Source organism: Paenibacillus sp. S25 (assembly GCF_019454085.1).
Taxonomy (GTDB): domain Bacteria; phylum Bacillota; class Bacilli; order Paenibacillales; family Paenibacillaceae; genus Paenibacillus; species Paenibacillus polymyxa_B.
In genome coordinates this window covers 2411597-2526939 of the sequence record NZ_CP073683.1, presented here as the reverse complement: position 1 = coordinate 2526939, position 115343 = coordinate 2411597, and the positions used below count along the sequence as shown (strand labels likewise).

The window sequence follows — 115343 nt, the reverse complement described above, 5'->3', positions numbered from 1 at the left end:
ACAATACCGGAAAATAAGATATAAAAGATCGACGCAGTGCTAAAGTTTGGCTCCCATCGCTCAAACAACAGGGAATACAATAACAATCCGAGCGCACCGAACGCCATCTGCCAGGTCGTGAACTGGGTTTTATCGCAATGCTGGAGCTTGAGCTTGATAATCAGGTTCGAAAGTGCCCAAGCAATCGCTGAACTCACCCCGAGCAGCATGGCCCACAAATTGCCGCCCAAATGAATGTCCATAGCAAATAATAGCCCCATGACCCCTGTAGCAATTCCAATCGTTTTGCGTGTGTTCAGCCGCTCACCAGGAATCATAAAATGAGCCATTATGGATAAAAACAGCGGCATGCTGTACGTAAGCACGGAGGTTAAGCCCGCATTAATGTAGTTTAGGGATATCTGAATCGCAATATTAAAATAGGTAGTCTGGAGAATCCCGCAGAGTATATACCATTTTATCGTGTGCCTGTCAGGGTTCGGAACCCGTTTCCACATGAGAATTCCGAACAGAAGTAGCGTCCCTGTGAGAAACCGGAGAGCCGCAAATTGAACAGGTTCAAAGGCTCCATTGCCCAATTTCATGATGACAAAATTAAAGCCCCAGATCAGGCATAAGAGCAGGCTCAAGCCTTTCATGCATCATACGCCTCCGTTTAGAGCACTTCTCCGCCCGATTCAATCACTTTTTTATACCAGTCAAAGCTTTTTTTCTTGTAGCGGTTCAGTGTTCCGTTGCCCAGATCATCCTGGTCGACGTAGACGAAGCCGTATCTCTTGGATGCCTGTGAGGTCGAAGCACTGATCATGTCGATGGGACCCCAGGCGGTGTAGCCGAACAGGTCCACTCCATCCTCAATGGCTTCCCTCATTTGCTCGATATGTTTTTTCAGATAGTCGATACGGTAATCATCGTTAATGGTCCCGTCAGGATTCATTTGATCTGTCGCACCCACGCCGTTTTCTGAAATGAACAGTGGCTTTTGATAGCGGTCATACAGGTTATTGAGCGCATAACGTAATCCTTTAGGATCAATCTGCCATCCCCACTCGGACTGCTCGAGGTAAGGATTTTTCACGCCACCAATCAGATTTCCGCTTGCTTTGGCATGCTGATCGGCAGTGGCACTGGCATTGTTGGACATATAGTAGCTCAGGGACACGAAGTCTACGAGGTTATCTCGCAAGATTTCATCGTCGCCAGGTTCTTTATGCAGAACAACACCCTTTTCTTTGAACATACGTGCGGTATAGGACGGATAATACCCTCTAGCTTGTACATCACTGAAAAAGAAGGACACTCGTTCTTCCTTTTGGCATTCAAGCACATCATCCGGATTGCAGGTATTCGGATAAAGCAACAGATAGCTGATCATACACCCAATCTGGGAGTTTGGTATAATCTCATGACAGGCTTTGACTGCCAGCGCGCTGGCTATAAACTGATGATGGGCAGATTGATACTTGTCCTGCTCCAGATTCGGGTGATTCTCTTCAATGATCCCCGCGCTGACAAACGGATGGTGTTTGACACAGTTCATTTCGTTAAACGTAATCCAGTACTTTACTTTATCCTTGTAACGGGTAAATACAGTCTCGGCAAAACGGACGAAAAATTCAATCAGTTTCCGGTTTTTCCAGCCACCATATTCGGTGACAAGATACAAAGGCATATCGTAATGTGTCAGCGAGATGACAGGTTCAATTCCTTTGGCCAGCAGGGCATCAAAAACCTTGTCATAGAATTGCAGCCCTTTCTCATTGGGTTCTGTCTCGTCGCCATTCGGGAAAATACGTGTCCAGGAAATGGAAGTGCGAAAGCATTTAAAACCCATTTCGGCCAGCAGATTAATATCTTCTTCATAACGATGGTAGAAATCATTTCCCCGACGTTTGGGATAATTTTTGGTGCTGTTTGGGTCCAATGCTTCCTTGACCTGCGCATGGGTCATCATATGCCACTGATCCAGCCAATGCTTTTTGTCGAGTGCTGGATCAAAGGTAAATACATCAGAAATCGAGAGTCCTCTTCCATCTACGTTGTAAGCCCCTTCAATCTGCATGGCAGCGGCTGCCCCGCCCCATAGAAAGTTCTTGGGAAAACCTTTTGCCTGTTCCATGTTGCATTCCTCCAAGTAGGTTATAATTTGTGAAGAAGTATGCGGAACCCATGTCCTTCAAATGCATCCCGGATTGCTGCATACGCTTTATGCTTTCATGCTACAATCTGGGATGCATTCCAGGTCAAGAACTAAATTTTTGGAGTTGAATGTCATGCATAATATAAAAAGAATTGCTGAAATTGCGGGGGTATCGACAAGTACCGTGTCTCGGGTGCTTAATCATCATCCATATGTCAGTGAAGCAACGCGGACCAGGGTGATGGAAGTCATTCGGGAACTGGATTATATTCCGAATATTAATGCGGTGCAGTTGAAAGTAGGCCGTACCAAGGTTATTGGGATCATGACCCCAACGATTAACAATTATTACATGCAAATCATCAAGGGAGTATCCAATGCGGGTAAAGAGCAAGATTATCAGGTTTTGATCTACCAGACGGAGGAAAATCAGGATTTGGAAAGCGCGGCGTTAGAGCTTTTGAGGCAGAAAAAAGTGGACGGGATCGTCATTTTACGGCGTATGCTGGATTGGTCCGCTGTGAGGCATTACACCAAGTATGGGCCGATTGTGACCTGCGAGCCATTAAAAAATAAAGAGATTTCATCCATTTATCTCGATCATTATGAAGGATTTCGGATTGGATTAGAGCATTTGGCCGAGCTGGGACTTGAAAAAATCGCCTGCACCGTAGGCAGAAAAAACAGCGTAAACAGCCAAAGAAGACTCCAGGCCTATTATGACCTGCTCGCAGCAAGGAAGCTGCCAGTGAATGAGGAATGGTTGCTCAGTGGTATACATACGGTGCAGGACGGAATGCGAGCGTTCGCCAAGCTGGAGTCGTTAAAGGAACGTCCCCATGCCATCATGACAACCAATGATTTGGTGGCATGCGGTATTATCTCAGCCGCTCGTAGTATAGGTTGGAAGGTTCCAGGAGATTTGGCAGTGGTCGGCTTTGAAGCTGACGAAAGTCAGGTAGCCGACGCCATGGGACTGACCAATATTACGAACCCGTTGCAGCGAATCGGACAGGAAATGTTCCGTACATTATATCAGCAATTGAACGGGCAGCCTTTGGAGCCAGTCTCCCTTGCTTTTGAATTGAAGGTCCGCCAGTCTACCTGCTAATCCATCTACAACTAACCAATCAACAGTGTATAGACGATACCCGGCCCGTGTACACCGATCGTCAGATCATTTTCAATATCCGACGAGCGGCTCGGTCCAGTAATAAAATGAATGCCTGCGGGCAATTGCTCACGCCCGGCTTCGTCAAAGCGGTTTAGAATTTCGCCCAGTCGTGTTCGCAAGCGCTCTACTGGCAGAAGAATGATCAGTGCAGTTGGCAAAAGGCTGACTGCACGGCCTTTCTCCGGCGAGGATAGCACCGCTACCGAACCGGTGTAAGCAGCCGCTTCGTCGGCGATGACGATGCCGATATCCGCCTCGGCGGCGCAGGCCTTCCAATCCTCGACTGGATCGGTGTTCCACACCGATAAACGGACTTCCGGCAGCGCCGATTCCAGCTGGAGCGCATCCAGGTCCGGCTCATTCTGCCGGACGATATAGGCCGCTCCCAGCTCTCGCGCTTTGTGCGCGATCCAGTCTGCGGTCTGCTCCAAATCCGGCAGACGCACGACATGCCCGCCAACACTTGTAAAGTTGGCGGTGAATTCCTCGATGCGTTGCTCCGCGCTCCATTCGAATTCGTGCCAAAATGCAGGTGCGCCGCGAAACGGCTGAACTGGCGACTCCGTTTGTCGTGGACGCTTGAGCCGCGTCGCGATGCCGTCCATAAAGCGTACCTGCTTGGCACGGGATTCTGCTTCCATTTGATGAAGCCACGTTTCATGGGCCGCTTTTGCTTGCGCAGAAGGATTACTCTGTTCACTCATGCTGCGTCCCTCCTTTACTTCTATCTGCCAAAATCTTCTCCATTCGACTGAGAACATCCGGCTGCATCACGTTGCGTTCCTGCTCCAGCTTATGCTCCAGCGTGTTCCATTGCTGACGGAAGGATTTTTTCGCCAAAGAGGGAGCCACACGGTACGTATTCCATCCCTTTAGGGGGCCCAGCTTAAGGGTAATTTCGCCCTTACGGACGACTGCTTTCTGGGCGATCTGCCCTAGCCGAATCGCCGCTGCGAATCGCTTCGAGCTGGAAACCACGGTCGCAAAACCTTTCATTCCTGCCGTTTCCAGCTTATCTCCTTGTCCCGCCTCTACCTTACGTCTACGCAAATATACCAGCATATCATGCAGCGGTATTTTGACCGGACAGGCTTCATAACACGCACCACACAGACTGGACGCACTTGCAATATCGTTCCACTCTTGGATGTTGCCATGAAGGGCAGGCGTAAGCACTGCACCGATAGGGCCACTATATGTCCCGCCATACGCATGCCCGCCAATGTGTCGGTACACCGGACAGGCATTCAGGCAAGCCCCACAGCGAATGCAATTCAACAACTCTTGAAACTCGGGATTGCCTAGCTGTAGTGAACGTCCGTTATCTACGATGATGATGTGCATTTCGTCAGGCCCATCGACATCTTGGCTGCGCCGAGGGCCTGAAATACCAGACATGTACATGGTCAGCTTCTGTCCAGTAGCAGATCGTGGCAGTAATGTAGCCATCACCTCCAAATCCGTCCAGGATGGAATAATCCGTTCCATGCCCATCAGCGTAATTTGCGTTTTGGGCAAAGTGGATACCATTCGTGCGTTACCTTCATTTTCAAACAGGACCATGGAGCCTGTCTCGGCGATGGCAAAATTACACCCGGTCATGCCAATATCCGCTTCTAGAAACTTCTCACGCAGCTTTTTGCGGACAAAGCCCGCCAAAATCGTCGTATCCGCGGACAGTTTCTCCCCTGCTTCTTTGGATAACAGCTCGGCAATCTGATAGCGGTTTTTGTGAATCGCCGGAATGACGATATGAGACGGGGGCTCTCCTGCCAGTTGAATAATATATTCACCAAGGTCACTTTCAATCGTCTCGATATCCGCACCTTCCAGCGCCTGATTCAAATGCAGCTCCTCCGACACCATCGACTTGGATTTGACGACGGAGCGGGCTTGGCTATGCGCAGCAATATCCAGTGTAATACGCACGGCATCGGCTGCTGTATCGGCGAAATGAATATGCACCCCGTTGGCACGGGCATTTTCTACAAATAGATTTAAGTAATAGTCCAGATGGGCAATGGTATGCAGACGAATTTGACGGCCCCGTTCACGCCATTCCTCCCAATTTCCGTGCTGCTCTGAAGCCACCCGCTTGCCGTTGCGCAGCCGCTCCGTAGTGAAACGAACTGCATTCCGCAGAAAATCATCATTTAGGGCCAGCTCTGCGCGTTTTTTGACCTTTTGGTTCATGGAATGTGAGTGTACAGCGGTCATGCGTGCTTCACCCCTTCGTACAGCAGCTCAGCCAGATGCATCACCCGAACTGGCTCCTCCCGATACCGAAGATTTCCAGCAATGTTCATCAAGCAGGCCATATCTAGTCCGACCAGTACCTCGGCTTCGGTCTCCCTGATGTGGTCCACTTTTTCAGTCACCATTGCTCCCGAAATATCCGGCATTTTCACCGCGAAAGTCCCGCCAAAGCCACAGCAGTCCTCAGCAAAGGGAAGTGGTACTAATTGCAGCCCCTTTACACTGCCAAGCAGCTTCATCGGTTCCTCCTTCACGCCGAGCAAACGTGTGCCATGGCAAGACGGATGGTAGGTTACCGTATGCGGAAAAGACGCGCCCACATCGGTCACGCCAAGCACCTGCACCATAAATTGCGTAAACTCATACGTCTTTTGCTCCAGCCTCCGTGCCGAATCGAGCCATTCGGGTTCATCCTTAAACAACTCCGGGTAATGATGAAGCATATAGGTGCAGGAGCCGGAAGGAGATACGACAAAATCGCTGTCGTTAAACGCTTTCAAAATCGTTTTAGCCGCAATCCTCGTTTCATCCCAATAGCCGCTGTTATAGGATGGTTGTCCGCAGCATGTCTGTATCTTCGGAAAATCCAGCTGAACACCATATCTGGCAAGCAAGCGTGCCATCGCTTCCCCCACCTTGGGATAAATCGCATCACTCAGGCAGGTAATAAATAAAGATACCTTCATACGGAACACCCCTTCCGTCCATGGAATAACTATTACTTTATACATAAACTGAGCTGAAAAGTTACCTTTGGTGCCACTACGCAGTCGGATGGTGCTTCCCATCGCTGTTGCCCCCAGATTTTTTGAATAAATACTCAATGGTAAAAATCCGGGGACAAAGGCGACCGCTCACGCTTGTACAGCACCATTCCGCCTACTCCGTTTTTATGTGAATTTTTCGAGTTCAGCTTATATGAAAAGTAAACGCTTTCTAATCATCTTGAATGCTGTACCTTTTCCTGTTGAGCTGTCATAGTTTGTCTAACGTCACTATGTTTGAACCGATACCTACTCACTATCACAAAATCCACTTATGGAGGATACTAGCGGAGCGGTTCATTTGAATCTGGAGAAGCGTCAGCGCTCGCCTTTGCAGTGGGATTCTCACCTATACGTGTTTTACATCATCAAAGAATCCCACTGCAACAGCGATCGTAAGATCAAATGAAACGCGGAGCGACCTCTACCTCGGAAACTCCCCGCCTTACACAACCGTAACTGGAATAGCCAACTCCGCAAGTTGACTGCGAATCGGGTCCGACAACCGCGAATCCGTAATAATCTCGGATACCTGCGACAGGTTCACGACATGCGTAAACGCCTGTTGCCCAAATTTGCTCGCATCCGCCAGTAAAATCACATGCTCTGCAATGCTGACCATTTTCTGCTTCAAACGAGCTTGCAGTTCATTCGATTCACTAATACCGCGATCCAGATGAACCCCCTGGCTGGAGAAAAACAATTTATCCACATAATAGGTTTCTAGTGAACGCTCTGCGAGCGGGCCTACAAATGACAGCGAGCGTTGAAGCAACTGCCCCCCCGTCGAAATGACCTCGATTTTTTCCTTACCCGCCAGCTCTGTAGCTACCCGAATCGAATTTGTTAATATTGTCAAAGGAATATCCGGTAAACTTGACGCCATATACCAGGCGGTTGTGCTGGCATCCAGCAAAATACGATCATTCGGCTGAATCTGCTTAACCGCTTCCTCGGCAATCCTACGCTTTTCCTCTGCGTTCATAATTTCCCGTACCGCATAGGGCGTTTCAGGCTGCTCGTTTTTGACACTGACCGCTCCCCCATGCGAACGGCGCAGTCGTCCCGCCTGCTCCAGGCGGTCCAGATCACGGCGGATCGTTTCCTCCGTTACTTTGCACAACTCACTCAATTCGGACACCCGTATGCTTCCTTTTTCATTAACGAGCTGCACAATCATCTCATATCTTTCTGCGACCAGCATGGCAATCTCACTCCACATCTTTAATGTACAAAAAGTCCCGCCACCCGCCGGAATTGCCCGTAGGCATCCTCCCACGCTTCTGACTCGGCAGGTTCATATTCCTCCACGGAAATAGAATCCGCGATGACCCGGCGTGCTTCCCATATATCGGCGAACTTTCCCTGTGTCATCCATTGTACCGCAAGATTGCCGATTGCGCTCGCTTCTGCAGGTCCCGCCCACACTGGTTTTTGAATCGAATTGGCCGTCCATTGGCACAGCAAGCGATTTTGAATCCCTCCTCCGACCATATGCAAACCATTAAACCGTTGTCCTGACACCTGCTCCGTAAGCTCCAAAATGTAACGGTACTTTAACGCCAGACTCTCCAAAATACAGCGCGTGATTTCTCCCGGCGTCTCGGGCAATGGCTGCCCGGTGTTACGGCAATATTGGCGAATACGTGTTTTCATATCCCCGGCGTGCAGAAACAGTTCATCGTCCGGGTCAATCAAAGAAGTGAATGCTGGAGCCTGTTCTGCCATATGAACCAGTTCGGGGAAGGAATAGGAGTGTCCCTGCCGCTCCCACTCTCTGCGCGCCTCCTGTAAAATCCACAAGCCCATAATGTTTTTAAGCAGCCTGTAAGTTCGACCGACCCCACCTTCGTTCGTAAAATTAAAACGAAGCGTATCGTCATTGATTACAGGCTGTGCCGTTTCCGTTCCCATCAGGGACCATGTTCCGCAGCTCAAGTACGCAAACGAGCGCTCCAGCGCAGGCACGGCAGCCACAGCAGATCCCGTATCGTGCTCTGCTACTGCAATCACAGGAATCGCTCCAATGCCCAGATCGGTCATGACCGACGAGCGGATCGTTCCTGCAACATTTCCTGGCTCCAGTACCTCACCAAACCAGGAACGGGGAATATTGATTCCAGACAAAAGCTCATCATCCCATTTTTGCTGCAACGGATTATATAATTGCGTGCTGGTCGCATTCGAAAACTCATTGTACATTTCACCTGTCAGAAAATACCGCAGCAAATCTGGAATCATCAAGAAATGCTTTGCCTGCTCCAGCAATGGTGAATTTGCATTTCGCATAGCAGCCAGCTGATAAATCGTGTTAAACGTCAAAAACTGAATGCCTGTACGCTGAAAAATGGAGTCTTTCCCCAGCCGTCCTTGTATTTCTTCCATCACCCCGTGGGTGTGCCAATCCCGATAATGATAAGGGTTCCCCAGCAATTCACCGGTTTTTCCAATTAATCCAAAATCGACCGCCCAGGAGTCAATCGCAAGACTAGACGGATTCACTCCCATATGCTTGGCTTTGAGCAATCCTTGCTGAACCTCGTGATACAGACGCAACAGATCCCAGTGCAGACGTTCCCCAACCTTGACCGGATCATTCGAAAAGCGATGGATTTCCTCCACCACTATACGTGAATCTGTCAATTCTCCGAGTAGAACCCTGCCGCTGCTTGCCCCCAAATCATAAGCGAGGATGCTCACCAGCTTGCACCACCCTTGCCTCTTTGCAAAATCTGCGTGCCATACTCAGACGCTAAATAGGCTTTCATCGGGTCTGCCGGTAACCCTTGCTCTTCACGGATCGCTCTGAGCAATGGCGCTACATCGAACTCAAACGCTTGGCGCACGGCATCCTCCGCACCCAGCACATCCTGGCGGCTCGCCGCTTCCTCCACCTCTACATGATTGATCAGGAGTGCCTTCGCATATTGAGTCTGCACATTCAGCACCGAACGAATCATCGCCGGAATTTTTTGCTCAATATTGTGCGACTGATCGATCAAATAAGCAATTTTGTCGACGGTATGGCGAATATCCGCATCTACATCCTGAGCGGCATTTAAAATTTGATAAAAAATCAAGAACAGTTCATACGGATTCGCGGAGCCCACGATCAGATCATCATCCGCATATTTGTAGCTATTAAAATGGAACCCACCTAGTCGCTTTTCATCAATTAGAAACGCAACTATATGCTCCACGTTGGCTCCCGGCAGATGATGCCCTGTATCCACCAGCACTTGTGCCTGCGGCCCCAGCTTGGTTGCGAAATTGTAAGCCATGCCCCAATCGGCAATATCCGTATGGTAAAAGGCTGGCTCGAACGCCTTGTATTCAATCAACATGCGCATGTCAGGAGTAAGCGCCTTATACATTTCACTGAGCGCTTCCAGCATCCAATTTTTCCGTTTGCGAATGTCTCCCTGACCGGGATAATTCGTTCCATCTGCGAACCATAAGCTAAAATCGTTAGAGCCCGTTTCCTTCGCAATATCCACGCATTCCAGCAAATGGTTGATGGCCTTGCGGCGGATGGCCGGGTCTACATTGGTGACACTGCCGAGCATGTAGTCCTCGTCTTGAAACAGATTGGGATTCACGGCCCCAATCTGTAGTCCCAAGCTTTCGGCATGACTGCGAAGCTTGCCGTAATTGTCTACTGTATCCCACGGAATGTGGATCGCAACGGATGGACATAGGCCTGTCACGGCATGAACTTGCGCGGCATCCTCCAACTTTTCGAACGGATCACGCGGCACGCCTGTTTTCTGAAAGACTTTAAACCGTGTACCTGAGTCGCCATATCCCCAGGATGGTGTTTCTATGCTAAGCGCTTTCAGCTTTGCCTTTACTTGCTCCAGGTCAATGCCCCGTTGTTGCTGTTGCTCCTCGAATAAGGCATACGCTTTGTCACTCATCGTGGTTCCTCCTTGGAAAATGAAGTGAGTTACGGGAGGCCGCTTCGCGTGCGGATTGTTCTTCCGATCGCTGTTGCAACGGGATTTTTCATTTTATAACACATGATAAGGTTAAAATCCCGTTGCAAAGGCGAACACTTCGTTTCTTCAGAACAATTCCGCCCGCTCCGCTGCTGACCATCCATAAAGTCACTTCTATTTTAAAGTGTTAGTGTGTATATAAAAGGATGCAAACACGTAAATAAGCATTGTTACTTATTTACGTGTTCTCAACTAATTAATAAGCCCTTCGAAACTATCGTCATGTGGCTTAGATTAGTGTAATAGATTAGTACATTAAATTAGTTCGTTATAATCCTAAGTGTTGAGCCGTTGAAATGAGTCTATCGCATACATAGGTTCATTTTAATTCGGCTAGCGCGTAAATGCTGCGGGGACACCACCGTCGATGGTCAGCATACAACCTGTCGTTTTCTCAGCCTTGGATGAGGCGAAAAAGGCAATGCCCTCGGCAATATCCTGCGGGTAAATGTTGACCAGCAGCGTCGTACGTTTGCGGTAATGTTCCTCCAGCTGGTCGGGCTCGATCCCGTAGGCGGCAGCGCGCTCGTTGCGCCAATTGGAGTTCCAGATTGCCGAGCCTTGCAGAATGGCATCCGGCAAAATGGTGTTCACACGGATACCATATTCACCGCCTTCTGCGGCAATACAACGGGCTAAATGCGCTTCCAGCGCCTTGACCGAGCTGTAGGCTGTTACATTTTTTCCTGCGTAGACCGAGTTTTTGGAGCCGACGAACACCATGCTGCCGCCAAGTATCTGCTCCTTCATGAGCTTGAACGCTTCTCGTGCAACCAGAAAATAACCCGTTCCCAGCACATTCACATTTAAATTCCATTCCTTTAACGATGTTTCATCGAACGGACTGGATGTAGCAAGCCCTGCATTGTTGACGATGATATCTACACCGCCATAGGTCAATGCCGTTTCTGCATAGGCAGCCTGAATTTGCTCCTCCTGCGTCACATCCATTTTTACGGCGATGGCACGGTTTTCTCCGTAGCTGCTATTTATCTCTGCGGCTACCTTTTGCGCGCCTTCCAGATTCAGATCTGCTAGTACGACATGTGCGCCTTCATCCACCAAACGACGTGCGGTTGCACTGCCAATTCCGCCTGCACCGCCTGTAATGAACGCGATTTTACGGGAAAATTCAGCTTCTGCTGGCGCGAGTGACAGCTTATAAAGCTCCAGCGGCCAATATTCCACGTTATATGACTCGTTCTCACTGAGCGAAACAAACTCTCCTAACGTCGTTGCCCCTCGCATAACAGCGATAGCCCGATGGTACAGAGCACCGCTCACCTGCGCATTGCTCCAGCTTTTACCTGTGTTGATCATACCGACACCCGGAATCAAAATTACACGTGGCGCAGCCTCAAACATAACATCTCCTTCAAGCCGATTGCGCTCGAAGTAAACTTGATACTGCTCCTTATAGGCTGCTATACCCTCGGCAAGCTTAACTTTCAAGCCCTCTACATCCTCCACATCCGGTGTCCAATCTACATAGAGTGGCTTCATCTTGGTATGGACCAGATGATCCGGGCACGCAGCCCCGACCTGGGATAAAGCAGCAGAATCCCGGCCGTTCACAAACTCCAACACATCCTCCGCGTCATCAAAGGTTAAAATCATCTTTTTCTCATCACTGACCGCTCCCCGAACCGACGGCATAACTCGAGATGCAATGCTACGGCGCTCTTCATAAGTAAGCGCTTTATATTTTGTGCCTCCAAATGCCTGCTTTTCCTCTTGACGAGCTTTAATATAGCTTTCTGCTTCTTGAATGATTTCGATTGTTTTCGCATAAGCCGCTTCGGATGTCTCTCCCCACGTAACCAGACCATGCTTTTCCATCAATACCAATTCAGCTTGTGGATGATCGAGTACACCTTCGGCAATCATCTTCGATAGCTTAAATCCAGGACGGATATAAGGCACCCATACAAAACGGTCACCGAAAATTTCCTTAGCGATTTCCTTGCCGTTGTGCGCACAGCACAAGCTAATAATCGCGTCCGGGTGTGTATGATCCACATGTCTAAAAGGCAGAAAAGCATGCAATAGCGTCTCAATTGAAGCCCGTGGATGCTTGGCATCTATCATACAGTTCGCCAAATATGCCACCATATCCTCGTCAGACATATCTTCCCTTTCAAATAAAGGACGAATATCCTCCATACGAAGACCAGTGAAGTTATGCGCTTTCATTGTTGCGAGATCGGAACCGCTGCCCTTGACGTACATCACTTCTACTTCACGCCCGCGAAAATCTGGTATCGTCGTTTTGGCCGAAGTGTTACCGCCTCCCCAGTTGCACACACTCCTATCTGTGCCAATCAGGTTAGAACGGTATACGAGCTGTTCCAGCGTGCTTTTCTGCTCAGATGCGTGTGAAGAAATCCACAGACTTTGTACCATAGGAAAAAGACCTCCAAGTTTATTTTTAGTTTTGAAAGGCTTTATTACAGTGGTTATTCTTTGTTTATGGAGACTATAACACTTTTGTTTTGATTTGAAAATAAGTAATACAAAAATAATCAAAAATAAATTTTAATTTTTACCCATCTATAAAACGGATATATTCATTGTAAAACGATCATTTCCACGCAGAAAATAAAGGCCGTGTCAGAATCGGTTATAAAAACCTTTCTGGCACAGCCTCATTTGTTTAACTTATCTAATTAACCAACTATACGCATCACTTTGGCTAGCAGCTCGTACGAGCGCAGGCGCGCCTGATGGTCATATACCTGAGAGGTTGTAATCAGCTCATTGGCTCTCGTCTGGTCGGTTATCCAATCCATCTTTTGCTTGACAGTGTCAGGGCTGCCGATGGCTGAATACCCCAGCATATTACCACGAACCGCCTCCTTTTCCTGCTCACTCCAGAGCTTCTCCATGTCATCAACTGGTGGCTTCAGTCCTCCGCTGTGCCCGCGCAGCACATTTAGAAACTGTTGTTCTTGTGATGTAAAGAGCCATTTTGCTTCCTCATCAGAATCTGCAACAAGCACATTAACACCGACCATCACATATGGCTTATCCAGTGCTTTGGATGGCCGAAAATTGCGATGATACAACTCTAAAGCCTGTAACAAATGAGCCGGGGCAAAGTGGCTGGCGAACGCGAATGGCAACCCAAGCTGACCTGCCAGCTGTGCGCTGAATCCGCTTGATCCCAGTAACCAGATGGGAATGTCCAGCCCCTCTCCAGGAATCGCTCTTACTCCCGGAACAGCTCCGTTTAGCGCTGGATTCAGGTAAGAACGCAGCTCATTCAATTGCTCGGGAAAATCTTCCCCAGTACTGTGAAGCCCTCGCCGCAGTGCCCTCATCGCGGGTTGATCCGTGCCTGGAGCCCGACCAAGTCCCAGATCAATTCGTCCCGGATAGAGCGACTCTAACGTTCCAAACTGCTCCGCAATCATGAGTGGAGCATGGTTAGCCAGCATAATGCCGCCTGAACCGACCCGAATCTTGTTTGTATGTGCAGCTACATGCCCGATGATCACGGACGTAGCCGCACTGGCTACCGCCTGCATGTTATGATGCTCCGTTAGCCAGTACCGATGGTACCCCCATTGTTCAGCATGCTGGGCAAGATCCACCGTGTCGCGGAAGGAATCGGCAGGAGTGCCGCCTTCAATGACAGGTGCAAGATCTAATATAGATAGTGCAACGTTACGCGTAGTCATTATATATCAACCCCTGTCAAAATATTTTTTTATGAATTTTCCTCAACGCCTTAATTCTTTGACCCATCAATTGATACGTCAATTATGATAATGTGTCCCGTTATAAATTGCAAATGATTTAAATTTTTAGTTTTTATCAAAAAACAGTTTACTTTTATGATAAGCTCATCTATTATGCAATATATGTGGATAATGTTTATCCATGTTAGCCTAGTTATAAATATTGAGGTGATTGCTAGTGCATATGAAAACAGGTGTCGAACAATCTGTCTACGCTCTTCTTCTACTCACGATGCTGCCGGACAAAGCCGTTTTACCTGGTGAGGCCATCAGCCAGCAGTTAGGTGCTTCACCTACTTATTTTCATAAACTGTTACGAAAATTGGTTAGCTCCGATTTGATTACTTCTGTACCTGGTGTCAAGGGCGGGTTCAAATTAAAGAAAAAACCTGAGGATATACGGGTATTTGATATTTATCTGGCGATCGAGGGACAACAGACTCTCTATTCTTCCAGCGGTATATACAACGATATGCTTGAATTAAAGAAAGACGATCAGTGTTGTTTACTGGCAAATTTGATGGAAGAAGCGGAAGCCTCCTGGAAGGCCGTTCTGAAAAGAGAAACCATCGCGTCACTATCCGCTGACTTTTTTAAAGAAGGATATGATGACAAAATTACTTCTTTGGAGAACTGGATTCAGGAAAAAATGGTCTTGTAAAGAACTCTAATTAACAGAAAGGAATATGAACATGAACGATTATTTAGTAAAAGCTCTTGCCTACAACAATCAGGTGCGGGCTTATGCCGTGAGAACAACGGAAACGGTAAGTGAAGCCCAACGGCGTCATTATACCTGGCCCACAGCATCGGCTGCATTGGGACGTTCTATGACGGTCGGCGTCATGCTGGGAGCCATGCTTAAAGATGAGGATAAACTGACGATCAGAATCAACGGTGGCGGACCTATCGGCACCATTCTTGTCGATACCAACTCCAAAGGTGAAGTTAGAGGTTATGTAAAAAATCCACAAACCCATTTTGAGCTTAATCAGATAGGGAAATTGGATGTAGCCAGAGCTGTAGGAACAGATGGAGCGCTAATTATATCCAAAGATATCGGCTTAAAACACCCGTTTGTTGGACAGGTCCCTCTCATATCGGGTGAACTGGGCGAGGACTTCACATCTTATCTCGTCCAATCCGAACAAATTCCTTCTTCTGTAGGAGCGGGAGTCATTGTTAACCCAGATAACTCTATACAGGCGGCTGGAGGTTTTATTATTCAGCTGATGCCAGATACACCAGAAGAGGTTATCAGTTTTATCGAGAGACGTATTGAGAGCATTCCAAGCATCTCCGCAATGGTCATGGAAGGTCTTACACCAGAGCAGATTCTGGGTCAGATTTTAGGAGAAAGCAACATGAACATACTGGAAACCATGCCTGTACAATTTCATTGTCCCTGCTCAGAAGAGCGCGTTACCAATGCCATTATCAGCTTAGGGAATAAGGAAATAGAAGATATGATCCATACCGATGGACAGGCTGAAGCTCATTGCCACTTTTGTAACGCACACTACCATCTTACCAAAGAAGATCTCGAAGGCATGCTGGAAACAAACATCATTTAAATATGGGCTGTTCCCAAAAAGTAGGTTTAGCTACTGGGGAACAGCTTTTTTTCTTTCCCAATGCTTCCGATGGTTTCTTAATCCTAAACACGGTAGACTTGTTCATGATGTAAGTGATAATGTTATATTATTCCAATCACTTGAGATGAGGTGCGCTATGCTCGAAAAAGATACGCATGAAATTCTGGCTTATTATGATGGCGGTGCAGAAATAGGCAGGTTAGAGCGAGGAATCGGAAAAATAGAACTGGAAAGATCAAAAGAAATCATTTCACGTTATCTCAGGGAGTCTACTCATGTTATTTACGATATCGGCGGCGGTGTAGGGGTCTACTCTTCGTGGCTGGCGGAGCTGGGATACGAAGTTCATCTATTTGATCTATCTTCCCAAGCCATTGAATTCGCTCGTCAGCAGCAACTGAATAAACCCATCATCAGCAAGCTGGAAACCGCGGATGCCAGAAATCTTGATCGTAAAGATGAAAGCGCGGACATCGTGCTATTAATGGGACCTTTATATCATTTAACGGAACAGAAGGAACGAGTAAAAGCACTGCAAGAAGCGGCGCGTGTCTTAAAAAAAGGTGGAACGCTGATTACTTCAGCTATTTCCAGGTTTGGCTCGCTACTGTGGGGACTATCAGTGTACGGTGAGTGCAATACCATTGTGGAGGAAGATGCGTTCATGGATATGGTCAGACAGGAGCTAACAGATGGTCAGCATGTGCGCCCTGCTGCTTATCCCTCTTTTCTCACACGCTCCTACTTCCATACACCGGATGCCTTGCGCACAGACTGGCAGGCGGCTGGATTACCGGAACCTCGTGTATTGGGCGTGGAAGGTCCCGTCTGGATTGCACCCGGATTTGAAGAGAAGTGGGCGGTTCCTTCCCAGCGCAGCCGTTTGCTAGATATATCACGGCAGGTCGAAGAGCAGGAATCCGTAATCGGTATGAGCCCACATATGCTCGCAGTTGGTACCAAGTCTTGAAGCTCAGCACCTCTACAATTACGGAGAGATATAGCCTATGAGAAGACGTATCTGGATACTGGGCTGTGAGCGACTGTTTCATTTTCGCAGATGGCAAAAGGACTCTCTACTCCAACGTTTTCTTGGGGGGCGCTGTCCACACCACTCGCTTCTGTACAAGGAACTGGATCGGCTGGGAAAAACGAATCCTAATGTACGAAGGGAACTCCGGCAAGTGAACCTCGAAGTGATCCGGCCTTGTCTGTCCTCCAAGCTCATTCTCGATTTGGATTCGACCGTGGAGACGGTCTACGGCAATCAGGACTAAGCGGCGAAAGGCGAGAATGCCTATAAGCCGGGGCGCAAAAGCTACATTACAAGAAATTTGGACAGTACAATTTTCGATCTGGAAACGGGCTTTGCAGCAAATCTTTAATTGTTTTATCCGAAAACTCTCGTCCAAATACCCATGCCGCGATAAAGGTGTACCCGATAAGTCCCAGCGGGGCAAGACTATCAAGCAATTCGGTTAAATACATTTTCCAATTGATGCCGCCGGCGTCACTGGATAAAATAATTCCGACTCCCATCATGATTGGCCCAAATGCAAAAATAAGAAATACCAACCAAAACACATCGGCGCAGATAATCTTGCGAATCTCACAATGTAAGACAGAAAAAATATTCATTATATATTCCCCCTTGTCATACCAATTGTGCGGAGAAAATATCCTTCCAAATCCTCCGTAATCACTCGAAGCAATGTTGGCGGTTGATTGGATTTAACCAGCAGTTCGGCCAGTCGTTCAGGACTATCCGCTGCGTGGTCATCGGTTAGTTTAATATAGCCGTCTATTGTCTCCTCAAATTCATATCCATGCTCTTCAAGCACCTCCTTTAAGGCATGTTTGTCGCGGCCATTCACCACTAAGTTTTCTGTAACGATTGCTCCAGCTTATCCATTGCGACTTCTTTAACAAGATGGCCATTGTGAATAATCCCAATGCGTGTGGAAACTTTCGAGAGTTCTTCTAACAGATGGCTGGATATGAAAACAGTTACGCCGAAATTTTTCGCTAGGCTATATAACATATTCCACATCTCCGCCACGCCTGCGGGATCGAGGCCATTTATCGGCTCATCTAATATTAGAATTTCCGGATTGTGAATCATTGCTTTCGCAAGTCGCAGGCGCTGTTTGTTTCCTAAAGAAAGATTCTTTGCCTTCTTCTGTTTGTGCAGCTCAAGCCCCAACTTATAGATAACCCGATTTACGGAATCTTTGTCAGGCACCCTTTGCATGCGTCGTGCTATGTCAAGATTTTCAACTACAGTTAAATCGGGATAAAAAGTAGCCTCCTCCAAATATCCAACCTTGTCCCATAATTTATAGTTTCCGGCATCGACCTTTTCACCTAACATATAGAGCTTGCCGGAGGTTGGCATGAGCATCGCCAAGAGCATCTTTATGGTCGTTGTCTTTCCAGCGCCATTCAGTCCCAAAAATCCAAATATCTCTCCTCGGCTCACCTCCAGCGAAAGATTGTTCAATGCGATATAGTCGCCAAATTTTTTGTGCACTCCCTCAATTTGTATGGCGGGCGTTCTTCCATTTTTTCCTTTGATAAAATACTCATAGCTTTCAACTCCTCCATAAAGAGAGAGCTTATTCAGGATTCTAAGTACGACACTCCTGAACAAGCTCAATCAGAAATTTTTCAATAAATCTACTTTATGATGTCCTGGCAATCGCTTAAGCGAGGCGAGGCTGGCCCAAGCCCAATTGAGCAGAGCCAATTCAGCGCTACCTCATGCAGCACGTTGATGTTGTCTACCTGACAGTGTTCTAATCCGCCAAGTCGTCTATCCTCTATCGGGTAGAACGTCTTGTTTTTCGAACCCGCTTGCTCGTAATTCTTCAAGGCTTGTGTCAGCGGATTTGGCTGAACCAATATCTCTTCCGCTCCGTGCATTACAAGAAGCGGACATTCTATCTGGTGGAGCACGCCCTCAAGATCATAGGCAAAACGCGGATTCCCCGCAAAATCCTCCAAGCTTTTTGCCCCCAGAATTCTCATGCCGTGTGCGGCCAGACTCGGCGGCATCCATTTAAGCATGGCATCCCAGTCGAAGGCGTGCGTACCGCCGTCGGAGATGACGGCAGCAATCCTGTGATCGAACGAAGCGAATCGCAGCGAGTCGTAAGCCGCAAAACTCTCCCCGTGCACGATAATCTTATCGGGATCGACTTCAGGCCGCGTTAGAAGAAAGTCGATTGCTCGGGAATGGAAAGCCTCACTGTCCGCTCGTCTTCCTTTTCCCTTTTCGTACAGCGAGAGGCCGGTGCCAGGCTGGTCATAGACCAGAAAGTTATATCCACACGAAATAAAAGCGGGACCTAGCCAGAAATAGTTTTCAATTGACCACTCGTCGCCACCGTTGAGAGCAAAAAGGGTCGGCTTCGGACCTTTTATCCAGGAAGGGGAGAAGAAGTAACCATCCAACTTGACATCTTCGTAATCGACTTGGATCTTCTCCGGTTGGACATCGAAGTACTTTCCGGCAGCTTCGAAGAGTTCATTTACTTTCTTAAATACACGGATTTTCTCGGTGTCATCATCCATCACCGCATATTCCGCAATTCTGTAGTAATTGCAGGCACGAATGTAGCAGTTTCGTGCTGTATACCAGTTTCCAGCCGTTTCGGCCTCCTTGCCGTGTCTTTCCAATGCCTGAGCCGTTATGAGCCATTCCCTGTGCCACGTGTCCTTGTCATCGGGGTCGATTTTTTTGCAGGCCTCGTAGATCTCGGTGACGTCCGTAGCACCGAGGCTTGCCATACCCAAAGCTTTGGTGACTTGGTATGACATCATGTAGTTATTGGGCCAACGGCTGAACTCAATTGACATTGCAACATCCTCCTTTTCCAGTTCTAGTGATTGTAGTTTTTTTACTACAAGTAATTTTTACAACACAAAGATAAAGCTTCTTTAAAAGAAAAATAAATGTTTATAAAGAGAATATAAAAAACTATAAACCGCTGAAAAAACAAAAAAGGCTGCTGCCTGGGTGTTCACACCTGGCAGCAGCCTTTAACTCCTGTAGTAAAAGAAAATGTGCAAAAATAAAATCAGTGTTGTGCGGCCAAGGGAAGGCTGAATCTTATCCCCAAACCGCCATATTCGGAAGGGTAGGCGCAAATTTCGCCCCTATGATGTTCAATAATGGATTTACAGCTTGCAAGACCCAGACCCAGCCCGCCCTTTTGGATTTGCCGCGATTTATCCACAGTGAAAAATTTGAGGAACAGAGAAGATATATCCTTATCCGGCACTCCAATTCCATTATCCTCGATTTGAAAAAAGGCATACTGTCCTAGCGGGTATCCGGTCATATACACTTTCAGTTTATTTTTCCCTCCATATCTTACAGCATTGCTAAAGAGGTTGCCGAAAACCCGACGGATCATCGGTTCATTGACCATCAGCAATATATTTTCCGTGAATGAATGGCGGCAAGTAAGCTCGTTGTCAAGTCCCGCCAACTCATACTCATATTCAAGGGCAATGTTTTCAAATAATTTTGATGCTTTTACAGGTTTAGCTACCATAGATTCCAACTCCAGTTTTTCTTTGGTGAAGCTGGAGAAATCATTGATGAGTTCGACCATATATCCTGACTTCTTTTGAATCAAATCATAATATTCCTGCTTTTCAGTTTCTGGTAAATCCTTGTGTGTAGCCAGCAGTTCAGTAAAACCATTAATAGATGTCAAGGGTGTTTTCAAGTCGTGGGCAATTGCCGCGATCATATCGATCTGCTCTTTGTGCGCGAGTTGAAGCCGATGCTCCATCTTATTGAAGTGCTTATAAAGTTCTCCGATCTCATCATTACTTCTCAAAGCTAGCGGAGGCAGTGGATGTACAATATTTACTTCTTCAAGCCTGGTATTCAGAAGCTGAATGGGTTTCTCTATGCAAAAATGAATATAGATAATCAGAATAATAAATATGAAACAGGCAATTGCAAATATGGGCAGGAGCAATGCTATATATCGCGAGTCCAGCAATGAACTGCGTATAGGGGAATATACTGCAAAGACAAGCTTCAGATACATTCCAATCGAAAACATGAATATTATAAACATCAGCAGGAACAAAAGAGGAAGCTTTATTTTCAGTTTCATACTATTGCTCTCTTTCCGTGTATTTATATCCTATGCCCCATATTGTTTTAATAAAGTCATACTCAGGACCAAGTTTCTTACGGATATTTTTTATATGAACTGTTACGGTATTTATTTCTCCGTATTCGTCTCCCCAGACGTTTTCATATATCTGCTCACGAGTCAATACATGATTGGGGTGGCGCATGAGGATAGACAGAATCTGAAATTCCTTCGTTGATAAGTCGAGCTTCCTGCTATTCAGAAATGCTTCAAACGTCTTATCGTTCAAAATGAGCGGAGCATCCGCCTTTTCGTTACTGGGACTAAGTTCATCCCACTCTTTAAAAAGCCTGTCCACTTTTCTGAAGTGAGCCTTTATCCTGGAGACAAGCTCCTGAATACTGAAAGGTTTGGTCATGTAATCGTCTGCTCCTATTTCGAGCCCGACGATTTTATCAATGTCCTTATCACGCGCACTTAAAAACAGAATTGGGACATTATAAGAAATTCGGATACTTCTGCAGACATCAAGTCCATCCATATCAGGCATCACTATATCAAGAACGATGAAATCAATGTGATTATCTTCCAATGCAGATAAGGCTTCTTTCCCGGAACATGCCGAAATTATTGCAAATTGCTCGTACCTTAAACTCTTTGTGATGAGTTTTACGATTTCTTCATCGTCGTCTACAACTAATATCGTTTTTGGCATCTTTATACCTCCCAACCTCTTTAAATGGACTGCATTTATAACACAAGAGCCGCATGGACTCGAATTGACAAAAAAAGTCGCGCTCAAAGCGCCTCTCCAGTTCTGGATATTTCTCCTTTGGATGCCAGTTGAGGTAATAGGATTTCTTGAAGCAGCATGTTGATTTCTTTTAAAAAGGCTTTATTATCCGGACTTCCTATAAAAATAAGATTCCGCGAGTTCCATTCCTTGAATCATGTGATGAGCACACATCTGTCTGATTTGCCTTCCATAAGCCTGTCTGTACTTGATGCCTCGATTCATTATGGATAAAACATACAATTCGGTCAAGTGTGCTTTTGGTAATGAAGAAGGCCTCGGCAGCACAATTGAATGGCTTCTGTGTATAGGCTATTGTAAGGATAGGATATTTTCCCCATATAAAAGAACTTGCAGGAGGTTGTTTTCCTTGATGATCCTTGAGCTAGTGGCCATTATTTCTATTGCTCCCTTGTCCACGTTTTTCTCCTTTAGATACCGTTTGTGGAGACAACTATTATGAGAAGTGAACATGAAATGCTTCATACCATTCTCCATTTTGCTCAAGAGGACGAACGGGTACGTGCCGTGATTCTGAATGGTTCACGCGCCAATCCACATGCTCCACGGGACATTTTTCAGGATTATGATATCGTCTTTCTCGTATCCTCCATGGACAGCTTTATTCAGGAACGTCGCTGGATCAACCATTTTGGTGAATTGATCATTATGCAGACGCCCGATGAGCATATGGAACCTACTCCGATGCCCCGTGATCGCTTTGCTTTTCTCATGTTATTTACGGACGGCAATCGCATAGATCTTACACTCTACCCTGCGAATAACATCGCCAATTGGACCCGAGACAGCTTAAGTGTACTGCTGCTGGATAAAGACAGACTTGTGGAGCCTTTCCCACCGCCAAGTCTTCAAGATTATAAGACGATACCTCCAACTGCCCAAGTCTATGCGAATTCCTGCAACGAGTTCTGGTGGGTCAGTACTTATGTGGCTAAGGGATTATGGCGACAGGAGCTGCCCTATGCCAAATTTATGCTGGATCGGCCTGTGAGAGATACGCTTCACTTGATGCTGGAATGGCATATTGGTATACGAACAGACTTCGCGGCAGATCCGGGTAAACAGGGAAAATATTTCGAGAACCACCTTGAGCCTGGACTTTGGACGCTCTACATCCAAACATTTGCGGATGCAGATTATGAACATATGTGGCAGTCTCTTTTTATCATGGGTAATTTATTTAGAGAAGTGGCCCTCGAGGTGGCGAACCATTATGGTTACAAATATCCGACTCTGGACGATCAACGTGTTACAAACTATATCTATCACGTAAAAGCTCTCCCAGCAGATGCTAAGAACATTTATTGATAAAAAACCAGTCTGCACTTGATTTATATGTGCTAGGCTGGTTTTATTTTTATACACTAACGTTATTCTGTCCTATGTGCTGCTTTAGATATTGCGCTGTTCGTTCCGGTTGCGAGATCGGAAAATGATGAGTTGCCGGAATATTCAGCGTATGCAGGTCATGAAATGGCTCGGGCAACTTATAGATCTGATCCTTCACACCCCATAGAATCGAAACCTCCTCTTTATACATTCTTTCGGATATCTCAGGGAGCGACTGGAAGCTATCGGACTTCGTTAGCATGGCTAGGGCTTGCGCAGTCGTCTTTCTTACGCGTGGGGAACGCATTTCTTCAAGAACATACGTGACGTATGCTGACGGGATATCGTCGATACTTTCAAAACAAGTCTGCGCAAGCAATTGCTTGCGTAAGCCTGACTCGCTGAGTCTGCCTAGCATACTCTCCGTAATTCGTGCGCTCCGATATCTGCGCGGAGCAGTATGCAATACAGGCTGCAATAGGTGTAAGCTACTGATACGCTCAGGTACGCGTTCCCATACCTTAGCAGCTAGTAGTCCGCCGAACGAATGACCTACGAGACAGATCGGCGTTTCCAAAGCCTGAATAGCCTGCACTAACGATTCAATGTGGCCTTCTAGTACATCCTCCTTATGATGGTATGGGGAACGGCCAAAACCGGGAAGATCCACCAAGCAAACAGAGGATTCCGGAAATTGATTTGCCAGCGGTATCAAACAATCTGCCCCGCTGAAAGTACCATGAACTAATACGATCGTTGGATTTCCATTCTTCACCCTTCGCTCCAGTGTAGCTAATGGCCCACGTCTGTTGCGGACATATCCATCTGTATCTATGGTGGAATGAGCAATCCTGAAATCAAGATCAGTAATGACAAATGGGAACACGCTTTTGTTCATCGCCTGTGACAACCCGTATTTACGTTGAATCTCTCGTGCTGCGTCCAGTGGGTAGTCCACATCCACGATAAAATCAAGTGATTCCTTCGGAATACCTAACTTTTTGCCCAGAGGAGTACCCAGTATACTGGTTAGCCAAGCTGGCGAAATCGAACCGAGCGGTTTACGTACACGAAGCTCCTTCGCCATATTCGTTCCCAGCTCTATCATCGTTGGACTCTGCTGCCTGTCATCCATCAAGTAGTATGTTTCACTAGCAGGATGTGATTCCTTCGTAAGAACACTGATCAATTCGGCTGCATGATCTACATGGACCAAGGGAAGCCAATGAGATTTTCCGCCGGGGACAAGTCCCATAAGCTTGCGCGCTGTAGAACCTACGAGAATGCCTAGCCCACCAGTTTGGGGCGTATCCCCAGACTCTGAGTCACCCATGACAACGCTCAAATGGACAACCGAAAGCGGAAATCCTTCCTTGTGTGCTCCTTGACGGATACGCAAATCAGCCAAAAATTTCATCCGTTCATATGGAGGTGCCTGTTCCAAATGAGCGACGACCGGCTCGGGAGTAAGCCAGTTATGATCATTAAAAGGGCTTTTGTACCCAACCAAATGAATAAAATGTCGTAATCCTTTGCTCGCATGAATATGTGTAGCCAACGTTATCATTTCTTCTGCCGCTTGTAGAAAAGCTGCTCTCGCATCCTCCTCTCCCAGCAGAATATCCATCGGACCTCCTGCGTGAATTATCACATCTGCTGTCTCCACGAGTTGCCTGTCAGCAGGATTTAATCCTAGAGCAGGTATACTCAAATTGCCAATAACCGGTGTTAATTTCCCGGTATGCCACGCTGTCTCCAAATCCATTTGCCTGCATATTTGTTCCCACTTCTGCTGCGAACGAACCAGGACGGTAATAGTGTGTTCCTCCTTGGAAAGTTGTCGTAACGTATGCATGCCGATAAACCCTGTGCCGCCCGTGATAAAGATATGTGCCATATAGGAAACCTGCCTTTTTTAATTTTTAGTACTTCCTAGTACTAATAAAGATTAAAAAAATCACTTTAGCAGAAGTGCTAAAGTAAATTTTAAATTTTCGAGTATGCTCGGGTCCTGGCTTGCATGCTGCAGAAAGAGCGCACCTTCAATGGCCGAGACGATGAATTGGGCTGTCGACCTCGCAGGAAGTTCAGCCTGAATCTCTAATCTTTCCCTTCCCTCGTTCAGCAATATTTCTACGGTAGTGATTTGGCTTTGGAAGAACTGGCTTATTTTATTCCGAAACAAGGCGCTATCATGAGGCATTTGCGTATAAAGAGTAATAAAGGGACAGCCTCCCAAACAATCTGTCTCTTGCTCTGTCAGCAATTGAAGAAGGATTTCAAAACGTTCCTGAACAGACTGATCCTTACGCGAAACAACTTCATAAATCATCTCATTATACGTTTGAATCAGTTGATCCAGAATGGCCGAAAGTAGCTCTTCTTTACTTTTAAAATAATAGTAAATGTTCGTTTTGGACACATTGCTCACAGCCACAATTTCATCCATACTTGTTGCATGATATCCTTGGGTAAGAAACAATGAGGTGGCGATGCGCAGAACAACATCCCGATTCGTGATTTTATTTTTTTTCATCATATTTAGCACTATACGGTACTAAAAAAGACTTGTCAACCTTCGCTGGAACATGTCTGCTCCAAAATATTATTTTTCGGTCAGAACCCGGTCACCTCTGCTCGCAGGCTGAGAAATAACCAAAAATTCAACATCCTGATTCGTTTCATTAAACATTTGATGAGGTATCATAGGAGGAACCTCACACCCTTCCTGAGATCCTAATTGGATTCGTTCACCATCCACTTCAAGTACCGCTGTACCTGATAAAATAAAGAAAAATTGGCGAGCATGATGATGATAATGTCTGACCTCATGTGTATTTCCGGGCATCCGCTCATGAATAATGCTCAAATCATTATTTTTCACCAAGCGCCAACCATCACATTGATCTCCCCATATATAATGTTCAGCATTATTTTTGCTTATTTTCATATTGAACTCCTCCTTTTGCAATTACAGTTTTATTTTAAATATGGATTCATAGAGCTACAATCTTAATTTTAAAAAAACGGCGGGACAAATGTAAAAAACACTCCGACTTAGTCAGACTGTTTTTAAATATCCGCCTCGATAATTTCCTCCAACTTTATCCAGCTAAAATCCTCTTCCCCACGGGATAGCTTCACTTCTCGCCGACTTGTGTTAATTACTGTGACCAGTCCACGCAGCTCCTCATCATCAAATGGATTGAACACTTTTAGCGTAATAGGCTTACGTTCGTTATAGGATACGATAATGGCCTGTTCAATCTGCTGCATTTCCTGATCGTCCAGTGCTGGCTTGCCGCGCCTTCCTTGCTCCTTCATCAGTCTTAAATATGCCTCTCGATGCTCAGGCAAAATCATGCGCGAGCTTTCCCATATACCATTTCCTTCAAGCTTTTTCCCCATCGTAAGCCCCTCCTATGCTGTTCTGGTTACCGGATGCCATGCCAATACATGATCTAATCGAAAAACACGTGGCTGGCCTGTCTGTAAACAGGTGGCTCGTATCAAGCCATTCTGCACACGATGCACCTCGATACGCCGATGAGACAGTTTGCCCTTCCGATCCAAATACACGATTTCCACGATCTGCCCCACGTATTTTTCCAACATGATCCTTCACTCCTTATCAGAACGTTTGTTTGTATTATATGCGAACATGCGTTTGATTATCAATGTAAAAAAATCCCCTGAGGGATTTGACTCTCTCAAGGGAATTAAAATTCATAGGTGGATAGCTTAATATCTTCTTTATTCAAATCTTTCAGCGGATAGACAGGGCCATTCCAATAAGTCAGAATATCAAGCGGCTCATTAGTACCATGTTCTTTTAAAGAAAGAGATAATTCAAGTAATAAATGTGGAAGTTGATAAGAGCTTGTTAAAAACTGATAATCCTCTGGACTTTCACAGTCTTCTGCTCGATAGAACACAAAATATCCCTCGGTATGATCCCCAATGAGTACAATATAGCGAGCAAGAAACATAATTTCGCCATTGGCAAAAGGAATGGAATGTGTCGAAGCAGAGATCAAATCGGTCTCTAATCCCTCAATACGAAGAGTGAGTTCATTGTTAAGAGCATCCATTCTTTCCCTTTGTTCGCTGACGAGGTGTTCATAATTTACAGGGACAAGCCCTCCATTCTTGATCGTAGTGATCAGTTCGTCTATAAATACTTTTTGAGACAACACTCGATTGCTCATCCTATTCATCTCCATATTCGTGAAAATAAGCATGGAATTCTCGCTTTAACATGTTCAATATTTATGTATTAAAAATCTTGATTCATTAACTCCCCAGCATTTTTGTGACTGCATTCACGACCCTTTCCATCTCAAATGGCTTCACAATAAAGTCTTTTGCACCTGCTTGAAATGATTTTATAATCGCTTCCTGCTGCCCCAGAGCAGAACACATTAAAATGTTGGCTTTAGGATCAAACTCTACAATCTTTTTAACAGCCTCGAGCCCGTCCATCTTAGGCATATTAATATCCATCGTAATTAAATCGGGACGAAAGTGTGCGTATTTCAGAACCGCATCATACCCATTTTCTGCTTCCGCAATAACAGCGTGACCTAAATCCAAAAGAATATCCTTAAGCACAGAACGCATAAATAAAGAGTCATCCACTACTATAACTGTTGCCAAGTTAACCTCTCCAATCCGTTGTCAAATGATATGCACGCCCAAACTTCAATATCGGTGAATAAACTAGTAATATTAATAGAAAGAATCTGTAAAAATAAAAACGCTACCAATGAATTATAAAAGAAATTTGAAACTAGCTACTACAGAAGTAGTTTTCAAAAAAACGTTTCATAATGACGTAAATCATTTTTGAAAAGCAAATTACAAAGGACTATATATCTACTGTATCTAGAGCACTAGCCATACAAGCACAATCTTCTTAGCTAGTTATAAAAAAACTGACGTCGGTATCATCCCGACGTCAGTTTATAAACTTATTCGTTTAGCATTTCTTATTCATTTAGAGCTTTTTTCAAAGCCTCCAGATTGTTTTTCATCACACCAAGGTAATCCAGGTTCTTCTGTTTGTCTTCATCCGTCAATCCTTCGAGCGGATTCAGTACATCGGTTTTTGAACCGATTTCAGTAGCTACGGTCTCAGCGACCTTGGGATCAACAAGAGTTTCGAAGAAAATCGTTTTTACATTATTTTCTTTAGCAAATTTGATAATACCCGCCAGCTTGTCCGGTGTAGGCTCTTGTTCCGGAGATAATCCGGCAATGGGTACTTGGGTCAGACCATATTGCTTAGCCAAATAACCAAAAGCAGCATGCTGTGTAATAAAGTCTTTACGTTTTACATCTTTCAGACCTGTTTTGAACTCGTTATCCAGCTCTTTCAGCTTGGCGATATAAGCATCAGCGTTTTTCTCATAATCAGCTTTGTTTGCAGGATCGGCTGCCACAAGCCCTGCTTCAATGGACTCCACTTCTTTTTGGGCCAAGACTGGATTAAGCCATACATGAGGGTCCAGCACATGATCGTGATCATGGCCTTCCTCTGCGTGTGCTTCTTCTCCTTCTTCCTCCTCAGCAGTGCCTTCCATCAGGTTCAACCCTTTGCTCGCTTCAACTACAACACGCTTATCGTTGGACGCGCTACTCAAAGCCTGTTCTGCCCAGCCTTCGACGATACCGTTATAAACAAATACGTCAGCATCCTTAACCTGTGCCATATCTTTGGCGCTTGGTTCCCAGTCATGCGGCTCAGCACCAGCAGGAATCAACGCGGTTACGTTAGCATGGTCTCCAGCAACTTGCTTCGTGAATTCATACATTGGATAAAAAGTGGTGACTACATTCAGCTTCTTACCACTGTCTGCTGTTTGTGCCGCATTCGGCTCGGTTTGGGAAGCATTTGTAGCTGCATTATCCGATTTGGCTCCGCAGCCAGACAAAATAAGTGCTAGTCCCGCAGACAATACAAATGATTTTTTAAACCATGTATTCATATTCATTACTCCTTTATGTGTTAGTTTTTAGTCACTCTCACTGTAATTACACTCACTGGCCTGTCGCATTCTTCCGTCGGGAAGCCTGTTGCTTGCCCAGCTTACGGACCAGCTTTTGAATACCAGCTCCTACGATCAGGAATAATAACAGCACCATGGCAATTGTCCCCCCTGGGGGTGTACTGAGTTCATACGATGCCGTTAAACCCATAAATACGCCGATCAATGCAGTGACCATAGATATCCAGATGGCTGCCGCGAAGCTCGGTGCAATTCGAATCGCCAGCGCCGCAGGGAGCACGATGAGTGAGGAGACAAGCAGCACACCGACAATCGGCATTGCAGCAGCTACAATCATCCCTGTTAAAATACTAAATGCAAATGAGATGGACTTGACAGGAAGTCCATTAGTCTTCGCCGTTTCTTCATCAAAGGTAATCTGATACAATGGACGCCGGAATACAAAAAAGAAAATACCTCCGATCACAGCCACTACAATCATCAACATCAGCTCTGTCTGATTGACCGCTACTACCGAACCGAACAAATAAGCGGAAAACCCTTTGTTGATGCTCTGATTCAGATTCATTAAAATAACGGCCGTCGAGAGGCCACCTACCATAATAATAGCCACAGATATCTCACTATATGTTTTATAAGACCTGCGGACGTATTCAACGATAATCGCGCCGATTACGGCAACAATAAATCCGGTTATCGTCGGGTTAATGCCTAAATAGGCACCCGCTGCCACCCCTGCCAGCGATACATGCGATAGCATGTCCGCCATGAGAGCCTGACGCCGTAGCATCAGGTATACTCCAAGCACCGAGGCCAGCAGTGCAATTACCCCACCGGCACAAAATGCCCGCTGCATGAAGTCGTAGTGCAGCATTTCCATCCGCCATCTTCCTTCCTCTCAAGCTCAATAATTCGATCCAGATAATGTTGCACTTCCGATAGTCCATGGGTCACCATGACCACAGTTCTTCCATATTCCTTAACCTGCTGATTCATCAGATCGTAGAAATGATGGCGGCTTTCCTGATCCATTCCGGTCGTAGGCTCATCCAAAATGAGCAAATCCGATTCCTGAGCGAGTGCTCTTGCTACACAAATACGCTGCTTCTGTCCACCCGACAATTCTCCGATTTTACGGTGACGCAAATCCCACATGCCTACTTGACGCAGCGCCTGCTCAGTCAGATCATGATCCTCAGACCGCATACGGCGTAACCAAGAGCCATGAGTATATCTTCCTGAACGGACAAATTCCAAAATCGTACTTGGAAATCCGCCATTGAAGGCAGCAATTTGCTGGGATACAAATCCGACAACAAGCTTTTTGCCTTCACCTGTACGGTTAGACATGAACACCTTGCCCTTCCAAGGCTGAAGCAAGCCGAGCAACAGTTTGAGCATGGTTGATTTGGAAGCACCATTCGGTCCGGTAATGGCTACAAATTCTCCTGAAAAAATTTCAACATTGGCATCCACCAAGTTAGGAACGTCTCCGTAGCCAAATGTGACCTGTTCCAATGAGGCCAATAACATGACGCAAATCTCCTTTTCCTTTAAAAAGCCTGGAGCCATCTGAGCGATCATCATTTGCGCAGATTCTCCAGGTCGTTTATGATCATTAAACCATCTACCGTAATTATTACGATTTGGTAATAAAAAAATAAGCGTTTGATAAACGTAACCTTTACGCATTAGCAAGTTTAACAGTTTAGGCAAGGTTCGTCAATGTTTTGGCAACTCTTTTGTTTGTTTACTTCACCTTGTTCGGGTACAAGCCTGCAGCCAAGGTTTTCAATGCGATCGGAGCGCGCACGCCTTCAGCCGCTGCGGATAATGGCAGTACTATAAACCGTTTGTTTTTGATCGCTTCCACACCAGCCAGCGCAGGCTTGCTCAGGAGCAGCTTCTCTTTATCCGCCAGCGAAGTATCTCCATAGTCGAGAATGACAATGACGTCAGGATTACGGTTCACAACCTCTTCCCAGCTTACCTCGGTAAAACTTTTGTCGATATCATCAAAAATATTTTTCGCCTTCACACTTTCAATCAAAGACGTTAGGTAATTGTTGGCAGCCGTAAAGGGCTTGTCTTCTCCGCTGTCATAGACAAACACCTTGGGTGCCTGTTCAACAACACCAATTTGAGTCTGAATGGACTGTACTTGTTCACGAATGTCATTTACCAGCTTTTCTGCACGCTCCTCAACCCTGAAAATACGCCCAATATTTAGTATATCCTGATACACATCTTCTAACGTGGGACCCGGTTTATTGGAGGACTCCTGTACATAGGTCAGCACCCCTTGTTTGGCTAGCTCCTCACGGGAACCCAGATTTTTATCATTAAAGGCACTCTTCCAGCCCGCATAGGCAAAATCCGGTGCAGCGGCCATAAACACCTCTTTGGATGGATATTGTCCGGCCAGTACCAGGATTTTGTCATATTGAGCCTTATATTTTGGCAAAATCTGATCATCCAAATACGCAGTTCCTACCATAGAGGATTCCAGTCCAAGAGCCAGCATAACCTCAGTTGCATGCTGGTTCAATGTAACTGCGCGTTTGGGCGCCTCGGGAAATACCATTTTAACGCCCATGTTCTCAAGCTCTACCGACGTCTTATTGGTTGCCGATTGCAATGCGGCAGGTTGCTGCCCGTTTGCCAATGGATCGCTTGTTTGAGCTGTGTTTCCTGCTGCGCAGGCTGATAACAACAGCATCATCGCCAAAGCGAGCATAACCAGCGGTAACGCGGGCTTGCTATATTTTTTCATATGTACCGTCTCCTCTTTTATTTGTAGTATATCTTTCCTCATCGTATCACCTTTTCTGTTGACGTTATGGATAGCCTCCTCTCCTGAGAGAATCCGGTAAAAAGGTAATATTCGGCTTCCCGGTTTTTGGATGAATGCAGATTTCTGTCTCCACACCGAATACACTCCACAGCAGGTCTGGCTGAAGCACATCCTCCGTTATGCCAGAGGCTACCACTTTGCCTTCTTTTAATACATACATTCGATCACAATAAAATGCCGCCAAATTCAAATCATGTAGTGCAGCTAGCGTAGTTATCCGAAGTGTTTTGACCAAATCCAAAATTTGCAGCTGATACCTGATATCCAGATGATTCGTCGGCTCATCCAAAACAAGGAATTTCGCCTGCCCGGCCAAAGCTCTGGCGATCAATACCCGTTGCTTTTCGCCGCCGGACAAGGTGGCAAAGCCCTGATCCGCCTGAGCATTCATGCCTACTCGCTCCAGCGCCTGCTCGACCAGTTCATGATCGACGACAGTATCTGCTTCCAGCAGTTTCTTATGCGGATGGCGCCCCATCAGCACGATGTCCCGTACTGAAAAATCAAACGTTTGCGGCGCATCCTGACTCACCACTGCCATTTGTCGGGCCGTCTCTTTATACTTCATCCGCAGCATATCCTGGCCATCCAACGTAACCACACCACTGTCAGGCTTTAGCACACGATACATATTTTTGAGCAACGTCGATTTCCCGCTGCCATTCGGACCAATCAATCCGACCAGCTCCCCTGCTTTTACCTGGAGACAGATGCCGTCGATCAGCCGTTTGTCGTGAATACTGAAGGTCACGCATTCGACTTCTATATTCATTTTTCGCCTCCAAACGAGTAGGAACTACGACGCAGCAGCCACACAAAAAAGGGTCCTCCGCACACAGCTGTTACAATACCAATCGGCAGCTCCTGTGGAGCCAGCACGAGCCGGGCACATACATCAGCCCACACGACAAAGATAGCTCCCGCCAACAGACTGACGGGCAGTACACGCCGATGATCTGATCCCACTATCAGCCTAACGATGTGCGGAATCATAAGTCCGACAAAGCCAATCGAGCCACTAACTGATACGACTGTCCCGGTTAAAAGAGACGCCACAACAACCAGTAATACGCGGAACGCCTGTACGTTCACACCTAGCGTTACTGCGGTTTCTTCACCCGTTAGCAAAGCATTCAGCGAACGGTATCGGGTCAGGAGGACTACCGTTCCAACGGCTACAATGAGGCTTGGAATGAAAAGAGTGTCCCATTGAGCACCTGCCAAACTCCCCATCATCCAATACATCGCGTCACGAATGCCTTTTTCATTCGGGGCCATCGTAACAATAAAGCTAGTCACAGCCGACAGCATCATGGACACCGCCACCCCTGCCAGCAATAAGCGGGTCGTCGATATGCTCCCAGCCACACGAGCTAACGCGAACACCATAAGCATTGCAGCTAACGAGCCTATAAAAGCAGATAAAGGCAGCGCAAGTCGTCCTAAAAAACCAAAAGCTCCGAACACAATTACCAGCGTGGCTGTCACCGAAGCCCCAGACGAGACTCCTAAAATATAGGGGTCCGCTAACGAATTACGAATTAATGCCTGTATAGTCGCCCCTGTAACAGCAAGTCCTGCTCCTACGACAACCCCTAGCAGCACGCGTGGAAAGCGGATTTCCCAAACGATATATTGCTCAGGCTTGGTCCATGTCACGGGTATCCACTGGTCCAGCCAGGGAAGATGGGACAGTGCAATTCGCCATATCGTCCCCGGTGCGACAGCTACAGGACCGAGCATGACCGCGAGTGTGACCGAAAGCAACAGCCCAGCAGTCAGCAGCAGAATTGTTGTAAATCCCCAAGTAGGCTTGCCCGCCAGGTGTGCGCGAGAATTATGTTGTGATGGATTGGGTCTTGATGGATTAAGGTTGCTCGTTCTCGAAGTCATGAACTACTCAATGGCTTTTCGGCCGCTTCCAGCTTTCTCAATTGTTCCTCGATCTCGGAAGCAGAGAAATTCTCACCCATGACAACCGCTACATCGTTCACTGGCTTTTGCGGGCGGATCGGAATGATTTCCAGCTCCCGATAGGCAAATTGAAACATCATCTGGCCCTCTGATTCCAGAAACCGCACAATTCCTTTGGCCCGGTAAATTTCAACTGGCAAACTGCGGAACAACTGTTCAAACTCGGATCGTGGCACAGGTTGTCCAAAGAAATGCGTGTGAACAACTACATGGTCGTAGGAATGATAATGCTCCCCATGGGCGTGATCATGGTGATCATGAGACTGATGGTCTGAATGGTTATCATGATCATACGTGTGCAGATGATTTTCCGAATGAGGATGTTTACTCTCAATATCAACTGCGGATTCCTTATGCCTCGAAACATCCATGCGCTCCTCTCCTTGAGTGGAGAAAAAAATACCCGCGTCCACGTCACTTCGTTGCGTGCTCACAGTCAGAGCATATGGATTTAACTCTTTTACGAGGGCCTGTACCTTCTCCAACTCGCCCGCAGTCAATAAATCGGTCTTGTTAATAATCAGTTTGGAAGCGCACCGAAGCTGATCCTGCATCAAACGAAGCGACTTACTTCTCTCGTTCCCCAAGGCAAAATCCAGAAATTGACGGGCGTCTATGACCGTGATAACGGATTGTAAAATCATAGAAGAATAAATGGAGGCGTCTGTCACTGCATCTACAATCTCCATCGGGTTAGCCACTCCGGTACATTCTACAATAATCACGTCCGGCTTATATTCCTCAGCAAGATTCATGAGCTCGACGCCCAAATCCCCGCGAATGGTACAGCATATACAACCGCTGAGCATTTCCTTCATGGGTGCTTGGCCATTCACCAAACTGCCGTCCAGATTAACATCACCCAACTCATTCATCAAAATGGCTGGCTTGAAGCCCTTCTCCTTGTAGTAAGCCAGCGCATGCTGAAGAAGAGTGGTTTTACCGCTACCCAAAAAACCGGATAAAACAACAATCGGTATCATATAACCCCTCCTTGTCTTTGCAACATTTAATATGGATCGTACCGTAAAAATTTCCTTCTTGCAATCCTTTATCAGAAATTAATCGTAATAATTACTAATAATAAACATGAATTTATACGACCACTCTTTGAATTGTCAATATAGGAGGTGATACAAGCATAATCCAGCGAGCATGATTGTCCCCTTACAGACATAGGCTGTAGATAAGAACCCTTATTCCCAAGGAGACGTGGAATGAAAAACAGTACGCTGTTGAAGATGCTGCCTTTTATGATTCCGTTTGCCTTTCTCATCCCTGTGCTTGTCACGCTATCTCCCCAGTGGCTTCGTTTGTTAGATATGGGGCAGCTGCAACCGTTAAAAACGGTATTTATGGGTATTTTTCTGGAAGCTGTTCCGTTTCTCCTTATCGGTGTGCTCGTCTCATCCCTTTTGCAGTGGCTTGTACCGGAGACATGGATTCGCAAAATAGCGCCTGCGCATCCTGTACCGGGTGTCCTACTGGCCTCCTTACTAGGTATGCTGTTTCCCATCTGTGAATGCGGCATGATCCCTGTCGTTCGCCAATTAATGCTCAAGGGAATGCCTGCCTATATGGGTATCACTTTTATTTTAAGCGGACCCATTATCAATCCTGTGGTACTGGCTGCGACGATGATGGCTTTCCCTTCCCATCCAGAGGTCACTGCCGTTCGAATGGGTTTGGCTTTTGCCGTCTCCGCGATCATCGGGCTGATCGTGTATGCCTTTGTGCGAGTGCATCCGCTCAAACGGTCGTTGCTCTCTTTTAACCAGCAAAAGCAGAACAATCAGACTCATCGGCATACTCGCACATGGCGGGGCTTTTTTGTACATGCTGGTGACGAGTTTTTGGACATGAGTAAATATCTCATTATCGGCGCATTATTAACAGCCTGCATTCAAACCTTCATCCCACGTGATGAAATGCTTTCGTTAAGCAACGGAACGGTCGAATCGTACGCCTTTATGATGGGTTTTGCCTACATACTGTCGTTGTGTTCCACCTCTGATGCCTTTGTAGCCACTGCTTTTTCACATACCTTTACACTGGGTCCGCTGGCAGCCTTTCTTGTACTCGGTCCGATGCTAGACTTCAAAGGCACGCTCATGCTGCTAAGCACCTTCCGCACCAAATTTGTCGCCATCCTGGGCTTGCTTATTGTTTCACTCGTCCTAGTGGGTTCTATAGCTGCTGAATGGTTATTGGGGAGGTGAATACAAACGTGAATTCAACCTTTAGCATCCGCTGGCAATACGGCATGCGCTCCTTGCTCCTGATCGGATTGGCTGTGTACATTATCTTATTAAACCGTACGAATGCACTTCATTACTACTTAGCTCCCCATATGCAAAAGCTGCTCCTACTCTGTCCTGTACCACTCTTGTTCATCGCATTGGCGATGGCATGGCACGGAATCGTTGGGGAGCGGGACGGTGAGGACGTATGCGATTGTGAGCATCCGTTGCCGCAAAGCTGGTTCAAAAAAACACTCGTATATGGAATGCTGCTCATCCCGCTCCTGTTCGGTTCTCTGCTGCCCAATCAGGCACTTGGTAGTGATATGGCCGTCAAAAAAGGCATGTCCTTCACGTACCCCAACCCGGATATCCGACGAAAAACAGATACACAGACCACGAAAGCATCCACCACCTCCCTTTTATCAACTGCATCTTCTGACCCAACTTCGTACCCTCCAGAGGGAAAATGGAGTCAGGAAACGCTGGATAAGCTGTTCGTTCCGCCTGATAAGTACAATGTAGAATTCGCCGAACTGGCAAAACGCCTGTATCAGCAACCTATCATACAGATCAAGCCGGAGATTTTTTCCGAAACTATTGGAGCCATTGAATTATATAAACAAGCTTTTGAAGGAAAAAAAGTACAGGTGACCGGCTTTGTCTATAAAGACGACAACCTGCCAGGTAAAGGCCTATTTGCAGTAGGTAGATTCCTCGTCATGTGTTGTACTGCCGATGCCATGCCCTTCGGGATCATCGTTCAATCCCAGAAAGCCCCGTCCTTTGACAAGGATACCTGGGTGACCATTGAAGGAACACTGCATGCCACACAAAAGGGCAACGCTCCCGTACTTGAAATTCGATCCGAAAAAATAACCGCTGTCGAGCAGCCAGAATCCCCTTATGTCTATACCCAAGCAGACTCGGTAGCTACCTTTGATCGCTTGAACACAGTACACTAAACCCACCAAGGAGGAAAAATGATGAACAAAGTTCCTGTTATTTTAATCAGTGGTTTTCTTGGAAGCGGCAAAACAACACTGCTTTTGCGCCTGTTAGCCCATACCCGCCAAATTCCCCTTCGTGCTGCTGTTTTAATGAACGAAATGGGTGAATATGATGTAGACAGCGCTATAATTTCAGAGGAAATGCCTGACGTAACAGTAGAAGGATTGCTAGAAGGCTGCATTTGTTGCAGCAAAAGAAATGAACTGGCAGGGGCTCTGCATACCCTGCTCAGCCAGGAGCCAGATCTGATCTTCATGGAAACCACCGGGGTAGCCAACCCCGAGCAAGTACTTGAGGAGCTTCGCTCCCCCCTACTGGCAGATCGGCTTTATCTGGTTCACAGCATCAGTGTTGTGGATGCTGAGCTGTTCCATGAATACAATAGCCGCTTTACGGCTGATAAAGAACTGGTTCGCACCCTGCACGGACAGCTGCGCACCGCAGACTTCATTGTGGTGAACAAGACGGATGCAGCAAGCAGCCGTGAAGTGACGAAGGTCGTCAAGAGCATCCGCAAACTCAACGATACGGCCAAGCTGCAAACTACTGAATATAGCCGGGTTGACCTTGAACCACTACTAGAGCCTGTTCTGGCCTCCGCATCCGTTGCCGCGAAACCTGCACAAACACCTCAACCAGCACCTGCACAGGTCCAGCTCACTGATGCAGATGCACCGTTCGTCCCCATTCCCGTCAAAAGTATCGGACGACCCAGTAGTGTCTCCAGAAGTACGGCTTTCAAAGTCATTTCGGCACACAGTCATGACCACGATCCTAAGCAGCCTCATTCGTTCTCCCGTCTGGAGAGCTTAACGCTGCATCAATATTCTCCTCAGCCACTCCAAAAACAACGATTAGAAAACTTTCTAACCGGGTTAGGTTCCTCGCTGCTTCGAGCGAAAGGTTATTGCGTACTTCCTCAGGAAGGTACAATGCTTTTGCAATTTTCAGGAAATCACTTGGAGTGGCAGCCTACTGCACTTCCCGTGAGTCAGGGATATGTCACACTAATTGGGGAGCAGCTCGACAAAGCATCCATTACCGACCAATGGGAACAGTGCTTCATTTCGCTATAAATGACAGGTCTAGATTAAGACAAAAAAACCTCCTGCAAATGCAGGAGGTTTTTTAAAAAGCGATGTTCACGGATTATTAGCATAATCCATAAAAATAACGCTCGACTGTTCTTATTTAAGGTTATATTTTTTGTTAAAGCGATCCACACGGCCACCGATATCCACGTTTCTTTGTTTACCAGTGAAGAACGGGTGGGAAGCGGAGCTAGTATCTACACGGATAACTGGGTATGTGTTGCCATCTTCCCATTCCATCGTTTCTTGCGAATATTTAGTGGAAGCACTCAGGAAAGTAAATCCACAGCTAGGGTCCAAAAAGATAACTTTGTTCAATGTTGGATGAATATCTTTTTTCATTAGTTTCACCTAATCTTTCATATAGTTTTAGTTTCAAACTCAAACGTACTGGCGCAATACTCCATCAGTTGGCAAAAGGAACGGTTATGTCCCAGAAAAAAAGACGACAGATCATAACGGTTGCGCTCAAGCTCGTAAACGACAAGCAAACGATGCCGCATATATCGCATCGCCCATTGCACGAACGCTCCGGATCTTTCGTCAGCCTTCATCGTTATATAAGCATATAGTGAATGGTCCTCCGGCTCGTCCCAAATGCTGACACCAGCACAGGAGAACTCGGCAGCCACGTGCTTTCGATTCAAAAGGCAAAGCGTGCCATATAGCTCGGCATCTATCATACGGCCTTAAAAAAAAGCCGTTTTCTTAGGTGCAAGCTTTAACTTTGGACGCTCTGTCCACTGGACTAATTCAAGTTTTCGCCGGTTCCATAACGCAGGCTTTTGCAAACTTAACACGATTTCTTCATCGTTAACTGGAGAGATCATGCCACAGCTCCTTTCATGAAGCCCTATATTCATTAGAACTACAGGCTCCGTTCAGGATGCAGGATCATTCAGGTTGCTATATAGCAAGCCTCAAATTATCTAGTTTCACGATGGATCGTGTACTTTTTCAGACGCGGAGAGTATTTTTTCATTTCAAGACGCTCCGGATGATTTCTTTTGTTCTTGGTTGTTGTATAGTTGCGATCACCGGATTCGGTGCATGCCAAGGTAACAATTACGCGCATTTCTCTTCCTCCTTAATTGGAATACATGGTATACAATTACAATAGTAATTTTTACGATTAGTTCTATTCTATAATTCATGCTCCGCTTTGTCAACCTTAGAGTGACGGTTTGTCGCTTCTTCTACCGTGTTCCAGCGATTACGGTACTGTGCAAGCTTCGGATGAAGTTCCTGGGGTTCGCTCGAAAGCAGCAATCTGACATTTCTAATCCATTCTCCAAACGATGCATAGGAAGCGCACAAATTTGCAGTTTCAGGACTCATGTACAAAAAAAGTGGGGTCGTATACTTTTCCGCCAAAAAACGGATGGCTGCTTCAATCGGCGTATACTTTTTACGCTTACCTTCCCAACTCTCAATCACAACAGCACTCAAAGCCTGCTCCCGCTGCCACTCTCCCAGCTCGTCCACCCGCTTGTAATACGAACGTACCGGCTGCTTCCACATTCTTCTGACGGTTTCTTCATGTAGCGGATACAGCACCAGCTTTGTAAAAGATAATGCAGCCCCCGTTTCGGCAAAAAGCTCCAGCTCTCTGGCTGTGATCTGCTCAAACGTATCATAGTAGACCATGGTCCCTTTATGCGTCTCGCTCGGAGGCTCATAACCATAGGGCACATATTGAAGGTTTCTTGTCATGCCGGACACTCCGTCCTTCCATAGATGAACTTTTCCTTCTATATTATACCCTTGTTTTGGCATGAGTTTACATCAAATGTTTATCCTTGTTCAACAGCAGGCGTATTACGGCGTGAACCCCTTCGGAATTGCAACGCATAAAGTCCCATCGTCACAAGCGCAATCAGTGCAAGCACCGTAAATATATTGCTAAAATTGAACACCTGCACATTAGATACGACAGGATTCAAATGAAAGGACGACGAACTATCCAGCGTTTTGCCCAAAATACTTGTCGTGATCGCGCCGGCAATGAAATTCAGCAGAGATAGCAGCCCCATTCCAACACCAATCTGGTCTTTCGACAAGGTACGAGAAATCGTGTTGGACATGGCAATTTGCATGAAGGTCTGACCTACGTTTCCGAAAATAAGCAAAAATAAAATCAGATACGGAGATGCACCCACAAACGTAGACAAGCTGATAAAACAGATAAACAAAAGCGATACAGCTGTATAGACGAGGAATGAATTTCCTTTACTATCCGCCAAACGCCCCCCTCTTTTACCCAATAGAGCCGACGCAATAGCAGCCGGAAACATAACCAGTCCAATTATTGCCGGCGTAAGCTGATTGAGACTGTTCAGAAACTGCGGTGCCAAGTACGGCAATCCAAAGCTAATCCCCGTCCCTAAAAAAGCGATAAGCAGCCCGTATGAATATTGCTTGTTACGGAACAGCTTCGGCTGGATGAATGGATCATGCGCAGTGTTAATACGCCATATAAACAGTGCAAATAACACCATACCGACCAGAAAAAACATCATATTGGTTTGCGAAATCGAAAGTAATAAGAAGGCTACTGTTCCACCCAGCAATAATCCACCAAGAAAATCGAACTTCTGATCCTCTCCACGCTGATCGTCCAAATATTTACGAAAGAACGGCAATGCGATCAGTGGCAGCATGGAAATGACGAACAAAAAACGCCAGCTTGCAAAACCAGTGATCAAACCGGAAATAATCGGAGCCAGTGCAGTACCTAACGCCAAGCCGATTGCTGTGACGCCCAAAGCACGTCCTCTTTTTTCAGCCGAGAAATAACGGACTGGGACGATCATAGCAGTTGCCGGAATAACAGCAGCCCCTGCAGCCTGAAGCAAACGAGCTACGATGAGCATCCAAAATTGATTGGCCAACAGTCCAATAAGCGAACCCAGTGCAAAAAAGATAATCCCAAACGTCAGCAAATCCTTAAGACGATATTTATCTGCCAATTTGCCGTAGGTCACCGAGCCAACCGCATACACGATCATATAGCCAGTCAGCAGCCAACTTACATCGGAAGCACTAATATGAAACTCCTCCCGAATCACAGGCATAACGACATTAAACATAAAAGCGTTCATCACTGAAAAAACAAGTGTGAAAGCTAACACACGCATAAGCTTATCCGCATTGGGATAAGTTTGTTCATTTATCATTTGGTTTTCTCCCTCTCCTGTCAACCTCTTATCTAAGATCGTATTTCACTGCTTTTGAATATCCCTATCCGGGCAAACTCTCTATATATCCGCTCAAACGCGGGTGTTCGCATAACGGTAATCGTGGAGAATTTTTTTAAGCAGGCCGCGCAGCGTCTCCGATTCTCCGACAGATAACGTTTCACCTACCGAGCTTTTAATTGCCTCAATGGTACGTTCAGCTATCTTGTGAATCTCCAAACCTTCCTCAGTCAAATAGATTTGCTTCATTCGTGCATCTTCCGGGTGACTTTTGCGTACTGCCCAGTTTTTCTTAACGATCCCGTTAACCAGGCTGGTAACGCTTGATTTATCAATAAGCAATAGCTTTTCCAAATCCGTATTGGTGACTCCAGGCGACATCGCCAGTATATAGAGCGTCTGCGATTGTGGGGAGGTGAGCCCCAAAGGGCGCAGTGCTGTTTCAATTTCGCGCCGGACGGTAGTGAAAATCCATTTAATTAAATACATCGTGCTCTCTTCCTCCCAAGGAAGACAAACGGGATACACCTCACTTCCCATCTTACTATGAACCTCCATATCTATCCAATTTTAATAGTTTGAATTCCAACTAATTTTAATCAGCTGCCTACTTGGTGTCAATACTTTCGTAAAATGATGTTTTACTAGATAAGGTGAACTTCAAATTACGAATTTATCCTTTATGGAAATATAGGCATAATAAAAGACGAGTCCTTGAAGGAAACCCGTCTTTTACTTCATTCATCATTCATTCTGTTTTATAGTTGCTTAGTCAGCAGTTTTCACTTGAACTAGCGGATATTCTTCTCCATCAACGGTAACCGTACTAGCATCATTCAGCTCCAGCCGTTGCCATATGGTCAACAGCGTACGATAAGGATACTTTTTCAGATCATACTCCGATGGTGCGTCAGTGTCTGTGTTGGTTCCATTGCCACTACCCTCAGTAGAAATCTCTGCAGTCGAGCCTCCGTCCGTATTGTCTGTCACTGCTCCAGACTGATCGCCGCTTTTTCCGCTGGATGTACCACCACGAGCTGTGGAACCACTGTCCGTGGATTGTCCATCTGCTGTCGTGCTTTTTGTAGTGGGCTTCCCAATGTTTACGTCACTGGATGGATCATTGTTCGCTTTAATGGCTGCTTCCTTGTCGTTCTGTTCAGCAAGCGTAAAATTTTCGTATAAGTGCTCCTGTTGATCCGCCCCGACAATGACGAGCTTCTTCGGCTTAAATTCTGCCCGCTCTGTCGATGTCTGAAACGCAAATAACAGCTTGACCATTTTCGTAGTGGACTTGGTATTAGGCACATGTGTCACTATCGCCGTAGGCTCCTCTTTTACGGGCACTGTAGGCTCTACAGGCTGTTGTACAGGCTTCGGAGCAGCAACAGGCGCAGGCGTGTCACCAGATCCGATCACCCCGGTTGCTTTAAGGCCACCTAGCGTACCTGCAATGACAATCAGCACAATCCCGGAAATAACCCCACCTTTACGGAAACGACGAAGTGTTTTGACCAACGGCGTGTCCGTCTCCCGCTTTGCTGCCAAATAGAAATTTTTAAAAGCAGGCTTTGCAGGTTCAAAATATTGACGCCACAGCGTTTTTTTGTGCAATCCCTCTCGTCCTTCCTTTTGGAAGAATAGAAGTAGCGCACGTCGATACGCAGGTTCGAAACCGCCACGTGGAGTAGCAAACTCGGGGTGTTCCTCTGACCATCGGATAAAACGGTACATCGTATCGTTATCCTTCGCCCATTTGCGGATCGAACTGACTAGGCGAGCGAAGTCTAATATTCCTTCTCCCGGCCCGTCAGAACGATAGAAAGCAGGCAACAGACGGGCAAAATAGCCTTCCGCAAGCTGCTGGGGCAGCCAGCCATAAGCCCAATCCTGTACCTTTTCTACTTCGCCAGGCTCCAGGCCCTCCAGCACCGACGGTTTCGGTTCCTCCGTATTAAACCAATCGTAAGCCGCAATCAATCGCACTGCTTGTCCCTTGAGAGGAGCAGGCAGCTTTCCAACCCACTGCACCAAATCGGGCCGTGTGAAAAATGGAATCTGTACGACCTGGTCGGGTGATATTTCTTTTAGCTCTACTTCGGTAAGTAAATACCGATTCGACGCTTCCTGCAAGCGCTCTGTCAATCCAGATTGCTCCAGGGGGGACAGTTTGCCTACGGCAGAGCTGCTGTCCCATTGACGCAAACGTTGGTGAATGGCAGCCACAGCCTCTACTGGTTTTCTTTCGGCACGCAGTCTGCCCATCAGCGCAGATTCTGCCAAAAGCTGAAAATCGGCATTCGCCGACACTTCGATATACCGACTGCCCCATTCGTGCACAACAGCCAGCAGTCCCTTGGCATCCGGTGTTCTTTTCATCTGACTGTCCATGTAGGGAATGAACAGCATTTTTGTAAGTGCTGGATTACCCAACACTTTCGTAAAATATGCCTTGCCTAATGATGGATTCTCTTCAATCGTATGATAAATATACGTGACTGCTTCCGTATTTCTGGCAGTATAAGCATTGTTTAGCGAACGGATTAAATATTCCACCAACCGATTTTCGCTGCTGCGTGCATGAACTTTATAATAGTCCTTGAAACTATCGACTAGACCTACATCTGGAATATATCCATCCTTCACCCGATCAAATTCATGATCAAAAAACGACAGAAACAGATCATTCAGCCTCATTTTACGTGGCAGCGCATCGGGTGGCGATAAATAATCAGTCAAGCTTCGTAATACAGCGATTCGTTGTTCGTTGTATAATGCCCGCTCTCCCTGCTCAATTCTGTACAACGTAATGAGCTCATGATAGCTGGATGGCGTCAAATCACGCCCGGCCTCCATGCCTGTCAGCATTTGCTCAGCAAATTTGAAGAAATCGTCCGGCGTCTCACCATTCAGCAACGTACGGACAATCCAGTCAAAATACGGCTGTCTCACCTGCTCTGCATCCACATTAAGTATTCGACTATGGTTAGACAGGTCAAATACAAAGTCCTTTTCCACATTCCGATCACCGGGACGCAAACTAAAAGGCTCAACGAACATCAAGTGAATGCCTTTTCTGCTGTTCGGTTCCTGTGCATATGTAAGAAATCCGAGTCTGTTACGAAATGCATAAGGCAGTGCCGCATACAGCACACCCAGTAGCTGCTTGGCTGAAGATCCGACCGCTTCTACAGGAACATTCAGCGCTACATATACCTTTTTGCGACCTGCTGCGGACATCATGACTGCGTATAAAAGCTGTTTGAACACTTCTTCGCTCAGCTGCAATTGAGCCAGCACTGTAGACGGGTCAACAGCCGGAAATACACTTCCACCCGGTAGACGCTCCAATTCCGGCAAATCCGTTCCCTGCTCAATATCATAGGTATCAACAAAGGATGTGTTCAGCCACTGCTTATAGTCAGACGGAGATTCACCATGTCCGGCTGGAATCACATAGTTGTGCGTGAAAAAGGCGCTCCGCAGCCCAGTAAAATCCGCAGCCTTATAAATACTGCGGCCAAGCACTACATCCCCGGACTCCGTCCGTACCAGATGTATAGCTTCCGGATAAACGCTTTCCTGTTTCTCGCCACGCGCTGTCAAAGCAGCAGGCGCATCATATACACATAAGGGATGGAGCACCTTTTTAATAAAAGAAGCATCCAATCCTTTGGAATTAGCCACTGTATCGAAGCCTTCCGTAGAACGGAAAATACCACGCCGTTCCCGTGTGTACATCTGCTGTTGTATTAAATGAGAGGTAGAATAACTCACTGTGATTCTCTCCCCTCAATGTACTTCAACTTGTAAAGCAGCCAAATGAATGGCTCATCCACACGGATCGGACTAACCAACCCTTGTAGCTTTTGCTCCACTGGATTGCTACCCAGCGCGGAAACCGCGAAATAGGCCGTATCCGTAAAATATACATCCATCGTGCCCTTGAACGGCTTATCCACCTTTTCGATGAGGCGTCGAACTTCGCCATCAATGTTCGCGAACTCATCCAAATCCATATATTTGCGATGCTCCATCGGATTAAAAATATTGCTGTTCGTCTTGATGTATGTGCCTTCTTCATCTGCCAATGCAGTAAGCATATCACTTTTGGTCAGGACAACAGCGGTCGGAATATCCGTTTTCCCTTTTTCCTGATAAGCGATAAAATCACCGAACATCGTAAGTACGACATCACGCGGTTCATCATATTGCGAGACCCATTCACCCGGTTTATCGCCAAGGTTAATCTTAATGCGCTCCCGAATTGAGCGGATTTGCAGTGGATCTACCATAAAGAGAATACCTGCAGAATTCTTAATATGCTGTCCATGCAGTCCCAGATAGTCCTGATCTACCATTCCCTCACCGGCGACATCAAAAAATACCAGCGTCAGTGGCGGCTTTTCCTCATCCTTAAATACAAACTGGAAGATAAAAGGCTCCTGCATCTTTTCTTTTTGTGTCGATGTAAGCAGATCGCCTCGTTCAAATAGGGGTTCCTCATACATGGTGCGGAACTTTCGGCTGATCTCTGCATTGAGCGGCATGCAAGCCGCGTCAAAATGATCGGCCGTAACATGCTGCAACGTGTGAATCAGGGAGGTCATATAAACAGATTTCCCTGCCTGCGAAGCTCCAATAATCGAAATGATATTGCTAGGCACCTTACCCGCGGTCACGGGCAGCTCGTTATGACAGTGCGGGCACAGTCGGTGACGCGTTAGCTCGCCATAACGGTCCGTCAGTCCTGTCAGTACATGATCAGAATACAATCGATGTTCCTCAGGGACATCATGGGGATGCAAAATCGCCTCCATATCATGCACACTGTCCAAGCCAAAACGCTCCCGATATTTGTTCAACAGCTCATCTTCACCCAAAGCGTAGTCCTCGTCATCTTCACGGTGATGAGAAGCACGGAATACCACTTCCTCCGGGGAGAATTTACTAAAGCAATAAGGGCACACAATATCATAAAATAACGGCTTTGGCGCTGCCTGTGGCTTTCTTCTGAATAAATTGCTAAGAAAACTCATCGGTCGCGGCCTCCTTTCATTCAGGGACTAATTCATATACCGTGCCATATTTCTGGCCGTCCGTAAAAAACAGCCGCACATATTCATCTCCCCCCACTTCAACAGCGGGTAAAACATTCCGTCCCGCGGCAAAAGGTGCCGTGAACGGATACAAGGTTCCATCGTCCCGGTCTGCCGGATAGCCTCCGCGCTTCTTCACGTAGCAAAGTGCCTCCTGCGGGACAGGAACTTCGGCTGTCACCTGAATCTGGACGGTTTTGCGGCTGCGAAACCAGCTTTTTTTATGGTGAACTGCATATCTGATTTTAGCCCTCCCCGTGCTCAACTCCAGTTGATTGGCTCCGTCTTGCTGACGGATCACGTAAGTGTCTCCATCCTCCCGAACAGCCGGATACACGGTATACCGCACGCGTCCAATGCCTTCAATTCGGTCACGATAGTTGCCAGCAGCCTTATACTCCTCGCGTGTAAAAAGTTTTAGGCTTGAAAAAGGCTGTAAAACTTCACCCTCATTTTGCCCATTCACACCTGCATCGGCCGATTGTTTCGCAATATATACCACGGCTGCGCCCTCAGGCCACTGCCAGCGTAACACAACCCGGTTGTCATCAATTTTGTGGCTCAGCTCCGAAATAATAGGATCACCGGGCTGTGCTTCCCTATACTGCATAAGTTCCAGCCTCCCGTTCTAAAATCCACTGCTGCGTCGATTGCGCGTCGGGGCTTCCGGTGCCCCTCTCCGGCGTCCTGACGGCGCCCCCTGACTTCCTCCACCGGAAGATCGGCGAGTATTTTCCGCAATCGGCAGAACAAGCGAAAAGACAGCAATAAGAGCTGCCAGTACGAGCGCTGCCACCAAACGAATCATCAAGTCGCCTATAGGCGAGCCAGATAGTCCCTTTTCCAAAATAAAACCAGCGAGCAAGCCCGCCGGGACTCCTCCAATCGCAAAATTCCGAGCGAGAAAACGGTTGTCGAACATCAGCCCAAGAGCCAATCCCAATAGAGCTCCGATAATGACTAGAGCTGTTACGCGATAAATGGCAAAATACAGACTGTCGGCATACTCACCTGTCCGCTCCGTAACCAGTGTGCGATCACCGATTTTGTTATATATTTTACCAAACGCCTGAGTAAGTCCTTGGGCATTGGCTACATTAGAATAAGTACCGCCTGTCAGGTCAGCAATATTTTGCAATAAGGCTATACCATCCGACTCTGCCAGTTTCAGCCCGATTGTATTGATCGGAATCTGACGGGCGATATAAGGAGCCAATGCTGTCTGGGTATCCAGATCGCTAAAGCCATCAGAGAGCATAATAACGAGAGAACCTTTTTCTGCATTACCTTGGGTTTCAATCTCCTTGATCGTCTCGTCCAAAGCAAGCCCGATCTCTGTACCGCCTGACATTATAGTCTGCATACTATCGATTTTGGAATAAACCGCTTGCTTCTCTGCATCTGTACCAATGGGAGTAAATGGCTGAACCAACTGCGCAGCAGATTCAAATGAAACAATGGCTACCCGCTTGTCTCCATCCATTTGGCCAATCAGACTCTTGGCAGCCGTTAGGCGCTCATTATCGGGATCTGTTTGCTGCATACTCCCGGAATTATCAATCACAAGCACGAGGTCCTGTACGCTCTTGCGCCCTTCAGGGTTAACCTGATAGCCCAACTCCAATAGCAGACCTGCCACGAACAACATCACTAGTGTAGCAGGCACCAGTAACTTCCAGGATAACCCGGAGTAGCGCTGCCGCCATGAATGCCCATTTAACTGTGGCGAAATTAGTTCGCCAATCAGACAACCTAGGCCAATGCACAGTGCCATGATGCCAAAATACAGCCCAATCACGACGATATGCGGCCAGTGCCCTATCAATTTGTGAAGAATAAGCTCTCCCAAGATGAAGCCTACTACAGCGCCCAACAAGCCGAACAGTAATAGGAGAACGTTAAATTTACGTTGCTTCATAAGAATCGTTGCTTCCTTCCATCATTAAAGTAGGATTAATATGTGGCTACCGCAATTCCGGCAACCGGTCCACGTCGATTCCGTGAAACACGAAACCATTCGCAGTATATGTCTCATAATACGTTTTGCCGTTGCGGTAAACCATCAGATCCTCCAGATGGAAGCCGCCCATCAAATGCAGCTTTTCAACCCCGCTGCTGCGACGCTCATGTACAAAACCCAACTTGTAAATACGCGAAGTAATGTCCACATCCATCGCATAAGGAAGAAATTCGCCTTCATAGTCACCAAAGAAGTACTTTTCTTCATACCGATGCTCATGAGTATAGTCGAGCAAACGTACGTTAATTCCGCCATGTTCCTCTAACGTTTGATACAGTTTTTTAAACAGCTCATCCTTCGGAACGACCAGTCGATTTTCATATGCAGCAGCTACATTAGCACGCCGCAATAATTCTTCTTCGAAGGTCTGATTAAACGGCTGTGAACTGAGAATCAAAGTGCGACAGGTCTGCGTAAGTCGATCCACCAATGCGGACAGGCCCCCGTCCAGCAATCCGGATACAGGCCCCATATGCCGGGTATCAAAGAATATAGATTTCCCCCGCTTGCTTTCCAGCTCACGCATGACATCCTCCGTCACACGCTCGTAATACTCGAACAGGTTTTGACCTGTGTAACTGTCGGCCTGCCGAATACTGTCCGTTGCAGCTTGATGTAATTCACGCTCCAGGCTGGAAAGCTGTACTGTAATATGCTTCGCTTGTGCATGCCATTTTTCTATTGCCAGTTCATAGCGGCGAAGTAACTCCAAATCCGCTTGAATCCGGAGCATGTGCAGCTTGTGCCCGTAAACCGTCTCGGTCAGGTAACGGATCAAGCTGCGAACATTATGCTTATCCATGAGGGGCAGTCGTTGAAAAGGCTGGTCCTCCACCCGCCCGCTATACAGGGTGTCCAGTTCAGCAGCACTAATCTGCAAGTCATTGGACGTATCCCGAATCAGTCCCCGAATGGCCGTAAGCACATTTCCTGTTTTATTTTCATCCGTCCAGTCTGTCAACTCGAATAAGCCGATTTCAGGATATTCCTTGGCAGCTGCACCCACAGCCGTCTGCAAACCTGATTCCGCCTGAAAGTCTCCCAACCGTTTGTGTACAATCCGTTCACAGTTATCGCGGAAAAAGGCTTCGCAGCCCTGACCGAACAAGGCTTCCTCCGCCTCACGTAATGTCATTCGCTTCAAGGAGCCGTAGCTGGCTCCGCTGGTCATCAGTGCGCTCATGTCCGTGATCGCCTCATTACCAGGAACTAGATCATTTCGCGTGCGACCGCGCTCAGCAGCATCTAAACCAAAATAATTCAGCTTATCGCGTATGTCCCACTCCTGCTCTGTTCTCATACGCTCTAGCAGCTTTACATAAAAGTGATACAGCACCGTGAGTGCGATTGACTGGTTAGGGCGGTTGACTCGGGAAAATCCAGCCGACACATAACCCTGCCGCCCGGATTCCGTCATGATGTTGTTTTTAAACGATGTATTGTTGTATCCCCCATCCTGTGACCGATAGGAATCTCCTGCCTGATAGCGGTTTTTAAGAAGCTGAATGTGGCAAATGATGTCACAGCTTTCTCGCAGGCTATTCGGCACCGTTACGCCGCGTTCGTTCTTGTCGGACAGCACATAGACGAGATCGAACAACGGTGATGGGGCATGGGATACTGGAATGGTCAATTTGTCCTCGGTCATATGAAGCGGTGCCGTAAACGTATACTCTGGACTCTGGATATAGTCCAGCTCCCGCATGAAAGCCACGGACGTTGCACTACTGTAGCCGAATTGGACAGCCTGATCGCTTTCATTCACCAACACATACAGATCCATTTGTACCGATTTAAAAGACTGCGCAAAAATATACTCCGCCAACAGCGTAATTTCAGGGATTAATACGTTCATGGGGTCATCCGCTGTCGTCAAAATCGACAAATGGACACGCTCGAACGAAGAATACAACCGACCGTAATCTGCCAGATGTCCACTAGCCCGGCGCAACGCGGTGTTAAGCTCAATTAGCTGCGATTCATGTGTATAAAAAGCCTGGTGCAAGTCACGGCGTATCGTTTGGTGGCCACTTTCCTCCGGTACCGCTATCGTATGAACAATAGCATCCACCGAACGATCTACAGCCGCATGTTCTTCCTGCGAGCGGATCTGAATATACGTTACTCCCGTGCTGTTATCCCACTTGGTCCGGTTGATATCTGCAATGGTGTTCATCACTGGGTTCATGCGATCACCGATAAAAAGAAACACGGACGGGAAATGGATGCTACTGCGTCCATCCCCGCTTCCGATTAATTGGTCCTCTGCGGCTGCATAGTCAGCCGCATAACGTAACAGCTGCTCTCTCATACTTTACTTCAACTTTCTGCGGATGTCGTTTAATTTTCCAGCCATTTGAGCATAGAATGCATAAAGTTCCGCTCCGTTAGCCAGCTCCACCTTTTCATATTCCAATTGATTGCGGGCCTCAGTGTAAGTTGCAGCCAGTTCATCCAGCTTCGCCAGCAATAGTGTAATATCCTCAGATGAAGTCAATACAGCATCACGGCGATCCGCCTTGCGCATTAGAGCAGCAAATTTCTTTTCTTCCAAACCACGGAAGTTTGTAAACACTTCAAACTCCACATAATTACGGCTCTTCATGACATTGGCAAATGGCTCCCAAGCCTCTTCCTCTTCGTCGCGATCATAGACGTACAAAGCACCTTTTTTCGTAATCGTGTCCGTATAGAGTGCCTGAATGAACTGATCCAGCCATTTTTCTTCATCCTGATATTTGCCCAGCAAAGCTTCCAATTCAGCAGCTTTCGCTTCAATTTGTGTATATTTCGCCAGTTCTTCACGAACCACCTGTGTTAATTCTGGTGAACGGATCAGGTTTTCCTTCGCCATCTCTTCATTGATGCTGCCAAAGATGTCCTTGCTTCCGGCCTGCTCCAGCCCTTCAGCCAGCAGACGTTTCAACTCAGACCATGCTCTTTTTACCTCACCCAAATTCGGCTTGGATTCCTGCAAGCGCATATCGTAGCCTGCCAGCATCGCATTCAGATCTAGCGCATGTGAACGGATTACAGTGAAGCGGCTGCTCGTATTCTGATCGACATCCTTTTCCCGAATCACGCCAAGTGACTTGGCACGGTCAAAATCATTACGAATGCGGGCATTGTAAGCTTGCACACGCGAATTGACGTAAGTTTCGCCCCATGACTTTTCAGGAATCGGCGACGGCAGATTAGTCCAATTGTTCTGACCTGTTTGCACCAGATGACGGCCAATACCTTCGCGGTCAAGAATCGTTTTTTCATAGCTTTCTTCATACACTTTGAGCGGCGTATATACAAACAGAGGAACACCATTACGCGTATTGAGCCAGAAAATCCGGTTACGAACTTCACTCTCTTTAATAGTAAAGTGTGATTTGCCAATTGCATTATTTTGATAATTGCGAACGCCTTTCAGGATATTAGGCGACTGTACAGGTACTGAAACGAATCCCCATGACGGGAAGTACAAATTGCCAGAGCTATTGCTCAGATGGAACACAGGTACAGCTTCCTCATCCAGTTTACTCGCAATGTAGCGCTCCACAAATTTTTCAATGGCTTCATCTTGCCCGTATTTCATGACGAGGAAATCCTCCATGGAACGGGTAATGAGATCACCGAACTTATCAGTCAAGAAATTGGAGATTGAGCTGATGATGTCCATATCCTGATCCTTCACCCATTGATCTGAATTTTCGAGCAATTCTTGGGCAAAATCACGAATCAAATCGTCACCGTTGCGGTTATCCAGCAGCTTGGTCACAACTTCAGAAATATCCGGTACACTTACCAGATTCCAATAGTACGTTTTGTTACCTTTGTGATCGGACTGTTCTTCGCCGTTTATCAGCAGATCGCCATTCTTCTCGAAAATTGCGCTCAATGCGTTCAAAATTTCAGTAAATACATTATAAATGCGGCTATTTTCCTTGTTCAACAGGTCATACAGGTCTTCATAAAATTCAATGAGCTGCTCTGTACGTTCCACATCAGCCCGCAGCCAATATTCATTAATTTTCGCTTCAATGTACGCATTTTTCTTTTTATCCTTGGACACAAACGCGCTCTTGGCATCGCCCAGCTTTTCGTTCGCCTGCTCGCGCGCCCATTCAATGTCCGTTGGAATACGGTGCAGTGATTCACGCAACGTCTCAACATATGAAAGCAGCATTTTCAGCAAGCTAAATCCTTTTTCAGTATAAATCATGCGGGATACATAAAACGGCCCTTGCTCAGGATGCAGAAACATCCGGCGGATTTGGTCCGTAAACTGTCCTGTAATTTCGCCAGGAAGCTGTTTCTTCGCTTTGATATACTCTTCGCGGGCACGCGTCAGGAACGTTTGCTCCAGCTCGGTGTCCATATTGACAACTTGCATTTTAACAACATTGCTATAACTTAACCGTTCACTGTTTTCAAAGCCCGGAAGCGGCTCAGGTACACGGGATTCAAAGTTTTTGATCATGCTATCCAAATCCACGCCCAGCTTGCGGGCAAACTTCTCTACATCCTCTTGATTTGGCGATTGCTCAAACATTTTGGACATTTTTCCAAACATTCGATAGGCCAGATATGTCGTCATTTCCTCCATTGGCAGTACCGCCGAGGAAGCCCCGATAATATTGTAATCGTAGTTTGCCGGATAGGCCTTATTCATTTGTGCGATGTTGGTACGGATATTGCTAATATAGTCATGAATGGCAAACTCTTCGCCCGACTGTTTTTCCTCACTCGCCATAAAGTTGGTGATGTTCTCGGCGGTGACATTCATGCAGTAATCATAAGCGTTTTCCAACAGCTTGCCTTCCGTATTCGTGGCCGAAATGAGATGACACAGATTAAACGGCGGAAGCGGCGAGTTCACGGTCAAAATATTTCCGTACTGTTGCTTAAAGCGTTCACCACGGCTGTCTACATTCATCCAATAGTCCAGCTCTTTCAGTGCAGCATAGCCGTTCTTTTTAATATATTCACGTGTATGCTCGCTCAGGCTTTTGTTCGCTAAATTAATATCCGGTGTAAACAGATAACCTAATGTATTTACACGGTCTACACCTGCAGAGCCATAATCACGCTCAATAATTCCTCGGACGATATATGAGATATCGAGGAAAGTACCGCTTCCTGTACCGCCGGACAAACCGGACAGCAGGAACACCATAAGCTTCTTGTTGGTGCCTTCAGACAAGGTTTTGATTTTTTTGTCAATGCTTTGTACGACCTGATTGATTTTGGTGAACAACAGCAATCGTCCTGCCTGACGTACCCCTGCCGCCCCATTCATACCATCGGTAATGCTCAGCTCTGGGGACAGCCAATCGGTAATGTACGGCTCAAGAATGCTGCGGTTTTGCAGCAATCCGCCGATTTCCGCATTGGATAGCAATACAAACTCATTGATGGGGTCCAAACCAATCCCCTTGTATTTTTTGTTGCGGTCTTGTTCATTCGTTTCAAAAGCGAGAAATTCCACATTGTCCGGTTTATCGCTCTTTTTCTTGGAGATCGGATCTGCTGGAAGCTTGAATCTGCGGTTAATTTGATATTTCAAGCGGAGAAGGGCATCAATTCCCGTGCCTCCGAGTCCGATAATTAAAATAGGATTATCAATAGTATCAACTCTGATCTTATCGCTTACGATCCCCCCGCCGAGTGATACGTCTAATTGTTGGATATGCTCTCTAACTACTGGTTTCATAGATATGACCTCCTAAGGGTTCGTTTAGCTGTTTACTGAAATAAATTCCAGTAAAATGGTTTTGTCCACACTGGCTAACGGGATGGTCAGACGATCACCGTTTTTGAGTTCAAGACCGTTGCCTGTGTCTACAGCCCGTCCGGATTTCTCAATCGTAATCTCGGGGGTACTGCGCACAATGATACGATCCTGATTGGCTGGTGTGAACACGACCTTGTCGGTTCCAGCAAATTCCGGTGCCAGTTGCAGCAACTGGTGCAGATTAAATTTGCCCCGGAAGGTGTTCAGCTTCTTGTATTGTGGATACGTTTTTTCGCCAGTGTTCTCATCCCGGATTTCCAGTACGATTTGACCGACAAAACCACGGTTGGCCTTTTTGACAGCCTTCCAGATGAAATATGCGGCAACCAGCAGAATGAGCAGTCCCAGCCCTAAAAGAATGAGTGGCAGTAGCTTAGACTTTTCAGCAGGTGTTGTTGGCTGCGTCGTGCCCGTATTCGTACCGCTCGTCGCCCCTGCTTTAGCACTGATGGTTACAGGCTGTGTTTCACGGTAGAAGCTCTTCTCCTCTGCTCTAACGGTTAGTTCGTAGTCATGCTCATCTGGAATCGTATAGGAACCGGTAAAAGAATCCCCTGCATTGGTTAACGGCACCTCATTCGTTGTACCGGAATCCAGATCCTTGACCTTCAGAACAGCATTCATATTTGCATACAATTCCTGATCCTGAAGCTGCTGGCTATTGCTCGTCAGGTAGGAACGAATTTGAACTGCATCGCCTTTTTTGTATGATTTGGCGGACGGTGCGTCCATTTTCAGCTCCAAATCATAGTTAAACACCAGATTAATATCAATCTGATCCTGCTGGACTCCCTTGACTTGGAGCTTCCAGTCACCAGCCACAGGCTTGAGCAGTTTAATCAGCGAGTAGCTTTTGGACTTGGACAGCAGCACATCGCTTGAAGGAATCGGCTTGGTGTTGCCCGACGGGTCTATCAGTCTCGCATCCACCGGTTTCGAGGACATGATCGAAATGTTAGCCTCCAGCACACTATCGTTCGGTACGGTTACCGTTACGTCCTGATAGTCGCCGTTTGCCGTAATGGACTGCAAAGGCACCACTTTCAACTTCAAATTGCTGGCGAAAATTTCACTCAAGATGTTCGGCAGGTCATCCGCTGAGCTTGTAATAAAGGACTTGCCGCCCGTTTGCTGCGCTATGTCGGCGAGCTTGTTTTTATTCAGCTTCCCATCTGCATTCAAGCCGATGGTGTAGATCGGAACACCGCTATTTTTAGCCTCGGCTACAGCCTGTGCCATATCCTGATCGGATTGGCTTTCGGTTCTGCCTGTCGTCTTATTAAAATCGTTGTTACCGTCGGCCAGCATGACGATCATAGGCGCATGTCCAGCTGTTTTACCATCTTGCAAAATGCGGATCGCTTCCTTGACACCCACGGAGGTGTCAGTATACGCCCCCCGGTTCAGTCCGTCAATAAACGTCTTCAGTTCCTGCTTATCCGCTTCGGATGTAATATTAAGCAAGGCTTTCTCGCGCTGTACGACATCCGTATACGCTACAATCCCGACCTTGTCATTTTGCGTCGACAGCATATCAATGAACATTTTCATGGCTTCATTGCCAATTTTCCCAGGATCACTGGTGTTCATTGAATTACTTACATCGACGACCAGCACCGCATCCACCTTAGAAGCAGAGGGTGAAGCGGCATCCGCCATCTGTGGCTGCCATGCCAAAATCGAGGTCATGATCATTGTACATATGATTCCGATGACCAAAAACCATTTTCTGTCTCTACTAAACATCGCTTGTACCCCTTTGCCGGTTAATTCTCATTCTAAATTACAGTTGTACTCCCCTACTATTAAATTATAATGAGTTTTACATGAGCGCCAGCTGAAAATACTGCCCGAATGGTCTGAACCCAACCAAAAAGCCTGTTATACCGCGAGATTTTACCAATATCCTGCAGTAATGATATAATTATACCCCAACAAGGGCAATCGGGCACCAGCCTTCTCCTTTATACGACAAAAATGACAGTAGCGAAACCCGCCCATGTAAAATATTGAAGTAAAAATCCAAGCAGAAAGAGGAAGTACACTATGATCTCATACGGATGTCTGGCGATTATGTTTCTTTTTGTCGCCATCAAATCACTAATTTACTATATACATAAAAAACGCGCCCCGTCGATTACACAAATCGACACCGAGCTTCTGGCACTGCTGAACCGGAGAAGTGAACGCAATGAATAGTTCCAAACAAGCTGTACAATTTCGCCCATTTACCCGCACAGAACACGCCTTCCAAAAGCTAAGAGTCTGCAAGCGTTGTGGGCAATTTACCGCCCTTTGGGAAGAAAAGTGCACATCATGTGGTCGGGATACACTAGTTCCTGTAGAGCAATATGCCAGACTCAGAGCCAAACGTTATTTTCGTAAAGACCTTGCTGTCAGTATCATATTGCTGGCAACTACTGTCTTTTTCGGCCACTCGCCACAACAAATGCTTTTGTGCGGTATCGTCGGTGCGCTTCTTCTGCTGCCCTTGGTGCTTCTACAGCAGGGTATTTATCCTTATGAACAGCGTAGGCAGCTTATACGTCTGTTCAGAGGTCGTATAGGGCAGATCCAGGAAGGACTAAACGTTAATCATAAAAACGCGGTTGCCCTGCGGCAGCTCAGTGAGCGTGTCTCCTATGAAATGCTGCGTGAGATGGCTGTACTCATTCACAATGATCGGATAAGGCTCCAGCAGGTCGCCCTGCTGCAATCTTTTGTTCTCCGCAAAGACATGGAATTAACGCTCGATCCTCTCCTGATCAAGAGCTTCGAGCCGCTTATGGTCAGATATATCGGAGAGATTGCCAGGCTCAATCGTGAGCTGATCAAGGACCGGACATTCCGATACGTAGTCTTTTATGAGCGCCGTATTCTGGAATTGGCAGGGGGCGAAGATATTCTCGTCCGCGTAGCCAGTGCAGCAGTCCGTAAAAAGCGCTACGTAGTCACCCATTCTGCTTTCATTTCTAGATATGTACGCAAACTGCCAAAGGAACGAGTCCAGCGTTTATATCATATCATTCAAGAGAATCCGTTAGAACCCTTTGGAGATTTGGCCGATGAAGTAAAGATCATGTACCTGATGGAGCAATACAAAAGCTAAGCTGTCACAATGCCCTTCTTTATATGACGTCATCCCGATCACAAATCACTGCAATGAACCAGCAAAAAACCGTCAGGATCGCCAACGTGCCTCCAGACGGTTTTTTTAATTATGGATTATTATAACATTGTTATCTTTTTCATTGGCCTTGCAGTTTTTGTTGCGCATGTCTAAGGGAAGTAAAGTTAAAAGCGCGCACTCCCTTGCTATCACTCACAATAATCTCTTTATTCAAATACGGGTGTAGACCATTAAAGTATCCGGGCATAATCAGTCTGCGCATAAATAGATTTTTACCCAGCATACGGGGTGAATTGGTCGCTACAACAAGCATTTGCTGGGTTGCAGACCATGGGCTAGGTTGAATATATAACAGACAATACTCGCCTGCCGTAAACTCGTCGCCCAATGTATACCCTTCCTCCGTACATGTAATTTGCAGATCGGCTTGGTGCTTCTGAAGCAGCTCATGTCTGGACAAGCCCGAAGTGACACAAATCACGTTACTATCAGCCAGTGCTTCCTCCGTAATATCATTGGAAGACACCACCGGATAATGAACACCGATATACGGATTCCAAGTTGCTGTTCGTGGGCTAGCCAAGGCGTTCGCCGTCCGTCTCACCGCCTGCTCTTCCTCCGGTGTAGCATAGCTGGATGGAAGAACAATGTGAAGACGATCCATATAAACGTCAAGCACACCCATACCATGGCTCAAAACGTTTCTTCCCACGCTTTTCGAATCCACAATTTCCTTTTTGGCATCCGATTCTTTTGAAAAGCATTCACTGCTTTCTTCCTCCCGTTCGGCAATCAAACGGTATTCAGGTGAGGGACGTTTATGTGAGTGTGTTTTAACAAAGCGAAAGCGGCTGTATTCCCGCAAGTCCAACACGAAAATACGGGCTCCGATACGAACTTGGGCCAATTCCAAGGGCATGACCTCTTGAGAAAGATGAACGATAAATTCTTCGGCGTGAACTGCCTCGATATCCAACTCACCTGTGGCACTCATTTCACCGTACAACTCGGCATATTCCTCATTTTCATCCATTCGCGTCAGTTCCAGCCAGTAAGCCCGGTTATGTCTGCCCCGTTCCGTCCGATAGGCAATACGCTGAGGTACGACATCTCTTTTCCATTGCATAAGCCAACCCAGTACGCCGTCCAGAAGTCTCAGCTCATGCGTATCCCAGTGATTAGACTTCCGCTCTACGACCCCTTTAAAATGATCAGATGGAAGCTCTGTTACAGGGGCTGTGTATGCTTGTGCAAATAAGTAATCCTGATCTCCACATACATTCAATATTGGCATATTCAACAGATTTATCAGATGCTTGGGATGTGGCGCTCCAGAGATAACCGCAATAGCCGCAAACCGAGAAGGATAAGCCTGTGCCATCGCCCAGGCAGCATATGCTCCGTTCGAATAACCCGTCAGATAGATCCGCTCTTCGTCCACTCGGTATGCTTGCAGTATGACATCCAACGCTTCCAAAAAAGCAGCTTCTCCAATATAACTGCCCAACGTTACACCACGGCATGAAAAAGTAACGAATATAGCTTCCTCTTCCCAGCCTTGCCCAAAACCTCGATTCTGAAAATCCGGCAAACCCAGCTCATATCGCTTGCCTGGCATCAGAACGATCAGAGGATACTGTCGGTCAGTCGAATAGCTTATGGGAAGCTGAATTGTATAGCGTTGCAAACTATTGTCTAAACGGGAGACAAAAAATCCTTCCCCAATTCCGTCATTAGACAAAAAGATGTGTTCTTCTTGAAGTAAGGATGGGGAGTGTGACTGTTCGTTATGTCCACACGTGAAGATTTGTTTTAATAGCTTGATATATTCTCGTACAACCCGGTAATCCCAGATTTCAAAAGGATCTTCCGGCAAATCCGTTAACCTTTTTAATTCCTCAAGCAGGCCCTCTATTTGTATTTTCTGCGCAGAATGAAGAATATCTATAGCGCGGGCTTGAATGTACCGGTCATACTCTTCCTGCAAGCCCTCCACGACGACTGACAAAGGCCGCACAAGTGCCGAATACACAAAATGATGCTCCACAGCCTCATGATCCCGATATGTAACGGTGAAGTGCAGCATTCCCGTATTCCTGGCCTTTTCCTCGTCCCAGTCATAGCTTTGCTCCTGCTCCCAATGTGCTGGAAAGCGATCCAGCTTCATGCCTTCATCATTCGTTACCTCGACCCATAACGTTTGATCTAAGGGAAGATCTATCCGATCCTTACGCAGTAAATAAAATAAGATCGGGCTGTCTTCACCCTCCCTGCCAGCACTTTTCTCAACCTCTAACCAAGCCATATGAAAACGTATATTACGCTCTACAAACTCACGATGCAGTTCTGTCACATCTGGTTCGTCGCATACCTGATTTCCACTGATACGAATAGAGCGAGCCTCCTCGGGAATAAACGCAGCAATGATAACTATCGTGTGATCGCCTTCCTCCAGATACAAGCGAAAAGGACCGGATTCCGCATATACCAGCATGCCATCTATCCAAATTTGTCCCGTTCCTTCAAAGGGTCTGAAAATCACTTCCTGTGCAGCCATACAACGAAGATTTGAAACCAGCAAAAGCCTTTCTTGTTCGGCCAAAGGCGGAAAAACACCTAGATTCAGTTCGGCAGTCCGAGGGTCCAGCTCGGTCAATAATCGGCACGCTGCCTTTCCTCCGGCTGAAAGCTCTACTCCCTCTTCATCACAAGCCTTTTCCAAATTCCAATCCTCATGAGCAAAATAACTTGACCATTCCCTACCCACACCGCAATTTTTCGGGAGCATGACCGGACCGACTGCATAAGCAGACCTCAGACGTACCGGATGATCCGACAGCACAGTTGTTGCTTTTTCCAGATGTGTGAACCTCATAACATTCCCCCTCCAGGTTTTTGTTTCCTCAGAGACGTAGTCGCGGTTATATTCCGTTTAACATTCAATTTAACTATATAAAACTATTCGTTATTACCTCTACGTACTCCTCTGTTATTCTCAAAAAAGTAGCTATGATAAAACAAAAAAACGAAGAAAGCAGAGTGCTTCACTTCGTTATTAAAAATTTCTATATCTAAAAACCTATTTAATGCTGCCATGATTGTTGCTAACAATACTAGGGTATAGTATGTTTAGGGTGAAGTTACTATTTTAAAAATGTGCATAACTCGCTTGAATTTGCTTTTCCAACTTAATGCATTCTAACTTTAGCTCCCAAATCTGTTCGCTCCACGAGTTTCGATCCGCCGCGTTATTACTATTTCGTAAGAGATCAAACAACCTCAGCAATTCATCGTTTATCTGATCAAAATGTCGCCACAGTGTATTAATCTCAGAATCTTTAGTCTCTTTGCCATTCTCCAGCAATTGATGCCGCAGGGCTTCTTTGAGCTCCTGTTGCCACTCTATATCGTTCAATTGTTTCGCATAATTAAGAAGATCCAGATAGTCATCTACCTGCAGGTAACTACGTGTTTTTATCTGTTTCATAGGGTCTCTCTCCTTAGGACTCAATCTATTACCAAGTATTATACTAGGTTATTAAGGAAAAGCAATACTTTATTCTAGAATACACAAAAAAGAGGCAGCCTCAGCTACCTCTCTTGAACATTACGATTATTTTCTTACAATGCTGCCTGCAAATCCTCGATCAAATCTTCCAGATCTTCAATCCCAACCGAAATCCGCACCAAACCTTCGGTAATACCTAGCTCTGCACGACGTTCTACTGGAATAGAGGCGTGCGTCATACGTGCCGGAACACTAATCAGACTTTCAACCGCTCCCAAGCTTTCAGCCAGTGTAAAATATTTCACCTTTTTCAGAAGTGCAACCGCGTTAGCGTCGCTACCTACATCAAAGGAAATGATGCCGCCAAAGCCTTCGGCCTGGATTTTGGACAGTTCATGCTGTGCATGGCTTTCCAGTCCAGGATAGTACACTTTGCTAACCTTCGGATGTTTTTCCAAAAAGGCTGCAATTTCCTTCGCATTTTGCTCAATAGCTTCCATACGCAGACCCAATGTTTTAATACCGCGGATCAATAACCAAGAATCCTGCGGGCCGAGAATAGCACCAATGGCGTTTTGCAGAAAATGAAGTTGTTCTCCCAGCTCGTCGCTGTTCACAACAGCCAGACCGGCTACAACATCGCTATGCCCGCCCAAATACTTGGTAGCAGAGTGAATGACGATATCAGCCCCAAGTGTAATTGGCGTCTGCCAATAAGGGGTAGCAAATGTGTTGTCGACGATCAATAAAAGATCATGTTTTTTTACAAGCTCCGAAACAGCGCGGATATCCGTAACCTTCAAAAGCGGGTTCGTTGGCGTTTCGACATACAATGCCTTCGTATTCGGACGAATTGCTTTGGAGATGGCTTCCAGGTCAGTCGTATCCACAAATGTGGACTCAATTCCGATACGGCTGAGGACTTTGCTTACAATACGGTAGGTGCCTCCGTATACATCATCGGTCAGCAAAATATGATCCCCTGCATTAAACAGTGAAAATACCGCATGAATTGCTGCCATACCCGAACCGAAAGCAAAACCACGCTTTCCTTCCTCCAGATCCTTGATCAGCTCTTCCAGAGCAAACCGGGTCGGATTGCCTGTACGCGAATATTCGTATCCCTTATGGACGCCAATTTCCTCTTGCTCATAAGTGCTTACCTGATAAATAGGAACGTTAACCGCGCCTGTATGGGGATCGGTAGGAAGCCCGCCGTGAATCAGTTTTGTTTTGCGTTTCATTTTATATCCCGCCTTCATATATTTTTTTGCTCAGATAACGTTCGCTGCTATCCGGGAAAATGGTAACAATATGTGCGCCATCCGGTGCATTTTCGGCTTCCAGTAAAGCGGCATGTAAAGCAGACCCTGAAGAACTGCCAACGAGAAGACCTTCACGTGCAGCCAGTTCCTTGACACGGTCAAAAGCATCGACATCGCTAATGGTGTGAATGGCATTAAAATATCCTTTATCCACAAATTCAGGGATTAATTCCATGCCAATTCCTTCCGTTTTATGTGGACCTGACTCGCCGCCATTCAAAATGGACCCTTCCGGCTCCACGATGACCGTTTTAAGGGCTGCATTTTGTTCCTTAAGATAACGCGAGGTTCCCATAAACGTTCCCCCCGAGCCTGCACCTGCCACAAATACGTCCACTTTGCCGTCCAGATCGTTCCATATTTCAGGTCCCATTGTCGTATAATATGCCTCGGGATTATCCGGATTACTAAATTGCCGTGGCAAGTATGCATCTTTTATTTCAGCAGCCAATTCTTTTGTTTTTTCGATAGCTCCTTTCATCCCCTCACTTGTCGGGGTATGAACGATGCGTGCTCCCAATGCCTTCATCAGGTCCTGCTTCTCTTGGCTGAACTTCTCAGGCACAGCAAAAATAACCGAGATATTATAATGAAGCGCCGCCATCGCAAGACCAATACCTGCGTTGCCTGCTGTTGCTTCAATTAATGTCCCACCTGGCTTCAGCTGACCTGTTTTTAATGCTTTTTCAATTAGAGCCTTACCTACCCGATCCTTTACGCTGCCGCCGGGGTTCATAAACTCCAGCTTCGCAAACAGGCGAATTCCTCTCGGTAGAGAATAGCTGTTCAGCTCCACTAATGGCGTACGTCCGATGAGTTCAAGGGTATTTTGATATACATTCATAATTTCAAGCTCCTTTTAATGGCGAATCCAAAATAAACCAATGGTCAAAATTAACGCCTATTGTCGGAGAAGTTCGCTATCATCTCCGAGAAAACACAGTAATACGGTAAGTATTGATGCAATAAGATTTTATGTGTATTTGAAGCTTTTGTCAAATGGACCAGTCACAATACCCACACACCCTGCCTGCTTGCTCGATATGATAGAGAAGATGTCACAAAATATCCCCGTGCAACATAAGGAGGAGTTCATATATGGGAAAGCAATTTCTGAAGATAGCTGCCGTATATTTTGCCCTCAGTGTGCTGCTTAGTGTAATTATTGGCTTGTCGGGTGATTACAGCCTGTCCAATGTTCAGTCTCATATCCATTTGTTGGGTTGGATTGCACTTGGAATTATAGGTCTGATCTATGTGAACTTTCCTGCACTTTCAGTTACTATTCTGGCACATATCCATTTTTGGATGCATAATATCGGTCTGCCTGTGTTGATATTGGCGATTATAGGTGAAAATCACGAGGTTCCAGAGGCTGGAGTTTGGATCGCCATAGGGTGGGTGTTACTCGCGGGGGGGACTATGCTGTTTATGGTGAATGTGTGGGATAGACTGCGCTAGAGCAAATAAGTTCTCTTCATTTGACCATAAAAAAAGGAGCCTGATCATGTCAGGACTCCTTGATATCTTCATTATATGTTAGCTATACACCAACTGTGCTAGCTAAGTGTTCTATACTGTTACTTCACTGTTTCATCCTGTACATGTTCTTTACAGAAGTTCTCAACAGCTTGCAACTCATCATCTTCAAGTTCAAGATCAATGTAACGATTCGTTACTTTTTCAATTAATTCATACTTTAGCAGTCCCGTCTTTTCTTCGTCTACTAAATAAAGACAACGGATATACAGTCCGTTTTCAGTGTATAGCTCGTCGTCCTCCTCTACCTCTACATCAATGATAAATTCATAACGCTGTCCAGTCAAAATACCAAAAGCATCTTTAATCTGATCTACTGTGTACGTTGTAAAATTCAACATGTTTTTATTCCCTCCGGGTTTCCTTCAATTACGGTGCATTCTACGCCCGCAGGCAGTAGTTGTTCAACTTGTGTGCGTACTTCTTGACGACTCAAATCCTGGCCCATGATGGATATCCAGCCTCGATCATTACGCGAGCGAATTAAACGCCCTATGCCTTGTCTGAGTCTAAGTGCCATGTGAGGCATATCTATCTGAATAAACGGATCTGCTGCATCCTTGCGCAGAGCCGTAAAAACCGGATCATTCGGAGGAAATGGCAGTGACCAGATAATGACGTGCGACAGAGACGGTCCAGGAATATCCAATCCTTCCCATAATGTAACAGCGCACAACACACTTTCCTCATCATTCTGAAAAGCTGAGATCAGATGGCTGATTTCAGCCGAACCTTCGTACAGAAAACGATAGGCTGATGCCTCCGGGTAAGCAACGAGATCCTTCTTGAATGCAGCCAATTCCTCCTGTGAAGGAAACAGGATAAGCGCTCTTCCCTGCGATTTCTCCAGCAGTGCCAGCGCTCTCTGGATTGGATCGTGCCCTTCTTGCAACGGGTACAGTGCAGCTTGCATCTGATCGCTGTAGTCATAAGGTGAAGCAACAGAAAACGTTAGCGGATTTTCAATACCGAGACTCTGCGCCATATAGTCAAAAGAGCTCTCTACGGAAAGTGTAGCTGAAGAGAATACGATTGGTATATGCTGCGCAAATACTCGTTCTTTGAGAATCTCTTTTACCATCTTCGGCATAACCACAAGCGTTAATCCATCCTGATCCTCCATCACCCACGAAATGAGAAGTTCAGGACGCTTAAACAAAGCCAATGCGGTTTGAATCATTTCCAAATGTTCTTCCACAATTTTGACTTGATACTCATCCAAAGAGAATAGCCCGCTTTCAAATACAAGCTCTTCCTCAATCGTGCCGATCAGTTCACCAAAGCGGTTTACCTCTCGAATTAGTGACTCATTCAGGATGAACTCCTTGCGATTAGAACCCTGTACAGGCTGACTGTTCTTATCAAGCGCAGCGAACAAAGCCTCACTTTGGGAGATCGCATCTTCGATCGTCATTGCCAAAGATTCTCGCACTTCCCCCTCGAGTAGTCGGGTAATAATAGACTCAAACTGAGCGTGCTTAAGCTTGTAGGTAAGTGCATTTTGTGCCGCTGTCTCCAGCAGATGCCCTTCGTCAAAGACGACAGAGCTGTGCTCCGGCAGCAACGGCAGCTGACCCTCGCGTTTTCTCGCTTCGTAGGTCCATACATGCTCCATATAAAAGTCATGGGAGCAAATGACCAGATCTGCCGCTTTGCGGTAATGATCACGAGACAACGTCTGACCGCAACGATGGCGCTGATGGCAAACGAGACAGTCTTGAAATACATCCCATCCGAGTCTGCTCCACTGTCCATCTGTTAGCTCGGGATACTCCTTCCGATTTCCGTAAGGAGTGAAGGACTGTAACGTATCTGGAAAATGAACAAAATCCGGCAGTTCCTGATAAATATCCCGGAAAACATCTGCGTCCTCATCCAGTCCGCCTCGCACCTCATCCAGCTTATTCAGGCAAATATACTGATCCGGCGACTTCCCCAATCTGGCATCAATCGTCAGACTCAAATGCCGTGCCAGCTTGGCGATATCCCCTTCCGGCTTTACCAATTGTTCAATTAACGATTCATCCGCACAGGCGATAATCGCCGGTTTTCTCATGTATCGGGCATATGCAATAGCGTACAGCAGGTATACCAGCGTTTTACCAGTGCCCACACCTGCTTCTGCAAAAATGGTCTTTTTTTCCTTATAGGCACGCTCTAGCTGGAATGCCATATAAATTTGTTCATCCCGAACCTCAAAGCCGACTTCAGGCAAAACTTCATAAAATACATCCGCAATCCAGTCACTTGCCTGCTCAATAAACGGCTTGGACGGATCAAAGGCAAAAGGGTAAGTAGTCAATCGGGCTGTGCCTCCAATTCGTTCATAATGTGCATCCTTTCATTATAACGCAAAACAAGCTAAAAAGAACATGAAAACTGTAAGAACAGCTTACATTTTTTATTTCTCCATGAAATTCTATAAATAAAGGACATCAGGGTTCGTTTGTGTGAGTACGCTACGAGGAGGATTTGGCGAAGAATTTGGTGGAGAAAGCTTGATAAGAGATAGGTTAAGCAAGGGAAGTATTCATAGCATAATGAGAAAACAAAGAAACCAGCTAATGCTTTCAGGCACTGGCCGGTTCCATGTTTACTTTTGCTTCATCAGATCTGGAATTTGTTCAAGAAGCCGTTCTCTCGTGATGGCATCATCAAAATTCCATGAGCTGTCGAGCGTGTATACCCGTTTGTTTTGAACGGCGGGAATGGTCTTCCATATTTCACTGTTCATCAGATTATTAGTAACTGCAACTGTTTCTTTACTCTGATCCGACAGAATAAATAGTTCATCCCCGATAAATGCAGGAAGCACCTCGTTAGAAATGGTAGCAAAACGCTCTTTTTTATCAATCAGGTCTGTTTGTACCTTGGGAGCCGGTTTAAAGCCAAGCACATCATACAAGGACACGGATGCACCCTGATGTCCCATAACATACAGGTTTTTACCCATAACTAACAGCACTGTCGCTGTCTCTCCTGGCTTAATGTCAACATCCAGCTTGGCCTTCATTTGTTTGGCCTTCTCGTCATATAAGGTTTTGAATTGGTCTGCCTCTTTAGTTTTTCCAAGAAGTTTACCTAGCTCCTGCATACGTTCAAAAGTTGCCTGTTCGGAATTGAGAGCCACGGTAGGTGCAATTTTAGCTAACGTATCAATCGCCTTTTCATCCCAATTGTCGTGAAGAATAAGGTCCGGTTTCAGCATCGTCACTTTTTCCAGATTCACCGGGTAGCCTACATCGGTAATATCCTTGGTAAGGTCCGCGTACACAATTTGTGACTGAATGACACTCAGACTCGCACCTGCTGGACGTACACCCAAGGCAAGCAAATCCCCCGGATCACTGCCTACATAAACGATCCGCTGTGGATTTACCGGAATCGTTACTTTACGTTTTTGAGAGTCTGTATATTCTCGGGTGGTCGACGTTGTTGATGCCTCTTCCTTTTGAACCGTGCTGTTTGCAGCCTGTCCTGCTGTAGGGGAAGTTTGGGCAACATTTCCTTGAGAGCTACAAGCTGATAGTACAACGGCTATAATGAGCAGTACTCCCGCCAGTATAGGGAGTTTGGTCGATTTTTTTACATGTAGCATATGGATGTATCCTCCAAGTTATATAGTCTACAGAAAATGATAATCATTATCATTGACTTAATATTACATAATAGACCCATTTTCTGCAACGGAAATTTCCTTAATTCATGATATTAGAAGCTACTGGAGGGAAGGGCAATTGTTGCTGATGTCGTTGCAACTCTTTTTTATTCACAACTAAAGTGTTGGTACAAAGATCGTGGACTCCCTGTTTCTTCGCAGTAAAAGCGACCACAATATAAATAAGACGTAAAATCACAAAAGTAATAGCTTTAATCCAGTAACGCCCGGAAGCGTGCCAGAATTCAAGCCGCTTTCCTTCCTTGTTCACTACAATTAGAGAAAACATAAGCTTACCTGGTGTTGCTTTTACCTTCGATGATTCCCATAACACACAGTACAACCATGGCACTACGAGCCATAAGATCAGCGGCCACAACATAAGCAGTACTTGTATGAAACCCGTCTCCTTTATGCCCAGAAGATCTGGGATAATGTAAATTGCGCCCCCTACTAAAAGGACTATGGCAGTAAGGATGATCAGATCAATCACAAACGCTGCCGTTCTTATCCAAAATCCTCCGTATATTCTTTTTGTACAATCGCTTGATGCTGTCATGATATGTATAACTCCTTTTGCAAATGATATTTAAAATCCAGTTTATTCCTTTATCCAAGAAGATATCATACGGTTACCCACCTATATTGTCAATTTACGAGCAAATACTCTTAAACAAGTAAAAGGACCTATTTCCATGCATCAAAATGAAATTTTTCATAGGAGTTAAGAGCTTATGTACAATGATTTTTCTCTGATTGGGTACAAAATAGGCGCAGCCACAATCTCTTAACCCCCTATTAGTAGTACTTTGGCATCGAAATAAATCCAGCCTTTTCATGCATAAAAAAACAGCGTATATGTAAATGAAATTACACACACGCTGTCTCACAATTCATTCCGTAAATCTGACAAATTATAGGACAATTAAATATGAGTTCGTTCTTGCACGCTTATACACTATATTTTTTGCATTCAACACTAAACAAACCTTCTTCACCGCGCAGCTTTGCCAATGCCTCGACAAAGAAATAATCGCCATAGATAATGGGAACGTTGATGTATTTTTGTTCAGGATAATGTACGGTCCCGTTCATCAGCAATCCCTCATGCTCCTCGCCCCACGCCGTACACGTATGATGCAAGCCCTCGAGGATAGATGCTGCAGCTTCTGTAAAATGCTCTGCACGCATCGAATATTTTGCCAGCTCCAGCAAACCACTGGCCGCAATTGCCGCCGCCGATGAATCCCATGCCCCGCGGTGCTCTTCTTCTGCTCTAAAATCCCACACAGGCAGGCAAGCATCGCCCAGCTGGGATAGGAAAAAATCAGCTGTGTTCTCGGCCACCTTCAAATAACGCGAATCGCGCGTGTACCCATACGAAAGCGTAAAACCATACAGAGCCCAAGCCGTGCCACGTGCCCAGGCAGAACCGGGAGCAAATCCCTGTCCGCCATGCTCGGCTACCTTTTTTCCAATCTCCGGATCGAATTCGATCACATGTGCGATAGAACCGTCCGAACGGACAAATTCACGTGCTATGGTATCTGCATGCTGCACAGCGAGAGCGGCAAAACGCGGATCTCCGCTTTCCTCCGAAGCCCAATAAAGCAAAGGTAGATTCATCATACTATCTATAATCGCAACGCCCCGTGTATCCATGTCCTTCGAGGGGAAGTTCCACGCGCGAATAAAACGGCCATTCACGTTAAAACGGGCAGCCAGCAGATTGGCAGCTAATAACCCACGTCTTTTGGAATCAGAATCTCCGTTCAATCGATGGGCGGCCACGCCGCTGAGCAGCCAAATAAAGCCAAGATCATGGTCTACAGCTTCGCTATTATAGAGTATTTTTTCCAAACGACCCTCGCACCGCTGTGCAATCCCGGCGGCCACACTGTCAGGACGCGCCCGATTGGCTAGCCATAGCAGTCCCGGATAAAAACCTGCTGTCCACCACGCTTCTTCACGATTATCATAACGTCCATCCTCAGCAACATGTGGAAAAGCGTCCCCCAGTCTTGCCGCCAAGGCAAGCGTCTTATCCAAAGCCAGCTCCCACGATTGCTCCAGCCACGCTTCTGATTTCGTCATTTCTTTTTCCTCTCCTTTTTCCACATGTTAAACCATATTTATGGCTCCAGCTCTATCTATTCAGGTAACCGAATGATAAAGGAAATGCGATTACCTTCACATTCCAGACGCGCTCCCTTAAGTAAACCATTCCGACAGGCCACAGAAGCTAGTTCTTCCGGCCAAACCACGTTCGTTCCATCCGTCGTCGGGATGACTTCAAGGCTTGCACCTGCGTATTCTACTCGAATGCTTTCCGTTTCTTTCCCAGCTGACATGACATGATGAATAACGCTGCGCTCCCGACCGTCGTACGCCATTAGGGGAATAAGTGCCCCTACATTCTGAATATTGCCTTGAAGCTCATACGCCACTTCAATTTTGCCCGGTACCTGACGATAATGCGTTCGGATTTCCCTCACTCCCGGGAAGGGGCCTTCCCACAGGAGTGTAAAATCCGTTGCTCCGTCAAACGCTGAGCTTTGTTCCATCTGTACGGTTCCTCCACCATCCTGCGGGTCAATCCCTCCATCCCGATCGAACTCCATCGTACCGGGAATGCCTTCCGACAAGCTGTGCCACTTTCCGTCCTCCGTTTGCCAGGCGGGGGTATAGCTCAGCGGGAAAATATCTCCCTCCGCGAAGCCTGTAAAGCCGCGGTCTGCATGACCTGCTGAGGACGGACCGATCAGCGACGGCAGCGCAGACTGCTGAATACGCACGATGCCCGGAACATTGTACGGGTCGTTGACCGATGTTTGCACAAGCATTTGCTGCCCGTCTACGGCTGCAATGACAGTCTGGAACCAGCCATCCGTTTCCAACACCCGGCTGCCGATCTCCGCCGGGATGAAGGTTGGAGAAATGTGATCCATCTCCTCCCCATATAGAAGGGTGTGGGCCAGCACAGCCACCGTCCACAGACTGTAGCAGGTATGATTTGAGTACACCTCAAAGCCATGTCGTGCCTCGGACGAATAATGGTTGCGGACGATATGTAGCTTGCCGTCATCCGTCTGCCAGCGACTAATCGCTTGCCAGCATAGATCTGCTGCCCGTCGGAACGCACCTGCGAGCCCATGCTCTCCTGCTGAAATAGCCTGCTGAGCATGTGTTGTAAAGACAAAGGCCGCCGCCGCTTCGTTCCACTGATGCTGGGCGCTTCTTCCACGCGGCGGAATTTCCCCGTGCGGTGATAGCGCCAGTAATGTGCTGAGCGCCCCCCTGCGAAGGTGGTCACGCAGTTCGAGTGCGCAGCTGCCATCATATCCGTTCTCCAGCATCACGCCCAGATGAAAACGTGTAACGATATCGTAGGCAAATGGGCTATTGGGCCGACCCAACGGACCATCCTGATACAGGCCCAACCCGGTAAAACGAGGCAAATGGTAGCTGCGGATATACGTCTCCATCCATTCCGAATCGGCTGCAATTCCTTCCGTTGCACGCAAAAACTCGCCGGAAATCATAATCGCATTCCAGTTGATCATCCGGTTCGGATTTTTCATTTTGCTCATCGTAAAAATGTAGGTCTGCTCCGGCTGAATTCTGCTCAGTTGCTGCTTCCATGCCATGGCTTGTTCTGGTAGCAGATTTTTAAGGAGCCGATACGCTCCCATCATCATAATTGGAAAAAAGTCTGGGTGGTGATCTGGCGCTTTTTCCTCCACTACACAAGCTATGCTATGCGTCAAGGCCGCAGCAGCAGATTCCAGTAAATCATGCCGGCCTTCTTTGACCAACACAGCCGCAGCCAACGCATAGGAGGGGGTGGAGTAGTACCGTTCACTTTCAGAATGGGGGTCAATGATAGCTCCGGTATCATCCTGATGCAGGGCATATGCGCGAACCAGCTTTTCCAGCACAGCCAGCTTATGTTGGTGAGTCCATCCGTCATTCACTCGATTTGGCGCGCTTTCCACCTGTTTTATAAATCTCTCCAGCTCCGTCTGCCAAGGGTACACGCTGCCTGTCTGCAGCTTATTCATCCTGTCTGCCTCCCATTCAAAATGAAAATTAATGTATGGTAAAAAACAGATCGCAATCTACGCTTGCAGAACCGTTCCATTGATTGGAGTCCAGTTGCAGCGATGTTTTATAAAACACAAAGGGAGCTCCGTCATGATCTATGTGCCTCACAGCCTCCAACCCCGCCCGCAGCACGCCGGCATCATAATCTAGCCTGACGACTGCGTTCGCTCCCTTCCATTCCACGAAGCCTGCTCCCAGATTAGGCTGAATACGGCTGATGAAAACCTCCTCCACATCCCGTGACTTCATACTCACACCTGACGTTTCAAACTCAAAATGATCGGTGACGGTAAGCCTTGCCCCCTCGTTTCCCTCCAGCACATTCCATGTAAAGGAGCGGGTGAAAACCGCCAATTCTTCCACAGGATAAGCAGATGTCAAATCAAGCTTAAGCCTTGTGCCCGTCTGTATCTCCTCCTGCTCATCCAAAGCAATATCCAGCACAACCGCCTTTGCCTGTGTGCCCGATTGCTGCATAGTCCCATTGATGACAGGCACGGAATGACCGCCGGAGGAGATATTGATAATCGACTCTCGTCCCGATGAAAAATAGGCTTTCGTGTACAGGCCTGCTCCCAGATCACACAATATATTTTCGCCACCGTCATGAAGGATGAAATGTCCCAGATCGTTATGATTGTGCGGTTCATTGTTATGCCCAGCCTTCGCTGAAAATGCAAGCATGACACCTGGTTCACCCTTTTGGCTTCCGAGTCCACTATGGCTGGAACTGCGGCTGCGGCACATCAGCCAACCGAGTTGCGGCAAATAATTGGTAACGGTCTCACCGCTCCCGAATGCCAGAGGATTCGTCCAGACCAGGTTGCGCAATACATGAGCCCAGCGGCGACAGGGGTCTTCCAATAGACCAGGTACGCGGAAAGGGAGTGTAGATGGTCGTTCTTGCAATGAATTCAAATGAGAGATGAGTCCGGAAGGCAATCGTTCAGTTTCGCTACTGTCCGAATAATTAGCGAAAATGCCATTCGACAGATGAACCCGCTCTGCAAAGGCTGCGATTTGCCTAACCTTTTCCGAGTTCAGAATATCCACAGCTCCCTCGGTAAACTCACGCAGCATATCGGCAAAATAAGTGAAATAACCAAAGCCGTATACCCAGTAACCTACGCCTTCGGGACATCCCCCATCCTCTCTGTAGCCTGCCAAAAAACAATCCAGCGCGCCCAGCATACTCTCGATGGCTACCGCTCTGGAAAAGTCGTCTTCTACCAGCAGCAATGCTGCAATTCCGCAACCGGAAGCACATACTGCCGACCAATTATGATCTGCGGTTTCCCATCCAAAATGACGAGGCTTCCAAAAAACGGGTTCCAGCACACGACGTTCGATCTCTTCATGCACCTGAGCGACCACATGGCTAGCCAGTTGTTCTCCTAGCAGCAATAAAATTTCAACCAGCGTTTGTGCTGTTTCGGACGCGAATAAATCCACCTGCTGCCAAGGCGGGGTTACTGGGTCCTCTTCATTGACATGTGCAGGAAGCGCCCATGTGTACTCGCTGCATATGTCCAGCAGACCGCTTTCCACCTCTTTCATCTTTCGAGGCTCCGGCTTGACAACAGCTTCCAGCACTATAGCAACCAGTCGTCCACGCCGTTCAAAGTACACATCCTCATACGGCTTGCGCTCTCCTGTATTAGCAAATTCCCGAAACAGAGACAACGGCAGTTCAGGCCATGATGCTTCCCGATTATCTTTACAGACACGCTCAATATCCATCCAAAGCTCGGCGTATATCGGCTCAGAGACAGTCGTCCGCAGCCTTTTTGTCCAATTACTCCTTAACCGTTGCCTTACTGAATCCTGCATGCCGCCAGCCAGCGCCTTAACGAGCCGCGAAGCAGGCCAAGCCTCCCTCAGAAGACTCATTTGCATTTCCTCCCCATGAGAAGCATTTGTTTCACCTTCTTTTTTTGTTAACGCTTTCATTGTATCTAACAATCATCCTAAATTCAAAGGGGTAGTAAAACAATTGAGAAAAAATAAAAGAACCTCGATGCCCCGTTGCCGTGGTCATGGAAGTTCTTGTTTTACACTATTGCCAATCCCCGTCCAGATTCGCTTTGATCATTTTTTCTAAACTGTGGGTTTCTCTTGTTTCCACTTTCTAATCCCGTCATCTTCCAGAATACCCAATGCTGCATCTGAGATATTAGGATCACGTAGCAAAGCGTCCTCGACTCTAAATTTAATATCGTCAGCATCTGCCAGCGTCATGCCCGGTGTAAGCTCAATCAACCCTTCCACGTGATAGTAGCGTCCCTCCTGCAAAATACGCATTTGATAAATATCCGTTACATGTGTATCTGCTAGAATAATGGAAGCCACACGTTCTTCGATATCAGGAGGAGCAGATACACCGATCAAGCCTACCATGTTGTCGTAACCGACCCGGAAAGCAACACCGACCATCAGACAACCGATGAGTATACTCGAAATTCCGTCCAGCAGTTTAAAATCTGTCAGTGAAGTAACCACTACTGCTAGCAGAGCAAGTATTCCACCCGTTGTTGCTACCAAATCTTCATAAAACACCAGACGGGTTGGCGGTGCAGCACGCCCCACATGGCGGAACGCAGTGGTGAAAATGCTTAGCCCCTTCGCTTCTACTCTCGATTCATGCAGCACTTCTTTCATCGCTTTGCTCCATACAAATCCGTCCACCACTAGTGACAAAATCAGCACTACTACATTAATCCAAAATCCATGTGTAGATTCAGCCGGATGCTGCAGCAAATGAATGCCTTCCAATGCGGTTTCATAGGCCATAATCGTTACGACAATAACGGCAACCATACAAAACAGGTTAATCACTCGTCCAAAGCCGGTAGGAAAGCGTTTTGTCGGTTTTTTCTCTGCCAATACACTGCCCGCGAATACAAACATTTGATTCACTGCATCCGCAATGGAATGCATCATCGTAGCAAACATAGAGCCGCTGCCTGTCAAGGCAAAAGCAATCCCCTTAATCAGAGCAATGCCGGTATTACCTAACGCAGCCGAGCCCGAGGATTTGTTTCCTTTTTTGACCATACTCCAAAAGGAGTCCTCTCTCTGTTTCACTTCCATCTTGTAGCTCCTCCTGAGGTATACATAATCTGATATATCCACATTATGTAATCGTTTGTTATGTATATTTTTAACCCGTCCATATTCTACCTAACCATCTGAGGAGAATCAATACAAACGATAATATTTTCCATGGAAAAGGAATGCCCCATGTCCCCCTACGACATGAAGCATTCCCGTTACAACCTTCTATCAGACATATCCTCAGGTTAACAACACAGATAATCTCCATGCGCTGACGATCGACATAAGTGCTGTTTACCAGCTTGATTTCGTAATTCCTGGAATTTGGCCTTTATGTGCCAACTCGCGGAACGCGATACGAGACAGCTTGAATTTGCGCAAGTATCCTCTAGGTCTGCCTGTCAGCTCGCATCGGCTTTTCAGGCGGGTTGGAGATGAGTCACGCGGAAGCTTTTGCAAAGCTTCGTAGTCCCCTTTTGCTTTCAATTCACGTCTCAGGTCCGCATATTTAGCTACAATTTCCTGGCGTTTCTTCTCTTTTACGACTTTTGACTTCTTGGCCATGTAAAGCTCCTCCTTGTGATATATGCCAATCATGAAGGTTCACCATCACTACCGCGAGATTGATGAACACGGATATGGACATGATTTTATAGCTTAAATAGTAATCATTACGATTAATATTTAATATAACGCTGCTCCAGGTGTGTTGTCAACCCAAGCGGTTTGAATCACGACATTAAAAAGCCGTTGAAACAGCAGCCCCCTTCACTCTTGTGAACGGTCTGTCGTTTCAACGGCTTTAAAATTTGCTGACTGACTTTGTGACTTTGTTCATTCAGCCAAATGGCAAGCTACCCAATGATCTGGACGAGCCTCACGATAGAGTGGAATCTCTTTGGAGCAACGGTCGATTGCAAACGGACAGCGGGTATGGAACTTGCAGCCTGAAGGAGGGTTAACCGGACTTGGAATATCCCCCTTGAGCAAAATGCGTTCTCTCTTCAGCTTCGGCACCGGAATAGGTACAGCCGACAGCAACGCCTTCGTATACGGATGCAATGGATTCCCGAATAGCTCGTCACGCGATGCCGTTTCGACCATGGAGCCTAAATACATCACGCCAATACGGGAACACAAATGTTCCACCACGCTCAAATCATGCGAAATGAACAAATATGTCAGACCCCGTTCAGCCTGCAATTTGGCGAATAGGTTAATAATCTGCGCCTGTATGGACACATCCAGCGCTGATACCGGCTCATCAGCGATAATTAGATCCGGCTGAAGCGCCAGCGCTCGGGCAATGCCGATCCGTTGGCGTTGACCTCCCGAAAATTCATGGGGAAAACGGTCGATATGATACTCTGACAATCCACATAGCTTGAGCACGTCCAGCACAATCTGCCGGACCTCCTCCTTCGTTGCTATACCGTGATCCAGTAGCGCCTCACCAATGGCATCACCAATCCGTACACGCGGATTCAGCGAGCTATATGGGTCTTGAAAGATCAGCTGAATTTTGGGACGAAGTTCCTGCATCCCTTTGGCAGACAAGCTATGGAGATCCACCCCTTTGTATTTTACGGTACCGTCCGTTTTATCCGTCAATCTAACAATCGTGCGGCCCACCGTGCTTTTACCGCTCCCCGATTCCCCTACCAATCCGAAGGTTTCACCCTGACGGATCGTAAAGCTGATATCGTCTACCGCCCGCACATGTCCTGAAGTACGGTTCATAAACCCGGACTTCACCGGAAAGTACGTTTTTAAGCGGTCTATTTCCAACAATGGCTCAGCCATGAACAACCGCCTCCTCATATAACCAGCAGGATGCTTTCTGCTGAGCTGAAACTTCTTTTAATGTAGGCTCCTTTACACGACAAATGTCCATGCACTGCCCACAGCGGTCATGAAAATAACAGGAAGTCGTCAGCTCCAGCGGATTAGGTACCTGCCCGGGAATGGAATACAGTTCATCTTGGCGCTGATTAAGCACCGGTTTGGATTTTAGTAACCCTTGTGTATAAGGATGCTTGGGATGATTAAACAGCTGTACCACTTCGCCTTCCTCGACGATCTTGCCTGCATACATCACAATGACGTAATCAGCCATTTCGGCGACAACACCCAGATCATGGGTGATTAGCATGAGCGACATATTGGATCGGGCTTTAAATTCACGCAGCATATCCAGGATTTGCGCCTGAATCGTTACATCCAGCGCCGTGGTTGGCTCATCCGCGATAAGCAGCTTGGGAGCACAAGAAACAGCAATCGCAATCATAATTCGCTGCAGCATCCCCCCGCTCAGCTCATGCGGATAACTTTTTAAAATCTGATCCGGCCGGGATATACCGACCTGTTCGATCAGCTCCAGTGCTCGCTTACGAGCTTCCTTACGGCCCATTTTCAAATGCTCAATCAGTGGTTCGGATAGCTGTTCACCAATGGTCATGACCGGATTCAATGAAGACATCGGCTCCTGAAAGATCATGGATATTTCATGTCCGCGAATCGTGCGCATCTCATTTCTGCTAAGCTCTAGCAGATCGGTTTCCTCAAAGCGGATGCTTCCGCCTGCCACTTTACCACCGGGACTCTGGATCAGACCCATGATGGACATCGCGGTAATACTTTTGCCGCATCCCGATTCACCGACAATGCATACCGTTTCCCCCGGCTTCACACGGAAGCTGATATCATCCACCGCTTTAACCGTTCCTTCTTCTGTATAAAAATGAGTGCTTAAATGTTCAATAGAAAGTAAATTGTCCATGGTGTATGATCACCTACCTCTTATGTTTCGGGTCAAGTACATCCCTCAGCCCGTCACCAAAAATATTAATAGCGATGACTGTAGCAAAAATAGACAGGCCTGGCGGTATCCACAACCACGGTCGTTGCTGAAAATCCAGCACATTGTTAGCGGCATCAATCATGTTGCCCCAAGTCGGTGTCGTGGGCAGCACGCCAAGGCCAAAGAAGCTGAGTACAGATTCACTCAAGATAGCTCCGCCAATATTCAAAGTAGCGATAACGATCAATAACGGTAAAATATTCGGCAGCAGATGCTTGAACAGCTTTCGACGATTCGAGAGTCCCAGTACCGTCGCGGCTTGCATAAATTCACGTTCCCGCAAACTAAGCATCTGGCCCCTCACCATCCGTGCAATCCCCGGCCAGTTGACCAGACTAAGCATCAGCATGACAATATACATCCGTTGATCGGGTGGAACCTTCCAGTCAGATAGCAGCGCGCCCATAATAAATAGTAGGGGCAAACTGGGAATCGTCAGCAGCAAATCAGCAACGCGCATAATAATCTGATCCGCAATCCCGCGAAAATATGCGGATATGACCCCCAGCGTAGCCCCCAAAAAGACTGACAATACCATTGAAGCCAAACCCACAGTAAGAGAAATTTGACCTGCCTGCATCACACGTGTCAGCACATCCCGCCCCAGCTTGTCTGTTCCTAACCAGTGATGGATATTTGGCGCCTTGTTCATCATTAATATATTTGTTTTATTATCGGAATAAGGAGAAAATAGCGGACCGATAAAACAGAGCAAAAACATAAATACCACGACAAGCAGACCAGCCATAGCAAGCTTGTTTCTGAACAGCTGCCGGAGCGCTTGCTGCCACATTGAAGATTTAACAGTTGTTCGCAGTCTGCCGTTGCTCTTGCTCAAATTACTGCTCACGGATGACATTCCTTAGCCCCCTTCTTACACTTTCACACGCGGGTCCGCGATGCGATACAAAATATCGGACAACAGTGTCCCGATAACGCTCAATATGGCAATCAGCATCGTAAAGCCCATAAGTAGCGGATAATCCCGGAGCGAAAAGGATTGCATGTACAACTGACCGATTCCTGGCCAATTAAAAATCTTTTCAATAATCAGGGACCCGCCAAACAGCGCAGGTAATTCGAAGCCAACGAGCGTAATGGCAGGCAGCAATGCATTTCTCAATGCGTGCGTAAAAAGTACCTTTCTTTCCTTTAATCCCTTTGCACGGGCTGTGCGTATATAATCCTGCTGGATCACGTCGATCATATTGCTACGGAAGTAGCGGGTCAACGACCCCAGTCCCAGCAGCGTCATAACGATCACTGGCAAGGTCATATGCTGGAGAACCTCCTTCACATACTCCATACCTGTAGCGTTACTCCCCGTATTAAGCATGCCACCGGGTGGCAACCACTTCAGGTCAACCGCTGCGATTTTAATCAGATACAACCCGATAAAAAATGAGGGCACAGACATGGCAGCGAAAATCACCACCATTACCAAAGTATCAAACCATGAATACTGCTTATAAGCAGCAACCACACCGATAATGACCGCGATAAACCAGGTCAGGAAGGTCGATACAACGGCCAGCAAAAACGAGTTCCAGATATACTCATTAAATAAGGTCAGCACCGGCTTCTGCTGGGCAAGCGAATAACCAAAATTTCCATGCAGCGCATTGCCCAGCCAATTTCCATAGCGTTCAAGAATAGGCTTATTCAGGCCGTAAATTTCCCTCAGCTCCGCCTTTCTCTCTGGCGACAGCTTCAGATTGCCGCTAATGAAATCTCCCGGTGTCATGGCATACAGGAAAAAAATCATCATCGAAGCGGCCAACAAAATAATAACCATATACGTCAGTCTTTTCGTTAAAAACGAGCTCATGACAGACTCCTTTCAATTCAAGGTCAGGCTACTCATTACGTTTTCCCCATTTGGGAGGCCCCTTGATCCGAACCTGATGTTCTTCACAAGGGGCCCGCAAATGTGGCTTATTTAAGGGACCATTCGAACAGATTACCAGACAAGCCAATGAACGGACTGACCTTTACATGTTCCATCCGACCATTGTAGGCATATACCGTCTTCTTATAGTTGGTAAAAATAACGGGCAGTTCATCGTTTAGCAGCACATATAATTCTTGATATATTTTCTTACGTTCTTCCATATTCGTCGTAGACAAGCCTTTTTCATATAGCTCTTTTACCTTTGGATTGTTATATCCCTTGACTTCTCCATTGACGAATTGCTCGATTCCATCTGATGGATCTGTCAGCATGCCTGTCGAGAAGGCGGCAAGATCATAATCCTTACCTTCTACTTTGGCGACCATGGCATTAAAGTCTGCAAAGATTTCCGGCTGTAGGTCAACGCCAATCGCTTTGTAATTTTCAGCCGCAAGCGCAATAAAGGTGTCTGTTTCTGGACGTTTAGAGGTCAGCAGGTGAATGGTCAGCTTCTGACCGTTTTTCTCACGGATGCCGTCACTACCTTCTGCCCAGCCCGCTTCATCCAGCAGCTTTTTCGCTTGCTCTGGGTCGTAGTTGTATGGATTGATTCCATCGGTCGTGTAAGACCAGAATATTGGGGAAGCTGGAATGTTTGCGACCGCCCCTGCTCCCTGAGCTGCGTCGACATAAATGCTTTTCCGATCCAGTCCATAGGTCAATGCTTGACGAACCTTTTTATCTTTAAGCTTTTCATTTTCAAGATTTACTTGCAAATATCCATAAGTGCTCGGGGTATACGGCAAAATGTTTAAAAAGCCAAGCCCTTTTAGTTTGTCGATATTTTCCTGAGTTGCGGTGAATTGAGCAAAATCGGTATCGCCTGTTTCTATGAATTGCCAAGCGTCGCCTTCTGCTGTTTTGTAAATGAAATGCTGTGTTTTCGGTTTGCCTTTGAAAAAGTGATCATTCGCCTCCAGACGAACTTCTTGCCCTGGAATGAACTTTTCCAACTTATAAGCCCCATTTCCCAGAGGGCTACTATGTAAATTTTTAAAATAATCCAGCTCTCCGAACTTGTAATTCTTGCCGTAGTAGGCTTTGGACAGTACATAGTCACCCAGAATCGGCAGAGCCAGCGCGTTTGGTTTTTCCAACGTCGCAGAAATGGTCTGCGCATCAATCACCTTGATTCCTTCAATTTGTTTTGCCTTGCCTTCCGTATAGTCTTTGCCGCCTTTAATGTTCAGCTTTCGGATTTGGCTGTCACCAGGATAGGCTTTGTCATAGATCAACGTCCAGGTAAAAGCGACATCCTCTGCTGTCAAAGGAGAGCCATCACTGAATTTTGTACCGGGAACCAGATGAAACGTGTACGTTAGATTATCCTTGGAAATATCCCAGCTCTTAGCCAGATTGGGCAGCGGAAGTCCCTTCTCGTCTACCGTGACCAGCGGAGTCCACAACTGCGAAATCACATTGCCGTCATAGCCGCTTTGGTTAAAATACGGAGTAAACACCCCGGCTGGGTCAGTCAGACCAACAATAATCGTGTCGCTTCTCTTTTTGGACACTTCCGGCAATTTGGATAAATCTGAAGCTTGTACCAGACTTGTTAATGGCTGCGCTGTAGCGGCTGTCTGTGCGACATCACTATTTTGCGAAGTAGCATCATTAGCGCTATCTGATCCACCACTAGAGCAAGCTGCTAATAAGGTAGAACTTGCCAGAAGTAGACTGCTGAGTAGAATAATTCCCTTTTTCAAAATAATCCCCCCGAGTTAATTTAGTAAATTCCGATCGAACAAGTTGTAATTAATAAGATAAATCTCATTATAGGAATCTATTCCGGTTCTGTAAAGAGAGAACTCCATTTTTTATGTAAAAAAATAGACGCCAACTCATCTGGATTCCAAATGATCGACGTCTATTTGTTTAAAGTGTTAAAGTCTAACTGGTGCGTGCAACCTAATTTCGCTCCATATAGCCAAGAATGCTCCGATGCATTTCATCCACAGCCGAAAGCCGTGCGCTATATCCGAGTAATGTTTCGCCATCAAAATGTGCATGGATGAAGCCAGAGGCCCGGAGTTTGAAAATATGGTCGTGGGTGATTCCCTTGGACAGCTTGAGATGACGGACAATCTCAATAAAGGTTCGTGGAGATTGGCTTTGATACAAATATTTTAAAATCTTAAGCCTGCTCTTCTCCCCCAAACTTCGGATCATTCGATATTCCTGCGGGGATAAAAAATCATCCTCCTGAACATAAATCCCTGCCGAATAATGGCACAACAGGAGCGACCCAAATCGATAAATGATATTAATCGGCTGAAAATGGTATTGAGGCACCAGCAACACCCGCGTCAGTCCTTTGGAAGGCTCGAACCGGAAGCCATTAGTGGTACGATCCACCCACTCCATAGTGCTATATACGCCCTTCTCCTTATTTCTCCGTTCAGCTTCCTGTTCCAGACCGCTTAGAATACTCGTATCCACATGGCGAAAATACTCCTCGTCCCAGCCAGATAGCAGTTGCAAAGCAAGTTTACGAAGCTTCTCCATATCGTCAGGCAGCTCGATCCCATGGGCTGATGCCAGTTCGTTTAATTCCTGTACAGTCCGGTTCTCCAGACGGTCTACAACCTCTTTAACGTTCCCATGATCAGAAAGCATACAGACGAGTCCATAAATAACCTTCCAATCTGCATTGATTTCCATGGACTCCAGCAATTTGGACAAACCTGGGGACAGCGTTCCACGCACTTGCTCCGCCCACCCGGCTGATAAATCGGTCTTCTTGTAAGCCTTGCGGCAAATAAAGGTGTGTAAGCTGCTAAGCAGCTCAAACACCGGTCCATATGCTACATGTACATCGTAAGGAGCATTCACGTCGTGACTCATCGCTTTCTGTCCTCTTTTCTTTCATGTCTGATGTCCATTATACATACTATCGTACACCCGTTCATTCTTAGTGATCCATTCATACGAGAATTTAGCAAAACATAGATACAAATATGAAGGAAACAAACGCCATAATCAAGGCGCAAAAAAAGCCTGATCTCATCAGACTCTAACTGATCAGCTATGAATTAGAAAAGGTTGTCTCCCACAAATATTGTAGGAGACAACCTCTGGACAAATAGTATGATGTTTAATGTTTGTTAGCTGCTACTTTCCACTCTAATATCCCTGTGGATGCTGAACCTTTGGATACCATTTCAATTCTCAATTTCGCTGTTTTTACAGGCGTAAAAGTAGTCGTATTATACTGGTCTGCCGAAGTACCCAATCCATTAGCCTGCTTGACATTGGACCAGCTACGACCATTCCAATACTTAATCTTGTAAGACTTAGGAACATCAATGCCACCGCCATCTTTAAACCAATAGATTTCCGTTTGGGATACCGTATATTCCTGATCAAAATCATATTGGACCCATTGTGTACCTGTCTCAGGCCAATTGCCGTACACGGCATGACTTCGATCATTAGAGCTGGTTGGATCAAATCCATCATGGAGTGCGCTTATATCTTCCCAAGATGAAGTATAGGAAGTGCTGACCGTTGCAGCTGGTGCAATGTTTACGTTTTCATCAGGTGATGTATCGATGGGACCCTCATCACCTCTAGTCGTATTAAGGAAACGAGAAGTATCTTTTTTGAGCTGACTCCAGGTATAACGCAGCATCCAGATATCCCAGTCTGTGATATGATCGGAATCACCAGCCCACATAATGGTGTTGGTTGGGAATCCACCCGGTGGACGCTCGTGTTCTTCATAAAAATCAGTTAAGCCAAATCCATGCCCAATTTCATGTTCCGTGATTTCAATCTCATCCGAGTTTAAAGTGCTAAAAAGGTAATCATCATTCACACGTTGGCCCCAATCCTGACCGGTTCCTCCTACAAAATTTTCGGTTACCCACAAATACATATCAAAGCGTTTATCATATCCACCCGGATACGAATAGTACGGGTCCCAATAGTGCCCATATCTGGACAAGGCTGCCGGCGCAACCGGGAGTACAGCGGGAATTTCAGGTTTTTCGGAAGCTAACTCATCTGTAGTCGTATCCGTATAAACGACCTCGTCAGGTTGCTTGTCCAGTAATAGTGAAGGATCAGCAACAGCCCACCCTACCACTTTTACTTTAATATCTTGATAGGGCCAGCCATCATATCCTTTGAGATGCTCCGTCCAATGATTCATCTGGCGACCTAGCATTCTAGCAATATCTTGGCGTTGTTGCAGTGTAACGGGCTTAGAAGATTGCCAGCGCACAACGTAATTGAGTGCCCCTTTTCCCGCATCAATTTGATCAAAAATCGTGTTGTTACGAGCAGTTGAGCCTTCAGTCAACATCCTATTCTTCCAAACCCATTCCACTGAGGATTTGAGATAGGGCGGCATATCAGCTAACGTCGAATCACCCGTTGCCGCAACCACAGAATTCCCGTTTAGATGAGAATCCGCTGATACAAAACTAGCGTTTCCTATCAGTAATGAACTAGCAATGACTACTGAAAAAGAAGCCATCATCATTCCTTTTCTGTTCAACATGTATGTACCTCCATATCCATTTGTATTATTGCAATAGTGTTCTTGAAACGACTATCTCTATCACCTCTCTTTTCGTGTTTGCGAACTAATCTAGGAGATCAAGAGTACACTATCAATCCTCCTTGTCGTTTTTTGTAAATAATCACAAATCATATTATCACTGGATTTTTGCATCGTCAATATTTTCCTTAATAATTTAAATTAGTCATTTTAATCGTATATTGGAATATACATACCCTTTGCATGCACAAAACTGGTATTTTATAAAATGAAAAAACCGTTTATTCACTAAATCAATTCCACCACAGAATTTGATTTTGGAACAAACGGCTCTATTTATAATCGTTTTCACACTACTCTAGCATTTTTTAGCGGGTAGGAAAACGAGTAGTATCCTTCTTGACCTGGCTCCAGGTATAGCGCAACATCCAGGTATCCCACTCTGTTATTTTGGGAGAATTTCCGGCCCACATAATAGTTGGCACAGGAAAACCACCGGGTGGACGCTCATGTTCTTCATAGAAGTCAGGCAACCCGAATCCATGCCCCATCTCGTGCTCTGTAATCTGGATTTCATCCGAATTCAAGGTGTTCAGGATATAATCATCAGGCATACGTTGCCCCCAATCTCCGCCGGCTCCACCCTGAAAATTGGAAGTTCCCCATAAGTACATATCAAACCGCTTGTCCAGTCCACCCGGGTAAGAATAGTTAGGGTCCATAAAATGTTCAAATCTCGATAGTGCGTTAGGAGCAACCGGAAGTTTAGCTGGAATATTCGGGTCTGTTTTACTTAAGTCATCCGTAATGGTATGCGTGTAAACGATTTCATTAGATTGTTTGTTAAGAATCTGTGATGGATTCGCAACGGCCCAGCCTACTATATTTACTGTAATATTGTTATAAGGCCATCCATCATACCCTTTCAACTGCTTATTCCAATTATTGATTTGGCGACTCAGCATAGAAGCCATATCTTTACGCTGCTGAAGAGTGATATTTTTAGAGGATTGCCAACGCACTACATAATTTAGCGTTCCTTTTCCCGCATAGATTTGATCAAAAATCAAATTTTTACGGTTGGTAGAGCCTTCTTTGACCATTCTATTCTTCCAAACCCATTCTATCGATGGCTTGAATTTAGCAGGTGTATCAGCAGCAGCCAAATTAATATTTGTCGACTCTATATCAGAAGTGCTTCCCAAATCTGAGGCTGCTGAACCAACGTTAGCCCCGCCAACCAGTAAAGAAGCAGCCACTACCAATGAAAAAGAAGCCATGATCATTCCTTTTTTCTTCGGCATTTATTTAACCTCCATACCTTTTATTTTTACGAGACATCTAAAACGACAACGCCTACTCTCTTATTACACCCGCTCTCGATTTTGAATAAAATTACAATTTTATACTATCATTGGAATGATATAGCGTCAAACAAAAATATCCCCTCTACAAGGAGGGGATAAGTATCCATAGACTAGGCTCGCACTCCTACTCTATGGATATCAATGTCGATTCTGCCAGTGAAGCCAGTAGCTTCGCTGTTCCGGGCAACGCGCGTTCGTCCAGATCAAAGGCAGGATGATGCCATTCCTGACTTCCCGCAGTGCCAACAAAGACAAACACACCGGGGATGTTCTTCTGATAAAACCCAAAATCCTCGCTCGCCGAGGATGGTATGGGACGAACTACGTCCAGACCGACCGCTTCTGCCGCCTCTTCCGCGATGACGGCCAACTTACCGTCATTCAGTACAGGTGGCGGACCCTCGATCCAACGGATAGATGCTTTCGTGCCGAAAGCATTGGCAACGCCTTTTACGACCTGCTCAAAGCGCTCAGTCACCTGGGCGCGAACATTCTCATCAAATGTGCGAATTGTTCCGTCCAAATGTGCACGGTCAGGAATGATGTTCCAGGCGTTGCCACTGTGCAGCTTCGTGACGCTAATGACCGCGCTATCCAGCGGATTAACGTTCCGACTCACAATGGATTGCAGCGCCGTAATGATATGTGACGATACCACGATGGGGTCAATCCCTGCATGCGGCACTGCCGCATGTGTGCTCAGACCCTCCACCTCGATGTAAAAACCATCCGCCGCTGCCATTAGCGGGCCTTCTTTGATGCCGACCGTGCCTACGGGCAGGTCCGGCTTGTTATGTAGGCCAAATATGGCCTGCACCCCTGCCAACGCACCGCTGTCCAGCACTTGGGTAGCGCCTTTGGCCTTTTCCTCAGCTGGCTGGAAAACCAACCGAACCGTGCCTTTCAGCTCCTGCTCCCGCTGCTTCAACAATACGGCTGCTCCTAACAGGGATGCGGTATGAAAATCATGCCCACAGGCATGCATCTTGCCGGAATGCACCGAAGCATAAGGCAATCCCGTCTCCTCCTGAATAGGCAACGCATCAATGTCTGCACGAAGCGCAACAGTTGGTCCCTCCTGCTGTCCGCCGATTTCCGCTACTAATCCGGTACGTAGCGGCACATCCAGAATGGTTATGTTCTGTTCTTCCAGCAGACGGCGGATAAAGGCGGTAGTTTCAACCTCCTCGTTAGATAACTCGGGATTTCGATGCAGATGGCGGCGAATGTCCACCAGCTTCTGCTCCAAAACCTGCTCCTTCGTCCCGGTTGATCCACTCATCCCTATTCCTCCTTCGTGAACCCAAAATAGTTATAATTCTCTCAGACCAACAACATCTAGGACTGCACAGGCAACCCGGCAAAAGCTTCATGCAACAACTCGAATGAGCGCACACGCTTGTGTATATCCCTTATTCCTGTCGTAACAATTAGCTCATCTGCCTGATACTTCGCTTGAATTTCCGTCAACACAGCATAGATTTCATCTTTATTCCCTTTGTTAATTTGCGCTTGTGTAGCTTCAATTGTATATTCTTCACCTGATTGCTTGCCGAACTCTTCTGCACTTTCCAGCGTGCCCACCGTAGCCGTCTTGCCACTGGCCAGATGAATTTTGTACAGCTTGTGCTCCCCTGCTAGCTCTGCAGCTTCCTCGGAAGTGTCCGCTACGATGACTGAAAGCGCAAAAAGAGCTTTCGGTTCACGTCCATAACTATAATCGAAAGACTCCCGATACGTACGGAATGATTCCAATGCAACCTGCTCATTACCATTGATAAATTGCGAGAAAACGTAGGGCAACCCCAAACGCGCAGCAATTCCAGCACTGTCTGTACTTGTACCCAAAACGTAAATATCCGCTGGTGTTTCTGGAATCGGATTCGCCTGTAACCCGGCTAATGGTCCTTCTTCAGACGGAATATTATGAATATAGCCACTTACTTCATCAATTTTTTCTTCGAGAGAAGGCGCGTCATGAACGTTTCGTTGTAACGCCTGTGTGGATTTCGGCAACCCGCCCGGCGCACGTCCGATTCCCAAATCTACGCGACCCGGTGCAAGAGAGGAAAGCACATTAAAGTTTTCAGCTACTTTATAAGGGCTGTAATGCTGAAGCATCACTCCACCAGAACCGACTTTAATACGCTCAGTGCGTGCCAGCAAATGGGAAATGAGTACCTCTGGCGAAGACCCCGCAACCTGCTCGGAATCGTGATGCTCTGATACCCAGAAGCGCGTAAACCCCAATTCCTCTACACGCTGTGCTAGCTTAATCGTATTACGAAGGGCCTGCGCTGCTGTTTCCCCCTCATGTATAGGGCTTTGATCCAATACTCCGATTTTAATACTCATGTCTCCCTCTCCCGTCTAAATTGAATAGTTATATTCCGGTGTAATCCGTTTCAGGAATTGTTTGGTACGTTCCTCTTTGGGGTGGTTAAAAATGTCGTCCGGTGTGCCTTCCTCGATAATATGACCGCCATCCATAAATACCACATGATTTGAAACATCGCGCGCAAAACCCATTTCATGTGTAACGACAATCATTGTAATGCCTTCCTTCGCAATCTTGCGGATCACCGACAGCACCTCACCCACCAACTCAGGGTCCAGCGCCGAAGTCGGCTCATCGAACAAAATCACTTCCGGGTTCAGCGCCAAGGCACGCGCTATGCCAACACGCTGCTGCTGCCCGCCGGATAGCTGGCTTGGATAATGATTCAGCTTTTCACCCAGACCGACCTTTTCCAGCACTTCAATGCTAATTTTTTTCGCTTCCTCCTGCTTGATCTTGCGGACAACGACAAGTCCCTCCATGACATTTTCCAGTGCTGTTTTATGCTTGAACAAATTGTACTGCTGAAAAACCATAGCCGTCTTTTGACGTAGAGCCAAAACATCCTTCTTCGCAGGTCGCTTGCAGTTCACTGTAAAATCGCCAATGCTGACTTCCCCATCATTCGGCTTTTCCAGATAATTAATGCAGCGTAGCAGAGTCGTTTTTCCTGAACCGCTCGGGCCTAAAATAACGACGACCTCGCCTTTGTTCACGGTCAAATCAATGCCTTTGAGCACTTCATGTTTGCCGAACGACTTCGTTATATTTTGCAGACGGATCATGATGCTCGACCTCCATTAAACACATTGATTTTTTGCTCCACCAAGCCGGATATTCGCTCAATTAATACCGTCAAGCCCCAAAATAGCAGTGCAGCCGCGATATATACCTCTAAATATTTCCAGTTGGTAGATGCCAGAATTTCAGCCTGTGCCTGGATTTCTGTGACCGAAACCGTGAAGGCCAAGGTAGAGCCATGAAGCATCCCAATAACGGAATTCGTCAGGTTTGGCAAACTCACCACGAACGCCTGCGGAAATACAATCCGTCTCAGCACTTGCCACGTCGTCATACCAACGGCATAAGCCGCCTCGATTTGCCCCTTGTTGACCGATTGGATTCCAGAACGGACGACCTCAGACATATACGCACCACTGGTAATGGAAAACGAAATGAGTGCAAATACCATATAAGGAACATCTTTGGAATGCAGAGGCCAGCCGAAATGCTTCGCTCCCGCATCAATCAACAAAGGCAAACTGAAATAAATAAGCAGCAAATGCATCAGCATCGGTGTGCCACGGATAAAGGTAACGTAACCGTGAGAAATTTGGGACAACACAGGAACCTTATAGATTCGCGCCAGTGCCGTTATAATACCGATGACCAACCCTGCCAGTACGGAAACCACCGTAATAATTAAAGTGTTGGGCAGCGCGGAGAACAACCCTAAAAAGGCAGTATATATAAATCCAAAATCCAGACTCATATGCCTTTACCTCCTTTACTAAGACGAGGACTTCTCAGGTAGCGCACCACAAAGCTTTTTCGTTTTTCGGGTTCTTTCTGTACTGCATCCCGATGCTCATGCCGGAGAAGCGTATTTTCCAGCACCTTGAACAATTTTTGTAAAATCAGACTGATCACCAGATAGATAAGGGATAACGCGATATAGGTTTCAACAAAATGCTGGGTAGCCGACCCTAATGTCTGTGATTTCCCTGTCATCTCCATCGCTCCGATCGTAAATGCCAGCGAAGTATCCTTCAGATTGCCAATCACCAGATTAGAAAATACCGGAACCACCACAGCCAGCGCTTGCGGCATTATGATACGTGTGAAGGTCTGATAGCCTGACATGCCGACGGACTGCGCAGCCTCGATTTGTCCTCGATCTACTGCCTCTACTCCTGACCTGATAATTTCGGAAATAAAGGCTCCACTATTGAGCGCGTAGGTCGCTACGGCAAACCACAGCACATCCCATCTGGAGGAATTGATATCCACCAGCTTTAGTAGCTCTGGCAGGCCGTAATACACCAGAAACAATTGGATTAGAATAGGTGTTCCGCGAAAAAAGGAAACATACACTTGAGAAACACGTTTGAGAAATGGAATGTTATACATGCGAGGCAGCGCAACCAACAGACCAATGATAAGCCCCAATACAAGCGAGCTTGCCACAATAAATAAGGTGATGTGTAAGTAAGACAGCATTTTCGGGATAAAGCTAAAAACATAGTCGATATTGAACTCTCTGCTCATATGCCTGCCTCCTTTCTATACATCAACGGTCAGAATACATAGAGTACCCTGACCGCTGAAATGTTCAAGTCTATCCTTACTTCTTACTGCTACCTTCTTTTTTCACATCTTCCAGAGACTTAGTGAAATCCTCTCCAAGCCATTTAATGCTCAGCTTCGACAACGTACCGTCGTCCTTCACTTCCTGAATGGCTTTGTCCAGGTCATCCGCCAATCCTTGCTCATTTTTGTTCAGTACATACAGTACATCCGATTGAGTCAAAGGATCACCAACGGTCTTCAGAGCTACTTCTCCTTTTTCATCGGTGTTAAAACGGTTCGCAAAGTCTGTCGTAACGGTAGCATCTATACGGCCGCTCGTAATTTGTTGTACCGTATCATTGGCTGCACCACTCGTATAAACGATATTCAGGGCATCTCCGTGGGTTTTGTTATACTCTTTCAGCACATACGCCGCATTACTGGTTGGACTGGTGAGTACCTTTTTCCCTTTCAAATCATCAATTGAATGAATGGTATTGTTATCCTTCGCTACAGCGACTCTGTTCAGAAAAATGCTATACGGATTTTTGTTGAACAGATACTTGGCTTCGCGCTCCGGGTTTTTTTCCATTTGATGCGATACCAGATCAATCTTGCCGGCATCGAGACTTAGCAGCAAATTTCCAAAATCCATCGTTTTGAATTCAAATTCGTATTGAGGCAGACGCTTGTCCAGCTCCTTAATCAGCTCCACATCAAAACCTGTTAAATTTCCGTTTTCGTCAATAAAGCATACATTTTTGAATTGAGTGCCTGTGCCTACGATAATTTTCTTCACGTCTCCGCTTGAACCTGACGCGCTAGACGCGTTATCTGAGGAACCGCAGCCTGCCAACACCAGGATGATTGCCATAACAGACAATATTGCAAACCACTTTTTCATATGAATCCCCCTCATCTCTTTGTATATCAGCAGTTTGCGACATACATGGTAGCTACAACATCTGATTATTAATAATTCCTATAAGTTTAATTGGTTTTAGGATGTGATTAATTTAACACCTGGAAACCAATACGTCAATCCATCAAGCCATAGAACTTTTCTATAACAAAACAGCACCCCGGAAACCTTCTGTCAGTGCATCTGCGAAATCCGAGGTCACTGCACAGTCTTCTTTGGTCGCTATTATGCTAATCTGCATAGACACCCCAGCTACCTCTGGAACATGGATACGGAACAGTTTCTGATCTTTCACTTCACGGTTCACACAGACATCGGGCAAAAAGGCAATACCCGCTTCTTCCAATACCAGCTTTTTGGCCGTGACCACATTGTCTACCTGAAAAGCAATGTCCGGTGGCTGCTCCAGTGATTCAAAAGCGCGATGAATCCTCATCCAATCTAGTGATCCGCATTCGAAAAATACCAGTGTTTCACGTTGAATATCCTGTATGCTGGCCTTTCCTGTCTTCATAAATGGATGGCCGTCGTATACATACAGGGAAATCGGATCTTCATAAAAAGCAAGCGTACGGATAGCCGGATGCATCACTTTACGTACAAAACTAATGTCTACTTCACGGTTCAACAGTTTATGTACCAGTTGATCCGTCGTAGCCGTCACAATTTTGTAGTTAACCTCAGGATAACGGGCACGAAGCTGCTTTAATATTTCAGGAATGATGTAGTTCGACACCGATATCGTGCAGCCAATTCGAATTTGCTGAGGGGCTTTCTTACGCTGTTGGAGCTTTTGCTTCCCTTTTTGCAGCACCTGAAGCATCTGCTCCGCATAAGGAAGAAACTTTCGTCCATCCTCCGTCAGAACCGTTTGCTTGCTTTGGCGGTCGAACAGCTTGCATTCTAGCTCGCGCTCTAACGTCTGAATCCGTGCTGTAACGGAGGGCTGGGACAAGAACAAGGCTTCTGCCGCCTTGTTAAAGCTTCCATAATGATTCACGTATACAAAGGCTTCCATATTCTCGATATTCATACGCAAGTCCCCCAGTAAGTTTTATATACATTTATCCAATACGTTAACTTGGTTTTTTTGTATCATAAAACTCACTGAACGACCTGTCAATGGAAATATTGAAAATATCTATAACTTTAATAGCTCATTTAGTTCTTTAACAGAACGTTCCAACCGTGCCACCAATTCTTCGGACAACCCGTATAGTCCATCCGGCAGACGTTCGACCCACTGATCCACTGCATACACCCCGCCAAGAATATGTCTTCCACCCAGTGCATTAATAACCGGCTTCAAGGCATAGTCAATGACCAGCAGGTGCGCCAGCGTGCCTCCGATAAATAAAGGCAGGACAGGTTTCCCTCTTAGCCCCTCCTGCGGAACCAAATCCAGGAATATTTTCAATAGTCCTGAATAGGACGCCTTATAGACTGGAGAAGCCACAATAACGGCATCCGCTGCTGCAATCAGCGCAAGTGATGCAGTGACATCGGGACTATTAAAGTTAGCCTTTATCAAATCCTCCGCTGGCAAGTCGACCACATTCAGTAGTGTGACCTCCGCTCCAGCCTGCTGCAACTGCTCCGTTGTATAGTTAACCAAGCCGTATAAACGGGATTGTGTAGACGGACTGCCTGATAGGATGACAACCTTGGACATATTTTTTCCTCCTTCTGTTATGCGTCAACCTTCACTTTGGATTTGGCTGCTGTATAGCGGTTCTCAGGAATAGGCACACCCAGGTTTTCACGCAGTGTGCTAAATTCATAATCCTGACGGTAAATACCGCGTTCCTGCAAAATAGGCACAACTAGATTTACGAAGTCATGCAGACCCGATGGCACATCAGAACCAATAATAAACCCGTCTGCTCCTTTTCTTTCGAACCACTCCTGCACTCGGTCCGCTACCTGCTCAGCGGTTCCGATAAAAGAGGTTCTCGGCGTAGCTGAACGCAACGCAACCTCGCGTAAGGTCAAATTTTGTTCCTTGGCTACTCGTTTGATTTTATCAGTACCGCTGCGGAACGCATTGCTACCAATACCATCAAGCTCAGGGAATGGCTCATCCAGCGGATATTGTGAGAAATCATGATGATCGAAGAAACGTCCCAAATATTTTAACGCAGCCTCAATCGTCACCAGATTAGTGATCTCTTCATACTTACGTTCCGCTTCCTCCGTCGTGCTACCAATAATCGGCGATATGCCCGGCAAAATGACAATATCCTCTTCGGATCTACCATAGCGTACCGCACGTTCTTTCACATCACGATAAAACTGCTGTGCTTCCTCTAACGTTTCATGTCCTGTAAATACAGCATCCGCTTCCTTGGCGGCCAGGTTTTTGCCATCCTCCGAGGAACCTGCCTGAAAAATAACCGGCTGCCCCTGCTTGGATCGTCCAATGTTCAGTGGACCCTGCACAGAGAAAAACTCACCTTTATGGTTCAATGTATGCAGCTTTTCAGGATCAAAGAATACGCCGGCTTCCTTATCACGAACGAACGCATCCTCTTCCCACGAGTCCCACAGTCCTTTGGTAACCTGTAAATATTCCTCTGCAATTTTATAGCGCTGCGGATGCGACGGGTGCTCGCCTTTGCTAAAGTTAAGGGCAGAGCCTTCCAGCGGGGAAGTTACCACATTCCAGCCTGCACGACCTCCGCTAATATGATCAATGGAAGAAAACTGGCGTGCTACCGTGAACGGTTCGCTATAGGAAGTCGACAGTGTGCCGACCAGTCCAATATGCTTCGTCACTCCAGCCAAAGCGGACAAAATCGTAATTGGTTCAAAACGGTTCAGAAAGTGGGGGATGGATTTTTCGTTAATGAACAGGCCATCTGCGATAAATACGAGGTCAAACTTTCCTTCCTCTGCCTTTTGCGCCTGCGTTTTATAAAATTCAAAGTTAACACTCGCATCCGCAGGTACTTCAGGGTGACGCCAAGTCGTCATGCTTCCCCCAACACCGTGAATAATCGCACCAAATTTAATTTGTCTATTCTTAGCCATAACTCTTCCACCTCTCTTGAACATAAATTGTTATCCTACGGCTATCATTTTTTAGGGCAGCTAGGCTGCTAATGGTTTGTATGGCAGTCTCCACTACTTATTTTTTATAGGTAGCGGAGCAACTGATCCTTTTCCTATTGGGCTATACTACTTGATTGTAACTTTCCAGCACTTTACCCAACTCTTCCAGATCCGGGTTGAGCAGTGCTTCATATTTGTTATCCCCGCCTACCTCGACGACAGGGACATAACGAATACCATATTTGGTCTCCAGCACGTCACGCAGCGCATCATTTCCGTCCACTTGGATATTTTCATACGGCTGATTTTGGGATTCCAGGTACGATTTGATCTCTCCACAAAAATGACAGCCGGTTTTACTCCACAATACAACTTTAGGTTTGGACGACATATACATACCTCCGTGAGCTTAATGTTTATAATCCCGATGAATTAAATAAGAATTATATTTATAATGTATCCTGCCATCCCTTTTCCGTCAATCGCTTGTGTAATAGACATTGACAATTCAACGATAGAAAATTTTAATTTTATATCGTAATCAATCGGTTTGTTGGCAGCTCGGTTATTTAAATTTAGGGGAATTGGAGTTTAAATGTGCCTTGACGCGGATATCCTTGGAATAGTAGCGCCCTTGTGGCGAAATGAAATGAGGTTGAGCAAATGCAGGATTGGGCCGAGGTTGCTATACGCACATTAATGGCTGTCGCTATATTATTTTTAATCACCAAAATTCTTGGAAAACGTCAAGTATCCCAGCTTTCCTTGTTTGAATATATAACAGGAATCACGATAGGTAACCTGGCTGCTACCATTCCTATGGAGCGTGAATCCACCTGGTATCTAGGCCTCATAGCCTTGTCAGTATGGGTACTGACAACACTTGGCATTGAATATTTGCAAATTAAAAGCAAGAAAATCAGAGATATAACAGATGGAAGGACAACAATCCTGATCAAAGACGGCAAAATTTTAGAGGATAATCTGAGAAAAGAACGGCTCACCCTGGATGAACTCATGGAGCAGCTTCGAAGCAAAAATGTATTCAAAGTATCTGACGTGGAATTTGCTCTTATGGAAACCAGTGGCGAAGTCAATGTGCTGTTAACCAAAGACAAGCAGCCGGTGACGCTTAAGGATCTGAATATGCTGCAATTACCGGAGAAGGAACCCACAGCAGTCATTATGGATGGACAACTCATGGAACAACAAATGGCATATATGGGGATCACTCAACAATGGCTGGATGCCAAACTAAAGGAAAAGAGTTTAACGGTCAAAGATGTGTTTTTCGCGCAGGTGGACCCGCAAGGAGAACTGTACATTGACCAATATAGTGACAATGTACAGCTAAACAAGGTGCAGGATTCGAATCAAGCCGTGCTGACTTTGCTGGAACAATGCACAACGGAGTTGCAAAAACTCGCATCTGGTTCCAGTGAGCAACAAAGAAAACAGCTATATGAGCAATGCTCACAAAGCTTGAAAGAAGCTATACAGGAGATGCAGCCGGTAAATACATCTAAGTCCTGAGCACATACGCATATGCCATAAGAGTATAAGTATGGGAACTAAAAAGGAGCGTCCTTCAGCCGTTTGTGGCTTTGAAGACGCTCTTTTAACAATGCAATTTAACCTCTACTCCCAGCTTCGGCTCAGCTACGCACTAACTTTGATATTGAACCTATTTACACTGTAAAAAAATAATCTCGTTCTACCTTGCTCACTCTTAAACCAAATGTTTTATACCACTCGGATTTTCCTTTTTCCTGCGCTACCTTGTGCAGCTCGTTATGTTTCCAATTTTTTATAGCGTCTAGAGACTCCCAATAGGAAACTGTAATGCCAACTCCATTGTGGTCACGAACACTTTCCACACCTAGAAAACCAGGCTGTTGGGCAGCCAGTTCCACCATTTTGTCTCCCATCACTCCGTACCCGCCATCTCCTTCCATACGTTCAGAAGTAAAGATAGCCGCATAATAGGGCGGACGAGGAGTTTTAGCAATTGAATTCATATGACCCTCCTAAAACAAAATTAAATAACCTTTCTTTAATTTGATTATAATCATAAATATTAAATAAAAAAAATGAATATATCTGATATGATGCATGAATATATTTCATAAAAAAATAGGAGTGAACACGAATTTGTTTAAATATAAGATTTTTCTTTGCGTAGTTGAAATGAGAAGTTTCACAAAGGCCGGGGAAGTTTTAAATCTTACACAATCAGCAATCAGCCATGCGATCTCTGGATTGGAACATGAACTAGGGCTGACTCTTCTAATCCGAGGTCGTTCAGGCATCAGATTAACCAATAATGGGGAAAGATTAATGAAGCGATTTAGAGAGATTGTACAAATGGACGAAAAGCTTTACCAAGAGGTAGCTTTAATTAAAGGATTGGAAATCGGAACCGTAAAGATCGGCACATTTTCAAGCGTCTCTATTCATTGGCTGCCCCGTATTCTAAAAAAATTCAATGAGCAGTTTCCTCTTATTGAAGTAAAACTGCTCGATGGGAACTACCATGAAATTGAGAGCTGGATAGTCAGTGGGGAAGCGGATTTCGGCTTTGTGAACCTACCCACGTTAGACACATTAGAGGCGTTGCCATTAAAAGAAGAAAGCATGCTTTGTCTACTTCCTTCCGATCATATTCTTGGAAAGCAAGCCTCAATTCGAGTAGAACAGCTCAGAGATGAGCCTTTCATTATGCCTGTTGTAGGCTGTGACACCGATATAAGAAATATTTTTTCACAGCATCATATGTCACCTAAAATCAAATATGAATTAGAAGATGACCATGCGATTATGGCTATGGTGCAGAATGGCCTAGGCGTGAGTATTCTTCCTGAAATGATCCTGTCTCACATTCCTTACGACATCTCTATACGACCTTTGGACGAAAGGCATTCCCGTACTATCGGTATCGCTACCGCTTCCCTAAAAAATGTTTCTCCAGCAGCTAAAAAATGTATGGACTTTATTGCTGAATGGATCAGCTAACCTCATTATGTCGGCCAAGGAAGCGGATTCTCAAAACTGGACCAGTCCATATCCATTTCGTTATCGTTCAGCAGACATTCATCTAGCTCTTCTTCCAAGTCCGGTCTATTCATTCCAATACCTATCATGACGATTTCGTTCATGCGGTCGCCCCATTGTTCATCCCAATGGTCCAGAACCTCAGGGTCGGCTGCGACGATCTCCTGCCGTTCTTCTTCAGATAACGCAGCAAGCCAGCTTCCCGCAGGGCCAAATTGAATAGATGGTCCTGCCTGGCTAATACTCGCTGCCCAATCCTGCGGGGTTGCAATCCAGACCAAACCTTTGGCACGAACGACCTCCTCCGGCCAGTAGTTCATAAATTCAGCCAATCTCGCAGGATGAAATGGTCTTCTACGGCGATATACAAAGGAATTGATCCCATATTCGTCCGTTTCCGGTGTATGGCTTTCAAGCTCCAGCTCCCGAATCCATCCAGCGGATTGACTAGCTTTGTCAAAATTGAACAGCCCTGTATTCAAAATGTCCGAAGGAGCGACCTTTCCCTTGGAAGTGCGAATGATTCGGGCTTCAGGTTGTAATCTCCGCAGCACACCCTCCAGCTTGTCCAGCTCCGCAGGCTGAACCAGATCGCACTTATTCAGAATCAATACATCACAGGTTTCAATCTGGTCAATCAGCAAGTCCGAGATATCACGCGTGTCGTCTTCACCAGTAGCCTGTCTGCGATCCAGTAGCGTTTCCCCAGATTCAAAATCATGCCAGAAACGGTTCGCATCAACTACGGTCACCATGCAATCCAGTTTTGCCAGCGAAGCCAAATCAATGCCAGTTCCTTCATCAACGTATGTAAAAGTTTGAGCGATTGGCACGGGTTCACTGATGCCTGTAGATTCGATTAAAATATAATCAAAATCGCCTTGTTCCGTCAGCTTCTTGACCTCCAGCAATAAATCTTCACGCAATGTGCAGCAAATACAACCATTAGACAACTCGACCAGTTTTTCTTCTGTTCTGGACAAGCCGCCCTCTTTTTTAACCAGCTCAGCATCTATATTCACTTCACTCATGTCATTGACGATGACTGCCACTTTCATTCCGTCCCGATTGTTTAATACATGATTCAAAATCGTTGTTTTTCCTGCACCCAAATATCCGCTCAACACTGTTACCGGTATTGCTTTCTTATTCATCACTGTTACGCTCCCTTGAATATTGGCTTTTCATTTTCATTTTTTTAAATCGTAATAATTACTATTAACATCAACTTTCAGTAATATACAGCATCCCTTTTACCTTGTCAACTGTAAGAAACTCTTGAATTGAATGATCTAAAGTTATTAATATGAGAAATAACGATACTTAAAGAATTAGGTGAATGCTATGCGCTCAATATGGTTAGGTGTGTTAGCGGCTTTCTTTTTTGCTTTTACATTTGTTCTGAATCGGTCTATGGAGCTGTCTGGCGGGAGCTGGATCTGGAGTGCTTCATTGCGATATCTGTTTATGGTTCCTGTTTTAGTCGTCATTGTGATGACCCAACAAAAGCTTAAGCCACTTTGGAAAGTCATGAAGGAACAACTAGGAACGTGGTTGTGGTGGAGCTTCATCGGATTTGGCTTATTTTATGCTCCATTATGCTTCGCATCGACTTATTCACCGGGTTGGTTGATCGCGGGAACCTGGCAAATTACCATTATTTCTGGTTCTTTGCTTGTCCCTTTATTTGTTGAGGTTGTCCAAACGGAGAACGGCCCTGTCAAAATACGAGGAAAAATCCCTCTCCAGGGACTGTTGATGTCTCTCGTTATTTTAATCGGCATTATTGTTATGCAAGTCGAACAGTCGCAATCTATTTCTACCCAAGATTTTTTATACGGTATTCTGCCTGTCATACTCGCCTCATTCGCCTATCCATTAGGTAATCGTAAAATGATGGAAGTCTGTGCGGGACGATTGGATGCCTATCAACGTGTGCTCGGGATGACATTAGCCAGCTTACCCTTCTGGTTATTGCTTTCGTTATATGGAGTTTTCAGCGCGGGAATGCCAAGTAAGGAACAGACGATACAGTCTGCTTTGGTGGCCGTGTTTTCAGGTGTGATCGCTACGGTTTTATTTTTTAAAGCTACAGATCAGGTTCGTGGGAATATGCAAAAGCTGGCGACCGTAGAAGCAACACAATCGCTGGAAGTTCTTTTTGCATTAATGGGAGAATTAATCTTTTTGTCTATCCTCATGCCGTCTCCTTTATCATGGATGGGTATGTTCATCGTCATCCTCGGCATGATTCTGCACAGTTATGCAACACATCATAAGAAAACCACTCAGCAAATCATATCTAAAAAGATAGATCCCATTTAGCGCATATTTATTCTTGTCACGGTCGTTCAAGTGTGGATCAGGCACCAGAAAAAAAGCAGCAGATCAAAGAGGAAGCTTCTGATCTGCTGCTTTTTTTTCGATTATTTCTCACAAAGAATGATGTTTTATTACGAGTACGAAGTATTATTACCAGGCGTAGGCTTCTGGCGCAGGTTTTCCCGGACCGGGGAAAATCTCATTAAGCTTGGCAAGCACATCTTCGCTCAATTTGACCTCAGGTACCCGTAGAGCATCCTCTAACTGTTCTAAGGTCCGTGGTCCGATAATTGGAGCCGTTACGGCCGGATGGGACAGTACCCAAGCCAGTGCAATCACGTCTTCCTTTTCACCCAGCTCGCGGGACAATGCTGCAAATTGCTCCAGCTTCGCACGATTCTGCTCCACCTTTTCTTTGGCGCGTGCGCTGCGAGAACCCGTACCTGCTAACGCATTCCGTCCCAGCAGTCCGCCCGCCAGCGGGCTCCATGGGATCACACCCAGACCCAGCTCTTGAGCTGCTGGTAATACTTCAAGCTCGGCGGAACGTTCGTTCAGGTTGTACAAATGCTGCTCGGATACAAGCCCCAGAAAACGCCGTGCCTTCGCTTCTGCCTGCGCCACCGCAATATGCCAGCCTGCAAAATTACTGGAACCGATATAATCAACTTGTCCCCGATCCACCACGGACTCGAATACGCCCCACAGTTCATCCCATGACACATTTCGGTCAATGTGATGCATTTGATATAGCTCTACATGGTCGGTTTGAAGACGTTTCAGCGACGCATCCAAATGACGGCGAATTTTGTAAGCAGACAAGCCTGATCCTGCATTGGGTCCGTCATGTTCATTTTTCATGTCTCCGTATACCTTCGTTGCCAACACGACCTTCTCGCGTCTTCCGCCGCCCTGTTGGAACCAACGTCCGATAATTTCCTCTGTCCAGCCTTTACGATCATGACCATATACATTAGCCGTATCAAAAAAGTTAATGCCCGCATCCAGCGCGGCATCCATAATTTTAAACGCATCCTTTTCTTCGGTTTCCGGTCCGAAATTCATCGTCCCCAGACATAACCGACTAACCTTCAAGCCTGACTTTCCTAAGTATGAAAACTCCATACTGCTTCCCGCCTTTGCCAAAGGATTTTAAAATTCCGCAAAATTACATGCCAAAAAAGACCATACTCAACTTATTCACCAGAAAAAACCACATTGAAACACCCAAAAATGCATTTTAAATGGTGGATAGCGCATGCAAAAAAGCCTCCACACCATGCCGAAGCATAACATGCGGAGGCCATCTCCCCTTATACTACCCGCCGAATATTAAAAGAAGTGACTTTACGGTGGTTGCCAGCGGAGCGGAGAATTTGAATCTGGAGAAGCGAAGCGTTCGCCTTTGTCACGGGATTCTTACCCTTTCATGTTTGTCTAATCCAAGAATCCCGTGGCAACAGCGATCGTAAGATCAAATCCTTCGCGGAGCGCAATTCATCCACCGTAACTCACTCTATTTTTAACAATCAAGGAATTAATTTTGTTTCTTTTGCTCGCTCGGCCATTTTTTTCGTATGCTTGCTGAGCGGCTTCTTAAACACCAATCCAAACAGGAAGCAAACACCGATAAATACAAACAGCATCACCACATCTCGTATCACCGTTGAAGGCAACATCCCTCCTACTGTCTCTCGTAACAGACTAACCGCATAGGTGAAAGGTACGAACGGATTCAGCGCCTGAAAGAACGGTGTACTCGTCGCAATCGGGAATGTTCCTCCTGAACTGGAGAATTGAAGCACCAGCAGGATGACTGCCAGTCCCTTACCGATATTACCGAACACAGAAACTAGTGTATAGGTCATCGCCGTAAACACCAGACTGATCAGCATAGAGGATAGTACAAAAGCTACTTTGGCATCCACATACGCCCCGAGCAGGAACAAGTCACCGAGAGATACGCTCAGCGCTTGAAAAATACCAATTGTGGAGAATGTCATAAGCCGTCCGAAATACACTTGGTAGCTTTTAAATTGTCCTTCCGGGTCATCCACATCTACCCTGAACATCGAGACCAGTAGCATAGCACCTACCCAAATCGACAATGTAGTGTAAAAAGGTGACATCGCAGAACCATAGTTGGGGATTGGGTATATCCGCTCCTGCTTCAACGATACTGGACTGCCGAGAAAATCACTTTCCTTTTTCACATCCCCCTTGAGCAATGCAATAGCGCGTCCGAGTGCATTTTCGCCCTTAAGCTTGCGAATTGTGTCTGCAGCCTGACGTATGGAATCCTCGGCGGCTGGAAGATCGGTCCTTACAAAATTGGCTACTTGGTGTACCGCTTTTTCTGCTTCAGGAAATTTATTTTCAATTAAGTCAGCCATTTTGACAAACTGTTGTTCCGCTTTAGGCAAATCATTACGCACAAAATCTGCTGCCTGATGAATTTTACTTTTAACTGCTGGCAAATCGTTATTTACAAAGTCTGCCGCTTTGTTCACAGCATTTGTAAACTCGCCCATGCGCCCCTGAATCGTCGTCGCCGCTTCATGCAGTTTTTGACGGTATTGTGGCAGATCCTGCTGGAGACGTGTTAGCTCTTGCTGACCGAATTCTGCTGCAGCCTGTGCGTCATTTAATAGCTTTTCAATATTCGGTAGCTGCTCTTGAGCTGTAGTCAGCACATTGGCAGAATTGCGGGCAACGGATTTGATCTGATCCAGCGCCTTTTGAATGGCGGGTGCATACTCCGTATCATAATTGCCCAAAATGCTGTCAATTCCGCTACTGATTTCTCCTGCAAGGCGATCAGCGTCATCCAGCAGATTTTGCGCAGGCTTTTCGCCGCGCTGAATGGCATCCCCGATGCTAGTTACTGTGCTATTCAAACGACGGAAACGATCCTCTACCCCGCTCACACGGGAAATAAGTGAATCCAGAGGTTGACTTGGCAAATATCCGTTCACACGGTTCAGCAATTGAGAAATATGATCCAGCACCCCCACGGCAGTTGTCAGCCTACCGCTGATACGATTCACCGCAGCTTGTGCTGCTTTAGGATCAAAATCCACACCACGAATAATGTCTGTAATCTGAGAAACTTCATTCGCGATTTGTTGTACCAATTGTAAGTCTTCTTTAACTACTGTACCCATCGAATCAAGCGCACCCTCGTTTTTGTCCAGAAATTCAAGTAAACCGGTTGTAAAATCCTTGCCTGAGTCCGCTATTTTCTGTACTTCTGGCAGTGCTTTCTGGGCAGCATTAATGACTTTAAGAGCCGTTTGCGTGTCCTCTAGGGCGGTGGCCAGTGCGCTTTCTACCTTGCTGAAATTTTGATCCAGTTCAACAATTCGATCACCGGCCTTTTGAATATCAGGTAGTCTTTTTTGGATATCCAAAATAACAGCGGCTACCTTATCCAGCTCAGGCATGTTTTTGTCAATTTTGAGCACCAGGTCACCGGCACGGTTAATTTCAGGAATTTTCTCCTTCAATGCAATGATCTTTTGTCCCTGTGCCTTAATTTTGGGCAGATTTTGCTCCAGCTCCAATGCCTGTTTGCCCAACCTATCGATATCCGGTAATCGATTATTTAGCTCCAACACCCGGTTCTCAATGTTACGAATCGTCGGGAGTTCCTCCTCCAGCTTGACTCCTGCTTCCTTCAACTTCGTCAATACAGCCTGGCTGGCAGTTTCAATAAAGTTTTGGCTAATCTGATTCGTCAGAGAGGTTGCCCCCGAAGATGTAATTTTCGGAGCTACTGCATTAATTTTTTCATTTACGGCGTAATCAATTTCCGGCTTTTGCGGATTTTCCGTCAGCACACTCGTTATTTTCTCTGAAAAATCTTTCGGGATCAGCAGGCTGGCATAATAATCACCATTCAACACACCTTTTCGTGCTTCCGCTTCATTGACAAAAGTCCAACCCAGCTTCTTGTTATTTTGAAGGTTATGCAAAACCTCATCGCCGATATTAATCTTTTTACCATTCACTTCTGCACCTTGATCTTGGCTGGTTATTGCAATTTTAATCCCAGATGTATTCGCATACGGATCCCACATCGCTTTCAAATTCACCCATGCATAGACAGAAGGCAAAAGAATGATGCCAATGACTAATAAAGTCCCGGTCGATACTTTGAATACATTTCTCCAGTCTGTTAAGTAGATTTGCCATATCTTCCGCAACTTCATCACTCCTTGTATGTACATTAACCTGTCGTCCATTGTTGTATGCACACGTATTGTAAACGATTCGAGCGAATGAAGCCAATTCTGTTACAAAATATGTCAAAAGCGTATGCCTCTTATAGAGATCATACGCTTTTGACTAAAATCAATCTGCTTAATTTCGAACTCCATTCGCAGGCATAGCCTCTAGTGAATAAAATGCCCCTTTTTTATTGATTTTTCCCACAACAGTAACTGCGCCCTTTTGGGAGAACGTATACTCGTTATCCTTAATTTTTACGCTATATCCTTTTAGGTTAATTCCAAAAAGGGAGTGAACTTTCGACTTCGCGGCTGAAAGCGCCTGAGTTTGGCTGAGCTTTGGCTTAGCGAATGCTTTGACAAAATCCTTTTCCCCCGTCCAATCCATGCCAAGCTCGTTTTTTACGGCCCACACTTTACCGGTTTTCACGCCAATCAGCACGTTGTTTAACTCATTATCGTCCCGGAAATTCCAAACGGTATCATTGCCTTCATGCTGACGAAACACATATTCAAACGGATTGCTCAAAGAAATACTAAGTGTTTTGAGCGAACGATTCGCTTGGTTGGTCAGTGAAGCTTTAACGTCTTTGAGCGAATACATTATGCTGGCCGTTATTTTATTTCCTTGATCAAGGTCAATGTAAAGACTTTGGTCATGCCCCCACAGTACCCAATAATTTTTGAGTTCTCCATCGTCATTCGGGGAATATGAACGCCAGACAGCATCCGTTTTAAACACTCCATCAGAATCAAATGTTTTCAGGAACGATGCAACCCTACTGCGTAGATTATTGTCCAGAACTTTGTTGAGATCAGCCGCATCATAAATAATGCTGGTGGATTGCACGATTCCCTTTTTGGAATCGTAATTTTGGATGAAATCAGCATTAGCTGTCCCGCTCAAAGTACCGTTTACCGTCCAGGAGTCAAAAGCAGTATCAGCGCTTGTAAACTCTATTGTTTGTTTTCCGGCTAGTTGTTTCAATACATCCGTTAAACGCTTAGTGGCGGTTGGGTCCAAGTTAACAGAAGTTTGTGCGTTTTGAGCTATGGCAGCGGCGGGCTGCTGTGCCCATGCAACTGGAGCCGTTCCCAAAAGCATGGATATTGCCGCAACTGTTGCAGTGATAGAATTCCATTTTTTCATGGGGCAATTCCTCCTGATGTCTCAAAAGAGACTTAAAAGAATGGATACATATATTCCTTAGACGTAATACAAAAATAAAAGTTGCTTGCCCCAACTCAAAGAAGCTCTTCGGACCTAATAAATAGGCTCGAAGAGCTTCTTTCTTATGCATCGTTATCCATTCTTCAGCAGTCTGGCCGCCGAAAATGCTGCACCATGACGCAACTTCCGCTTCTCCAACCGTTTGTGCAGCGAACGATTATACAGAACCTGAATGACAAAATACGAGATAATACCCAGCACCACACCGAAAATCGACATGCCGATCAGGATGTGCAAGCCTCCGTGCAGCAAGTCTCTAAATACAGACCAGTTGCCGTGAAACAGCTCCATAAAAGAATGCTCGTGAAGTCGTCCGCCCCTGACATGTACCGGATAATGAGATGGATAAATCCAAGCCCCCACTTGCTTGGCGAATGGCATCAGTACAATTGGCAAAAAGGTTAGCTTACCTACAACGTTACCCACAATGGCCGCAGGCAGCGAGCCGCCAGACAGACGAACAATCGGATAAAAAACAAGGTATACCAGAGAAGCCGTGGAAATCACAATCATCTCCAGCGCAAAGCCAATGGCGAAGCCCAAAGAGATCTTTTTAACTCCACCAGGGGCGCGCAATAGCTTGATGAAATTCAGCCGAATCGCACGCCATATATTTTGAAACATATTATATTTCTTCTTCGATTTATGAGGTTTGAGCCTTTTCGGATTGAGCTTTATCAATAGGAGGACTCCTTCAACAGTACAATTCAAGTTCAGGAATGAGTATAAACAGCTCCCATCCTTACTTATGTCTATACTGTCATTATAACCCTCAGCGCTCGAAAAGCAATGCTATTCCGCCTGTTTCGCCGTTTTAGGACAGAATTCGCTTGTTGACATCGTTTTGGAGAGGCACAATGTCCCAAATCTCAGCCGCGTATTGCTGAATGGTACAATCACTAGAAAATTTACCGGAGTGTGCCATATTGACAATAGCACGCCGAGTCCACTCCGAGGGATTCCGATACACCTGTTCAATATGAACCTGTGTATCCACATAGGATGCAAAGTCTTTGAGCACAAAGTATTCATCATTATGATCAATCAGGGATTGATAAATGGCCTCAAATTCCCGTTCATGCCGCGTAAAAGGAGCATCGTTCACGAGTTGATCCAACACTTCACGCAGTCTTTCGTCACTATTGGCTGTTTTGCGTGCCGAATACTGGCCGTTCCGGTAATATGCCTCGATCTGATCCACCTTCAATCCAAAAATGAACATGTTGGCATCCCCTACCATTTCATGCATTTCAACATTGGCTCCATCCAATGTACCTATTGTGAGCGCACCGTTCATCATAAATTTCATGTTCCCTGTGCCTGAGGCTTCCTTACCTGCCGTGGAAATCTGCTCACTGACATCCGCTGCAGGAATAATCAGCTCCGCTAGCGAGACCGAATAATTTTCAAGGAAAACGACTTTCAGCTTGTCCTTGACTTCTACATCCCGATTGATCGTGTCCGCCACGTTGTTAATAAGCTTGATCGTCTGTTTGGCAAGAAAATAACCGGGAGCGGCTTTGGCTCCAAAAATAAACGTGCGTGGCGTCACATCTAGGCCAGGATTACTTTTAAGCTGGCTGTAGAGATTCATCACATGCAAAATGTTGAGCAGCTGTCGCTTATAACCATGCAACCGTTTGACCTGTACGTCAAAAAGGGAGGACGTATCCAGTCGCACGCCCTGTTTTGCAAAAACATGCTCAGCGAGCCTGACTTTATTTTTTCGCTTAATCGCCTGTATCCGTTCTTTGAACGACTCGTCCCCACTGTAACGAAGCAGGTCGATGAGCTCCCTTGGACGGGTCCTCCAGCGTGTGCCGATGGTCTCATCGTACAAGCTTGCCAGCTCCGGGTTGGCGTGCATCAGCCAGCGGCGATGGGCAATCCCGTTTGTTTTATTATTAAAACGGTCAGGGTACAGCTCGTGAAATGACTTCATCTCTCGTTCCTTTAATATTTGCGTATGCAGCGCAGCCACCCCATTAACGCTGTAGCTGCCGACAATTGCCAAGTGAGCCATACGGATTTGTTCACCGTGAATAATCGCCATTTCACCAATTTTGATGTCCTGGCCTGGGTAACGCTCCAGTAGCATAGCGCAATAACGTTTGTTAATTTCTTCAATGATCAAGGAAATACGAGGTAGCAGCTCCCGTACCATATTGACAGGCCATTGTTCCAGCGCCTCACTTAATATCGTATGATTCGTATATGAAACGGTTCGCGTCGTAATATCCCATGCTTCGTCCCAGCCCAAGCCCTTCACGTCCATTAGAATACGCATCAGTTCCGGTATAACCAGCGTCGGATGTGTATCGTTAATGTGCAGTGCTATTTTATCGGGCAACTGGCTATAAGGTAAACGAAGCTTCTCAAACGTACGCAAAATACTTTGCAATCCGGCCGAGCACAGGAAATACTGCTGCTTCAAGCGAAGCAGCTTTCCCTCATAATTGGAGTCATCCGGATATAGAAATGCCGAGATGGATTCCACCGATCGATTGTAGTCGAGAAAGCGGTAATAACCGCCCTCGCCTCGAATCGGTCCTCGAACGGGATCAAGCGCTGATTCCGCACTCCAAATCCGTAGGGTATTCACTTGCGCATGACCATAGCCTACCAGCGGAATATCGTAAGGGACAGCCCAGACCGTTTCAGCATCCTTTGTCTCGAATACAAGACGTCCCTCCTGTTCACGGGTTTCCACTCTTCCCCAAAAATGAACCTCAACCTTTTTGTCAGGACGGCGTTCCTCCCAGACATTCCCTTTCTGTAGCCAGTAATCCGGCAGTTCAACCTGATTGCCGTCCACAATACGCTGTTCAAACAGACCATATTTATATCGGATACCGCAACCATGTCCTGCATAGCCAAGGGATGCCAGCGAGTCCATGAAGCAAGCCGCCAGACGGCCGAGACCACCATTGCCTAGCCCCGCGTCTGCCTCCTGTTCTTCAATTTCCTCCAGATCCCAGCCCAGTTCACCCAATGCCTGCCGAACCATATCCAGTACGCCCAAATTCAGCAGATTACTGCCCAGTAGACGACCTATCAAAAATTCTAGTGAAAAATAATAAATCTGCTTCTCTTGTCCTTCTTTGTAGGCTTGGTTCGTTTCTGCCCAATTCTTGCCGACTTGTTCACGAATCATGCCACCCAAAACCTTATATACGTCTTCCGACTGAGCCTCCTGCATCGGTTTGCCCAGCCTTCCGACCAGTTGCTCTCGAAAAGCCTGTTTAAATGCTTCTTTATTGCTGAACAAAGTTGTACCTCCTGTTATTTCCGTTTTAATGGCTAAGTATATCCTTTAAATTACGCTATTCTTGGCAATGACATAGGGAACTCTAATGTCTCCAATCAGAGTTCGATCTGGTGAAAGCTGTACATCTTTATCTAAAACCACATTCTCCACAACTGCCCCTTTACGGATGACGCATTTTTGCATAATAATCGAGTTGCTTACCCGCGCGCCCTCCTCTACCCGCACTCCACGGAAAAGAATACTGTTCTCGACCTTGCCCCCAATGGTGCAGCCATTGGCAACAAGTGAATGATCCACCTCGGCGCTATGCGTATAACGGGTCGGGGCTTCATACTTGATTTTGGTATGCACTGGCTGATTCTGAAACAGTGCTTGATACTGCTGCTGATCCAGCAGCTTCATGCTATTTTTATAGTAGCTCTCGATAGAATTGATGACCGCATGATAACCTTCATAACGATACGCATAAATGCGCAGTCCACTTGGGTTTTTCTGGATGGCATCGCGAAAGAAATGATTATCCTGATGGGCAATGCAATGCTTCACCTGATCCAGATACAAGCCTTTGTCCATTACGAACATTTCCAGATAAATATTATGATGATCCTGCTCCTGATGAATACCAGTCACTCGTCCGTTCTCATCAATCTCCAGTCGTGCACAAGGAGCATGCTCAGATTCGAGCTGGTCGATGGGTTTATATACGAGGGTAACATCTGCATTTTTCTCCCGGTGATAACGGTATACATCCTCGATATCAACCTTATTGACATGCTGAGTTCCTGCGTGAATAATGGTTTGCCCCGATGAGCGATGGAAAAAGTCCAGATTGTTGTGCACATGCTGCAAATCTCCACGTGATGCATCCGTCGGATCATTCCAGTCCGGTGGCAAAATAAACAACCCTCCCCGTCTGCGGTCTAGATCCCAAGGCCGACCTTCACCCAGATGATCCAGCAGCGAACGGTATTTGCGGCGGATAAACAGTGCAATATCATGCACCCCTGCATGCATCATGTTGGATAAGGTAAAATCAATGAGCCGATATCGACTGGCAAAGGGAACTGCGGCCCCGCACCGGAAATAGGTCAACTCCTTCAACTGATCCAGTTCGTGATCCAGGTTGATAACTCCAATGAGTCGGCTCATAGCAGACACCGTCCTTATCCGGGTTAAATTCGTGCATGAAGCTGGCTTTCCTGATCGAACAAAATAATCTCATCAGAACTATTTTCAGGTCCAATGACTGCGTTATCTTCAATAACCATGTTCTCGTTCACGATAGCCCGGTGAATACGTACATTGCGCCCAATTTTTACGTTTGGCATGATGACAGAATCGGTAATGACGCTCCCTTCACCTACTTCGACTCCATAAAATAGTACGGAGTGCCTTACTTCTCCATCCACCATGCAGCCTTCATTTACAATGCTGTTTTTCAGGATCGCCCGTTGGGTTATATACTGGGCCGGTTGATTGGGACTGCGGGTATAGATGCGCCAGAAAGGATCGTTCAGATCCAAAGGCGGATCCTGAACCAGAAGATCCATGTTGGACTCCCACAAGCTCTGAATGGTACCTACATCCTTCCAGTACCCGGCAAACGGGTACGCATACAACGACCGGCCATGCTGAAGCAGCAATGGAATGATATCCTTGCCAAAATCATGTGAGGATTCAGAATCGCTTGCACTTTCCAGTAAATAGCGACGTAACACCTCCCATTTGAACAAATAAATACCCATGGAGGCCAATGTGCTTTTCGGCTGTTCAGGCTTCTCCTCAAAGTCATATATTTTCAGATCATCATCGGCGTTCAGTATTCCAAATCGTTTGGCTTCCTGAATCGTGACATTGATGACAGAAATGGTGCAGTCTGCTTCCTTCTCCTTGTGATAGTGGAGCATTCGACTGTAGTCCATTTTATAAATGTGATCCCCTGACAGAATGAGTACATGCTCCGGGTCATACTGATCCAAGAAATGCAGGTTTCGATAAATTGCATCCGCCGTGCCCCTGTACCAGTTGTTTCCATTTTCTTTCTCGTGCGGTGGTAAAACAAAAACTCCTCCATCCAGGCGATCCAAATCCCAGTCGCTCCCAACGCCGATATAGGAATGAAGCACCAACGGCTCGTATTGCGTCAATACGCCTACAGTGTCTATACCAGAATGAGTGCAATTGCTGAGAGGGAAATCAATAATGCGGTAAGTTCCTCCAAAAAATACTGCCGGTTTGGCTAGTGTACGGGTAAGTCCTTTGAGTCTTTTGCCTTGTCCGCCGGCGAGCAGCATGGCAACCACTTCCTTCTTTCTCATAACAAAGACCTCCCTGTCATGTGCGTCTGAAGCAATTGTGGCGGGATATTAATAATATCCATTAAACATGAAAAGACAGTCGTAATCGTTTCATTGGCGAAGGAACGGGTAAGATGTGATGGAGAAGGGTAAAATCATAGTTATGCGGAACGAGTGCAAGGAATCACTAAATCGTAAAATCCCGTTCATCTTTTCACATTTTGGATGCTTTTAAAGCAATCGTGTATGACAACATGATCATAAGGAGGCGTTATTCATGAAGAATAAAAAATGGGTGGTAGCAGCATTGGGAATGGGTGTTACGTATCTGATGAAAAATAAAGGGGCACGCGATAAGGTATTGAATAAGGTACAGACTATTGTCAATCGTGCGAAAATATCTGCAAAATCGTAAAATGTTAAAGCTAGAAAAAAGCGAGCCTCTCTGAAGCATGGTTCAGGGAGGCTTTGCTCTGACTTTTCTCTGCGTCTACGAACAAAATATTGTTCGAGGCTGTACCCGTAGACGGTCAGGCATTCTCCTTATGTTCTTCTACTTCCATGATATGTTCAACGGTAAAGGTTCGATGCGTCCATTCAGAAGAACGGTAAGCCTCTAGGAGACCAAAGGTACGAATTTTCTCCTTGTCCACCTTCTTAAAGGTATGAGTAATCCCTACCTTGCCCCTGAAAGGAAAAAAGGAAAGACCTACAGTCTGATCCGATAGCCACTCGGCCCAAACTCGCCCGCTTTCATGTCGAACAGCCGGGAAGCTTAAACCTTCAGCAAACCATTCATAATCTGCTGTAGGGGTGCCCGGCTCTCGGCTGCACAAAAACAGACTCAATTCGTCACAAAACAACATTCTCCGTACATCCGTCCGCACTTGATGGTCGAAGGTTACGCCACATGCCAGTTCCTGTTTGAGCCTCTGACGACGCTGTGCCTCCGCTTCCTGGTAAGCATGCGTAATCTGCTTGTCCTGAGCGTTTTGATGCTCGGTCCGTCCGACTAGCTCCTTGTACATCAAGCTACACAGCAACGCCGCATACGTATTACCTTGTTCGACTTCATCAATCCCAAGACGATAGAAAACAAAACGCGGATTGAGCGGAAAATCAATAAACGTATAAGGTGCAGACACATGATCATTCCAGAAAGGAGCAGCGTCTAACTGTATCCAGCCCCGATCATGCTCCCTTGCTGCATATACAAAATCCTGCTTATGACGTCTATTCTTGAAGGCACTCTCTTCCCATTGTGAAGCCAACTCACCTGAAATATGGGCATGGTCATGCTGCGTCGTCATGATATAAGCTTGGTCCGTTTCATAAATAACCATATGCTCTCCCCTTCCGTTCGGCGATTCGTGTGATTGTGTACAAACTCTCTGATTGAAGGCCATGGTTATGCATACGTATATTATATCAGGATAAGAGTAAAAAGGCAGTGGAGTTTTCCCCCTCTTTATATCTAATTACCCCTTTGATTCTGCACTCGAAACTGCTGCGGGGTCATCCCCTCCAGCTCTCGAAACACTTTGTTAAAGTGCTTTGCATTGTCAAAGCCCACGTTAGCCGCAATTTCATAAATCTTGCCTCCTTGGCACTCCAGCAGCTTTTTGGCTTCTGTAACGCGCAGCCTTTTTACATATTGAACAAAGCTAAGGCCTGTATAGGCTTTGAACGCCTGACTAAAATACGTATAATTTAAGGATACTGAATTGGATACTACTGCCATATTCAAATCCTCGCTGTAATGAGCATGGATATATTGGATAGCACGTGTCATACTACCGCTTCTATCGACGATGGCACTCGTGCTAGCTCGTCTATCTTTCTCTACGCTGACAACACTATCGTATGTGAGGTGGTTCCTCTGCTTCAATTCCTCATTCAAAACTGCCAGCGCACCGAACAGTTCCTCCCTTACGATTGGCTTGAGTAAATACTCCCGTGCCCCACAGCGAATCGCTTCGCGCGCATACTGGAACTCGTCATATCCACTGAGAATGATTACCAAAGGTCTGTGTCCTGGCTCCAGCTCGCGAATATGCTGCATCAGCATAATGCCATCCATAACAGGCATACGGATATCCGTTATCACCAACTCGGGCAAAAACTGCTTCACATGCTGCCAGGCTTCCATTCCGTCCTTGACCAGAACACATTCATAGAGACTGGGAAATTCCCGTTCGATCATAGCTTGAAGTCCCATTCGAATATTTTTCTCGTCATCCGCAATCAACAGCTTGGTCGTCATGGTCTGCCCCCCTCATCATGTAACGTTTTGGCAAAATCAGGGTCACTGTCGTCGATTGTCCGGGGATGCTGTCCAGTCTTATGCCATACTCTTCGCCATACTGCATACTCAAACGGCGATGCACATTATACAAACCGATTCCCCCATTCATCCCGGGCTCGTGGGAATCCATTTCCGTTCGCGCTAGACCAGCCATGATGGCGTTTCTTCTTTCTTCAGATATCCCCACTCCGTTATCCTGTATGCGCAATTCTATAATATCCTGCTTAGGGCAGGCTTCAATCGTGATGCTGAATGGGCTTTGCAATGCACTCCAACCGTGCTTGATAGCATTTTCGACTACAGGCTGCAGCGACATTTTCAGCATCTCCAGTTCCATAAACACCGACGATAGATGAATTTCCAATCCAATTTGGTTATCATGGCGAATGTTCATAATGGCCACATAATGCTGAATATGGCGGATTTCATCCCGCAACGCAACACACGACCCCGACCATTGGAGATTATAACGCATCATCGAGCCAAGGGAGGTAAGGGCATCCGACAGCGGATACTGTCGTTCTATCTCCGCCATCATTTTTAAATTTTCCAATGTATTATAGAGAAAATGGGAATCAATCTGATGCTTGAGCGCTAGCAGCTCAGCCTCCTGAGCAGCGGCCTGCTTATGTACTGCCTCGGCAATGAGTCCGTTAATCCGACTCAGCAGACTGCGAAAATATAGAGCCAGCTCAGCCACTTCTCCCCTCCCATATACTGGAATTCTAAGCTGGAAGTTTCCCTCCTGCTCTACTTTTTTCATGGATTCACGCAGTGTATGTAGCTGCTTGAGAATGAAGGAATGCAGGGTATAAGAAATGACGGACATAAACACAATCAGCATACTAATAATGAGTAGCATGGCATTGCGTTTCTGACGGAGATCACCCAGCGGACCGTCCAGCGCCACCACATTTAGCAAATAAGCGTCCAACCCTTCTATATAACGGTACATGCCGAGATAAGGCTTATTCTCATAGGAAAAATCAAAAGCACCACCCGGTCCCTGAACCTGGGACTGAAACAGATGGTGCACATGGGACAGAGGGATCGAAATTGAATCTGATTGATAGGAAGCTGTAGCTATATCGGTAGAAGACATTGGTTTATCAGCGTTCCTTGAGCTGGAATCGTCGCCGTCCAGAATGAACATTTGCCATGCGCGATCACGCTGTTGGATTCCAAATACTCTAGGTGAAAATAGCTCCAGCCTCATGTTTGTTTCTACCAAGCCTGCGTGTCTTCCTCCGGTAGACTGAATTTCACGCAGCAGTGCCATATACTGCACTGTCTCACTTTCCTGCCGGGATTGCCCCAGAAGTAAGCTTTTCGGCCCCTTGTACATTTCCCACCATATTTTCCCTTGTCGGAGTTGGGCCGTTTTCAGCCAGGAGGCTTTAGGCAGTCGTGATTCATTGAAAATCATCGGCCATATTTCATGTGCCTGAGGATTACTCGTATACAGTCGAATGTTCTCTACATTGGGATTACTGTACAGTAAGTGCTGTAAATTTGGAAACACATTCAAGTTGAATTGGACCAGCTCATCGCTGCTTATTTCACGTTCCTCGGTCAGATAACGAAGTACGTTGCGATCTGAGATCGCAAGCTGTGCGGTTCGCTCCATAATTTCCATATTGCTGTGAATATGGGCCAGCTCTGTATCCAACACATACTGATTTTGTACGGTAATATCTTGCATGGTATTCTCGTACAGTTGGTGAAAGGTATATAGCGAAAACAATACCACCGGAATTAAAATGACTCCGATATACGCGACAATGAGCTTAACTTGTAGGGAGCAACCGCCAAGCCGATCGGCCGTCCCCTTCATCCACTGCCATATAGTGCGGCGCAGCAGGCTCTTCATCTGTGAACGTGCACGGCCTGGCATGAAATCACATCCTTAGGGGTTCAATAGATTAAGTCATCGAATTAAATCATTTGGTGAACTGTTCAATTTTCTTAAGGTTTTCCTCATAGGCTTTTTGCTGATAGGCCATAACTTTGTCGTATCCTGCTTTTCTGCGGTCTTCCAAAAAGCGAGCAAACAGCTGGTCGAATTCCTCATCTGAGGAAGCCAGCAGCAACTTCGGCAATGTCTTGCCCCAAATTTTATCTATCTGGCCTGACGCAATGCCCTCTGCCGAAGTTCCGGTCGGTTTGATGTTGTCATATTGGGAGAAGCCTTTCGTCTTGCCTTTCGTCCAATCCTCTGGCTGCTTATACGGCTCGACGCTTGGCGGCGCCCACTGCAAATTCATATTCGTATCCATCAGCATCCAGAAGGTGAAGGAGGCGCCATATTTTTTATCAAAAGCAGAACGATCCTTGTTCAGCAGCTCCTGCACCTCCGGCTTGAAGGCTGGCTTACCGTTAGCCATGTCCCACAGCTTGCCCTGCTCCCCCAGATATAGGTCGCGATTTCCTTCCTCGCTAATCAGATAAGTCAGAAATTCAATAGCCCGCTCCTTGTCCTTGACATCCTTCGAAATAAGCGTCACCGTCCAGCCGGAAATACCCGGCCCGGCCAGCGTCGGCGGGTCCAGCTTACTGTTCGAAGGTCCATCCACCGCGATATAGACGGAGTTCGGGTCCTTCGCATATAACATTACCTGTTGTGTGGCAAAGTCGGAGCGCTGATATAACATGGCAAAATATCGGCCCTGTGCCACCTTTTCCTCCATTTGCGGACGTTTGTCGATAAATACGTCCTTGGCGATCAGGCCCTGCTCATTTGCTTGACGGAATGTTTTGAGCCAGCGAATATATTCTTCGTCCGAACGACGATCGACCAGCTTGCCGTCCTTTTCATGAGGAATGGCTAGGAAATT

At 46.3% G+C, this 115343-nt stretch carries 102 protein-coding genes and 1 pseudogene (2 of these 103 running past the window's edge); 16 read left to right on the top strand and 87 right to left on the bottom strand.

Features of this window, described 5'->3' with window-relative positions; genetic code table 11:
- Positions 1–638 carry the 5' portion of a DMT family transporter gene (locus KAI37_RS11350; protein WP_071640807.1) on the bottom strand. The gene continues 217 nt to the left of window position 1, outside the view, so the window shows 638 of its 855 coding nt (coding positions 1–638); the start codon lies at positions 636–638; its stop codon lies off the left edge, out of view.
- A gap of 17 nt (positions 639–655) precedes the next feature.
- Positions 656–2119: a glycoside hydrolase family 1 protein gene (locus tag KAI37_RS11345; RefSeq protein ID WP_220031281.1), complete on the bottom strand. Its 1464-nt coding sequence runs from the start codon at positions 2117–2119 to the stop codon at positions 656–658.
- A gap of 154 nt (positions 2120–2273) precedes the next feature.
- Between KAI37_RS11345 and KAI37_RS11340 the strand changes: the two genes are divergently transcribed.
- The gene (locus tag KAI37_RS11340) at positions 2274–3251 is read left to right on the top strand and encodes a LacI family DNA-binding transcriptional regulator (protein WP_220031280.1); all 978 of its coding nucleotides are present in this window, start codon (positions 2274–2276) and stop codon (positions 3249–3251) included.
- Between the two features lie 11 nt (positions 3252–3262).
- On the opposite strand, the gene KAI37_RS11335 is transcribed toward KAI37_RS11340, so the two are convergent.
- The 8 genes from KAI37_RS11335 to KAI37_RS11300 form a co-directional block, all read right to left on the bottom strand.
- A complete protein-coding gene (locus KAI37_RS11335) occupies positions 3263–4018 on the bottom strand; it encodes a LutC/YkgG family protein (RefSeq protein ID WP_220031279.1) in 756 nt (251 codons plus the stop codon).
- Complete coding sequence (locus KAI37_RS11330; RefSeq protein WP_220031278.1) at positions 4011–5531, bottom strand: LutB/LldF family L-lactate oxidation iron-sulfur protein; 1521 nt, start codon at positions 5529–5531, stop codon at positions 4011–4013. The genes KAI37_RS11335 and KAI37_RS11330 overlap by 8 nt, the downstream gene beginning before the upstream one ends.
- On the bottom strand, positions 5528–6256 hold the full coding sequence (locus tag KAI37_RS11325; RefSeq protein WP_071644298.1) for a (Fe-S)-binding protein: 729 nt from the start codon (positions 6254–6256) through the stop codon (positions 5528–5530). The genes KAI37_RS11330 and KAI37_RS11325 overlap by 4 nt, the downstream gene beginning before the upstream one ends.
- A gap of 523 nt (positions 6257–6779) precedes the next feature.
- Complete coding sequence (locus KAI37_RS11320; RefSeq protein WP_220031277.1) at positions 6780–7538, bottom strand: DeoR/GlpR family DNA-binding transcription regulator; 759 nt, start codon at positions 7536–7538, stop codon at positions 6780–6782.
- 20 nt (positions 7539–7558) lie between these two features.
- A complete protein-coding gene (rhaB, locus tag KAI37_RS11315) occupies positions 7559–9034 on the bottom strand; it encodes a rhamnulokinase (RefSeq protein ID WP_220031276.1) in 1476 nt (491 codons plus the stop codon).
- Complete coding sequence (gene rhaI / locus KAI37_RS11310) at positions 9031–10251, bottom strand: L-rhamnose isomerase (RefSeq protein ID WP_220031275.1); 1221 nt, start codon at positions 10249–10251, stop codon at positions 9031–9033. The genes rhaB and rhaI overlap by 4 nt, the downstream gene beginning before the upstream one ends.
- A 414-nt stretch (positions 10252–10665) precedes the next feature.
- A complete protein-coding gene (locus KAI37_RS11305; RefSeq protein ID WP_220031274.1) occupies positions 10666–12735 on the bottom strand; it encodes a bifunctional aldolase/short-chain dehydrogenase in 2070 nt (689 codons plus the stop codon).
- Between the two features lie 263 nt (positions 12736–12998).
- On the bottom strand, positions 12999–14012 hold the full coding sequence (locus KAI37_RS11300) for an LLM class flavin-dependent oxidoreductase (protein ID WP_071640789.1): 1014 nt from the start codon (positions 14010–14012) through the stop codon (positions 12999–13001).
- A 238-nt stretch (positions 14013–14250) separates the two neighbouring features.
- Between KAI37_RS11300 and KAI37_RS11295 the strand changes: the two genes are divergently transcribed.
- The 4 genes and pseudogenes from KAI37_RS11295 to KAI37_RS11280 all read left to right on the top strand — a co-directional run.
- Entirely contained in the window at positions 14251–14733 is a 483-nt protein-coding gene (locus tag KAI37_RS11295) for an RrF2 family transcriptional regulator (RefSeq protein ID WP_071640787.1), read from the top strand.
- 31 nt (positions 14734–14764) lie between these two features.
- The gene (gene hslO, locus KAI37_RS11290) at positions 14765–15646 is read left to right on the top strand and encodes an Hsp33 family molecular chaperone HslO (RefSeq protein WP_071640785.1); all 882 of its coding nucleotides are present in this window, start codon (positions 14765–14767) and stop codon (positions 15644–15646) included.
- 157 nt (positions 15647–15803) lie between these two features.
- Positions 15804–16637, top strand: coding sequence for a class I SAM-dependent methyltransferase (locus KAI37_RS11285; RefSeq protein ID WP_071640783.1), 834 nt, complete (start codon positions 15804–15806; stop codon positions 16635–16637).
- Between the two features lie 52 nt (positions 16638–16689).
- A pseudogene (locus KAI37_RS11280) lies at positions 16690–16941 on the top strand (IS1380 family transposase); the annotation flags it as partial.
- Between the two features lie 49 nt (positions 16942–16990).
- Here the strand turns inward: KAI37_RS11280 and KAI37_RS11275 are convergent.
- The 6 genes from KAI37_RS11275 to KAI37_RS11255 all read right to left on the bottom strand — a co-directional run bounded on the left by KAI37_RS11275 (position 16991) and on the right by KAI37_RS11255 (position 21499).
- Positions 16991–17305, bottom strand: a complete 315-nt coding sequence (locus tag KAI37_RS11275; RefSeq protein ID WP_199767841.1) for an ABC transporter permease — start codon at positions 17303–17305, stop codon at positions 16991–16993.
- Positions 17305–17541: a hypothetical protein gene (locus KAI37_RS26680; RefSeq protein WP_305954436.1), complete on the bottom strand. Its 237-nt coding sequence runs from the start codon at positions 17539–17541 to the stop codon at positions 17305–17307. The genes KAI37_RS11275 and KAI37_RS26680 overlap by 1 nt, the downstream gene beginning before the upstream one ends.
- A 2-nt stretch (positions 17542–17543) precedes the next feature.
- Positions 17544–18323 (bottom strand): ABC transporter ATP-binding protein, encoded by a 780-nt coding sequence (locus KAI37_RS11270; RefSeq protein ID WP_305954437.1) that lies wholly within the window; start codon positions 18321–18323, stop codon positions 17544–17546.
- A 20-nt stretch (positions 18324–18343) separates the two neighbouring features.
- Positions 18344–19525, bottom strand: a complete 1182-nt coding sequence (locus KAI37_RS11265; protein WP_071640781.1) for an alpha/beta hydrolase family protein — start codon at positions 19523–19525, stop codon at positions 18344–18346.
- Between the two features lie 221 nt (positions 19526–19746).
- The gene (locus tag KAI37_RS11260; RefSeq protein WP_071640779.1) at positions 19747–20802 is read right to left on the bottom strand and encodes a HAMP domain-containing sensor histidine kinase; all 1056 of its coding nucleotides are present in this window, start codon (positions 20800–20802) and stop codon (positions 19747–19749) included.
- A 1-nt stretch (position 20803) separates the two neighbouring features.
- Positions 20804–21499 carry a response regulator transcription factor gene (locus KAI37_RS11255; protein WP_071640777.1) on the bottom strand — a complete coding sequence of 232 codons (696 nt, stop codon included), beginning with the start codon at positions 21497–21499 and terminating at the stop codon, positions 20804–20806.
- A 537-nt stretch (positions 21500–22036) separates the two neighbouring features.
- Here KAI37_RS11255 and KAI37_RS11250 point away from each other — a divergent pair.
- Positions 22037–22906 carry an aminoglycoside 6-adenylyltransferase gene (locus KAI37_RS11250; RefSeq protein ID WP_220031273.1) on the top strand — a complete coding sequence of 290 codons (870 nt, stop codon included), beginning with the start codon at positions 22037–22039 and terminating at the stop codon, positions 22904–22906.
- A gap of 49 nt (positions 22907–22955) precedes the next feature.
- On the opposite strand, the gene KAI37_RS11245 is transcribed toward KAI37_RS11250, so the two are convergent.
- The 14 genes from KAI37_RS11245 to KAI37_RS11180 all read right to left on the bottom strand — a co-directional run bounded on the left by KAI37_RS11245 (position 22956) and on the right by KAI37_RS11180 (position 34746).
- Entirely contained in the window at positions 22956–24824 is a 1869-nt protein-coding gene (locus tag KAI37_RS11245) for an alpha/beta fold hydrolase (RefSeq protein WP_220031272.1), read from the bottom strand.
- A 60-nt stretch (positions 24825–24884) separates the two neighbouring features.
- Positions 24885–25466: a TetR/AcrR family transcriptional regulator gene (locus KAI37_RS11240; protein WP_233901864.1), complete on the bottom strand. Its 582-nt coding sequence runs from the start codon at positions 25464–25466 to the stop codon at positions 24885–24887.
- A 66-nt stretch (positions 25467–25532) separates the two neighbouring features.
- Complete coding sequence (locus tag KAI37_RS11235) at positions 25533–25877, bottom strand: cupin domain-containing protein (RefSeq protein ID WP_220031271.1); 345 nt, start codon at positions 25875–25877, stop codon at positions 25533–25535.
- 122 nt (positions 25878–25999) lie between these two features.
- A complete protein-coding gene (locus KAI37_RS11230; protein WP_013310132.1) occupies positions 26000–26335 on the bottom strand; it encodes a YolD-like family protein in 336 nt (111 codons plus the stop codon).
- Between the two features lie 12 nt (positions 26336–26347).
- Positions 26348–26542, bottom strand: a complete 195-nt coding sequence (locus tag KAI37_RS11225; RefSeq protein ID WP_013310131.1) for a hypothetical protein — start codon at positions 26540–26542, stop codon at positions 26348–26350.
- Between the two features lie 104 nt (positions 26543–26646).
- Complete coding sequence (locus tag KAI37_RS11220; protein ID WP_104495525.1) at positions 26647–27135, bottom strand: hypothetical protein; 489 nt, start codon at positions 27133–27135, stop codon at positions 26647–26649.
- A gap of 85 nt (positions 27136–27220) precedes the next feature.
- Positions 27221–27583, bottom strand: a complete 363-nt coding sequence (locus KAI37_RS11215) for a response regulator (protein ID WP_104495524.1) — start codon at positions 27581–27583, stop codon at positions 27221–27223.
- A gap of 332 nt (positions 27584–27915) precedes the next feature.
- On the bottom strand, positions 27916–28914 hold the full coding sequence (locus KAI37_RS11210; RefSeq protein WP_104495523.1) for a metal ABC transporter substrate-binding protein: 999 nt from the start codon (positions 28912–28914) through the stop codon (positions 27916–27918).
- A 52-nt stretch (positions 28915–28966) separates the two neighbouring features.
- Positions 28967–29815 (bottom strand): metal ABC transporter permease, encoded by an 849-nt coding sequence (locus tag KAI37_RS11205; protein ID WP_023988405.1) that lies wholly within the window; start codon positions 29813–29815, stop codon positions 28967–28969.
- A complete protein-coding gene (locus KAI37_RS11200) occupies positions 29761–30468 on the bottom strand; it encodes a metal ABC transporter ATP-binding protein (RefSeq protein ID WP_025724201.1) in 708 nt (235 codons plus the stop codon). Before KAI37_RS11200 ends, KAI37_RS11205 begins: the two co-directional genes overlap by 55 nt.
- A 217-nt stretch (positions 30469–30685) precedes the next feature.
- A complete protein-coding gene (locus KAI37_RS11195; RefSeq protein WP_220031270.1) occupies positions 30686–31708 on the bottom strand; it encodes an ABC transporter substrate-binding protein in 1023 nt (340 codons plus the stop codon).
- Between the two features lie 64 nt (positions 31709–31772).
- Entirely contained in the window at positions 31773–32561 is a 789-nt protein-coding gene (locus tag KAI37_RS11190) for an ABC transporter ATP-binding protein (protein ID WP_104495521.1), read from the bottom strand.
- Positions 32558–33682: a FecCD family ABC transporter permease gene (locus KAI37_RS11185; RefSeq protein ID WP_220031269.1), complete on the bottom strand. Its 1125-nt coding sequence runs from the start codon at positions 33680–33682 to the stop codon at positions 32558–32560. Before KAI37_RS11185 ends, KAI37_RS11190 begins: the two co-directional genes overlap by 4 nt.
- Positions 33679–34746, bottom strand: coding sequence for a CobW family GTP-binding protein (locus KAI37_RS11180; RefSeq protein WP_220031268.1), 1068 nt, complete (start codon positions 34744–34746; stop codon positions 33679–33681). The genes KAI37_RS11185 and KAI37_RS11180 overlap by 4 nt, the downstream gene beginning before the upstream one ends.
- A 234-nt stretch (positions 34747–34980) precedes the next feature.
- Here KAI37_RS11180 and KAI37_RS11175 point away from each other — a divergent pair, with 234 nt between their 5' ends.
- The 3 genes from KAI37_RS11175 to KAI37_RS11165 are packed head-to-tail and all read left to right on the top strand — an operon-like array spanning position 34981 to position 38090.
- Positions 34981–35982: a permease gene (locus KAI37_RS11175; protein ID WP_071640758.1), complete on the top strand. Its 1002-nt coding sequence runs from the start codon at positions 34981–34983 to the stop codon at positions 35980–35982.
- Positions 35983–35990: 8 nt separating this feature from the next.
- Positions 35991–36968, top strand: a complete 978-nt coding sequence (locus tag KAI37_RS11170) for a TIGR03943 family putative permease subunit (protein ID WP_220031267.1) — start codon at positions 35991–35993, stop codon at positions 36966–36968.
- An 18-nt stretch (positions 36969–36986) separates the two neighbouring features.
- The gene (locus KAI37_RS11165) at positions 36987–38090 is read left to right on the top strand and encodes a CobW family GTP-binding protein (RefSeq protein ID WP_220031266.1); all 1104 of its coding nucleotides are present in this window, start codon (positions 36987–36989) and stop codon (positions 38088–38090) included.
- Between the two features lie 111 nt (positions 38091–38201).
- Here the strand turns inward: KAI37_RS11165 and KAI37_RS11160 are convergent, their stop codons facing one another.
- From KAI37_RS11160 to KAI37_RS11100, 13 genes are all read right to left on the bottom strand, one after another.
- A complete protein-coding gene (locus KAI37_RS11160) occupies positions 38202–38447 on the bottom strand; it encodes a type B 50S ribosomal protein L31 (protein WP_013310118.1) in 246 nt (81 codons plus the stop codon).
- Between the two features lie 17 nt (positions 38448–38464).
- Positions 38465–38752: a hypothetical protein gene (locus tag KAI37_RS26345; protein ID WP_258383068.1), complete on the bottom strand. Its 288-nt coding sequence runs from the start codon at positions 38750–38752 to the stop codon at positions 38465–38467.
- A gap of 278 nt (positions 38753–39030) precedes the next feature.
- On the bottom strand, positions 39031–39180 hold the full coding sequence (gene rpmG, locus KAI37_RS11150; protein WP_007430271.1) for a 50S ribosomal protein L33: 150 nt from the start codon (positions 39178–39180) through the stop codon (positions 39031–39033).
- Positions 39181–39248: 68 nt separating this feature from the next.
- On the bottom strand, positions 39249–39818 hold the full coding sequence (locus KAI37_RS11145; RefSeq protein ID WP_220031265.1) for a hypothetical protein: 570 nt from the start codon (positions 39816–39818) through the stop codon (positions 39249–39251).
- A gap of 80 nt (positions 39819–39898) precedes the next feature.
- Positions 39899–41281, bottom strand: a complete 1383-nt coding sequence (locus tag KAI37_RS11140) for an MFS transporter (RefSeq protein WP_049827761.1) — start codon at positions 41279–41281, stop codon at positions 39899–39901.
- 93 nt (positions 41282–41374) lie between these two features.
- Complete coding sequence (locus tag KAI37_RS11135) at positions 41375–41842, bottom strand: MarR family winged helix-turn-helix transcriptional regulator (protein WP_013310113.1); 468 nt, start codon at positions 41840–41842, stop codon at positions 41375–41377.
- Between the two features lie 228 nt (positions 41843–42070).
- Entirely contained in the window at positions 42071–45079 is a 3009-nt protein-coding gene (locus KAI37_RS11130) for a GAP1-N2 domain-containing protein (protein ID WP_220031264.1), read from the bottom strand.
- Positions 45076–46341, bottom strand: coding sequence for a TRAFAC clade GTPase domain-containing protein (locus KAI37_RS11125; RefSeq protein WP_071640747.1), 1266 nt, complete (start codon positions 46339–46341; stop codon positions 45076–45078). Before KAI37_RS11125 ends, KAI37_RS11130 begins: the two co-directional genes overlap by 4 nt.
- Positions 46342–46357: 16 nt before the next feature.
- Positions 46358–47011 (bottom strand): beta-mannanase, encoded by a 654-nt coding sequence (locus KAI37_RS11120; RefSeq protein ID WP_071640745.1) that lies wholly within the window; start codon positions 47009–47011, stop codon positions 46358–46360.
- A gap of 18 nt (positions 47012–47029) precedes the next feature.
- Positions 47030–48319, bottom strand: coding sequence for a vWA domain-containing protein (locus KAI37_RS11115; protein WP_023988389.1), 1290 nt, complete (start codon positions 48317–48319; stop codon positions 47030–47032).
- Positions 48320–48365: 46 nt separating this feature from the next.
- Positions 48366–50732 carry a transcription initiation factor TFIID gene (locus KAI37_RS11110; protein WP_220031263.1) on the bottom strand — a complete coding sequence of 789 codons (2367 nt, stop codon included), beginning with the start codon at positions 50730–50732 and terminating at the stop codon, positions 48366–48368.
- 3 nt (positions 50733–50735) lie between these two features.
- Positions 50736–54125 (bottom strand): tubulin-like doman-containing protein, encoded by a 3390-nt coding sequence (locus tag KAI37_RS11105; protein WP_220031262.1) that lies wholly within the window; start codon positions 54123–54125, stop codon positions 50736–50738.
- A gap of 24 nt (positions 54126–54149) precedes the next feature.
- Entirely contained in the window at positions 54150–55952 is a 1803-nt protein-coding gene (locus KAI37_RS11100) for a vWA domain-containing protein (RefSeq protein ID WP_076294129.1), read from the bottom strand.
- Positions 55953–56252: 300 nt separating this feature from the next.
- Here KAI37_RS11100 and KAI37_RS11095 point away from each other — a divergent pair, with 300 nt between their 5' ends.
- Positions 56253–56405 (top strand): hypothetical protein, encoded by a 153-nt coding sequence (locus KAI37_RS11095; protein WP_023988385.1) that lies wholly within the window; start codon positions 56253–56255, stop codon positions 56403–56405.
- The gene (locus tag KAI37_RS11090) at positions 56398–57315 is read left to right on the top strand and encodes a hypothetical protein (protein WP_220031261.1); all 918 of its coding nucleotides are present in this window, start codon (positions 56398–56400) and stop codon (positions 57313–57315) included. The genes KAI37_RS11095 and KAI37_RS11090 overlap by 8 nt, the downstream gene beginning before the upstream one ends.
- A 139-nt stretch (positions 57316–57454) precedes the next feature.
- Here the strand turns inward: KAI37_RS11090 and KAI37_RS11085 are convergent, their stop codons facing one another.
- The 4 genes from KAI37_RS11085 to KAI37_RS11070 all read right to left on the bottom strand — a co-directional run bounded on the left by KAI37_RS11085 (position 57455) and on the right by KAI37_RS11070 (position 63013).
- The gene (locus tag KAI37_RS11085; RefSeq protein WP_220031260.1) at positions 57455–60211 is read right to left on the bottom strand and encodes a PHB depolymerase family esterase; all 2757 of its coding nucleotides are present in this window, start codon (positions 60209–60211) and stop codon (positions 57455–57457) included.
- A gap of 273 nt (positions 60212–60484) precedes the next feature.
- Positions 60485–60823 carry a hypothetical protein gene (locus KAI37_RS11080; protein ID WP_220031259.1) on the bottom strand — a complete coding sequence of 113 codons (339 nt, stop codon included), beginning with the start codon at positions 60821–60823 and terminating at the stop codon, positions 60485–60487.
- 134 nt (positions 60824–60957) lie between these two features.
- On the bottom strand, positions 60958–62088 hold the full coding sequence (locus KAI37_RS11075; RefSeq protein WP_025724184.1) for a bifunctional cystathionine gamma-lyase/homocysteine desulfhydrase: 1131 nt from the start codon (positions 62086–62088) through the stop codon (positions 60958–60960).
- Position 62089: 1 nt separating this feature from the next.
- The gene (locus tag KAI37_RS11070) at positions 62090–63013 is read right to left on the bottom strand and encodes a PLP-dependent cysteine synthase family protein (protein WP_023988377.1); all 924 of its coding nucleotides are present in this window, start codon (positions 63011–63013) and stop codon (positions 62090–62092) included.
- A gap of 254 nt (positions 63014–63267) precedes the next feature.
- Here KAI37_RS11070 and KAI37_RS11065 point away from each other — a divergent pair, with 254 nt between their 5' ends.
- Positions 63268–63630 (top strand): hypothetical protein, encoded by a 363-nt coding sequence (locus KAI37_RS11065; protein WP_025724182.1) that lies wholly within the window; start codon positions 63268–63270, stop codon positions 63628–63630.
- A gap of 119 nt (positions 63631–63749) precedes the next feature.
- Here the strand turns inward: KAI37_RS11065 and KAI37_RS11060 are convergent, their stop codons facing one another.
- The 27 genes from KAI37_RS11060 to KAI37_RS10930 form a co-directional block, all read right to left on the bottom strand.
- The gene (locus tag KAI37_RS11060) at positions 63750–64049 is read right to left on the bottom strand and encodes a DUF6509 family protein (protein WP_013310098.1); all 300 of its coding nucleotides are present in this window, start codon (positions 64047–64049) and stop codon (positions 63750–63752) included.
- The gene (locus KAI37_RS11055) at positions 64043–66010 is read right to left on the bottom strand and encodes an ATP-dependent DNA helicase (RefSeq protein ID WP_220031258.1); all 1968 of its coding nucleotides are present in this window, start codon (positions 66008–66010) and stop codon (positions 64043–64045) included. Before KAI37_RS11055 ends, KAI37_RS11060 begins: the two co-directional genes overlap by 7 nt.
- 291 nt (positions 66011–66301) lie before the next feature.
- On the bottom strand, positions 66302–67306 hold the full coding sequence (locus KAI37_RS11050) for an ABC transporter substrate-binding protein (protein WP_071640727.1): 1005 nt from the start codon (positions 67304–67306) through the stop codon (positions 66302–66304).
- 100 nt (positions 67307–67406) lie between these two features.
- A complete protein-coding gene (locus tag KAI37_RS11045; protein WP_220031257.1) occupies positions 67407–67925 on the bottom strand; it encodes an RDD family protein in 519 nt (172 codons plus the stop codon).
- Between the two features lie 392 nt (positions 67926–68317).
- On the bottom strand, positions 68318–69460 hold the full coding sequence (locus KAI37_RS11040) for a glycoside hydrolase family 88 protein (protein WP_071640723.1): 1143 nt from the start codon (positions 69458–69460) through the stop codon (positions 68318–68320).
- A gap of 56 nt (positions 69461–69516) precedes the next feature.
- A complete protein-coding gene (locus KAI37_RS11035) occupies positions 69517–71427 on the bottom strand; it encodes a glycosyl hydrolase (RefSeq protein ID WP_220031256.1) in 1911 nt (636 codons plus the stop codon).
- A 28-nt stretch (positions 71428–71455) separates the two neighbouring features.
- Complete coding sequence (locus tag KAI37_RS11030) at positions 71456–73360, bottom strand: heparinase II/III domain-containing protein (protein WP_220031255.1); 1905 nt, start codon at positions 73358–73360, stop codon at positions 71456–71458.
- 207 nt (positions 73361–73567) lie between these two features.
- Entirely contained in the window at positions 73568–74560 is a 993-nt protein-coding gene (locus KAI37_RS11025; protein WP_076294136.1) for a cation diffusion facilitator family transporter, read from the bottom strand.
- Between the two features lie 258 nt (positions 74561–74818).
- Positions 74819–75088 (bottom strand): 30S ribosomal protein S14, encoded by a 270-nt coding sequence (gene rpsN / locus KAI37_RS11020; protein ID WP_028542369.1) that lies wholly within the window; start codon positions 75086–75088, stop codon positions 74819–74821.
- 270 nt (positions 75089–75358) lie between these two features.
- On the bottom strand, positions 75359–76327 hold the full coding sequence (locus KAI37_RS11015; protein ID WP_053325319.1) for an ABC transporter ATP-binding protein: 969 nt from the start codon (positions 76325–76327) through the stop codon (positions 75359–75361).
- Complete coding sequence (locus KAI37_RS11010; protein ID WP_220031254.1) at positions 76320–77303, bottom strand: ABC transporter ATP-binding protein; 984 nt, start codon at positions 77301–77303, stop codon at positions 76320–76322. The genes KAI37_RS11015 and KAI37_RS11010 overlap by 8 nt, the downstream gene beginning before the upstream one ends.
- Positions 77304–77316: 13 nt before the next feature.
- Positions 77317–78243, bottom strand: coding sequence for an oligopeptide ABC transporter permease (opp4C, locus tag KAI37_RS11005; RefSeq protein WP_069079650.1), 927 nt, complete (start codon positions 78241–78243; stop codon positions 77317–77319).
- A 15-nt stretch (positions 78244–78258) separates the two neighbouring features.
- Positions 78259–79212, bottom strand: coding sequence for an ABC transporter permease (locus tag KAI37_RS11000; RefSeq protein WP_023988364.1), 954 nt, complete (start codon positions 79210–79212; stop codon positions 78259–78261).
- Positions 79213–79319: 107 nt separating this feature from the next.
- Positions 79320–81041, bottom strand: a complete 1722-nt coding sequence (locus KAI37_RS10995) for an ABC transporter substrate-binding protein (protein WP_199767840.1) — start codon at positions 81039–81041, stop codon at positions 79320–79322.
- Between the two features lie 202 nt (positions 81042–81243).
- Positions 81244–82179 (bottom strand): ArsR family transcriptional regulator, encoded by a 936-nt coding sequence (locus KAI37_RS10990; RefSeq protein WP_071640715.1) that lies wholly within the window; start codon positions 82177–82179, stop codon positions 81244–81246.
- A gap of 250 nt (positions 82180–82429) precedes the next feature.
- Positions 82430–83839 carry a discoidin domain-containing protein gene (locus KAI37_RS10985; protein WP_220031253.1) on the bottom strand — a complete coding sequence of 470 codons (1410 nt, stop codon included), beginning with the start codon at positions 83837–83839 and terminating at the stop codon, positions 82430–82432.
- Between the two features lie 368 nt (positions 83840–84207).
- Positions 84208–85143 (bottom strand): dockerin, encoded by a 936-nt coding sequence (locus tag KAI37_RS10980; protein WP_220031252.1) that lies wholly within the window; start codon positions 85141–85143, stop codon positions 84208–84210.
- Between the two features lie 187 nt (positions 85144–85330).
- Positions 85331–86488 (bottom strand): amidohydrolase, encoded by a 1158-nt coding sequence (locus KAI37_RS10975; RefSeq protein ID WP_220031251.1) that lies wholly within the window; start codon positions 86486–86488, stop codon positions 85331–85333.
- 56 nt (positions 86489–86544) lie between these two features.
- Positions 86545–87561 (bottom strand): LLM class flavin-dependent oxidoreductase, encoded by a 1017-nt coding sequence (locus KAI37_RS10970; protein WP_076294143.1) that lies wholly within the window; start codon positions 87559–87561, stop codon positions 86545–86547.
- Positions 87562–87576: 15 nt separating this feature from the next.
- Entirely contained in the window at positions 87577–88329 is a 753-nt protein-coding gene (locus tag KAI37_RS10965) for an amino acid ABC transporter ATP-binding protein (protein WP_076294144.1), read from the bottom strand.
- Positions 88326–89036 (bottom strand): amino acid ABC transporter permease, encoded by a 711-nt coding sequence (locus KAI37_RS10960; RefSeq protein WP_220031250.1) that lies wholly within the window; start codon positions 89034–89036, stop codon positions 88326–88328. The genes KAI37_RS10965 and KAI37_RS10960 overlap by 4 nt, the downstream gene beginning before the upstream one ends.
- Positions 89033–89812, bottom strand: a complete 780-nt coding sequence (locus KAI37_RS10955) for an amino acid ABC transporter permease (RefSeq protein ID WP_023988355.1) — start codon at positions 89810–89812, stop codon at positions 89033–89035. The genes KAI37_RS10960 and KAI37_RS10955 overlap by 4 nt, the downstream gene beginning before the upstream one ends.
- A 76-nt stretch (positions 89813–89888) precedes the next feature.
- Positions 89889–90737 (bottom strand): transporter substrate-binding domain-containing protein, encoded by an 849-nt coding sequence (locus tag KAI37_RS10950; RefSeq protein ID WP_023988354.1) that lies wholly within the window; start codon positions 90735–90737, stop codon positions 89889–89891.
- 160 nt (positions 90738–90897) lie between these two features.
- Positions 90898–91788 (bottom strand): LysR family transcriptional regulator, encoded by an 891-nt coding sequence (locus tag KAI37_RS10945; RefSeq protein ID WP_013310069.1) that lies wholly within the window; start codon positions 91786–91788, stop codon positions 90898–90900.
- A gap of 108 nt (positions 91789–91896) precedes the next feature.
- Positions 91897–92427: an NADPH-dependent FMN reductase gene (gene ssuE / locus KAI37_RS10940; RefSeq protein ID WP_104495453.1), complete on the bottom strand. Its 531-nt coding sequence runs from the start codon at positions 92425–92427 to the stop codon at positions 91897–91899.
- Between the two features lie 17 nt (positions 92428–92444).
- Positions 92445–93785, bottom strand: a complete 1341-nt coding sequence (locus KAI37_RS10935) for an LLM class flavin-dependent oxidoreductase (RefSeq protein WP_023988352.1) — start codon at positions 93783–93785, stop codon at positions 92445–92447.
- Positions 93786–93927: 142 nt separating this feature from the next.
- The gene (locus tag KAI37_RS10930; protein ID WP_023988351.1) at positions 93928–94197 is read right to left on the bottom strand and encodes a glutaredoxin family protein; all 270 of its coding nucleotides are present in this window, start codon (positions 94195–94197) and stop codon (positions 93928–93930) included.
- Between the two features lie 272 nt (positions 94198–94469).
- On the opposite strand from KAI37_RS10930, the gene KAI37_RS10925 reads away from it, so the two are divergent.
- Positions 94470–95339: a DUF421 domain-containing protein gene (locus tag KAI37_RS10925; protein WP_076294149.1), complete on the top strand. Its 870-nt coding sequence runs from the start codon at positions 94470–94472 to the stop codon at positions 95337–95339.
- Between the two features lie 155 nt (positions 95340–95494).
- Here KAI37_RS10925 and KAI37_RS10920 read toward each other — a convergent pair whose 3' ends face one another.
- On the bottom strand, positions 95495–95824 hold the full coding sequence (locus KAI37_RS10920; protein WP_220031249.1) for an antibiotic biosynthesis monooxygenase family protein: 330 nt from the start codon (positions 95822–95824) through the stop codon (positions 95495–95497).
- A 94-nt stretch (positions 95825–95918) separates the two neighbouring features.
- Here KAI37_RS10920 and KAI37_RS10915 point away from each other — a divergent pair, with 94 nt between their 5' ends.
- The gene (locus KAI37_RS10915; RefSeq protein ID WP_220031248.1) at positions 95919–96818 is read left to right on the top strand and encodes a LysR family transcriptional regulator; all 900 of its coding nucleotides are present in this window, start codon (positions 95919–95921) and stop codon (positions 96816–96818) included.
- Positions 96819–96823: 5 nt separating this feature from the next.
- Here the strand turns inward: KAI37_RS10915 and KAI37_RS10910 are convergent, their stop codons facing one another.
- A complete protein-coding gene (locus tag KAI37_RS10910) occupies positions 96824–98011 on the bottom strand; it encodes a GTP-binding protein (RefSeq protein WP_220031247.1) in 1188 nt (395 codons plus the stop codon).
- A gap of 190 nt (positions 98012–98201) precedes the next feature.
- Here KAI37_RS10910 and KAI37_RS10905 point away from each other — a divergent pair, with 190 nt between their 5' ends.
- Positions 98202–99182 carry a DMT family transporter gene (locus KAI37_RS10905; protein ID WP_220031246.1) on the top strand — a complete coding sequence of 327 codons (981 nt, stop codon included), beginning with the start codon at positions 98202–98204 and terminating at the stop codon, positions 99180–99182.
- Between the two features lie 147 nt (positions 99183–99329).
- On the opposite strand, the gene KAI37_RS10900 is transcribed toward KAI37_RS10905, so the two are convergent.
- The 7 genes from KAI37_RS10900 to KAI37_RS10870 all read right to left on the bottom strand — a co-directional run bounded on the left by KAI37_RS10900 (position 99330) and on the right by KAI37_RS10870 (position 110225).
- Complete coding sequence (locus KAI37_RS10900; RefSeq protein WP_220031245.1) at positions 99330–100304, bottom strand: aldo/keto reductase; 975 nt, start codon at positions 100302–100304, stop codon at positions 99330–99332.
- 404 nt (positions 100305–100708) lie between these two features.
- Positions 100709–103384 (bottom strand): YhgE/Pip domain-containing protein, encoded by a 2676-nt coding sequence (locus KAI37_RS10895; RefSeq protein WP_220031244.1) that lies wholly within the window; start codon positions 103382–103384, stop codon positions 100709–100711.
- A 157-nt stretch (positions 103385–103541) separates the two neighbouring features.
- Positions 103542–104558, bottom strand: a complete 1017-nt coding sequence (locus KAI37_RS10890; RefSeq protein ID WP_220031243.1) for a hypothetical protein — start codon at positions 104556–104558, stop codon at positions 103542–103544.
- Positions 104559–104711: 153 nt separating this feature from the next.
- Positions 104712–105263 carry a DUF2062 domain-containing protein gene (locus KAI37_RS10885; RefSeq protein ID WP_028542387.1) on the bottom strand — a complete coding sequence of 184 codons (552 nt, stop codon included), beginning with the start codon at positions 105261–105263 and terminating at the stop codon, positions 104712–104714.
- Positions 105264–105453: 190 nt separating this feature from the next.
- A complete protein-coding gene (locus tag KAI37_RS10880; RefSeq protein WP_220031242.1) occupies positions 105454–107907 on the bottom strand; it encodes a glycogen/starch/alpha-glucan phosphorylase in 2454 nt (817 codons plus the stop codon).
- A 45-nt stretch (positions 107908–107952) separates the two neighbouring features.
- On the bottom strand, positions 107953–109056 hold the full coding sequence (gene glgD / locus KAI37_RS10875; protein ID WP_071640687.1) for a glucose-1-phosphate adenylyltransferase subunit GlgD: 1104 nt from the start codon (positions 109054–109056) through the stop codon (positions 107953–107955).
- A gap of 23 nt (positions 109057–109079) precedes the next feature.
- The gene (locus KAI37_RS10870; RefSeq protein WP_025722958.1) at positions 109080–110225 is read right to left on the bottom strand and encodes a glucose-1-phosphate adenylyltransferase; all 1146 of its coding nucleotides are present in this window, start codon (positions 110223–110225) and stop codon (positions 109080–109082) included.
- A 256-nt stretch (positions 110226–110481) separates the two neighbouring features.
- On the opposite strand from KAI37_RS10870, the gene KAI37_RS10865 reads away from it, so the two are divergent.
- On the top strand, positions 110482–110619 hold the full coding sequence (locus KAI37_RS10865; protein WP_179085945.1) for a hypothetical protein: 138 nt from the start codon (positions 110482–110484) through the stop codon (positions 110617–110619).
- A 115-nt stretch (positions 110620–110734) separates the two neighbouring features.
- Here the strand turns inward: KAI37_RS10865 and KAI37_RS10860 are convergent, their stop codons facing one another.
- The 4 genes from KAI37_RS10860 to KAI37_RS10845 all read right to left on the bottom strand — a co-directional run.
- Complete coding sequence (locus KAI37_RS10860) at positions 110735–111547, bottom strand: DUF3891 family protein (protein ID WP_023988333.1); 813 nt, start codon at positions 111545–111547, stop codon at positions 110735–110737.
- 131 nt (positions 111548–111678) lie between these two features.
- Positions 111679–112467, bottom strand: a complete 789-nt coding sequence (locus KAI37_RS10855; RefSeq protein ID WP_071640682.1) for a response regulator transcription factor — start codon at positions 112465–112467, stop codon at positions 111679–111681.
- The gene (locus KAI37_RS10850; RefSeq protein WP_076294154.1) at positions 112439–114403 is read right to left on the bottom strand and encodes a sensor histidine kinase; all 1965 of its coding nucleotides are present in this window, start codon (positions 114401–114403) and stop codon (positions 112439–112441) included. Before KAI37_RS10850 ends, KAI37_RS10855 begins: the two co-directional genes overlap by 29 nt.
- A gap of 46 nt (positions 114404–114449) precedes the next feature.
- A protein-coding gene (locus tag KAI37_RS10845) for a type 2 periplasmic-binding domain-containing protein (protein ID WP_220031464.1) crosses the window boundary here: on the bottom strand, positions 114450–115343 show its 3' portion. The gene runs 753 nt beyond the window's last position; only the last 894 of its 1647 coding nucleotides appear in the window; the start codon falls outside the window, past its right edge — the gene reads right to left on this strand; it ends in the stop codon at positions 114450–114452.

What these genes read in the sequence shown, in the direction of transcription:
- KAI37_RS11345 (WP_220031281.1), bottom strand. Translation starts at nt 2,119, where the DNA reads ATGGAACAGGCAAAAGGTTTTCCCAAGAACTTTCTATGGGGCGGGGCA.
- KAI37_RS11340 (WP_220031280.1), top strand. Translation starts at nt 2,274, where the DNA reads ATGCATAATATAAAAAGAATTGCTGAAATTGCGGGGGTATCGACAAGT.
- KAI37_RS11335 (WP_220031279.1), bottom strand. Translation starts at nt 4,018, where the DNA reads ATGAGTGAACAGAGTAATCCTTCTGCGCAAGCAAAAGCGGCCCATGAA.
- KAI37_RS11330 (WP_220031278.1), bottom strand. Translation starts at nt 5,531, where the DNA reads ATGACCGCTGTACACTCACATTCCATGAACCAAAAGGTCAAAAAACGC.
- KAI37_RS11325 (WP_071644298.1), bottom strand. Translation starts at nt 6,256, where the DNA reads ATGAAGGTATCTTTATTTATTACCTGCCTGAGTGATGCGATTTATCCC.
- KAI37_RS11320 (WP_220031277.1), bottom strand. Translation starts at nt 7,538, where the DNA reads ATGCTGGTCGCAGAAAGATATGAGATGATTGTGCAGCTCGTTAATGAA.
- rhaI (WP_220031275.1), bottom strand. Translation starts at nt 10,251, where the DNA reads ATGAGTGACAAAGCGTATGCCTTATTCGAGGAGCAACAGCAACAACGG.
- KAI37_RS11305 (WP_220031274.1), bottom strand. Translation starts at nt 12,735, where the DNA reads ATGGTACAAAGTCTGTGGATTTCTTCACACGCATCTGAGCAGAAAAGC.
- KAI37_RS11300 (WP_071640789.1), bottom strand. Translation starts at nt 14,012, where the DNA reads ATGACTACGCGTAACGTTGCACTATCTATATTAGATCTTGCACCTGTC.
- hslO (WP_071640785.1), top strand. Translation starts at nt 14,765, where the DNA reads ATGAACGATTATTTAGTAAAAGCTCTTGCCTACAACAATCAGGTGCGG.
- KAI37_RS11285 (WP_071640783.1), top strand. Translation starts at nt 15,804, where the DNA reads ATGCTCGAAAAAGATACGCATGAAATTCTGGCTTATTATGATGGCGGT.
- KAI37_RS11275 (WP_199767841.1), bottom strand. Translation starts at nt 17,305, where the DNA reads ATGAATATTTTTTCTGTCTTACATTGTGAGATTCGCAAGATTATCTGC.
- KAI37_RS11265 (WP_071640781.1), bottom strand. Translation starts at nt 19,525, where the DNA reads ATGTCAATTGAGTTCAGCCGTTGGCCCAATAACTACATGATGTCATAC.
- KAI37_RS11260 (WP_071640779.1), bottom strand. Translation starts at nt 20,802, where the DNA reads ATGAAACTGAAAATAAAGCTTCCTCTTTTGTTCCTGCTGATGTTTATA.
- KAI37_RS11255 (WP_071640777.1), bottom strand. Translation starts at nt 21,499, where the DNA reads ATGCCAAAAACGATATTAGTTGTAGACGACGATGAAGAAATCGTAAAA.
- KAI37_RS11250 (WP_220031273.1), top strand. Translation starts at nt 22,037, where the DNA reads ATGAGAAGTGAACATGAAATGCTTCATACCATTCTCCATTTTGCTCAA.
- KAI37_RS11245 (WP_220031272.1), bottom strand. Translation starts at nt 24,824, where the DNA reads ATGGCACATATCTTTATCACGGGCGGCACAGGGTTTATCGGCATGCAT.
- KAI37_RS11240 (WP_233901864.1), bottom strand. Translation starts at nt 25,466, where the DNA reads ATGATGAAAAAAAATAAAATCACGAATCGGGATGTTGTTCTGCGCATC.
- KAI37_RS11235 (WP_220031271.1), bottom strand. Translation starts at nt 25,877, where the DNA reads ATGAAAATAAGCAAAAATAATGCTGAACATTATATATGGGGAGATCAA.
- KAI37_RS11230 (WP_013310132.1), bottom strand. Translation starts at nt 26,335, where the DNA reads ATGGGGAAAAAGCTTGAAGGAAATGGTATATGGGAAAGCTCGCGCATG.
- KAI37_RS11225 (WP_013310131.1), bottom strand. Translation starts at nt 26,542, where the DNA reads ATGTTGGAAAAATACGTGGGGCAGATCGTGGAAATCGTGTATTTGGAT.
- KAI37_RS11220 (WP_104495525.1), bottom strand. Translation starts at nt 27,135, where the DNA reads ATGAGCAATCGAGTGTTGTCTCAAAAAGTATTTATAGACGAACTGATC.
- KAI37_RS11210 (WP_104495523.1), bottom strand. Translation starts at nt 28,914, where the DNA reads ATGAATACATGGTTTAAAAAATCATTTGTATTGTCTGCGGGACTAGCA.
- KAI37_RS11205 (WP_023988405.1), bottom strand. Translation starts at nt 29,815, where the DNA reads ATGGAAATGCTGCACTACGACTTCATGCAGCGGGCATTTTGTGCCGGT.
- KAI37_RS11200 (WP_025724201.1), bottom strand. Translation starts at nt 30,468, where the DNA reads ATGTTATTGGCCTCATTGGAACAGGTCACATTTGGCTACGGAGACGTT.
- KAI37_RS11195 (WP_220031270.1), bottom strand. Translation starts at nt 31,708, where the DNA reads ATGAAAAAATATAGCAAGCCCGCGTTACCGCTGGTTATGCTCGCTTTG.
- KAI37_RS11190 (WP_104495521.1), bottom strand. Translation starts at nt 32,561, where the DNA reads ATGAATATAGAAGTCGAATGCGTGACCTTCAGTATTCACGACAAACGG.
- KAI37_RS11185 (WP_220031269.1), bottom strand. Translation starts at nt 33,682, where the DNA reads ATGACTTCGAGAACGAGCAACCTTAATCCATCAAGACCCAATCCATCA.
- KAI37_RS11180 (WP_220031268.1), bottom strand. Translation starts at nt 34,746, where the DNA reads ATGATACCGATTGTTGTTTTATCCGGTTTTTTGGGTAGCGGTAAAACC.
- KAI37_RS11175 (WP_071640758.1), top strand. Translation starts at nt 34,981, where the DNA reads ATGAAAAACAGTACGCTGTTGAAGATGCTGCCTTTTATGATTCCGTTT.
- KAI37_RS11165 (WP_220031266.1), top strand. Translation starts at nt 36,987, where the DNA reads ATGATGAACAAAGTTCCTGTTATTTTAATCAGTGGTTTTCTTGGAAGC.
- KAI37_RS11160 (WP_013310118.1), bottom strand. Translation starts at nt 38,447, where the DNA reads ATGAAAAAAGATATTCATCCAACATTGAACAAAGTTATCTTTTTGGAC.
- rpmG (WP_007430271.1), bottom strand. Translation starts at nt 39,180, where the DNA reads ATGCGCGTAATTGTTACCTTGGCATGCACCGAATCCGGTGATCGCAAC.
- KAI37_RS11145 (WP_220031265.1), bottom strand. Translation starts at nt 39,818, where the DNA reads ATGACAAGAAACCTTCAATATGTGCCCTATGGTTATGAGCCTCCGAGC.
- KAI37_RS11140 (WP_049827761.1), bottom strand. Translation starts at nt 41,281, where the DNA reads ATGATAAATGAACAAACTTATCCCAATGCGGATAAGCTTATGCGTGTG.
- KAI37_RS11135 (WP_013310113.1), bottom strand. Translation starts at nt 41,842, where the DNA reads ATGGGAAGTGAGGTGTATCCCGTTTGTCTTCCTTGGGAGGAAGAGAGC.
- KAI37_RS11125 (WP_071640747.1), bottom strand. Translation starts at nt 46,341, where the DNA reads ATGAGTTTTCTTAGCAATTTATTCAGAAGAAAGCCACAGGCAGCGCCA.
- KAI37_RS11120 (WP_071640745.1), bottom strand. Translation starts at nt 47,011, where the DNA reads ATGCAGTATAGGGAAGCACAGCCCGGTGATCCTATTATTTCGGAGCTG.
- KAI37_RS11115 (WP_023988389.1), bottom strand. Translation starts at nt 48,319, where the DNA reads ATGAAGCAACGTAAATTTAACGTTCTCCTATTACTGTTCGGCTTGTTG.
- KAI37_RS11110 (WP_220031263.1), bottom strand. Translation starts at nt 50,732, where the DNA reads ATGAGAGAGCAGCTGTTACGTTATGCGGCTGACTATGCAGCCGCAGAG.
- KAI37_RS11105 (WP_220031262.1), bottom strand. Translation starts at nt 54,125, where the DNA reads ATGAAACCAGTAGTTAGAGAGCATATCCAACAATTAGACGTATCACTC.
- KAI37_RS11100 (WP_076294129.1), bottom strand. Translation starts at nt 55,952, where the DNA reads ATGTTTAGTAGAGACAGAAAATGGTTTTTGGTCATCGGAATCATATGT.
- KAI37_RS11095 (WP_023988385.1), top strand. Translation starts at nt 56,253, where the DNA reads ATGATCTCATACGGATGTCTGGCGATTATGTTTCTTTTTGTCGCCATC.
- KAI37_RS11090 (WP_220031261.1), top strand. Translation starts at nt 56,398, where the DNA reads ATGAATAGTTCCAAACAAGCTGTACAATTTCGCCCATTTACCCGCACA.
- KAI37_RS11085 (WP_220031260.1), bottom strand. Translation starts at nt 60,211, where the DNA reads ATGAGGTTCACACATCTGGAAAAAGCAACAACTGTGCTGTCGGATCAT.
- KAI37_RS11080 (WP_220031259.1), bottom strand. Translation starts at nt 60,823, where the DNA reads ATGAAACAGATAAAAACACGTAGTTACCTGCAGGTAGATGACTATCTG.
- KAI37_RS11075 (WP_025724184.1), bottom strand. Translation starts at nt 62,088, where the DNA reads ATGAAACGCAAAACAAAACTGATTCACGGCGGGCTTCCTACCGATCCC.
- KAI37_RS11070 (WP_023988377.1), bottom strand. Translation starts at nt 63,013, where the DNA reads ATGAATGTATATCAAAATACCCTTGAACTCATCGGACGTACGCCATTA.
- KAI37_RS11065 (WP_025724182.1), top strand. Translation starts at nt 63,268, where the DNA reads ATGGGAAAGCAATTTCTGAAGATAGCTGCCGTATATTTTGCCCTCAGT.
- KAI37_RS11060 (WP_013310098.1), bottom strand. Translation starts at nt 64,049, where the DNA reads ATGTTGAATTTTACAACGTACACAGTAGATCAGATTAAAGATGCTTTT.
- KAI37_RS11050 (WP_071640727.1), bottom strand. Translation starts at nt 67,306, where the DNA reads ATGCTACATGTAAAAAAATCGACCAAACTCCCTATACTGGCGGGAGTA.
- KAI37_RS11045 (WP_220031257.1), bottom strand. Translation starts at nt 67,925, where the DNA reads ATGACAGCATCAAGCGATTGTACAAAAAGAATATACGGAGGATTTTGG.
- KAI37_RS11040 (WP_071640723.1), bottom strand. Translation starts at nt 69,460, where the DNA reads ATGACGAAATCAGAAGCGTGGCTGGAGCAATCGTGGGAGCTGGCTTTG.
- KAI37_RS11035 (WP_220031256.1), bottom strand. Translation starts at nt 71,427, where the DNA reads ATGAATAAGCTGCAGACAGGCAGCGTGTACCCTTGGCAGACGGAGCTG.
- KAI37_RS11030 (WP_220031255.1), bottom strand. Translation starts at nt 73,360, where the DNA reads ATGAGTCTTCTGAGGGAGGCTTGGCCTGCTTCGCGGCTCGTTAAGGCG.
- KAI37_RS11025 (WP_076294136.1), bottom strand. Translation starts at nt 74,560, where the DNA reads ATGGAAGTGAAACAGAGAGAGGACTCCTTTTGGAGTATGGTCAAAAAA.
- rpsN (WP_028542369.1), bottom strand. Translation starts at nt 75,088, where the DNA reads ATGGCCAAGAAGTCAAAAGTCGTAAAAGAGAAGAAACGCCAGGAAATT.
- KAI37_RS11015 (WP_053325319.1), bottom strand. Translation starts at nt 76,327, where the DNA reads ATGGCTGAGCCATTGTTGGAAATAGACCGCTTAAAAACGTACTTTCCG.
- KAI37_RS11010 (WP_220031254.1), bottom strand. Translation starts at nt 77,303, where the DNA reads ATGGACAATTTACTTTCTATTGAACATTTAAGCACTCATTTTTATACA.
- opp4C (WP_069079650.1), bottom strand. Translation starts at nt 78,243, where the DNA reads ATGTCATCCGTGAGCAGTAATTTGAGCAAGAGCAACGGCAGACTGCGA.
- KAI37_RS11000 (WP_023988364.1), bottom strand. Translation starts at nt 79,212, where the DNA reads ATGAGCTCGTTTTTAACGAAAAGACTGACGTATATGGTTATTATTTTG.
- KAI37_RS10990 (WP_071640715.1), bottom strand. Translation starts at nt 82,179, where the DNA reads ATGAGTCACGACGTGAATGCTCCTTACGATGTACATGTAGCATATGGA.
- KAI37_RS10985 (WP_220031253.1), bottom strand. Translation starts at nt 83,839, where the DNA reads ATGTTGAACAGAAAAGGAATGATGATGGCTTCTTTTTCAGTAGTCATT.
- KAI37_RS10980 (WP_220031252.1), bottom strand. Translation starts at nt 85,143, where the DNA reads ATGCCGAAGAAAAAAGGAATGATCATGGCTTCTTTTTCATTGGTAGTG.
- KAI37_RS10975 (WP_220031251.1), bottom strand. Translation starts at nt 86,488, where the DNA reads ATGAGTGGATCAACCGGGACGAAGGAGCAGGTTTTGGAGCAGAAGCTG.
- KAI37_RS10970 (WP_076294143.1), bottom strand. Translation starts at nt 87,561, where the DNA reads ATGAGTATTAAAATCGGAGTATTGGATCAAAGCCCTATACATGAGGGG.
- KAI37_RS10965 (WP_076294144.1), bottom strand. Translation starts at nt 88,329, where the DNA reads ATGATCCGTCTGCAAAATATAACGAAGTCGTTCGGCAAACATGAAGTG.
- KAI37_RS10960 (WP_220031250.1), bottom strand. Translation starts at nt 89,036, where the DNA reads ATGAGTCTGGATTTTGGATTTATATATACTGCCTTTTTAGGGTTGTTC.
- KAI37_RS10955 (WP_023988355.1), bottom strand. Translation starts at nt 89,812, where the DNA reads ATGAGCAGAGAGTTCAATATCGACTATGTTTTTAGCTTTATCCCGAAA.
- KAI37_RS10950 (WP_023988354.1), bottom strand. Translation starts at nt 90,737, where the DNA reads ATGAAAAAGTGGTTTGCAATATTGTCTGTTATGGCAATCATCCTGGTG.
- KAI37_RS10945 (WP_013310069.1), bottom strand. Translation starts at nt 91,788, where the DNA reads ATGAATATCGAGAATATGGAAGCCTTTGTATACGTGAATCATTATGGA.
- ssuE (WP_104495453.1), bottom strand. Translation starts at nt 92,427, where the DNA reads ATGTCCAAGGTTGTCATCCTATCAGGCAGTCCGTCTACACAATCCCGT.
- KAI37_RS10935 (WP_023988352.1), bottom strand. Translation starts at nt 93,785, where the DNA reads ATGGCTAAGAATAGACAAATTAAATTTGGTGCGATTATTCACGGTGTT.
- KAI37_RS10930 (WP_023988351.1), bottom strand. Translation starts at nt 94,197, where the DNA reads ATGTCGTCCAAACCTAAAGTTGTATTGTGGAGTAAAACCGGCTGTCAT.
- KAI37_RS10925 (WP_076294149.1), top strand. Translation starts at nt 94,470, where the DNA reads ATGCAGGATTGGGCCGAGGTTGCTATACGCACATTAATGGCTGTCGCT.
- KAI37_RS10920 (WP_220031249.1), bottom strand. Translation starts at nt 95,824, where the DNA reads ATGAATTCAATTGCTAAAACTCCTCGTCCGCCCTATTATGCGGCTATC.
- KAI37_RS10915 (WP_220031248.1), top strand. Translation starts at nt 95,919, where the DNA reads ATGAATATATTTCATAAAAAAATAGGAGTGAACACGAATTTGTTTAAA.
- KAI37_RS10910 (WP_220031247.1), bottom strand. Translation starts at nt 98,011, where the DNA reads ATGAATAAGAAAGCAATACCGGTAACAGTGTTGAGCGGATATTTGGGT.
- KAI37_RS10905 (WP_220031246.1), top strand. Translation starts at nt 98,202, where the DNA reads ATGCGCTCAATATGGTTAGGTGTGTTAGCGGCTTTCTTTTTTGCTTTT.
- KAI37_RS10900 (WP_220031245.1), bottom strand. Translation starts at nt 100,304, where the DNA reads ATGGAGTTTTCATACTTAGGAAAGTCAGGCTTGAAGGTTAGTCGGTTA.
- KAI37_RS10890 (WP_220031243.1), bottom strand. Translation starts at nt 104,558, where the DNA reads ATGAAAAAATGGAATTCTATCACTGCAACAGTTGCGGCAATATCCATG.
- KAI37_RS10885 (WP_028542387.1), bottom strand. Translation starts at nt 105,263, where the DNA reads ATGTTTCAAAATATATGGCGTGCGATTCGGCTGAATTTCATCAAGCTA.
- glgD (WP_071640687.1), bottom strand. Translation starts at nt 109,056, where the DNA reads ATGAGCCGACTCATTGGAGTTATCAACCTGGATCACGAACTGGATCAG.
- KAI37_RS10870 (WP_025722958.1), bottom strand. Translation starts at nt 110,225, where the DNA reads ATGAGAAAGAAGGAAGTGGTTGCCATGCTGCTCGCCGGCGGACAAGGC.
- KAI37_RS10865 (WP_179085945.1), top strand. Translation starts at nt 110,482, where the DNA reads ATGAAGAATAAAAAATGGGTGGTAGCAGCATTGGGAATGGGTGTTACG.
- KAI37_RS10860 (WP_023988333.1), bottom strand. Translation starts at nt 111,547, where the DNA reads ATGGTTATTTATGAAACGGACCAAGCTTATATCATGACGACGCAGCAT.
- KAI37_RS10855 (WP_071640682.1), bottom strand. Translation starts at nt 112,467, where the DNA reads ATGACGACCAAGCTGTTGATTGCGGATGACGAGAAAAATATTCGAATG.
- KAI37_RS10850 (WP_076294154.1), bottom strand. Translation starts at nt 114,403, where the DNA reads ATGCCAGGCCGTGCACGTTCACAGATGAAGAGCCTGCTGCGCCGCACT.